Genomic DNA, 114,645 nt, shown 5'->3' with positions numbered 1-114,645 from the left:
GGCATTCCAGTTCTGATATTGCCGGTTGAACAGTATTTCGGGATAAGGGTTGCCATTGGAAGGGAACCCCGCGGCAGCGATGTATTGTGCGCCGTTGACAACTTTAATGTTGATATTGCCGCCACTTGTGACACGTTGGAAAGTCAGCTGCAAGTTTTCCGCGTTGTAACGCGCAATGGCCGCGTTGATGGCATTGGACACGTTAGTGTTGACGTTTCCGCTGGTGCTAATCTTGATGAGGCGCGGAAGCCCGCCGACGACGTTGAAAGTATGGTATTGTTCGGAGTTGCCGATAATCAGCCATTGAGCGTAGAATTCCCTGTTCAAGTGGTCGTCCGTCAAAAAGATGTCGCCCTCCACAAGGTAGCCACCGTCTAGTGCCCGTACGTTTTCGGTGCTGAAACCGAGTGCCTTGATGCGATTGATGACAGATGAGTCAATGCCCTGAATCTCAGTAATTTCATTCTTGGTGCAGGAGTGAATGCCGACGATAAACAGCGCCAGCGCGGCGAAGGTGAGTACATGTTTGAACATGACAGAAAAAGTTTGGTTTGGTAAAAATTAAATTTTGCGGGAGCTAATGTAGCAAAACATGAAACCCGTCAAATCTTTCCTAATCTTTTTAAAATTTTGCGCGAAATATGCCGGGCCAAACAAGAACAAAAAACAGTCAAAAGTTGCTCTAAACCATTATTTTTCAATACCTTGCAGCCGCTATGAACATCGAACAATTCCGCGCATACTGCCTTGAAAAAAGAGCGGTGACGGAGGATTTCCCCTTCGACGAAGTGACGCTCTGCCTGCGGGTGATGAGCAAAATCTTCGCTATCACTGGCCTCGACAGCGAGCGTTTCACGGTCAATCTCAAATGCGACCCCGATTTCGCGCTCGAGCTCCGCGAACACCACCCCGAAGTGCAGCCCGGGTGGCACATGAGCAAAAAGCATTGGAACACGGTGGATTTCGAGGGGGCATTGGGCGACGGGATGCTGCGCCGCCTGATTGACCACTCCTACGAACAGGTGGTGAAAACACTGAAAAAAACCGAGCGCGAGGCACTGCTGAATGAGGAGGTCTAAAACGCGATAAGTACCCGGACAGATTTATTTCACACAACGACACTGCGACACTACGATTTTATTTTTCTGATAATCAATTCTTTGTGCCGTTGTGTCGTCGTGTGAAATGCTTGAATAATTTTGTCTTATTACTTCCCTCACTCAAAAACCAGCAACAATACCCCCGATGCCATGAGCGTGAAGCCCGTAATCAGCCCTGCGTTGTGCTCCCACCGATGCCAGTTTAGCCGATGTAGCCCGTGCAGCGCCAGCCATACCCAAACCAACATGCCGAGAATGGTAAGCGCCCCATAGAGAATCGCCACCAAACCCACGAACGGCCACCCGTATTGACCCGCCGCCACGAAGTAGCCTACGATTTCGAGACAAGGCGAAAAAAACATGGCCAACGTCAAGGAAGCCAATAAACCCCAGCGCATATTTTGATGGTGCAAGTGAAAATGGTGGTGATAGTAGTGCCGCCACACATAAAAGACGCCCAAGGCAAACAACAAAGTTGGGGCAAGCCATCGCGTGAAGGCTTCCATTTGGCTCGCCAAAATACCGCCAAGCACCGCCAAGCCGCCGCCCAACAATACGGTACTTGTCACATGTGCCGAACCCGCCAAAAAAGTGACCCACAAGACCTGCCGATTCGACCAGCCTTCCTGTCGGCCAATGGCCAACACAGGAAGCCAGTGGCTCGGAATGAGGGCATGAAAAATACTCAAAAGGGCACTGCCAGCCAAAAGGGTTTCCATGATAAGTTCGATAATTAGGGATTGTGCCAATGTGGGGAATGTGGGGTGCATTTCAAATTGTCGCAAGTAAATCGGAACGCTGTTCCGATATATGGGGATGTCTCATAAGTGATGTTTGTTTGACAGGATTGACGAGATTCGCGCCTTTTTTCGAGTAAAAAACCTGTAAATCTTGTTAATCCTGTCGAAATTTAAACTTGTGAGATGGCCTCGTACAAAAGCGACAATTTTAAATGCGCCCCACATTCCCCACATTAGCACATCATCCCTTTTCCACCACTACTTTCCGAACAGCCCGGCTACCGTCGTTGGCCCGGATTTCCAGAAAGTACAAACCAGCGGAACAACCGTGCAGCGACAATGTTTGCTGCGCGGTGCCGTGCACTTGACCAGTGCCTGCCACTCGCCCCATCGCGTCGAGCAACCGATACGACCAATAATCGGGTGCATCTGTCAGGCGGATAGTCAGGGCATCGGATGCAGGGTTGGGCAAAACGCCGACCTTCAGCTCGGATGTGGGAGTCTGAGCGCTTATCGTGAAATCGAGTTTCAGGAGTTGCAGTCCGTTTTGCATATCCCCCGCGATGATGGTGCCGGAAGGCAGCCACGGATAGTTGCCCCAATTGCCTCGATAGCCATTGTACTGAGTGTTTTGCGGATGGGTATCGTAGTGAGCCACGAGTTTGGGGTTGAGGGGTTCGCTGATGTCATAGACCAATAGCCCGTCTTCGTATTGAGAGTTGAAGAGCAGATTGTCCCTGATATAAACGTTGTGCGGAATGGCATCGTGGAATGGGTCGCTGGTAGGTGTGGAAAAACGGTCCAGAAAAGCGCCTGCCACTTCCAATTCCTTGTTGGCGAGATTCTGCAAATCAATGATTTGGACAGGCCGCCCATCGGGGATTTCTTCCGTGTAGTAGGAATAAGTGCCTTCCATGTTGAGCCAGCTGTTGTGGTTGTAGCCGCCAGTAGAGATGCTGGCCAAGGTGTCTGGCTTGAGCGGGTTGGTGAAATCAAAAATATAGTACCCCTCAAAACCCGAAGAAGTGTAAACGGTGTCGTTGCGCACATAAGAATCATGGACATAGCCCCCGGCGAGCGCCACACTGTTCAAAAAAACGGGCTGATCGGGATTTTGGCTCACGTCGAGCACCAAAAGGCCATTGTTCGCCACATTGCTGCCATTCAGATAGATGCGGCCCGATGTGGTGTCGAGCGTGATGGTGTGCGAGCGCGCGAAAAACTCGTTGTTGTAGTAGGTGCGTATCACCGTGTCTGGCGCTTGGCTCATGTCGAAAATCATCAGCCCCTCAGAGGTGGCATCCGACACGCCGTAGATGCGATTTTTGTAGGATTTGAACTCGCGCCACGCCGTGGGGGAAGCGCCCTCGAATTTTCCAATCAACTTGGGCTGTGTGGGTTCGGTGATGTCGAAAAACAAAACGTGCAAAGCGCCACCGAGCACTGCATACTCGCGGCCATTGAGCGCCAGGCCCCAGCAGCCGCTATATTGGATGTTGTAAAATGGAGCGATGGGCAGCGATTCGTCGTCCCAGCGAGCCAAACGCTTCATGTTGAGCGAATCCTGCGCGAGCAGCGTGTGAGCAAGACAAAAGCCAAAGGCGAGCAATAGATTTTTTTTCATAAAAAAAACGGAGGGTGACAGAGATTGGAACATGGTTCATGTTTTTGACTGATTTGAGCGCTCGGCTCGTATTTTTGCCGCCTTAGGCAACCCTGCCAAGCAGCCAAACGTCAGGGTGGCGAATGTAGAGCGCATTATGAACAAACAATTCCTCCTTCATGCCCTTTTGCTTCTTTTGAGCATACCGAAGGTTTTTTCTCAAAAATACTCCAACGAATTTCTCGCCATAGGTGTCGGCGCACGTGCGCATGGTATGTCGGGAGCGCAAACGGCACTCGCGGACGACATCACGGCTGCCTATTGGAATCCGGCCGGCCTCGCCCGCATCGAAGCACCATTTCAAGTAGCGGCCATGCACGCCGAATGGTTTGCGGGCGTGGGGCAATACGACTATTTGGCTTTTGGCAAATCGCTCAATCGCGACCACAACTCTTTCCTCGCCTTTTCGCTCATTCGCCTCGGCATTGACAACATTCCCTACACCATCAACCTCGTAAACCCTGACGGCACCATCAATTACGACAACGTGACGGAATTTTCGGCAGCCGACTACGCACTGCTGGGCAGCTATGCCCGCCAACTACGCAACCCCGCTTTTTCCGTGGGGGGGTCAGTGAAAGTGGTGCGACGGGTCATTGGGCGTTTTGGCAGCTCATGGGGCTTTGGGGCAGATTTGGGTGCTCAGTATCGCAAGGGCGGTCTGCTCATCGGTATCCAAGGACGCGACCTCACCACCACGTTCAATGCTTGGTCGTTCAATCTCAACGAGCGCGAAAAGGAGGTGTTCACATCCACCAACAACGAGATACCCGTTAGCAATACCGAAATCACCAAACCTCGCTTTTTGCTCGGAGCCGCTTACCTGCTGCGATTGGGCGAAAAGGCTTCTCTCCTGCCCGCGCTCGATTTTGAATGGACCACCGACGGCCAACGCAATGTGCTCATCAGCTCAAAAACGTTCAACATTGACCCGCGCTTTGGCGTGGAAGCCGACTATGATAATTTTTTGAAACTGAGGCTGGGAGTAGGCAATTTTCAGCGCGTGAAAGACGACTTCGACCCCAACAAGGAGGTACTGACCTTGCAACCCAATTTTGGCATCGGGCTACGTTTTGGCCGTGTGCAGCTCGACTATGCCCTGACCGACATCGGCGATGTGTCGCAGGTCAATTATTCGCACATTTTTTCACTCCGCATTGATTTCAAGGAACGACGCCCCGCAGCCTCCACACAATGATTCCCATTGCCGGTTTAGAGCATTGATATTCACTGTTTCAAAACTGGTTCTCCCCCCTTGCCGGGGTCGAGTCCGAAGACTTGGCTCCGGCAATTTTTTTTCGCCCCTCTTGTCCTGAACCAAACCGGGCGTATATTTGCCCGCGATTCTTTCCTTTTACTCCCGGGCCGAGAGGCTCATTTTTTCTTCCCAACCGATTTTACTCTCGATTGCAAGCGCAAGCTTCAGTCCCAACCACAAGTTTCCGTGCTTTTACTTATTGTGGTTCGGGTGTAGCGTGCCTCATAGGTGCGCGACCCCACCGTTCCATAGTTTGTATTATTATAATCTCATGGTTGCCCCTCCGGTCTGGCTCGCGGTGAGGGGCTTTTTTTTTGCGCTATACCCTCATTATGCCTTGATTCGCTAGGATTTGTTAGATGAACATGATTGATGTTCTTGATTTTTAGCAGATTGCGATTGCAGCCATGCCCAAAACCCGACGGCGCGAGGTATAAAAAATTTGTCACAATGGCGCAAAGGCACAAAGGCACAAAGATTTTTTATCAATTTCCTTCGAGCCTTTGCGACTTTGTGGCAAACTCAAAAATTTTCAATCACGACGTGCTCAATTGAAAATCAACTCGAACGGCAAACGGGCCTGAATGCCCACGCTTCGGCGGATGTCGCGCAGGGTTCTGTATATCGGGTACATCTCCCCCAGCTCGGAGCGCACCACCCATGATTTGATGCCATCGTCCGAGTCTTTCTGGCGTGTCAGTTGGTCGAGCAATTGCTCGATGCCCGTTTTGGTGCGGGGAAACTCGGTGGTGCGGTATTTTTCCAGCCCGGCGAGTTTGGCGGCGGCGGAGAGTGCGCGGTCGAGGCCGCCGAGGTCGTCCACAAGCCCAATCTCTTTGGCTTTTTTGCCTGGCCACACACGCCCTTGCGCGATTTCATGCACTTTTTCGCGGCTCATGTCGCGCCCTGTGGACACTTTTTTCAGGAAATCCTCATACACGGCTTCTATGCGCTCCTGAATCATGGCATCTTCTTCCGACGAGAACTCAATGAACGGGCTGCCGAAGGCCGAGTGCCGCCCGGTCTGCACGGTGTCGAAGGTGACGCCGAGCTTGTTTTTCATGGTTTTGTGCAACATTGGCACCACGCCAAACACACCGATGGAGCCTGTGATGGTGTTCTCTTCCGCGAATATGCTGTCGGCATGGCTGGCGATGTAGTAGCCGCCCGACGCAGCCACGTCGCCCATGCTGACCACGATGGGTTTGCCAGATTGTTTGCAGAGCTCGATTTCGCGGAAGATGTTCTCGCTGGCAAGCACACTGCCTCCCGGCGAGTTGACGCGCAACACGACGGCCTTCACGGTGTTGTCTTGGCGGATTTTGCGCAGTATTTTCACATATTTCTCGTCATACACGTCGCCCGGCTCGTTGGAGCTCCCATCAAGGATGGTGCCTTCCGCATACACCACCGCTATTTTGTCTTTCACGCTCATATCGAGTTTTTTGCCCCTTGACTCGAAGTAGTCTTCGATGCTGATGCGATTGAGCTTGTCTTTTTTGTCCAGCCCGATTTTGGATTTTATCAAATCGAACGCCTCATCCTCGTAGGCAAGGCGGTCCACCAGACGCATCTTGAGCGATGCTTCGGCACTGCGACCATCGAAACGGTCGGCGATTTGGCGGAGTTCTGCTTCCGGGATGCGGCGGCTTGCCGCGATGTCGCGCATGAAAATATCGTTGAGCGCAGTGAGGTATTCGCGGATTTGGAGCCTGTTCTCCTCGCTCATTTTGTCCAAGCGGTAAGGCTCGGTGGCGCTTTTGAATTTTCCGGCGTAGAAAATTTTCATTTGAACGTCGAGCTTGTCGAGCAGCCCTTTGTAAAAGGCAATCATGCTCGAAAGGCCCCGAAAATCAACCGCGCCGACGGGATTGAGCAGGATGCTGTCGGCCACCGAAGCCATGTAGTAGGCCCCTTGGGTGTAGTAGTTGGCGTAGGAAACGATGAATTTGCCGTCCGACTTAAAATCTTCCAGTGCCTCGCGCAACACAGAAGACGTGGCTTTGCCAGCCATGACGTAGGTGGCGTTGAGGTAAATGCCTTTGATGTCGGGGTCTTCTTTGGCGCGGCGAATGGCTGCGACCATGTCCGTCAGGCCCAACACGTTCTTTTGGTCAAAATCGAATGGGTCCAGCGGGAGGTTGTTCGTCTTTTCAGGGATGAGATTCTTGAAATCGAGCATGAGCACGGTGTTGGGTTTTACCGCTTTTTTTTGATTGGCCGAAGCGGTGGAGGCAAGGCTCGAAACCCAGCCGATGCTGAGGAAGAATAGCAACAAAAGGGCGAGCGCCGTGCCGAGGCAAGAGGCAAAAACGAACTTGAAAAACTGACTCATAATTTTCCTTTTTGAAAGGGTTATGCTTGAAAATGGCAGATACGACACAGTAAAATCATGCAAAAAAAGAATGAAGCCCGCCCCATTGTTTTGAAAATTAGATAAAAAGCCGTTTTGGGGGGATGTGTGGCGGATAAGGCGGGGATGCAGTCATGCGCTATCGGTTTTTGCTTTAAACCCGAAATGCCAATTTTAGGCAGTTGGATTCGGCGGTTGCGATGTATTTTTATGTGCAAATAAATGAAATACCCAACATGAAAAAAACACAATCTGTCCTCCTGCTCTGCGCTCTTTTGTGCCTATCCTCCCCCTCTCACTCACAAACGTCCGGCGATTATCAGTTTCATTTTCAATTCGAGAACACTCTCCAGCGGTGGGTGCCCGCCCCCGATGGCCACTGGTTTGGGGTGGGGTGGTCGGTCTCATATCCCGGTTTTCCAGTGGGGGTACCATTCATTATCAAATGGAATCCTCAAACTGACAACATAGTGTGGACAAAAGAAGTCCCCATGCCTTGGGCCGAATTCATATTTGATGTAGCCTTGTTGCTCCTGCCGGATGGCGGTGCTTATTTTGGCGCGGTTTACGATGGTTGTGACTACGGCACATCAGATGGGCTTGCGCGCCTCGATGCCGATGGCAACATTTTATGGACCGTCACGACTCCCTGGGATGGGAGTTATGGAGAGAGGTTATGGTTAATCCCTTACCCTAACGGAAATGTGCTATTCCAAACCAACACATACCAAATCGAGTATGACGGCGAGGGCAACATGAAATGGCATGACTCAGGGTGGTTCGATTGGAATGGGGTTGCCCCACGTCAAAATGGCGGCTATCTTGTCTATGGAAACAAAAAATATGGCCTCACCAACTTGTTTCTCAACACCATATATCAGTCGTTCCCCGAAGAAATCGTGTATGCGTGCCAATTGCCCTCAGGCAACTGGCTTTTCTTGGGCTACGAAAATCTTTACCGTGTGTCGCCTAATTTTGCAATACTTTCCCAACAGCCTATTGCCGGAATAAAGCCGTGGTCGAAGATTGTGCTGACCGATGCTATCGGCTGGTTGACAGGTGAAAGCATACAGGGGAACTCTATTTTGCAACGCATAGACACTGCCACGTTGGAGGTGGTGGCTACGCACGATTTTGGTGACAGGTATCAAATCAACACAGTGATTCACCTGCAGGGCGATTCGCTCGTATGGCTGAGCGGCAACACAAACTTCGACAAAAACCAGACAGCTTTCCTAAAATCCGCTCCCTTGGATGCGTTGGCCATTCTTCCCGACCATTCTGTCGCCCTGACCAATATTCGTCTGGAAAACGAACCAAAGGGGTTCGCAAACTCTTGCTTTGACCCAGCAGACCCCGATAAGGACTTCTCAATAAGCTTTGGAAAAGTATTTGTGACCGTCAAGAACACAGGCAAAGAACCTGTCGAAACGTTTCGGGTGAATGCCCAATTCGATAATTGCATCACTATCTGCAAAGGCTTTTATCAAATATCGAATGAGTACTCCGCTCCCATGCAGCCCGGCGATTCGCTCGAATTGGTTTTTGAAGACCATCTGTATCTGGAAGCCCAAAAAAATGTCTCCCTTTTTGAATTGTGCCTTTGGGTCTCGCTGCCTGACGGCCACCTCGATTCTCACCCAGAGGACGACAAATGGTGCCAATCGTTTTCCGTTGTTTCTTCCGAGGCAGAGCCAACACGGAAGGCGCACAACGTGAGGGTGGTTCCGAACCCGGCCTCGACGGAAATAAGATTTTACATCGAAAATGAGCGCGACATCAAATCACCCTTTTCGCTGTCGTTGGTCACCCCAACAGGGCAGGTGGTTTGGGCGGAGCATTTTTCAACAATCCCAACCCATGCGTTGGATTGCAGCAGGCTGCCCGCTGGCCTATACTTCTACGAATTGTCAGATTGTTGTTCCCGCATCGCGGCAGGAAAGTTGGTGATAACGGACTGAGGACGCGGCGCAGCCTCATGGCAGCTCGAGCATATCCACCCGCACAGAGTAACCGGAAAAGTTGCCGTAGCCGCCCGACACGTTGTTGTAAACGGCATCTGGGTCGCTGAGGGGCAGGTTGCTGCCTTGGCGGTCGAGCGAGAGGTGGTATTTGTAGAAGTCCTCGGAGAGGGTGCGCCATTCCACATAGAGGCGGCGCGGTTTTTCATGTTCGGCGGGGTTGTAAGCAATGCGGGCATTGATGACCAACGAATCGCGGTTGTCGCTCCAGAATTTTTCATTTATAAGCACCAGTGGTTCTGCTTCGAGGTCGTGCAACAGCGAGAGCGTGCGGCCGTCGGCAGAATAGTTGGTGCTGATGCCCTCGTAGGTGGTGATGCCAGTGCCATCATTCACCTCGATGTCGTGCCGGAGATAAAAAGCGAAATAACGTTTGCCGGCGGGCAGATTTTCCACCTGCAATCGGAGCGGGAAGGTCATCAGCAGTCGCCCGTCGTTCAGCGGGGTTTCGGTGATGCTCGCAGGGTCAATCTGTATGGGCTTGAGCGCGGAAAAAACGGGGATAAATCCTGCTGCGTCGGCGTTCGGGTAGCCGCTCACACGCACCGCGACGGAATATGGTACTCCCGTCTCGGCCAAGTCGCGGCTTTCCCAAAACACGTTGCCAAAATCGTCTCTCACTCGGAACAACTTGTCGAGGAAGACCCCCTCTTGGGCCACCGTCACATCGGCCTTGTCGGGCACGATTGGGTCGCGCAAATCATAGAGTGGCTGGCTGAGCGACACACGCACCTTGAAGGGCTGGCCGGGCGAAAAATGCGAAATCACCACGATGCGGGTCGGCTCTTCCGGCAAATCAATGAATACTTCCCGGGCACATTGCACGAAAAGCAAGGCAAGCAACAACAAAATGGGTGGTGTCCGACGATTCAAGGTTGACAGTTTTGCGGCTCAAAGGTGCGGCTTTTTTAGGTATTAAATTAGGTATTAAAATTTGATTTCGTATCGAAACGACGGCAACAGCGGCAGCAACGTGTACTGAATCGCTCGCCCTTGCACACCGCTGCGCGAGTCCACATAAAGGTAGAAAGGGTTGTAGCGATTGTAGGCGTTGTAAACGCCGAGATTGATGCCATGCGAGAACCGACCAGAGGCAAATCGGGCATTGAGGCCCAAGTCGAGCCGATGATAGCTGGGCAATCGGTAGCCATTGACTTCTGTGAAGACCACTACCTCGCGCTTGATGTCGCTTTCGGGTGACTGGTGCGTGTATTTCACGCCAGCCAATGTGATAGGGTTGCCCGTGGCAAAAGCCCACACCACGCTGGCATCAAGCCAACGCGCGAGGCGTTGATTCAGGGTTATTTTCAAGTCGTGGAGCCTATCGTAGCGAAAGGGGAACACGTTGCCGGAATTGATTTCTGGAAACTGGCGGGTGGTGTTGGAGAGAGTGTAGGCGATGGAGCCTGTCGTGAGGCCCGTTGTTTTTTCAAGCGTGATTTCCACGCCTTTGCTCTCGCCCCTGCCCACCGCGATGCGGTCTTCCCAACCGCTCGCGTCCTCGGCGCCACCTGTCACTAATGCGTCGTTGGTGGTCAAGAAGGTCAGCGCCCTGTCGAGATTTTTGTAGTAGCCTTCTACCTGCCAGCCCCAGCCGCGGTGTTGCCAACCGATACCGGCCGTGATTTGTCGCACTTCCTCTGGTGGCACTTTTCTCGTGGATGGCACCCACAGCTCAAAAGGCAAACTAATGTTGAAAGAGCCGATTTGATGTAGGTATTGAGCCATGCGGTGAAATCCTACCCACTGGCTCCAGCCGCGAGCGCCGCTGTGGTGGAGCCGAAAACGCGGCAGCAGCGCCCTGTAATTTGTGTTGCGCACCGAAAACGCCGAGGCGTTCATGCCAGCTTCTATGCGCCAGTTATTTGTGGGATGAAGCTCCACGTCAATGTAAGCTTCCGCCTCGTCGGCACCGAGTTTTTCATTGTTGTCAAACAAATTGGCAAGCGAGTCAATGGAAATGGGCGACTGCCCGGGGTGCAGAAAGTTGGCTGAGATGGCGCCTGGGCGGAAATCGTGGAGCGTGAATGAACCGCCCCAGCGCAGCGTCAGCAAATCATCGGGGTAGTAAGTGAAATCTGTTTTGCCCGACCAGTCTCGGATGAACGTCTGGTAAAGAAGGCCGTAATCCGCCAAGGCGGTTTCTCGTCCGTTGGCGTAATAGAATCTGGAGTCAAGCCCCAGCCTGCTTTGGTAAGTAAAGCGGCTGTATCGGAGCGTGGTATTGACAAACAGGTTCTTGCTCGTCACGTTGTTCCAGCGCAGCGCCGCTATGTGGTTGCCCCAGTCAGTGTTCAAGCGGTAGCGGTCGGCCTGTAGCCCTTCGGGGTCAATGATGAGTTGTTCAAAGTCGTTCTGAAAAACGTCGCCGCCGAAATAGCCGCTAAAATAGAGGCGATTGCGCTCCGAGAAAACGTAGTTCAATTTTGCGTTCAAATCATAGAAACGATACCCCGCGTTGTCGCCGGAGAAATTGACCAAGTCGCCCCGTTTGCTGAAAAAACGAATCCACGGCTCCAAATAGGTGATGCGCCCCGACACCAAAAAGGCGCTGCGGTCGCGCACGATAGGCCCCTCCGCCGTCAGCGAGGAAGCAAACAAGCCGACCGATGCCGCCGCGCGATATTGCTGAAGGTCGCCGTCGCGCGTGCGCACATCCACCACTGACGACGCTCGCCCTCCGTATCGTGCCGGAAAATCGCCTTTCCACATGCGTGCGTTGCTTACCGTCGCGGGGTTGAAAATCGAAAATAGTCCCAGCGCATGGCCGGGATTGTAAACGGGCACGTCGTCGAGCAGGATGAGGTTTTGGTCGGCATTGCCCCCGCGCACATGAAGCCCTCCCACCCCATCCACGCCGGTCAGGATACCGGGTTGGAGCGCAGCCAAGCGAAGCAGGTCGGCCTCGCCGCCGGGCATGGGCAATTGGCGCATTTCGCCGAGGGGAAGGTTTTGCTGGCTTTCCACGCTTTGCAATCGGCTGTCGGTGCCGGATAGATTTGAGATGACCACCTCCGGCAAGGCAATGTTCGGGCGCATCTTCACTGTGGCGAAACGGTCGCCCGCGAGCAACAGGTGAAGGGGCTGACTGCGATAACCGATGAGGGCGACCGTGATTTTTTGCTCGCCTTCGTCCAATCTCAAGCTAAAAAAACCAAACTCGTTGCTCACGGACCCGACTCCTTTGTCCGAGCTGGCTCGGATGCTAGCGCCCATGAGGCGTTCGCCGGTTTCGGCATCCTGCACATATCCGCTCAGGGTGTATTTGGAAATTCTTCGAAAAAAAACAACTTGGTTGTCAGAGGCCTTGTAGGAGACTTTTGCGCAAGCCGTGATTTTTTCCAACACTGTAAAAAACGGGGTGCCGCGTTCCCGAATATCCATTCGCTCGCATTGGTTGAAAAAACGGTCGCCAAATACGATATTGACCCCTGTTTGGCGGCTTAGTTTGACGAGCGCCTCGGTTGGCAAGCAGTTTTCGCATTCGAAGTCAACCGTCTGCGGGAGTGTTTGTTGCGCGGCGGCGAAGTGCGCCGCGCACAAAAGAGGAAAAATGAAAAGCGCCTTAACTTGTGCAACCATCTTGCTTGGAAAAACAAACGGTGCAAGTTAAGGCGCTTGAGCCGAAAAATGGATTTCGACTTTACTTGCAGGAACCGCCCATCAGTTCATACTGTCCGGGGGCCGGGCGCGAGACCCGAAAATGGTGGGCTAGGGCGAGGCTTTCCAGCACGGTGTCAATCGGCTGTGTGGTGTGCAGCGCGGTGTGCGGGCAAGTTCGCATATAAGTGTTTCGGAGGCTTATTTTTACTTTGTAGTGGGCTTCTATATCTGCGATGACTTTTTCCATCGGGGTGCCAACAAATTCCAAGCCCCCCCTTTGCCATGCCAGTTCGTTGAGCGTAGCGTGTTTATCCACAATAATATGCGCGGCGTTTTGGACATAGGTCGCTTTTTGGTGAGCCGTCAGCACTACCCCTTGAGGTCTTGCTTTGGGGGCAAACAAGACCTTGCCGGAGCGCACGAAAACACCCGTGCTTCCTTGGTCGGGCAATACTCGAACGCCAAACTCGGTGCCAAGCACTTCCACCCTATCACCATTGGGCAAATCCACCACGAAAGGATGAGTGGGATTGTGTTCTATCTCGAAATACGCTTCGCCTAAGAGTTTTACATGACGCTCTGAGCCACTGAACTCGGCGGGATACTCCAACAGGCCGTTGGCACGCAGCCACACCCGTGAGCCATCGGGCAGAAGCACCAATTGTTTGTCGCCTCGGTTGGCAATAATTTTCAGGGATTCTGAGGGGGCTGAAAGCTGGCGATAAGCCCAAAAAGCGGAGAGCAGGAGTGTCAGCGCCGCAGCCACGCGGAGCCAGCGTTGGCCAAACGAAACCACCCTTGCTCGGGGGCGTTCGGCAGCCTTGATTTTGGCCTGCACTTGTTGGAATGATGCATCGAGATTGGGGGAGAATGTTTTGCCGAAGGCATCGGTTTTTTCCCAAACTTGGCGCAATTCGGCTGCGAGTTGCGCGTGTTCGGGCGATTGGGCGAGCCAAGATTGCAGCGCGTCCGATTCTGCCGGAGAAATGTCGCCGGAGAATTGCTTACTCAGCAGGAGAATATAGTCGTCGTTCGCTTGCATTGATTCGATGTTTTTCGAGGGATTTTGGTTGTAGTCACCATTAAGACAACGGGGAGGCGCTTACCCCCTACGCCTCCCACCAGCATTTTAGTGCCCAAATGACAACGGGCGACAATTCGGCGTGGCGTAGGAGCGCCTCGCGCAAAATTTTCATGGCTTTGGTAATTTGATTTTCGATGGTTTTGACCGAGATGCCGAGTTGTTCGGCGATTTCGCGGTGGCTCATTTGCTCGAAACGGCTGAGTGAAAACACCACGCGACATTTTTCCGGCAAAGTTTCGATGGCAGCGTGCAGCGCATCTTCGAGGTTTTCCTGTTCCATTTTGCGCCGGATGTCACTGCCGGATTCGTCGGCAGCCTGCTCGAACTGCTCGGACTGGTCAAATAGGAGGCGGCGGTTGCTTTTCAGGTAGTTGAGCGCCCTATTGACGGCGGAGCGCCGGAGGTAAGCTCTTAAAGAGGTGTGAATGTCCAGTTCGGTTCGCTTGCGCCAAAGTTCCACGAATACTTCCTGCGCGAGGTCTTCGCAGGTGTTCTCGTCCGGCACCACTCGGTAAATATCGCCGAGCAAAGAGGGGTAGTAACGGTCGAAAATCCGGCGCAAGGCGCTTTCGTCACCTGCCCGGAGCGCGGCCAGCCATTGTTGCTCCAAAATGTCGGGTTGAGAACTCACAAAAAATTTTTATTCGGCAAAGGTGAAACAAAATCGTATCAAACGGAATTTTTTGTCAAAATTTTACGCTAAAAACGAACATGGTTTGTCAAAAAGAAGATTTATGCTTGATTTGACCTTTTGGAAAATAGCAGACAAAAAATAATTTTTTCCGAAAAGGTAGGGGATTTTGAAAGAGGCGTTGTCCTAATGTGCAGAAACGTGACCGAACTAAACACAACTGCTGAACATGGATAAGAAAGTTACTTTGCCCGTTTTGGAGAACAGCCCGCTTTTCGCGGTGCTTTCCTCTGATGAACGAATGATTTTGCAACGTGCTGCCACGATTAATTCTTTTGGAAAACATCAAGTGCTCTATAAGCCCGGCCAAGCGGCCAACAAAGTCTATTTTTTGCTGAAAGGGTTGGTAAAAGTGGCTGTGCATGCCGAGAAAAAAGACATCATAAAATATGTGGTGCGGGGTGGCAATCTTTTTGGAGAGTCGTGCCTGACAGGCGAAACCCAGCGCCGCGACTTTGCCTACGCGATGGACGACCAAGTGGAAGTCGTCGAATTTGATGCAAACACATTGCTGGCAATCATGAAAAACAACTTCGCCTTTGCTCAGTCGCTATTGCATTTCCTTGGAGAACGCCTCCGCTACACCGAAACACAACTGGAAAAGGTGGTGTTGAAAGACTCAAAAAGCCGCATCCTTGAATACCTGCATCAAATGGGTGTGGAACAAGGGCGACAAGTTGGTTTCGAGACGCTCGTAAAACACAACATGACCCACCAAGACATAGCAGACCTCACCGGCACGAGCCGCCAGATGGTCACCGCTGTCCTCAATCAACTCAAACGCTCCAACGTGCTGTATTTCAATCGGAAAAAGATTTTGTTCCGCGATTTGAACGCCCTTCCATTGGTCGTTTAATTATGCGGGGTTTTGGATGCTCGGCAATTGGACAAACAATAGCACCTCATCTTCACCAATGAACCGTCTGCCAACTCAGGTTAACAGTTTTGCTTCATACGATAGAATGGGTTTTGTTCAAGCGGTGCGCAATGGCGTGCCGCTTTTTTTGTGTCCAACCGCCCGTCGTCGGGGACGAAAAGCAAATTTTTGACAGGCTCGAACGTTGCTTGACAATTGTGCCGCAAAAAGCAGAATTTTGTGGTCAAATCTTTTCAGCATGAAACTACTCTACGCTTTCCTTGCCCTCCTCTTTGCGGCTCAACTTTCCGCCCAAACGACCCCTCATCTGCCGCGCTACCTCACCGAAGAGGAAAAACTCATGTTGCCCCACTTAAAAGCGCCGAGCCAATTGCCGCAAAGCGGATTCACCGACCCGCCCTCCGCACCCGTGCGCACCATGGCAGAGTGGGAAGAATTGCAAGCCTTGCTTATCACTTGGAACGGCAACAGTCAATGGCTAAGCATACTGACCGAAATCGTCAGAGCAGCCAGAGAGGAATGTCGCGTGGTCATCAATTGCGGGAGCCAAAGCACCGTCACAAATGCCCAAAGTATGCTGACGGCAGCCAACGTGGATATTTCCTCCAACGTAGAGTTCGTTGTCGTGCCCAATAATTCAATTTGGATACGTGACTATGGTCCCAATTGCGTGTATGCCAACGACGTGGACTCACTTCTGTTTGTTGACTGGATTTACAACCGCCCTACCCGCCCTCGAGACGACACCATGTCCACCACCCTTGCGCCTTATTTCAACGTGCCGCTTTACAGAACCTTACTTGCACCAAACGATTTGGTGAACACGGGCGGCAATTTTATGTCCGATGGCATGGGGACAGCTTTCTCTTCCGAACTCATACTCGACGAGAACAAGTTTGGCAACAAATACGGCGTAAGCCCCAAAACCGAGCCGCAGATTGACGACATTATCCAAGACTTCATGGGAATCAGACGCTACATCAAAATGGACACGCTCCCATACGATGCCATTCATCACATAGATATGCACATGAAACTGCTCGACGAAGAGACAATCATGGTAGGTCAATATCCCACAGGCGTGGCCGATGGCCCTCAAATAGAGGCCAATATCCAATATGTGCTCAATAATTTTACCTCTTCTTTTGGCACTCCCTACAAAGTCGTCCGCATCCCCATGCCCCCGCACAACAATCTGTACCCGAACAATGGAGGCAACTACCGCACCTACGCGAACGCCGTTTTTGTCAACAAAACCGTCATTGTTCCTTTTTACGAGGAAAAATTCGACACAACCGCCAGACGCATCTGGGAAGGGGCGCTTCCCGGCTACAACATTGTCGGTATCAACTCCAACGCCATCATTCCTTCCCTCGGCGCCATACACTGCATCACCAAAGAAGTCGGCGTGGCCGACCCTTTGCGCATCGTCCACCAAGAACTTCCTTCCTGCATGGACAACGCCGATTGGCCGCTCGGATACCCCGTATGGGCCACCTTGCAGCACAAAAGCGGTATCGCCTCGGCGAAAATCTACTACGCCAACACCCCCGACGGTCCCTGGCAATCCGCCGACCTGCCCTACTACCCGCTTGATGACACTACTTGGACGCACAAGGGCTACATCCCGCTCCAACCCGACGGCAGCACTGTGTACTACTACATAGAAGGAACCGCCAACAATGGCAAAACACTCGCACGCCCCCTGCCAGCACCCAAAGGACATTGGCATTTTTGCACCACTGAAACCGTCAGCACCACAGAAAGCCCAAAGGCACAACTTCTCGACATTTATCCCAACCCAGCATCGGCCATCACGGTCATACCCGTATCCACCACCGCCAAGACATCGGGCAACATTTGGGTATTCAACGCACTAGGCCAGATGGTCGAACACGTTTTTGGCGGAGAGTTCCCGGCAGGCCCATCCAACTACTTCATAGATGCGGCACGCTTTATGCCCGGCACCTATTTCGTGCAGCTTCAAACGGGCAACCAGAACATCTTGAAAAAATTGGTGGTTAAATAGAACATTTGAACAGGCTATGAGATGTTTGTGGGCGAAGACTTTTTCACTGTCTCAAACGAGCATCCCCACAAACACCTCTGGCCAAACCCACTGGTGTTAACAACCTTCAAAAAATATTATTTCAAAGAACGCCCGGCACGCTTGCTCGAAACAAAATTTAATTAAAGCCGTTTCAAATTCCTTTTACCGAAAATTTTTGCAACGAAAAACATCAACCCACGTCTAAGTTGAAAAAAACTTGACATCGGCAGGTTGAAAATCATAACTTTGCAGCCGAAAAAATTCAACACAGCATCTGCACATGAGGCAACTTAAGATTACGAAGTCCATTACCAACCGTGAAAGCCAGTCGCTTGAAAAATATCTGCAAGAAATTGGCAAAGTGGACCTCCTCACCCCCGAAGACGAAGTAGATCTCGCCAAACGCATCAAACAAGGCGACCAGATAGCTCTCGAAAAATTGACAAAAGCCAACCTTCGTTTTGTCGTTTCTGTCGCCAAACAATATCAGAACCAAGGACTTAGCCTTTCTGACCTCATCAACGAAGGCAACCTCGGTCTCATCAAGGCAGCCCAGCGTTTCGACGAAACCCGCGGCTTCAAGTTCATCTCCTACGCCGTGTGGTGGATTCGTCAAAGTATCCTTCAAGCGTTGGCAGAGCAAAGCCGCATCGTGCGTTTGCCGCTCAACAAAGTAGGCTCCCTCAACAAAATCAACAAAGCATTTTCCGAACTGGAACAAACCTTCGAGCGCGAACCCAGCCCCGAAGAGCTTGCCGAACTGCTCGAAATCACCACCGACGAGGTGGAAACCACCCTTGGCGTGGCCGCTCGCCACGTCTCCATGGATGCCCCCTTCGTGGAAGGCGAGGACAACTCGCTGCTCGACGTGCTCGAAAACAACACCATGCCCGGCACCGACGCGCATCTGGAATATGCCGACTCGCTCCGCCGCGAGATAGAACGCTCGTTGGGCACCCTCACCGACCGCCAATGCGATGTTATCAAACTATATTTTGGTATCGGCGTGGAGCACCCCATGTCGCTGGAAGACATCGGCGACAAATTTGGCCTCACCCGCGAGCGGGTTCGCCAAATCAAAGACAAGGCCATCAACAAGTTGCGTGCGACAAGCCGAAGCAAGCTGCTGAAAACATACTTGGGCGCTTAATCACGCCTCCTTATATTCCATTCGTGCGAGAGTCACTCCCAGTAGAGTGGCTCTCGCATTTTTTTTACAAAAATCTACTCGCTCACGTCAACCCTTTCCCCGAAACCTTGTTCCGTTGACATCTCCATCTGTGAGTCCTTTTCCATTTAATCTATGATTATTTCCGAACTCAGGGCAATTTTATTGCTTCTACTTATCCTTTTTGTCACCACTACCAATGCCTCATGCCAAGCGCCTGACAGCACAACTAATTTTCTAATAACAAGCACAACAACAAAAATGAAAGTAGAAATCTGGTCGGACGTGATGTGTCCATTTTGCTACATTGGCAAAAGAAAATTCGAGGAAGCCCTATCACAATTCCCGCATCGAGAAAAGGTCGAGGTAGTGTGGAAAAGTTTCCAACTCGACCCCGATTTGGTGACTGACACTACCAAAAGCGTGAGGCAGTCGCTGGCCGAAAGCAAAGGATGGTCTCTTGAAAAGACCGACGAAGCCATGTCGTACGTCGTGGATATGGCAAAAACGGTGGGCTTGACCTATCAATTTGACAAGGCTGTGGTGGCCAATTCTTTCGATGCACACCGCTTCTCGCACTTGGCCAAAAAGCACGGCCTGCAAGACAAAGCGGAAGAAAGATTGTTTGCCGCATATTTCCTTGAAGGGAAAAACACCGCAGACCATCAAACATTGATTCAAATCGGAACAGAGATAGGCCTCGACTCAAGTGAAGTAAAATTGGCACTCGCCAACAACGAGTACGCCGACGAAGTAAACAAGGATATTGACGACGCTCATCAAATAGGCGTCACGGGCGTGCCATTTTTTCTTTTCAACAGAAAATATGCCGTGACTGGTGCCCGCGATAGCAAGGTCTATCTCAATGCTTTAGAGAAAATTTTTGCAGAGCAGTAAAAAAATTCACGTCGGGTGTTTGTTTTTCTGAAAAACCCGCCCGTAGATTTGCCGCATGAATTTTGACGCTTTTAAAAACGCCACTTGTTGTTGCTGTTGTCCCCGGCCTGCCGGAGCAGCGACGATGGCTTGTTAGTTGAAATTCATCAGGACATAAATTTTCTCCCAACAAGTTTTATCAGACAGCCCTCCGGCGCGCTAAATGCCGGAGGGCTATTTTTTTCACCACTACCATAACTAAATCTACCATCAACCATGAGTTTACGACTTGGCGACATCGCCCCCAACTTCAAAGCCCAAACCACCGCCGGAGAAGTTGACTTTTACGAATACCTCGGCGACGGTTGGGGCATCCTGTTCTCCCATCCTGCCGACTACACCCCCGTCTGCACCACAGAACTCGGCAAAACGGCACATCTCCAAGAGGAGTTCCGCCGCCGCAACACCAAAGTGCTCGCCGTGAGCGTGGACCCGCTCGACAAACACGAAGGCTGGGTGAAAGACATCAACGAGACCCAAAACACAACCGTCAACTTTCCTATTATCGCCGACCCCGACCGCAAAGTAGCTGACCTCTACGGCATGATTCACCCAAATTCTTCCGAAAACTTTACAGTCCGCTCGCTGTTTATCATCGGCCCGGACAAAAAAGTGAAATTGACCATCACTTACCCAGCCTCGACGGGACGCAATTTCCACGAGGTGCTTCGCGTACTGGACTCACTTCAACTCACGGCCAATTACAGCGTCGCAACACCCGCTGACTGGCAACGCGGCGAAGATGTGATTGTGGTGCCAGCCGTCTCGACGGAAGATGCCATCAAAAAATTCCCGAAAGGGGTCAACATCGTGAAACCTTACTTGCGCTACACCCCGCAGCCTGATTTGCAGGATTAAAAAAGGTCATTAAGGGTCATTAAGAAAGGTCATTAAGGGTCATTAAAAAAGGTCATTAAAAAACTCAACATAGTCATGCACTCGTTTTTATCGGCCACTTGTTGTTGCTGTTGTTGCTGTCCTGCTCGGAATACCGAAGCGGCTGCGATGACTTTTGGGCTGACGGGAGTACAGACATGACCCTGTGTTCAAAAAGAGAATTGCGCAAAGCCCTTCGGTATCGAGCCGTAGGGCTTTTGTTTTTTTGTTTATACGGGCCTTTAAAGTTGATTATCAACCCTCATCAACCCTCATCAACCCTCATCAACCCTCATCAACCCTCATCAACCCTCATCAACCCTCATCAACCCTCATCAACCCTCATCAACCCTCATCAACCCTCATCAACCCTCATCAACCCTCATCGACCCTCATCGACCCTCATCAACCCTCATCAACCCTCATCAACCCTCATCAACCCTCATCGACCCTCATCAACCCTCATCAACCCTCATCAACCCTCATCAACCCTCATCAACCCTCATCGACCCTCATCAACCCCCATCAACCCCCATCAACCCTCATCAACCCTCATCAACCCTCATCAACTTTTATCAATGTACATCGAACACTTAATTCAGGCCGACATTGATTTGCTTTCCCGCTTGCGGCAAGTGGGACAGAAGATTGGCAACACGCCCGTTCACCATATAAGCGGCTTGTTTTCCCAAAAAGGCGCTCGGATTTACGCCAAAAAAGAGTGGGAACAACTATCCGGCAGCGTGAAAGCACGGGCGGCGTTCAATATCATCCGAGCGGCGGTGCAAAACGGCGACTTGCATCGCGGCAAAATCCTGCTGGATGCGACGAGTGGCAACACGGGCATCGCTTACGCGGCCATCGCCAAAGAACTGGGTTTGCGGGTAGCACTTTGCCTACCGGAAAATGCCTCGCCGGAGCGCAAAACCATCCTGCAATCGTTGGGCGCAGAAATCATTTTTACCTCAAAATTTGAAGGAACCGACGGCGCACAGGAAGTCGCCCGCGAACTGGCGACCGAGCGCCCCGACCTTTATTTCTACGCCGACCAATACAAAAACGACAACAACTGGAAGGCACACTACCAGCAAACGGCACTGGAAATTTTTGAGTCTTTCCCGCAAGTCACACATTTCGTGGCAGGCTTGGGTACAACCGGGACTTTCACTGGCACTGGCCGACGGCTGAAAGAGTTGAATCCTGATATTCAGTTGGTCGCATTGCAGCCGGACTCGGCTTTGCATGGTTTGGAAGGCTGGAAACATTTGGAGACGGCGGTGGTGCCGGGCATTTACGATAAAAACTTGGCCGACGAGTTTCTCGAAATTGACACCACCGAAGCCTACGAAATCATCAAAGCCGCCAAACAACACGAAGGCTTGTTGCTCAGCCCCTCGTCGGCGGCCAATTTGGCTGGCGCTATCAAAGTTGCCGAAAAATTGGAGACCGGGACGGTCTTCACCATTTTGCCCGACAACGCCGACAAATACGGCGAAGTCATCAAAAAACTCTTTTAAAAACACTTGTCCACGTTTACTAAACCTTTGGAGGTTTAGTAAACGTATGACCTAAAAAATCACTCCCAATGACCTAAATTTCTCTCAATGACTATGTTACAAATCGAACCGAACATCGAACAAATGATGCTGGACGATGCCATACAGGCCTTCCCTGACGAGTGCTGCGGCTTTTTGTTTGGCAAAGAAGAAGGCGGCGACCGCGTTTTGACGGATATTTTGGTGGTCAACAACGCCAAAGAAGGCGACAAGCGCCGCCGCTTTGAAATCGCCCCCAAAGACTACCTCAAAGCCGAACGTTATGCCGAAAAAACAGGCCAAACGCTCTTGGCCGTCTATCATTCGCACCCAAACCATCCGGCCATCCCATCCGAACACGACCGCGTCGCCGCGCAGCCGTTTTTCTCCTATCTTATTGTTTCTGTGCAGAATGGAGCAATTGACCACACCCGCTCGTGGCGGCTGAACGACGACCAGCAATTTGAAGAAGAAACCATCAACGAATTAGTGGTTGATGAGGGTTGATAAAGGTTGATGAGGGTTGATGAGGGTTGATGAAGGTTGATGAGGGTTGATGAAGGTTGATGAGGGTTGATGAGGGTTGATGAAGGTTGATAAAGGTTTATTATGGAGAGTGTTCAGAAAAGTGTGTCAAAACATACCGGATGTTTTCTTTTTACGCAATACACGCCGCGCTTAAGGGAATGTAAATTATTGAAAACCAAAACTCTGTGCCCTTCGTGCCTCTGTGTTTTCTTATCGTCTCCCTTGGGATGACACAGTTTTCTGAACACTCTCTTATTATGTTGACCATCAACCTTTATCAACCCTCATCAACCTTCATCAACCCTCATCAACCCTCATCAACCTTTATCAACCCTCATCAACCCTCATCAACCTTCATCAACCCTCATCAACCTTTATCAACCCTCATCAACCCTCATCAACCCTCATCAACCCTCATCAACCTTCATCAACCCTCATCAACCCTCATCAACCTTCATCAACCCTCATCAACCCTCATCAACTTTTATCAACCAAGCAAATAAAATTATGGCAACCGTCATCATTCCCACGCCTTTGCGCAAATTCACCAACAACACAGCCAAGTTGGACATCTCGGCTGGCACCGTCGAAGAAGCCTTGCTCGACCTTTCGGCAAATTATCCCGACCTCAAAAAACACCTGTTCGACGAGGGAGGCCAGATTCGCACTTTTCTCAACATCTTCATCGGTGAGGACGATATCCGCGACTTGCAGGAGGGCAAAACGCCTTTGCAGGCAGGCACGGTCGTGAGTATCGTGCCTGCGATTGCCGGAGGCTAAAAATTTAAGGGGTTGAGTGCCGATTTTTCGACCATCTCAACCCCTCAACACTCTTCATTTTCAAAACTTTAAAAGCAAAAAACAATGCCGTCTCATACAGCAATTCAATTTTCAAAACCAGAGCTGGCGCGTTACAACCGCCACATCATCATCCCGGAATTTGGCCTCGAAGCCCAGCAAAAACTCAAAGCCGCCAAAGTTTTGGTCATCGGTTCGGGTGGCCTCGGTAGTCCTGTGTTGCTCTATCTCGCAGCAGCGGGCGTCGGCACCATCGGTATCGTGGACTTCGACCGCGTGGACGACAGCAACCTGCAACGCCAGGTCTTGTTCGGCGTGGAATCAGTCGGCCAACCCAAAGTCGAAGCCGCCAAACGTCGCCTTGAAGCCTTGAACCCACACATTCAAATCAACGTGTACGACACGCTCATCAACTCTCAAAACGCCCTCGACCTCGTCAAGGACTACGACGTGGTGGCCGACGGCACGGACAATTTTCCGACGCGCTACCTCGTGAACGATGCTTGCGTATTGCTCGGAAAAACAAACGTTTATGCGTCCATTTTCCAGTTTGAAGGGCAGGTGTCGGTGTTCAACTATCGCAACGCCGCAGGGGAGTGGGGGCCAAACTACCGCGACCTCTATCCCACACCGCCGCCGCCGGGTTTGGTGCCGAGCTGCGCAGAGGGCGGGGTTTTGGGCGTTTTGCCCGGCATCATCGGCAGTATGCAGGCCAGCGAAGTCATCAAAGTTATCACGGGGGTAGGAGAGCCGTTGAGTGGTCGTTTCTTCATTTTTGACGCTTTAAATTTTGAAACCCGCACCTTCAAAATCAAACGCCGCGACGACAATCCCATCAACGGGAAAAATCCGACCATCACGCAACTCATTGACTACGAAATGTTTTGCGGGATGAAAGTCGTGGAGCGCCCGGTGAAAGAAATCACCGTACAGGAATTTTTGCAATGGCAAACGCTCGGCGAGAAATACCAGTTGATTGACGTGCGTGAACCACACGAATACGAAGCCGCGAACATCGGCGCCGAATTGATTCCGCTCGCCACGGTTGCCGCAAACGCCGCTCGTTTTGAAAAAGACACAAAAGTTGTCGTGCATTGCCGTTCAGGCGTGCGCAGCGCCAAAGCCATTCGGGAGTTGGAAGACAAATTTGGTTTCGACAATCTGTACAATTTGAAAGGCGGTATTTTGGCCTATTTGGAAGAAGTGCAGCCGGAATTGGCAAAATCTTGAACACCGTATGAGCACGTTTACCAAACCTGCAAGGTTTAGCAAACGTGTCGTGCTCGTTGACGGTTGTTTGTTGTTCGTTTTCAACAAATTCTCAATTTTACATCGCATGAATTTCAACGCCTTGCAATTCGCCATTTGTTGTTGCTGTTGCTGTCCCACTCCGGTCACCCGAAGCGGCTGCGATGCATTTTTGGCGAACAAAATCCAAGTTTGACAAAAACACATTTCAGCATAAAAGCCCTTCGGTGTACGCACACCGAGGGGCTTTTTGTTTTGACAGGATTTACATGACAAACAGGTTTTAAAAACTTGCATTTCAAAAAGATAATATCCTGTCAATCATGTGAATCCTGTCAAAAAAAAACACCCGTCCCATGCTAAATTCAACACACAAACTCCCAGACATCGAATCCAATTTGCGAAAGCGAAGTCCGCTCGAATCGCTGGCTTTTCTGGCCGAACAGTTCGCCGGCCGGGCCGTGTTCAGCACCAGTTTTGGTATCGAAGACCAAGTCGTCGCGCACCTGATTTTTACGAACAAACTCCCGATTCGCGTTTTCACCCTCGACACGGGACGCAATTTTCAGGAAACTTACTCCACATGGGCGCGTACCCTCGAACGCTACCAACAACCCATCGAGGTTTTTTACCCTCAAGCCGCCGCCGTCGAAACGCTATTGGCCGAAAAAGGCCCCAACAGTTTCTACCACTCCGTCGAAAACCGCAAGGAATGTTGCCACATCCGCAAAGTGGAGCCGCTCAGCCGGGCTTTGAAAGGGCAACACCTCTGGGTCACTGGCATCCGCGCCGAACAATCGCCCAACCGCCACAACATGACTTCCCTCGAATGGGATGAACCACACCAACTTTTCAAATTCCACCCACTCTTCGACTGGACTTTCCAACAAGTGCGCGACTTCGTGCGCGAGCACAACATTCCCTACAACCCCCTGCACGACAAGGGTTTTGTCAGCATCGGCTGCGCTCCCTGCACTCGCGCCATCCGCGAGGGGGAGGATTTTCGTGCCGGTCGCTGGTGGTGGGAGGATGCTTCCAAAAAAGAATGCGGCCTCCACGATGTAGGCCGGAAAGGTATTCCGGCATGATTGATTCTGAAACTCAAACTAAATACTTGCCGGAATATCATTTCGGCTTGCTGAAAAATATGTCAAAACGCTTTGATTATCTTGATAATTTAGAAGCCCAAGCCATCCACATCTTGCGCGAAGTCGCTGGTCAATTCGAGCGGCCCGCCTTACTTTTTTCAGGAGGAAAGGACTCCATCACGCTCGTGCGTCTGGCCGAAAAAGCCTTTCGCCCTGGCAAGTTTCCGTTCCCATTGGTGCATATTGACACAGGTCACAATTTCCGGGAAGTCATCGAATACCGCGACCGTTTGGCAGCACAGTTGGGAGAAAAACTCATCGTCCGAAAAGTAGAGGATACGATTCGGCGGCAAGGCTTGACCGACGGAACAGGCAAATATCCCAGCCGCAACGCGCTGCAAGCCAATACTTTATTGGAAACGATTGAGGAGTTTGAATTTGATGCCTGCATCGGTGGCGCACGACGCGATGAGGAAAAAGCCCGCGCCAAAGAACGCATTTTCAGCATACGCGACGAGTTCGGCGCTTGGGACCCAAAACGTCAGCGCCCCGAACTCTGGGACATTTACAACGGCGCCATTCGCAAAGGCGAGAACGTGCGCGTGTTTCCGATTTCCAACTGGACGGAACTCGACGTGTGGAACTACATCCGCCGCGAGGGTATCGAACTGCCAGAGATTTATTTTTCCCATTCCCGCGACCTCGTAGTCACTCCTGGCGGCCAATTGCTCGCCGTTACCGAACACATCCGCCTCGACCCGGAAGATGAAATCACCGTCCGCGACGTACGCTTCCGCACCGTCGGCGATGCCACTTGTACCGCCGCTGTTGAGAGCCTAGCCACAACGGTAGATGACATTATTCAAGACATTTTGACAACAAAAATTTCCGAACGCGGCGCGACAAGGTTGGACGACAGACTCTCTGAGGCCGCCATGGAAGACCGGAAAAAGAACGGGTATTTCTAACTGCACACCGGAACGCTGTTCCGGCGAATCCAATGAATAAATCAAAGCCGGAACAGCATTCCGGCGTACAACAATTTGACAATGAACATTCTACGATTCATAACCGCAGGCTCCGTGGACGACGGCAAAAGCACCTTAATCGGTCGCTTACTCTACGACTCGAAGGCCGTTTCGCACGACATCCTGCACACGCTCGAACGCCAAAGCCGCAACAAGCCCGACGGCGAACTCGACCTCTCGTTGCTCACCGACGGCCTCCGCGCCGAGCGCGAGCAGGGCATTACGATTGATGTGGCTTACAAGTATTTCAACACCCCGCGCCGAAAATTCATCATCGCCGACGCGCCGGGTCACGTTCAATACACCCGCAACATGGTGACCGGGGCGAGCAACGCTGACCTCGCCATCATCCTGATTGACGCACGACACGGCGTGGTGGAGCAAACCCACCGCCACAGCCTCGTCGCGTCGCTCATGGGCATCCCCCACATCGTGGTGGCCGTGAACAAAATGGACTTGGTTGGCTATGAAGAAGAGGCATTTTACCGCATCGCCGCCGACTATCAAAAACTGGCACAAAAACTTGATTTGCAAGAAGTTTTGTTCATCCCAATCAGTGCCTACGTCGGCGACAACGTCGTGAGCCGTTCGCAAAACACGACTTGGTACGAGGGGCCGACATTGCTCGAACATTTGGAAACCGTCGAACTGAGCCACGATTTGCCGGAAGACGAAGCGCGTTTTCAGGTACAATACGTCATCCGTCCGCGCATGGAAGAATTGCACGATTACCGGGCCTATGCGGGGGCGATTCGCAGCGGTTTTTTCAAAAAAGGAGACCGGGTGCGAGTGTTGCCGGCAGGCATCGAGACCACTATCAAGGCCATCGAAGTCCACCAGCAAGAAGTCGAAGAAGCCTTTGCGCCGCAGCCTGTCGTCCTGCATTTGGAAGATGATATTGACATCTCGCGCGGCGACTCGATTGTGCGCCTCGAAGACGCGCAACCCGCTGTAAGCCAAGACATTGAACTCGGCATCTGCTGGATGAGCGAGCGCCCGCTACAAGTCGGCGACCGCTACTTGCTGCGTCACAATGCCGCTACCGTCAAGGCCATCGTCAGGGAAATTCGCCACCGCACCGACGTACACACGTTTGAGCAGCAACCTGCCGAACAACTGAAACTCAACGACATCGCCCAAGTCCGGCTCCGTACTGCTCAGCCGCTCGTGTTCGACGCTTACAAGAAAAACCGCGCCACCGGCGGCCTGATTTTGATTAATGCAAACACCTTCGACACCGTCGCGGCAGGGATGCTCCACGCGCCAGATTCTTTGTCATTCCGTAGGAATCTGTCCACGTCGCGAGAGCAAACTACGAGCGGACAGATCCTTACAGGATGACAAAAAATCGCGACAAAAAACAATCTTGTAAATCATGATAATCCTGTCAAAAAAATAAAAACATCATGTCCCATCTCATTGGTTTTCAACTCATCAACGAACGCGGCACCATCATCAGCCAGCCTGTTCAGAAAAATATCCAGCCCCGCCTCAGCGTCGTCGGCGCAGGCATCGGCGACCCCGAACACATCACCTTGAAAGCCGTCAAGGCTTTGCAAAGCGCCGACGCTGTGCTGTATGATGCTTTGGTCAATGAAGAATTGTTGAGCTACGCCTCGCCCAGCGCGGCGAAAGTGTATGTCGGCAAGCGGCGTGGCGAAAAAGCCTTCACGCAGGAAGAAATCAACGAGCGCATCGTGGCTTATGCCCATTGCTGTGGCCATGTCGTGCGGCTCAAAGGCGGCGACCCATTCGTGTTCGGGCGTGGGTTGGAAGAAATGCAATACGCTCAAAGCCAGGGCATTCCGGTGGAATATATCCCCGGTGTATCGAGCGCCATAGCCGGAGCGGGCGCGGCGGGCATCGCTGTCACGACGCGCGGCGCGAGCCGGGGTTTTTGGGCGTTGACCGCCACCACCGATACGGGCGATTTGAATCCCGAAATTTTTACCGCTGCCGACTCCGATGCGACCATCGTTGTCCTCATGGGCATCGCAAAAATCGCCGACATCACGCTGGCCTTTATGACTGCTGGGAAAACCGATATGCCCGTAGCCGTGATTCAAAACGCCACTTTGCCAACCCAGCGAGAAGTCTTCGGAACGGTCGCCGACATCGTCGAAAAAGTGCAGGAATCGGGCATTAGAAGCCCGGCCGTGATTGTGATTGGGGAGGTGGTGCGACACAGGTTTCAAAACAACTACACGCTGGACGAGACCACGTTTACGAAACTTCAAAAAGTTTCGTAAACGTGGCATTCAACCTCAACCTTTTTCAACCCCTCTTCTAACTCTCTCATCTTCAATTCAAAATCCATGACCGCGACACTCCCGCAACCGCCTGTCGGCTTTCAGGACGACCTGCTCCGCAAACTCAGCGCCGACCACTCGCCCGAACAACAACTCTGGCTGAGCGGCTTTCTCTATGGCCTCGCCATTGCTCGCCATCAACCCGCCGAAGTCAGGGCTTTGGCTGGCAATCCTGCTGCTGTCAGCGATTTGGCGCCAATCCAACAGTCGGGGAACACGACCGAAAAAGTCACCGTCCTCTTCGGGTCGCAAACTGGCAACAGCAAAAAAGTGGCAAACAAAGTCGCCGCTCGTGTTCGTGAGCAGGGCTGGGAAGTCGCCGTCGCCGATTTGAACGACTACCCGACCAAAAATTTGAAAGACGAAAAAATTGTTCTGCTCGTGGTGAGCACGCAGGGTGAAGGCGACCCGCCCGTATCTGCTGAGGAATTTCACCGCTGGCTGCTCGGTCCGCGTGCGCCGAAATTGGACGGGTTGCGATTCGCCGTGTGCGGCTTGGGGGACAAAAGTTACCTCCAGTTTTGCCAGACGGGAAAAGAGTTTGACGCTCGTTTTCAGGCACTTGGCGCCACTCGCCTTGCCGAACGCGCCGACTGTGACGTGGATTTTGAAGAAACGGTGGAGGTGTGGACAGAGGCGGTTTTGAAAAAGTTGGAGACACAAAGCCAGAGTGACCGGGTGACTTCAAGTCACCCGGTCACTGCGAACGGCGTAAGTCAGGCGGTGACTTTGAGTCACCGCCTGACTACTCCAAAACACGACCGCAAACGCCCCTTCGCTGCGCCGATTCTGGAGAAAATCCAACTCAACGGACGCGGTTCGCAAAAAGAAACCTGGCATCTGGAACTTTCGCTCGAAGGCTCCGGCCTGACTTACGAACCCGGCGACTCGCTCGGCATTTTTCCCAAAAATTCCGACTCACTCGTAGAGGAAGTGCTTGCTGCTGCGAAGTTAAACGGCGACAAAATTTTGATTTTCAACGAAAAAGAAGCGCCGCTCCGGGAAATTCTTCGCGAGGTCGAACTCTCCGTTTTGACCCGCGACCTGCTCGACAAATTTGCTGACGCAACGAAAAATATTTCGCTCAAAACCTTGCCCAACGACCCTGCCGCGCTCAAACGATTCTTTTGGGGGCGCAATGTGGCCGATTTGCTGCGTGAATTTCCGGCAAACCTGACGGAAGAAATCCTGCTCGGTTTTCTCCGAAAAATGCCGCCGCGCCTTTATTCCATCGCTTCCAGCCTAGCTGCGCATCCCGACGAGGCGCACCTGACAGTGGCGGCGGTGCGCTACGATTTCGACGGTCGCCCGCATCAGGGTGTGGCCTCTACTTTCCTGACTGACAGGGTTTTAGCGGACGAACCAGCGCCGGTTTTTGTCGAACACAACGAATATTTCAAACTGCCCGCCGACGATTCGGCGGACATCATCATGGTCGGGCCGGGCACGGGCGTGGCGCCATTCCGGGCTTTTGTGGAAGAGCGCTCAGAACGCGGCAGCTCCGGTAAAAACTGGTTGTTCTTCGGAAACCCGCATTTCGAGACGGATTTTCTCTACCAAACCGAGTGGCTCAATCACCTCAAACGCGGCACACTCGACCGCCTCGACGTGGCTTTCAGCCGCGACCAAGAGCAGAAGATTTACGTCCAGCATCGCCTGCTCGAACGCTCCCGGCTAATTTTTGAACGCCTTGAAAACGGCGCGTTTTTTTACGTCTGCGGCGACAAGGATAGGATGGCGCACGATGTGCAAAATGCTGTTTTACAAATCATTGAGAAAGAAAGTGGTCGCGACGCGGACTTTGCTGCGGAGTATTTGAAGGGTTTGAAAAAGCAGCGGCGGTACCTGGAGGATGTTTACTAAATGGTTGGTAAAAGTTGATGAGGGTTTATGGGGTTGATAACATAAAGTACGCCGCGATTCATCAACTTTTATCAACCCTTCTCAACTTCCATCAACTTTAAAATCTGACAAACATGAACAACAATTACTACGCCGCGAAAATGTGTTGTCCCACCCGGGACTTGGCAATCTGTTTTTTGAGCCTAATTACTTGATTGACACACATTTTCAAAACTCAACACCCTCCTTTGTGATGAACAAAACAATTTTCCAAACACTGATTCCGGCTTTTACAGCCTTTCTTTTGCCCCTTTTCCTTGCCGCCCAAAGTGAGCCGAGCCACGTGCGCGGAACTGTATTCGAAATCGGCTCCCGCCAGCCGCTGCCCGGAGTGACCGTTACCATCAAAGGCACAAATGGTTATGCGGTCACAGACACGAACGGCCAGTTTAGCATCGAGTCTCGCGTGGCGCCGCCCTTTACGCTGCTGGTCAATTCGGTCGGTTTTCTCGCGCAGGAAATCCCGGTTTCTAATTTGTCCGGTTCGCCGCTGGAAATCGTTTTGATTGACGACAATCGTTTGTCCGAAATCGTCATCACCTCGCGGCGGCGAAAAGAAACGGCGCAAGAAGTGCCGATTCCAATTTCGGTGGTGGGTGGCCAACTGGTGGAAGACGCAGGCGCTTTCAACGTGAACCGCCTGAAAGAAATCGTGCCGACGGTGCAACTTTACTCCTCCAACCCCCGCAATACGACGCTCAATATTCGCGGTTTGGGTTCGACTTTCGGGCTGACCAACGACGGCATTGACCCCGGCGTGGGCTTTTATGTGGACGGCGTTTACTACGCCCGCCCCGCTGCGACGACGCTCGATTTTATTGATATCGAGCAAATTGAAGTGCTGCGCGGGCCGCAAGGGACGCTTTTCGGGAAAAACACGACGGCGGGCGCGTTCAATATTACGACCCGCGCACCGAGTTTCAAACCCGGCGCGAGTTTCGAGGTCAGTTACGGCAACTACGGCTTTATTCAGGCCAAAACTTCCATCACGGGGCCGTTGGGCAAATTGTTCGCCGGGCGGATTTCCTTCTCCGGCACCCAGCGCAACGGTCTGCTCTACAACGTGCGGACGGAAAAACCTGTAAACGACCTTAATAACCTGGGTTTCCGGGCACAACTCCTTTTTTCGCCATCCGACCGCTTCAATATCACGCTGGCGGGCGATGTGTCAGACCAAAAGCCTGACGGCTTCGCGCAAGTATTCGCGGGAGTAGCGCCTACCCAGCGCGCGCCTTACCGCCAGTTTGAGCAAATTATTGCTGACCTCAACTACCAGTTGCCAAGCCGCAATCCGTTCGACCGGATAATTGACCACGACACACCTTGGCGTTCGGGCAATCAGTTGGGCGGCGTTTCGCTCAATGTGGACGCGAAAGTTGGCCCCGGCACACTCACCGCGACGACGGCCTGGCGTTACTGGAACTGGGATCCCTCGAACGACCGGGATTTCACAGGCTTGCCTGTGCTGTCGAGGTCTGCCGCCACGTCGCGGCACGAGCAGTGGTCGCAGGAAGTGCGCTATGCCGGCAATTTTTCTTCGCGTTTGAGCGGGGTGGTAGGTGTTTTCTTTTTGAGCCAGGACCTTGTGACTGACCCTGTTCACACGGAAGAATCGGGCGCGGCGCAATGGCGTTTCTCGCAAAGTTCGACGAGCGAATTATGGAAAACGCCCGGTCTTTTCGACGGCTTTGGCATCAGAACGACTTCGCAACTCAAGTCTTTCAGCGGTGCGGTGTTCGGCCAGCTGGATTGGGCGATTACGAGTCGGTTGCACCTGCTGCCGGGCATTCGCTACAATGCTGACCAGAAAGAAGTGGACTACAAACGCGAAACTTATGGCGGTTTGCAGACGACCGACCCCGATTTGCTCGCGCTGAAAAGATTGGTTTACACCAATCAGGAATTTACCGCCGATGTGAACGAAAGTAATTTTTCCGGCCAACTGACGCTGGCATACAAAGCCTCCAAACGCTTCAACGCTTTTGCCACTTACTCGACGAGTTTTAAACCTGTGGGTGTCAATTTGGGAGGTTTGCCCACCGCGAACGGCGACGTTTTGACCGATTTGGCGGAAATCAAACCGGAATACGTGACGCATTTTGAAATCGGGATGAAAACTTCCCCGACGGAAAATTCGATTCTGAATTTGGTTTTCCACCACACGGACATCAAGGATTATCAAACGCAGGTGCAAACTGCCGAGGTGGGTGTGAATCGCGGCTACCTCGCCAACGCCGACAAAGTGCGCGTGTTCGGGGTTGAGTTGGACGGCAATGTGCGGTTCAGCAAACACCTCTCCATCTACGGCGCTGTCGCCTACACCAACGGCGAATACGTTTCTTTCCCGAATGCGCCCGTTCCGCTCGAAGAAACAGGCGGCTCGACGGCGTTTAAGGATATTTCGGGCGGAAAACTGCCAGGTATCTCTGAATGGGCCGGCTCACTGGGTGGCGAATTGACCAGCAACACAGCCTCACTCATCGGTCAGGAAGGAAAGTTTTTCATGGCGTTCGACACTTATTATCGCTCCGATTTTTCCTCCAGCGCATCGCCTTCGCAGTATTTGAACATCGAAGGTTATGCCTTGCTCAATGGGCGGATTGGCTTCCGGGCGACGGAAGGTTTGTCGCTTTTCGTGTGGTCGCGCAACCTGCTGGATCAGGATTATTTTGAACAACTGCTCCCGGCGGCGGGCAACGCCGGTCACTACGCTGCCGTGCTTGGCGACCCCAGAACTTATGGGGTGACGCTGCGGTATTCGTTTTGACAGGATATTCTTTCGACAAGATTGACGGAATTTTGAGCATAATCTTATCCTGCCAATCATGTCAATCCTGTCAAAAACTTGACTCGCGTGATTTTTTCAACAACATGAAAATCAAACTTTTACTTCCAGTTTTTGTGCTCGCGGCCTCCGCTTTGTCGGCTCAGAAAAACGTGTCAACCGAGGAGCAAACCTGGTTCGGATTTTTCAACCAGACCCGCCTGACGAATAGGTGGGGCTTGTGGTTCGACACTCATTTTCGCCTGAAAGACGATTTTGTCAATGAGCCTTCTCAGCTCATCGTCCGTGTGGGGCCAACCTTCTACCTCGCCGACGACATCCGGCTGACGGTGGCTTACGCATACGTCCATCATTTCCCCACCGAAGGTCACGAGGACATCGCGCAGCCCGAACACCGCCCCTGGCAGCAGGTGCAGTGGTTTATGCGCGGGCGAAAAGCGCGGCTCATGCAGTGGGTTCGGCTGGAGGAGCGTTTTCGTCGGAGAATATTGAGCGACAGCGAATTGGCCGACGGCTACAATTTCAACTGGCGCATCCGCTACAACTTTGCCCTGTTCCTGCCCATCACAAAAAAACGTTTTGAACCGGGCGGTTTGCAGTTCTTAGTCAATGACGAGGTGATGCTGAATTTTGGAAAAAACATCACCTACAACGTGTTCGACCAAAACCGCTTTTTTGCCGGGCTGGTCCTTCAGGTGAACAGTCACGCCCAACTCCACGCGGGTTACATGAATTTGTACCAACAACTCGCGGCGGGCAATTCATTCAAAAATCAACACACGATACGAGTGTTTTACTTTCATAATTTTGATTTGCGTCCCGGCGCAAAACACTGAAAATCATGCAAAAAACTGCTCCAGCGCATCCCACTTTCCGCGAAGCCTTAGCCTTCTGGCTCAGGCTCGGCTTTATCAGTTTTGGCGGTCCGGCGGGGCAGATTGCCATCATGCACGATTTTTTGGTGGACAAAAAACGCTGGATAAGCGACTCGAAATTTCTCCATGCCCTGAACTACTGTATGCTCTTGCCCGGCCCGGAAGCACAACAACTCGCCACTTACACCGGCTGGATGTTGCACGGCACACGCGGCGGACTGGCGGCAGGCATCCTGTTCGTGTTGCCTTCGGCGGTCATTTTGTGGGGATTAAGCGCGTTGTATGTCACCTACGGACAAGTGCCGGCGGTGCAGGCGGTGTTCGGATTTTTGAAACCTGCGGTCGTGGCGATTGTGGCGGGCGCGATTGTAAAAATCGGGAAAAAGTCGCTGCAAACGCCCTTGCATTATGTAGTGGCCACAGCCGCGTTTGTTGCCATTTATTTTTTGAATGTGCCGTTTCCAGCTATCATCCTTGGGGCAATTTTGCTGGGCATTGCGCTGACGTTTACTAAACTTCAAAAGTTTAGTAAACGCAGGGAGGAAACAACCTACGACGATGCAGAATCCGGCTACGTCATCAACCACAACACGGTCGTACCCGGCACAGGTTTTTCCGCAGGTCGTTTGGCGCGACAACTCGGCGCGGCAGCGCTGTTGTGGGTACTGCCGCTTGCATTGTTTTTTGCCTTTGCGCCGCAGTTCGATTTTTGGAAAAAACTCAGCCTATTCTTCACCCAAGCGGCGTTCGTCACCTTCGGCGGGGCGTATGCCGTGCTACCTTATGTGGCGCAGGTGAGCGTGGAAAAATTCGGTTGGCTTACCAATCTCCAAATGCTCGACGGACTCGCGCTCGGCGAAACGACCCCCGGCCCACTGATTATCGTGCTGGCGTTTGTGGGTTTTATGGCCGGGTATAACACCTTCGGAGGCTCGCTCGCAGCGGCAACAACGGGATTGGCCGCGACGGTTTTTTATACGTTTTTGCCCTCATTCCTGTTCATTTTCGTCGGTGCGCCGATTATCGAACGCACCCAAGCCAATCCTGCTGTGAAGGCTATTTTGAATTTTGCGACCGCGGCTGTGACGGGTGTGATTTTGAGTCTTTGTCTCTATCTCGGCAAGGCAGTCATTATACCCGAACCGCCGCAAGTGCTGTGGTTGCCGCTCGTCTGGGCGCTTGTTTCATTGGCGGCTTTGCAGTATTTCAAAGTCAATATGATGGCGTGGATTGGGGTAAGCGTGGCGGTGGGATTGGGAAAATACCTTATTGGTTAATAAAGGTTGATGAGGGTTTATCAACTTGATTATCAACTTGATAAACCCTCATCAACCTCATAAGCTTTGAAAAATATGTTTCCAGAAACAAAGCCCTCGCACTCCGAGGTCGAACACATCAAAACCAAAAGCGACTACCTGCGCGGGACGCTCAAACAGAGTCTCGACAATCCCATCACGGGCGCGCTTTTTCCCGATGACACGAACCTCATCAAGTTTCACGGCTCCTACCAGCAGACCGACCGCGACCTCGACAGCGAGCGCAAAGCGCAGAAATTGGAGCCGCTGTACTCTTTCATGATTCGGGTGCGGGTGCCGGGCGGGGTCGCCACGCCCGCTCAGTGGCTGCGCATGGACGAACTCGCCGACCGCTTCGCCAACGGTACTTTGAAACTCACGACCCGCCAGGCTTTCCAACTGCACGGCGTGCGAAAACGCCATTTGAAAGCCACAATTCATGGTTTCAATGAAGTTTTGCTCGACAGCATCGCGGGTTGCGGCGACGTGAACCGCAACGTCATGTGCAGCCCCAACCCCGACGAAAGCCGCGTCCACGCTGCCGTCCAAAAGATTGCCGAGGAAATCAGCGCGGCCTTCACGCCTCGCACGACAGCCTACTACGAGGTTTTTCTCGACGGCCAGCCGGTGGATGAGTCGCAGCCATTTCAGAGCCAAAAAAGGGGCGGGCAAGATGAAGAACCGGTTTACGGGAAAACTTATTTACCTCGCAAATTCAAAATCGCGCTGGCCGTGCCGCCGCAAAATGACACCGACATTTTTGCCAACGACATCGGCCTCATCGCCATCGAAAAAGACGGCGAACTGGCGGGTTTCAACGTGGCGGCTGGCGGCGGACTGGGCATGACTTTCGGGATGCCGGAGACGTTCCCCCGTTTGGCCGATATGCTCGGATACATTGACAAACAAGACGTTGTAAAAATTTGCGAAGCCATCATCACGACGCAGCGCGATTTTGGCAACCGCGAAAATCGCAAGTTCAGCCGCCTGAAATACACGGTGGAACGCATGGGACTGGCAAAATTCAAACACGAGGTGGAGCAGCGTTCGGGCGTTCAGTTCGCGCCCACGCTGCCCTACCAATTTGCCCATTCCGGCGACCGCTACGGCTGGACGAAAGGCCACGACGGGCGTTTTCACCTGACCCTTTTTGTCGAAGGCGGGCGTGTGGCCGATGCAGGCGATTTTCTTTTAAAAACGGCCCTCCGCGAAGTCGCCAACATCCACGACGGCGATTTCCGGCTGACGGGCAATCAAAACCTGATTGTCGGCAATATTTCTCCCGAAAAACGCCCCGCCATCGAAGCCATTTTTGAAAAATACGGCGTGTTGGAAGCCACCTTCCGACAAACGGCCCTGCGCCAAAACTCCATCGCCTGCGTCGCGCTCAACACTTGTTCCCAAGCCTTCGCCGAAGCCGAGCGGTATTTGCCCTCGTTGATTGACAAAATTGACTTGCTCATTCGCGCACATGGTCTTGAAAAAGAAGCGATTAACATCCGAATGACCGGCTGTCCCAACGGCTGCGGTCGGCCTTATTTGGCTGAAATCGGCTTTGTCGGAAAGTCGCCGGGCTACTACAATCTCTACCTCGGCGGGGCGCACAACGGCGAGCGATTGAACAAACTTTACAAGGAAATGCTGAATGAAGCCGCAATTTTGCGTGAGTTGGAGCCAGTCATCGCCGCCTACGCCAGCGACCGAAGGGTAGGGGAGCGCTTCGGCGATTTTGTGATTCGGGCGGGTTTCGTGAAGGCGACGACGCACGGGACGAATTTTCATGACATTTCTGATATTTCCCACCGATAAATCGGTGGGTTGAAAAGGCCAAGTCCGCAGGACTTTTTGCAAACTCAACCCGCTGATTTATCGGCGGGAAAAACTCGAACATGGACGAACCATTGCAAACTTTCCACTTCCGCAAACTTTCCGAAAGTTCTCAACTTTCGGAAAGTTCATCGCATGGCAACACCCTCTTCCCCGTTTTCCTGAAATTGGAAAATTTCGACCTGCTCATCGTGGGTGGGGGGAATGTCGGTTTGGAAAAAATAACGACTGTTTTGCGGAACAGCCCGGCCACGCGGGTGACGCTGGTGGGAGAGAAGATTTTGGATAAAATTCGAGAGTTCGTCACTGATTTTCAGCAAGTTGTTTTGTTGGAAAAACCGTTCGAGGAGTCGGATTTGGAGGGAAAACAATTCGTCATCGCGGCGACGGACGACAAGGCGCTGAATCGTTTTATCCGCCAAATTGCTCACGAACGCGGTCTCCTCGTGAACGTGGCCGACACGCCCGACGAGTGCGATTTTTACCTGAGTTCGATTGTGAGAAAGGGCGACTTGAAAATCGCCATCTCGACCAACGGCAAATCACCCACCATCGCCAAACGCCTCAAAGAACTCCTGAACGACGCGCTGCCCAACGAACTGAACGACCTCCTGCAAAATATGCCCGCCATCCGCAGCCGGCTCAAGGGCGATTTTTCAGAAAAAGTGCGGACGCTCAATGCGCTCACAGCTTCGCTTGTAGCAGGTGAAGAAGCACTTGCGGCGGTTTTCCCACACCAAAATCTGGAGCGCATCGGCGATCGAAAATGGCGACGCATCGCTACGGTGGCAATGGCAGCCTTTGGTTTGCTGCTGATTTGCAACGTCATCTCTTTCTACATCCCTTTCCAGACTTGGCCTGAAATCATCGGGAGCATCTCCCCGCAGTTTTGGCTGTTTGTAGGCGTGGGCTTCGCGGCGCAGTTGGTGGATGGGCTGTTGGGCATGGGCTATGGGGTGGTGACGCAAATTTGCTTGCTGACAACAGGTGTGCCAGTGGCGGCGGTGAGTTCGAGCATCCATACGGCGGAAGTGTTCACCGCTGCGGCTTCGGGCTACTCACACTACCGATTCGGCAACGTGAACCGGCGGCTTTTTCGGGGGTTGCTGGGGCCGGGGGTATTGGGAGCCATCGCGGGGGCGCTGTTGCTGGTGTGGTTGGGCGGGCACTATGCCGAATTGGTGCGGCCAGTAATCGCAGCGTACATTTTGCTACTGGGCATCAGGATATTGAGCCGTGCATTTGTGAAAAGAAAGAGCCGCACGAAAGTCAGGAATCTTGGCTGGCTGGCCGGGGCGGGCGGTTTTCTCGATTCTTTTGGCGGAGGTGGCTGGGGGCCGTTGGTGACGAGCACGCTGATTTCAAAAGGAAAGACACCGCAGTACGTCATCGGCACGGTAAGTTTGACGGAGTTTTTTGTGGCGCTGGCGAGCGCGGTCACGTTTTTCTCGGTCATCGGGCTGTCGCACTGGCTCGTGATTGCCGGTTTGCTGATTGGCGGGGTGCTGGCTGCGCCATTGGGCGCTCGGCTGGCAGGGAAATTGCCCGTGCGGACGATGTTCGTGCTGGTGGGCGTGGTGGTGATTTTTTGGAGTTTGCGGGTTTTGTGGGGGGCGTGGTGAATATCTTCCCTACGACGATATCCCAAACGAACAATGCTTTCGCCCAACCTTTCCCAAAATATTCCCCACTCCAAATCGCTCAACATTCGTTACCTTTGAGGCAGGCGCTTCCGCTTTCAGGCGGGAGTCAATTTTTTTCACTAAAAATAAAATATGGCCAAATCACAAGACTCTTTCAACAAGAAGGAGAAAGAAAAAAAACGTCAAAAGAAAAATCAGGAAAAGCAAGAGCGCCGCGAACAGCGCAAAGCCGACAAACTCGAAGGCGGTACCAAGAGTTTCGAGGACATGATTTCGTATGTGGACGAAAATGGCAACCTCACTTCTACCCCGCCCGACCCTTCCAAACGCAAAGAGATTAAGGTCGAAGACATTGTGCTCGGCGCATCGTCCCGCTACGTCGAAGAAGAAGAGACGACTCGCCGTGGCAGGGTCAAGTTTTTCAACGACGAAAAGGGCTATGGTTTCATCGTGGATGCGGAGACGAAAGAAAGCGTTTTTGTCCATATCAACAACATCAACGGCACCATCCGGGAGAATGACCGCGTAACTTTTGAAGTGGAAATGGGCCCAAAGGGGGCAAATGCAGTGAACGTAAATCTGGATAAATGACCCCTTCTGCTCTCGCCTTGAGCAACGTTTCAACAGGACAGCCCAACAACTCATTTTTTTTCACAGTCCACAACCAACTGGCGCCATAAGATGGCTGCATTATCCAACAAAACGGCCGTCGTACTGGGCGGCACCGGAGGGGTAGGCGAAGGCATCGTCAAGTCCCTGTTGGGCGCGGGAGCATCCGTCGTGGTGCCCACGCGCTCAGACCACAAAATAGAGCGGCTGCAAGCATACGTCGGCCCCGAATTGGCTGCGAACCTGCTCATCCGCAAAGGCTCCGTGAACAACGAGGAGAGCGCCCGCGAACTCGCGGAATTTCTCAGCCAACAGTATAAATTCATAGACATCGCGGTGGCATCGCTCGGCGGCTGGCATCAGGGCTTTCCACTCTACGGCTATCCGATGAGCGATTGGGAGCGCATCTTGCGCGACAACCTGACGAGCCACTTCTTGGCTATCAAGACGCTAGTGCCCATGCTGAACCCCGACAGCGGCTATTATTTTCACATCAACGGATTCAGCGCCGAGGAGGCTTTCCCGATGGCAGGCCCGGTAGCCATGACCGCTGCCGCGCAGAAGTCGCTGATGCAAACTTTGGCCAGAGAAGTGGACCGCACCGGCATCAAGGTGTACGAACTGATTTTAGGCCCCATGAAAACCCGCGACCGTCTGAAACGCGGACACGGCGAAGAGGATTGGTATTTTCCAGAGGAAATCGGCGACTACATTCGCGGCCAAATCCTGATGAACCACCAAGACGAAGTGGTGCATTATCTCCTGCACAAGCCACGATTGTAAAAGTTTGACACTACCCGCAATTTTTCAGTTCAAAACAGCCTGTTTGCTTCCCTACGCAAACTTTTCTCTACTTTTGCCCGCCAACAACAGCAACTTTTCACCAAATATTCAAAGCCTTAACGAATGAGTAAAATTACTGTCGTCGGCGCCGGCAATGTAGGCGCTACCTGCGCAAACGTGCTCGCCCACGAAGACATTGTAAACGAAGTCGTACTGATTGACATTCAAGGGAACATGGCCAAAGGCAAAGCCCTCGACACTTGGCAGCAAGCACCTGTGGACGGTTATTCGACGCGGGTGAGCGGAGGTGACGACTACGCGCTCACCGCCAACTCGGACATTGTCATCATCACGGCGGGCGTGCCGCGCAAGCCCGGCATGAGCCGCGACGACCTTATCTCCACCAATGCCAAAATCGTGGTGTCCGTCACGCAAAACATCCTCAAACACACCAAAAACCCCATCATCATCGTCGTGTCCAACCCACTCGACGTGATGACCTATGCTTGCTGGAAAGCCTCTGGCCTGAGCGACAAACGGGTGCTCGGCATGGCTGGCGTGCTCGATACGGCACGTTACCGCGCCTTCCTCGCCGAAGCCCTCGACGTATCGCCCAAAGACATCCAAGCCATGCTCATGGGTGGGCACGGCGACACCATGGTGCCGCTGCCCCGCTACACCACCGTGAGCGGCATACCGGTGACGGAAATGATTCGCAAGGACAAACTCGAAGCCATCATAGAGCGCACCAAATTTGGCGGCGGCGAATTGGTCAACTTGATGGGAACCTCCGCATGGTATGCGCCCGGCGCAGCAGCGGCCCAAATGGCCATTTCCATACTGAAAGATGAAAAGCGCATCTACCCATGTTGCGTTCGGCTCAATGGCCAGTACAAATTGAAGGATATCTTCGTCGGCGCGCCCGTCAAACTGGGTCGCAAGGGCGTGTTGGAAATCGTGAAATTGCGCCTGAAAAAAGACGAGCTGGAATCGCTCCACAAATCTGCCGCTGCCGTGAAAGAGGTGGCCGATGCCTTGGACGCGATGAAATTGCTCTAAACGAACGTTTTAGAAAGGCTGCCCGTGAGGTTGATAAATGTTGTGACAAGGTTGATTTTCGGTGATAAAATATGCGACAGGTGACATTGTTTGAGCCTTGACATCAGCTTTTGTCAACCTCACGGGCAAACATCCGTGAAGTCCTGTCAATTATGGTGGACTAAGAAATCCCGGCAAATCAAAGTATAATTTCATAACATCATGACCGAGACACCCTTACTTCCGCCACCCACTTTTTGGAGTGAAATGGTGACGTTGAACGGCGGCGAGTCGTTAGCAAAAATATCTGACGAGCGCCCGGTGTTGCTTGTGTTTCTGCGCTTTTTCGGCTGCTCTTTTTGTCGGGAAGCCATTAGCGACATCGCCAAGCGACGCAACAAGTTGGAAAAGCGCGGCTTGCGCATCGTATTCGTGCACATGGCCCCAGAGCAGGAAACGGCGGAGAAGTTTTTTAAGAAATATAAGTTGTTTCCCATTGACCATATCGCCGACCCCGACAAGCGGTTTTACCGAGCGTTTGGGTTGGGACGCGGCACTCCGCAACAGTTGTTTGGCCTGATGAATTGGATTCGCGGCTTTCAAGCCGCCGTCATCGAAGGGCACGGAGCCACCTATCACAACGAAGAGCTCGGCGATGGCTTTCAGATGCCTGGCGTGTTTGTGCTCTATCGAGGCGAAATCCGCAACTCGTTCATCCATCGCTACGCGCACGACAGACCGGACTACGAGGAAATTTGCCAAATCTGATTCTTCACACTTTCCTAAACCCACTACTACCATGAAAAAACTAACGAGAACTATCACCCACATCCTCACCAACCTGCTCAACTTCTTCTCCTTGCGCCCTGCGCTGACTGACCGCATCGAAACCGCCCTTTATGATTTGGAAAAAGAGTTTGAACGGCTCAAAAGACATTCAAAAAACCAAGAGGAGCCGTGGATATTGGCCGTGCAATCCATTCTCGCCGATGCCAAGTCGGCGCAGCAAAATGAGCAAGAGAAGTATTTTCCCATAGGTCAGCGCGAGTTGTTTTGGAACTACATCCACCTCATAGAGCAGCATTTGATATGGGGGCAAGATGACGATAGCCGATTGGCAAGAGCCAAATCCCTTCTCACAGAAGCAAAAAAAATCGGAGGCAGCCGAGGGCAAGCCATACTTGATATACTGGGCAATGAAGCAACTCAGCCGCCCACCCCGGAGCGGCTATACAGGGCCGTCAGGCTCCGCGACGACCACTACAACACCAAGTATCACAAAATCAACCTGCGCAAATCAAGCCTCCGCACCCTCGCCTTTTTATTGGCAGCCATCGTCATCGCAGGCATTGCTTGGATGGAATCGCTCAGCACGGGCCAGCAACGCGAATTGCTCTTTTGGGAAGAGGCCGTGTCCGGGCTTTTCTTGGGCGCGTTGGGTGCCAGTTTCAGCATGGCTTACACCCTCACGGCCTCATCGCTCGACATGAAAATACCCGACCAAATCATGGGGGCCATGATTACGTTCATTCGCCTTGCCATTGGTGGCACTGCCGCTTTCATCACGCTACTGCTTTTCAAATCCGGGTTGTTGGATGCGTTTTTGAGCCAGAACTTGTTAGGCTCGCAATATGGCTTCTTTATCGCGGCCTTTATTGCGGGATTCAGCGAACGTTGGATTGTGAATGTGATGAATGTGCTTTCAAAAGACAGCGGGGCGGCTAAAAACGGATAATTTCGTTCAACTTTTTTTCACAAAGGGAGAGTATTTCAACCAAAACCGCCAAGGCCACTCGGCACATTCCCCGGCATAGTCCACGCCGATGCGCCGACCCGACGCAATTGTTGCGGGCGGAATCAAACATCCGTCATCCTCTATCCATATTGGCGAATCCGCAGCAAAAAGGCTTTGCCCTGTCCATTTGGTTTTCAGCCCCAGTGCTTGCGACAAAGCGCCCGGCCCCACTGAAAGGCGTTGCAAGACCCTTGTATTGGGCGCGGAATGCTGCCCCCAATCAAGATATGAAAGGTTGCGACGACGCGCCATGACATCTACCCCTTCGAGCGGTTCCACGGCGCGTATCAATACCGCATGTGCGACACCCTCCTCAGCAGTGACCACGTTGAACAGATGGTGAATCCCATAGCACAGATAGATATACGCACGGCCGCCTTGCCAAAACATCACTTCGGTGCGGGCCGTGCGCCGATTGTTGTAGGCATGACAGGCACGGTCGTCGGGCGCACGGTAGGCCTCCGTCTCGGTGATGCGTCCGGCCGTGCGCACACCGTCAAACTCGGTCAGCAACACTTTGCCGAGCAAGTCGCGGGCAATCTGCACCACATCTGGACGGGTATAAAAATCAACGGGGAGTCGCATGAAGAGATTTATGGGGGATGTTGCCGCCGCACCTGTGTTGATTGAAGACGAGGGCTAATTCCTCGTTGCCACAGTCACGCCGCGCCTAGGGGACGTGTCAAGGCATTGCTTCGATACTTGTACCACGCGGCATAAGCGCCCATTTGCATGGCGAGGGGGGTGGATTTGTTTTTTTCACCAGTGACAAACTTGGCCAGAATGGCGAGCGTGGCATCGGATGGGTTCACCCGCTCGGGAGCGCCTTCCACGATAGCAGTGAAATAATTGCCCAACGTCTTGTAGCTGAGCAATTCGCCCGTGTCTTCATAAATGAGCCAGCAGAGGGTTTGGGCTTTGCCGTGGGGCAGTTTGGAGAGCGGTTCGCCAAAGGCTTTGGAGTGGACATCGGTAAGGAGAGAGCGAAATACGGAGAATTCTTTAGCTTCCATTTTTCTGAATCGCTTGTTGAAAAGATTAGCGGATGAGCGATTTTTTGGCATGGCAAATTTGACTGAATTTCAATTGGTTTCCAAATGATTTCCAACCTAATTCCAATTGGTTTAGTGGGCGTGAGGAAAAATTTGTGAACTCTTTTTTTCACTATTTTTTTCAGTTAATTTCTAAAACACTCGAAAACAATGAGAAAACTCGTTCTCCTCACGTTGGTTTTTTTCGTCGCTGCCGCATCGTCCTTCCAAACTTTTGCGCAATCGGCAGGCACCAATCCCCAAATCTTCTTGTATCGCTACAACAGTAGCCCTACCATCTCTCCCCTGCCTGTGGTGCAAGGCAACCTGCTCGGCACTTTCCGCTGGAATGGCTTGGTCAACTACGGCGACATCCGCACCGGTGCATCCATCCATTCCGTGGTGACGGCCCCGGTAGGCCCCGGTTTTCAAGCCAACATGATTTTCAGCACCAGCGGCGCGGGCGGGTTGACCAATCGCGTCATTATCACGGATGATGGTCGCGTCGGCATCGGCACCATGACCCCCCTGTTCGACTTGCATACCGTAGGCAACACCCACACCACCGGGCGCTTCCACGGACGCATTCATTTCGACTTTGACGCGCCAGGCAACAACGGCCCTAACACTTACACCAACGAGGCGTATTTTGAAAGAAAACTCCGCGCCACTCTCGGTGTGCCAGCCGTGGCAGGTGTCAACAATTTCGGCGGCATACTCAGCCTTGCCCCCGGCGGCGGCGCGCACGACCATCAAATGTTCTTTGGACAAGACGGAATCTGGAATCGCCGCGAAGCAGAAAACAACGCCACTTGGACAGGTGCTTGGGAAAAACTGCTCTCCAGCGCCGACATATCTGGCCGCCCCAACCTCGTGGCCCGCTTCCGCCCGCCCGGCCCGGTTTCGAGCGCCCTCACCGACGGCCAGATTTTCGACGACGGCGCCAACGTAGTCATCGGCAACATACCCGCCGCACCCGCCGCAGCCTCTCCCGCGTTCGATGCCGCCGACGTGCTCACGGTCAATGGCCGGACATTCTTTAATGGCACCGCCCGCGTGGGCGTCAACGCGCTCGTGGATGGCAATTTGGGGGTCGGCACCATTGCCCCCGCATACAAAATGCACCTTGTGGGCGATAGCTATTTCGCTGGCCGCATGGCCATCGGACCGACTGACCATTTTGCCTCCGGGTATGCGCTTAGCGTGAATGGCAAAATCATCACCGACGAAGTGCGCGTGATGTTGGAGCCATCGTGGCCCGACTATGTTTTTGAACACAGCTACGACCTGAAGCCACTTCCAGAAGTGGAAACATACATCCAACAGCACAAACACCTGCCGGGCGTGGCATCCGCAAAAGAAGTGGCGGAACAAGGACTCGACGTTGGCCTCATGCAAAAAGCGCAGATGGAAAAAATCGAGGAGTTGTTCTTGCACCTGATTGAACTGGAAAAACAAGTAACCGCTTTGAAGTTGGAAAACGAGCAACTCAAAGCCAAGGTAGAACAATTGGGGCAACGCTAAACGCACACACACACCCAATTCATTCTCCACACTTTCCACTCGATCAAAACAGCATCAAACGTGTCATTTGGTGCCTAAAACCAAAATTGAAAAATGAACCACAAGTCATTAGCAATCATAGTCTTGTGCTGCGGGCTGGTCGTAGGCTCGCAGGCACAGGTGCCAAACGAACTTAGGCAGCCGTCAAGCGATGGGCTGTGGAAAGACGTGCGGGAGATTGCGCTCCCAAAATACGGCAAAGAGACACCGCTGCTACCTGAAAAATTTAGGCTTTTGGCGTTGGATTTTGAGCAAATGAAAAGAATACTCGCAGGCACCTCTAAACAAAAAGGTATCCGAATCACCCTTGAAATACCTTTTCCAGACGGAACACTTCAACGGTTCGCGGTGGAAAACGACCCGGCGATGCACCCCGAGCTGGCCGCCAAATTCCCGGATATCAATTCTTACAGCGGCGTTGGCCTAAGCGACCCGTTAGCAAAAATCTATTTCGCTTTCAGCCCGGTGGGACTTCATGCCATTGTACTTTCTACTGGGAAAAATCCGGTCATTGTGGAACCAATCCAAAAAGGCGACGCGGTGCATCACATCAACTATTTTGACAGGGATTTTCAGTCCCAACATGAGATGATGAGCTGCTTTACACCTGATGCGCCCGAGCTTCGCACTGCGGTGGACAATCGGAACACCGCTGCGGGAGACTGCCAGCTGCGCAACTACCGCCTTGCCATTGCGACTTCTGGGGAATTCACTGCCGCCAACATCACACCAGCCGACCCCACAGGCGTGAACAACACGATGGCCAACATCAATGCTTTGGTCACTGTCATCAACGGCGTTTTTATCAACGAGCTGAGCATTCGGCTTCAATTGGTGGCCAACAACAACCTGCTGATTTTGACCGACCCGGCTACCGATGGCTTCACCAACGGCAACCAAAACACCATGGCTGCCGAAAACCAAGCCGTCGTGGACGGCATCATCGGAAACGCCAATTACGACATCGCTCGCGCTTTTGGCACTACGGCAACTGCCAACTCGGCATCAGGCGTGGCGCTGCAGCTCGGCAATGTGTGCGTGAACGCCATCAAAGCAAACGGAGCGACCGTGATGAACCCCGCCAACCCGACCATCGGAGGTTTTGCCACTTTGGAAATGCACGAAATCGGCCACCAATTCGGCGCGAGGCATACGTTCAACGAAGCAACGGCAAGCACCTGTGGCAACGCAGGCCAATTGGACATCATCTCGTCGTTCGAGCCGGGAAGCGGCTCCACCATCATGTCGTACGCGGGCACCTGCGCCCCGAACAACGTGCAAGGCAATCGAGACCGTTATTTCCACGCCATCAACCTACAAGAAATAGGCAACTATGTGACGGTGGGCAACGGCAGCACCTGCCCCACCATCACACCTATTGCCAACAACCAGCCCGCCGTGAACGCGGGAGCGAATTTTACCGTCCCCGTGAGCACGCCATTCAGACTGACTGCTACCAGCAACGACCCCGACGGCGACCCGCTCACGTTCTGCTGGGAGCAGATGGACAACCAGTTGATTCTCCATCCGCCAGCTTCCAACGTCACGATGGGGCCTGTTTTTCGCACGTTCCCACCCGCGCCCACCCCCACCCGCTATTTTCCTCAGTTGCCTGTTATTTTGGGCAACACCACGACTTCTACATGGGAAGTGTTGCCGAGCGTGTCGCGTACCATGAATTTCAGGGTGACGGTGCGGGACAACGCCCCCGCAGCTGGTTGCACCGACGAGGATGATATGGTGGTCACATTCGACGCGAACGCCGGGCCGTTCAGGGTGACAGGCATTGGCCCCGACGACGATTGCCTATTTGCCGACGACAACACGCTCATCACTTGGGACGTGGCCAACACCACAGCCGCGCCCATCAATTGCGCCAACGTTGACATTTGGCTATCACTCGACGGTGGGTTCACCTACCCCACTTTGCTGGCGGGCAGCTTACCCAACAATGGCTCGGCCTCGGTATATGTGCCTGCCACCGCCATCACCCAATTGGGCAGAATCATGGTGATTTGCTCTGACAACATCTTCCTGAATGTCAATCAAAAGGACATTCTGATTGATTGCCCCGGCAATATCACCGTGACCGACAACCCCGCCAGCGGCACCTACCAGTCGAGGGTGTACCTCGAAACATCCGGCCCAGTCGTCGTGGTGCCGTCCACGTCCGCAAGATTTTTTGCGGGACAAGAAATCGTTTTGAAAGATGGTTTTTGGGCGCAACAAGGCTGCGACTTTATCGCAAGAATTCAAACCTGCAACCCCTGCGCCAGTCCGAAACCAGAAAGTCTCGCGGACGAAAAGGCGAATCCCAACGTGTATTTCTACGAGGATGAAACCAACCTGCGCAATCAAAGCGAGGTAAATTTCTCCACGCCGGAAGTAGCGGTGTCGCCCAATCCCTTCAACCATCATCTGAGCATCAACTTTGAGTTGAAAGAACCGGGCAGGGTGCAAATCCAACTGATTGATTTCACAGGCAGGCTCGTTCAGACGGTTTATCAAAACAACAACCAAGCAGCAGGCCAGCACAGCATCACGGTGCCAACCCATCATTTGCCAAACGGCATATACAGTTGCAGGCTCGTCGCGCCTTTCGGGCAAAAACAAGTGAGCGTGGTCAAGGTGGATTGAAAAAAATAGGGTAGAGGGTTGACTTCATCTTTATTGACACCCTGTTCAATGCAAATTAAAAACCTTCTACCCTCTACCTTCTACCCAAGTTTTAAAAAAAATGCTCTTCCAACATGAAAAAAAGAACACACGATATCTTCGGCTTATTGCTGCTGGGCCTGTTGGCCTTCGCCGCTATATGGGTAGCCCAATATAAAAAAAACAACGAAGACGCGGGCCGTAGCACTCGATTGCAACAGCGCGTGGCCGGGCGTTTTGAGCAAGAATTTCTCATGACCCGCGACCCGGCCATCAATGCCGTGCCACGCGAGCGCCTGCTGAAGGCTTATGCCAAGGCACAGGAAAAACGCGCCGAAATGGCCTTCAAGGACAGCGCCATCCCGATTTACTGGGAAGAGCGCGGCCCCAACAACGTGGGCGGTCGCACGCGCGGCCTCATATTCGATGCCAGCGACCCCACTTGGCGCACTGTGTGGGCAGCCGGCGTTTCGGGCGGGTTGTGGCGCACCACCAACATTGATGCCCCCGCACCCACTTGGACTTTGATAAACGACTTCTTCGAAAACCTCAACATCACCACCATCGCTCAAGACCCTTCCAACCTCAGCCGGCTCTATTTCGGAACGGGCGAACAGGGCTTTGCCTTTGGCATCGAGCGCGGCATGGGCATCTGGCGCTCGGAGGACGGAGGCGCCAACTGGACGCTGCTGCCCTCCACGCTACCTTCGGCCATGAACCCCAACTTCAACAACGTGAACAAAATAGTGGTGGACAACGCCGGCACGGTGTACGCCGCCACGACCCGCGGGCTGTTCCGCTCCACCGACAATGGCAACAGCTGGACGGAAATACTCGGCGCAGGCAACGGTGCCATACAAGACAATGTGCAGGATTTTGAAATCGCCGCCAATGGCGACTTTTATGCCGGCGTGCGCAGCGATGGTATCTATCGTTTTAGGGCAGGTGCTTGGGGCAAACTGACCACCGATTTGCCCACTTTGGGCAACTATGGCCGCGTCGAATTGGCTTGCGCCCCCAACGATGCCAACGTGCTCTACGCCGCCTTCGAGGATTTGACCCAGACGGATGGCACCAACCCCTGCCTGACCATCGTCCATTCGACCAACGGCGGCGACAACTGGACCCCGCGCACCGTGCCGGCACTTGGCCCCTTTTGCTGGTATGCGCTGGTGCTGGCCGTGGACCCCAACAACTCCAACCGGGTGTGGGCGGGCGATGTGAGCCTGTTCGTTTCTGGCGATGCGGGTGTGATGTGGACAGGTATCGGTGGTGTGCACGTTGACCACCATGTCATTGTGTATCGCCCCGGCAATTCTGACGAAGTCATTTTTGGCAACGATGGGGGTGTGTACAGAAGCACCAACGGCTCCGCTGCCGTCCCGACGCTGATACCTAGAAACGACGGGTACAACGTGACGCAATTCTACGCCAACACCTTGCACCCAAATAGCGGCTCCAACTATATGCTCGGCGGCACACAGGACAACGGCACACAGCGATTCACGCTCCCCGGGCTGAGCAGCACCGATGAGCCTACGGGCAACGACGGGGCTTTTTGCTTCATTGACCGCGACGACCCGAACATCCAAATCACTGGCTCGCAGAATCGCCGATTTTTTATTTCCACCAATGGAGGCGCCTCGTTTGGCAACCTGCTGGGCGGAAAAAACGGCACCCTCTTCATCACGCCAGCCGAATATGACGACACCAACGACATTCTTTACATCTCGGAAAGCAGGGACACCTTAGGGCGCATTTCGGATATAGGCGGGGCCAACACCCTCACTTTTGAGCGCATCACGCAGTTGAACAACGCACGCATCAGCGCCCTCACCATCTCGCCCAATACCGCCAACCGACTGTTCGTCGCCAGCGAGGCCGGGCGTTTCCTGCGCGTGGACAATGCCGACCAAGCAGGTGCCATCACCGTCACCACGCTGACCACGCCCGTCAACGGTTTCATATCCTGCATCGTGGTGGAGAATGGTGACGACAATCACATCATCGTCACCTGCTCCAATTTCGGCACCAACAGCGTGCTGGAATCCACCGACGGCGGCGTCACTTGGGTGGACTTGGACGACGACTTGCCCGATATGCCAGTGCGTTGGGCGATGTTTCACCCTTTCGACAACACCAAATTCATACTCGCCACCGAAATCGGGGTGTGGAGCACCGACCAACTCGACGGCACTAACACTCAATGGTGGCCGACCAACAATTTTGGCCTCGCCAATGTGCGCGTGGATATGCTCCGCTACCGCAGCTCCGACCACCTCGTGGCCGCCGCCACGCACGGGCGCGGCATGTACACTACCGACTACTTCACGTTGCTCAATACTTGTGTGGCCAACCTCAACGTGCCAGGGGCCATCGCGCCGGGCATCTACATGGCTAGGGACGTGGTCAGTTCCGACGGAACCATCAGCCCGGGCACCAAGGTCATTTTCCATGCGGGCGAATATGTGAGCCTAACCCCCAACTTTTGGGCACAAGCGGGGAGCGATTTTTGGGCGCTGATTTTGGCGTGTGGCATCGGCCCAAAACAGCCCGATGAACAGGAAAAACTGACCGCATCAAGCGCCGCCATGAGGGAAAACAACCCGTTTGCCGCTTCGGGCAAGCTGCATTTGCGATGCTACCCCAACCCAACCACCTATAGGCTGTTGGTGGAATACGACCTGCCTTCCGACGGGACTTACAGCCTCTATGTGCGCAGCCTGCAAGGACACCTCATAGAGACTTTTGCCGCCGACGATTTCAGGATGGCGGGCCAATACACCCTATCATTAGATGCCTTGAATTACAGCGCAGGGATGTACGTCCTGACCTTGCAGACGGCGAATTCAGCCGTGTCGGAGCGGTTCGTCGTGGCAAAGTGAATGTGCGTAAAGTGCTGTTGAACTATTGCTTGCCTCATTTGGCATTCCGCCCAAATGGGGCAGTTTTTTGCAAATCCGTTGTTTGGTTTCAAACTTGGGTTGCCGATAAATGTGAGTTCAGAAGGGCCATCTGGATTGGGTCGGCGTGTCGCTCGTTCGTTTTGCAGTCATTGTCCATAAATTATCGGGTTGTAGTTCGGCGAAACATTCTAGGTTTTCAAAGTTTGTAATGTTTAGGGCGCTCGCTCTCTACGGAATTGATTTTCAAAAAATCAATCTCCGAACTCGCGTTTTTCAAGCGTTACTGAGTTTTGTTCAAAAGCTACTTTTTAAAATTGTATACCTTGATTCGCTAGGATTTGTTAGATGAACATGATTGATGTTCTTGATTTTTAGCAGATTGCGATTGCAGCCATGCCCAAAACCTAACGGCGCGAAGTATAAAAACTTGGGCAGCCCCAAGCGCATAAGACTCGGTTGGCAGGCCTACAGGTTTTTGACAAGATTTGCAAGATTTACAGGGTTTTTGGTGGCGAAGCCACTTCATTGAACCTGTAAATCTTGTCAATCCTGTCAAAAATTCAATGTCCGCTGTCCTGCCTAAGTTTTTACTAAAAATTGAAAAATGTTTTGCCCAATACCTCCCCTCCCCGTTTTCCACAACAAAATAGCAAATCCAGCACAGACAAATTGGGCAAAAAACCGCTGCGCTCCTCGAAGACTTGCAGGTAGCGGGCGGGCGACAACCATGAGGCATCTTCGGTCGGCCCAGCATTCACGAGCCTGCGCGAATCAGCGCCGTGCGGCCATTGATGCGGCGGGAAAAAAGTCTCGCTGAATTGAAAATTGCCTGCCCAGCCAAGTTTTTTCTGAAGGACAAAGGTCAACAGTTCGAGGTTGTAGTCGAACAAAAACGCATAGCGCCGCTCGTAAAATGGCGCGATATGGTCGGCATAATGCTCAAAAAAAGGGGCGTTGCCATAAGCCGTCTGGATGCTTCGCCAATGTTGGCGCTGCCACGGCTCGTCGTAGGCGATGCGAACGTCTCGAATGGGGGTCTGTTGGTGTTTGCCTTTCGCCAAGGGGATGCTCAGGCGCTGCACCCCGTTGGGGCCTGCGATGTGGCATCGGTTGCGCAGCGACCCTTTTTGATAGTTTTCATGTGCGTCTATGGCCACAGCATCGTTTTGCCAAGCAACAGCGCACCACGCGATGGGGGGCAAATAGGCTATGGAAAGCAAGGGAATCATCATCGGGCTTGGTCAAGTTGGACGGGTTTTACTTTGAACCCCGCTTTTTTCAACAGTCTCAACATTCCCTTGCCGCCTGCCAGATGACCTGCGCCAACAGCGCAGAAGAGCGTGTGCTCGCGGGCGATTTCCGCAAAGCGCCCGGCCATCAGTTTGTTTCGCTCGTAGAGCAACACGCGGCGCATTCCCTTTGCGTCTTTTTTGGCAGCTTGGTAGAGTTGCCGAATGTCGCCGGAGGCATACCAACCCATCATTTTTTTGAGGCGGCGTTTTTGGCGCCCGTAGTTTTTCAAGAGCCAAGTCAGGCTTTTCAGGTGCTGCTCAAGCGGGATTTTGCGGAGCGTTTCGAGTTGGTCGGCGAAGGTTTCCACACCCGTTGTTTTTTTGCCGACAGCGCGCGCGTGATGCCATAGCGCCTCATCCAGAGAATGTGCCGATTCATCGGTCAGGAAAGCGGTCGAAAGAGCCGTCATCACGGCCATTGGGTGCTGGGAGCGCATTATTTCGGCCGTGCAGCCTAGTTTTTTGCGGCAGTAAAAATCCAGGTTTTTCCAAACGCTGGGTTTGAGCAGGGTGTCTAATGTGGCGCCGTTGGGCAGTCGAAGCGCCTCGGCAAGGGCCGTTTCGTCGGCATCCGAAAAATCGAATTCGGTGGCAAATGTTTCGCAAGCATCTATGTGGCGTTTGGCCGTTTCGAGCCAGCCAAATGCCCGCAGGTCGCGCACGTGCATTGTGCCAAACAAGTATGAGGCGGGGCCTCCGTCGGGAGGTGTTATTTTCCAGAGTAGGGAGTTTTTGGTCATCGTGTCGTTGTTGTCATTCAAATGTCACTGGGCGGCATTTGTGTTTTGCTCCGCTGGTTTTTGGGCATGGCAATAAGCGCAATCTGTTCAAAATCAAGGGTGCAAATCATGGCAATCTAAAAAATTCTCGAACTGCTTAGGCGGAGGCGCTGCCCCTGCCCAAGGAGCTACAAGTCCTCGTTAATTAGGGTTTAATTGTCGGCAGGGGATTTCTTCCATCTTTTCGGCGGACGGGTGCCAAGGCCGCACATGGAGTATGAAAAGACTGGCTTGCTCAGGCTCGGAGGCGCAGCGGCAAAGGTATCTACCCAATTGTCGAAATGTATGTCTCGTGGCGAACATAGGCACTTTGAGTTCGTCGTTGGCCCAATCGTCGAAGAATAGTTTGGTGCCGTCGTCGTAGGCATATTTTTCCCAAACCCAAAAAGACTCCGCAGTGGCGTTCACTTTGCCCGACTCGGCGAAAAAAGTCGCTTCCGGTTGGGTGTTGGTATAGAGTTGCCATGAGAGCGTGTGAGGCCAGCACCGGAAAAGACCAAGTGCCGGAGCAAGCCATACGAGGAGGAGGATAAGCCATGCTGCTTTTGGGGCTTCGCGAAGCGAATGGGGGATGGGCAGAAAGCGTCGGGACACATTGGCAGTTGTTCCCGACACAGGGGCGGTAGAGGAAAGCACCCACACCATGCTTGCCATAGCCAAGTTCCAAGGGATTACCACCCAATTCCAATTTTGTTTGAGCAAAAAAACGACCACTAAGCAATGGAACCCAAGCACCAGCCATCGAAAGTAGGGGCGTGTCTTGTGCCAAAGCAAACCTGCCGCGAACGATGCCTCGAGCAAACCAAGCGCGTAGCCAAATATCGGATATTGACCCAAAGAGCGGGTCAGCCCAAACGTTTCGCAAAACCAAGCGAAGGTGTCGTTGGCGAAGTAGGGTGTCAGTTTGTTGATGCCGCTCCAAAAGTAAATGCCTGCGAGGAGCCAACGCATCAGGTTCGTGTTGCTTGCCTCGTCGTCTTTTTTCTCCCATATCGCCGCCGCAAAAATCAGCAGGTACATCCAAACCCAGGGTTGAAGGCGGTTGAGGTCGAGCAGACAGAGCCATGCCAGCCAGACAGCAAGCAAACCGGGCAGTATTTTTTTGCCGGAAAAAACGAATGGGCCAATCAGTAGCAATGCCAACCCTGCTACCCAAGCCGATTCGCTCCAATGGCTCAAATGCGGGGCCTGCGGCGAGCCTCCCCACAGCGGAAGGGTGGGGAAGCAGCATCGCGCTGCCACGTTCCAAAGCGGCCACGACAGCACGATACCCGCCAGCAAACCCAGCGCGGCAATGAAAACGATGTTTTCCGAAATGCTTCTTTGTTTGAAAATCATGCGAATCAAGGGGTGAAATAGCCCCCCCCTTTGCCAGGGCTTGCTACGGCTGCCGTTGCTGGTGTTCCTGCCAGCGGCTATATTTTGCGCAGCAGCAATTTCCCTTTGCGCAGCCCTTTTTCTTGCAATGTTTTTTCCAATTCGGCGGCGGCTTTTCGGGCGGCTTCTTCTGAAGCGTGCACACTGCCAAGCCAGACGATGTATCCGGTGCTATTCGGCTCGATGCAACTGCGCGGACTGGATTGGGCGGCCACCCCTTTGGCCCGCAGTGCCGCCGCTCTTGCCGCTGCATAATCTTGCAGGCTGAAAGCATTGTCCTGCACGAGCCATCCTTTTTTCCCGGCGATATTGGCGCAGGGGTTTATGGGTTGGGCGGCGGTTGGCTTGGTGGTCGGCTGTGGGGCGGGCTTGGGTTTGGGGGCGGGTTTGGGCTTTGGTTTTTCCGCTGCGATTTCTTCATCATCGTCATCGTCGCCGCTGAGGTTGATGGTTGGGATTTCAGGCTCAGGAGTCTCTTTGCGAATAGGATACTGTTTGGGTACCCCCGTCGGCTTTCCGTCGTAGGGTATCGGCGCGCCATCAATCAAATAACCCGGTTGGTCTTCGGGGTTGGCGCCGCCTCGCCAATTTTGCAATGCTTTGAGGTCTGCCAGATTTTCCTTCTTAAAGGTCAGCACATCCCAGCACATAGGCACGATGACGAGAGTGGAGAGCACGAACACCCATTTTTGCACTCCCTGCCCGCTCATGAATCGGCTGTATGCCGATTTCGTCTGGCCAAACGGCTTGCTCAGGATGCCCCACACATATTTTTTGAAAGGTTCTATCAAAAGATATTGCACCCATCTGTTGAGTTGGTTCCAATAAGCTCTCACGGTATCGGGCGGCTTCAAGTTGCTCATGTCGGTCATGGCCGACATTTTCTGATACCACTGCGAGCGTGTCAGCCATTGCACCATCTGTCGGTCTTTGCCGAAGACACCAAGCCGCGAGGGTGCATTGAGCACGCGCACGGCTCCTTCCTCCGGCACCAGCGCCAACCCGAAGCCATTGTAGATACACTGACTTTTCAACTCCAACAAAAAGGGGTCGTTGGGTGATGGGAACACATCGTCGGCCAAAGCTACCCATTGCTCGTCCGCGCCGTAGCGTTTGAACTGCTCTATGGCATAGATGTAGCGGTATTTTCGCCAGCCTTGCATCGTGAAATACCACCCGAAAAAGGCGATGGTGAAGGTGCCGACGATGAGACCCAAATTGCCCGCGATGTGGAGGTCGAGCAGCCACGGGAAGCGTGTTTCATAGAAAAAGGCATAAGTGACAGCCGAAAAGAAAGCCCCGAATGCCACAGCGTCCCAGAGAAAATAGAGCAGGTTGAGGGAGAATTTCACTTCGCCCGCCTTGTCGCGCGAAGTCGCCTCGCAGGCGCACACGAAGGGCGAGTCGTCGTTTTTGCGAAAGGTCATCACGATGTCGGCCACCAATCCGCCCTCGCCCACGTTGTCGAAATCAACTTGGATGGAATCGGCCTGCGGTTCGTAGCGATGCTTGTAAAAATCTCTCAAAAAAGGCACAAAACGTCGCTTCACGGCATCCTCCGCGAATCCGCCCGGTATCTGTTGATATGTATGACCATCTTTGTTCTCCATACGCTTTGCGTACCCAGATTAAAGAGGATTTGAAGATATCCTTGATTGATTTGTATGATTTTCAAAGGATTGCGAGCGCCGTTCGTTCAAAACCACCTTGCGTTGACTATATCATACTCGTTTGCCCGGCATTTGGTGCTCTACCTTGCGGGCATCGTATTGGCGCTGTTTGATGATTTGGATGTAGTTGCGAGCCTTTTTGTTCCCATAATCGTTCCAAGACTTTTGCGCCCATTGAAGTGCGATGTCGAGGTTGCCGTTCTTCTCGGCGGCCACAGCCATATTGTAGGCGGCGCGGCCAGCGGCCTTGGGGTTGTCTTTGCTGGCGCGAGCCTCCACGTTTTTCCATAAGCCTATGGAGCGTTCCCAGTCGCCTCCTTGTGCGTAACGGACTGCTTGTTGCATTTGGTCTTTGTATCCCTTTGCCTTGTGGTAATACTGCCGCGTCACCCGCACATAGGTCGGGGCGATGCGGGCACCGTATTTCAACCCCACATTGAAAGCGACGTCGCGGGTCACGTTCACTTGGTGGGGCAGCCGCGAGACGGCATCGCGCTCGGAGCGGCCGGAGGCAAAACGTTCGAGAAAATCGTCGGACACGATTTCGTCGAGAATCACCCGCGTCTTTGGGTCATAGAGGCGCCAACCCATGCGCACGGCTGTTCGCATCCGCGAGTCGTATCGGGTTTCGATGTACTCCTTGCCTTCTTTGTTCTTCTTTTTTTCATCCACCCGGCGTGTGTTGATGGCGTTGTCGGAGTCAAAGGATTCTATCGTAGCCACCGCATCCGCGCCATATTGCGCACAGATGCGCTCGATTTCTCTCCATTCCAACGGTGGTGGCAGATTGACTCCGGCCTTGCTGCCCGTGAGCTCGATGCCTGTGTTGACGACAGTGAACCGCGGCGTGCGCGTAAGTGCGTTGGTAAGTCCCATCACCGCTTCCTCGCGGCTGCGGCGGTCTTGCCCGATGGCTTCTCCGGTGAAAAGCCCTTCCAGCACGTTGAGCCAGCCGTTGGAGGGTTTGCTGCGGTCCACCACGGCGACCTTGGAGATGTGCTCGGGGACTTTGAATTGGGCGGGCTGCAACACTGTGAGCGAGGTGGAACGCATACAGCTTGACATCAAAAGCGTTGCCGCCAATATGAAGACAGGGTTTTGATTCTTTTTCAGAAGGTGGTTTTGAAACATAAATTTTTGATTTTGAGTTTTTTACAAAAAAGTAAAAAGCCCGCAAAAATCCGAAATTTCTATCAACACCTTGAACCATTTTTTTAAAAAGTCATTTTGCCAACAACAAAATGACAGAACGCAACTGGGACATCGTTTTTGCTGGTTCGGGTCTTTCCGGCCTTACGCTGGCACTCGAATGTGCGCGCCGTCCCTTTTTTCAAGACAAAAAAATACTGCTGCTCGACCGCGACGAAAAGACCAAGAACGACCGCACTTGGTGCTTTTGGGCGACCGACGAGGAGATGGCTTCGCTGCCGCCGGTGGTGTTCAGCACCTGGGACAAATGTCTTTTTTACGGGAATGGCTTCGAGGCCGCGCTCGATATTGCGCCCTATCGCTATCGCATGGTGCGCGGGCTGGATTTTTACGACTGGGCCAAAGGCATTCTTTCAAAAAGCCCGCAAATAGAGCGCATCACGGCCAATATCAAGGGCATAGAGGCACTCAATGGAATAGTCCATACGGATAAAGGGGATTTTGGGGGCGATTGGGTGTTCAACTCAGCGCTCACAAAAATCCCCGTGTTGCCAGCGTCCAGCGCCATGTATCCCCAGCCTCCGCTGACCTCGCTTGGTCACGATTCGGGTCAGGATGGGGCAGCCCCCTATACCTTCCTTTTGCAGCATTTCAAGGGCTACCTCATCAAGTCGCCATTGCCGGTCTTTGATGTTGGGGCGATGACTTTCATGGATTACCGCATTGAGCAACAAGGGGAGACTCGTTTTGTGTATGTGTTGCCTTTTTCCGCCACGGAAGCACTTGTTGAGTTTACGGTGTTTTCCCCGGCGCTTTGCCCTGCCGACGAATACGACGGTATGTTGCGTGGCTACATCCGCGATTTTTTGAAGATAACAACCTACGAGGTGTTGGAAACCGAATTCGGGGTGATTCCGATGAGCGATTATCCTTTCACGCCACACACGGAGGGGAGGGTGGTGCATATCGGGACGGCTGGCGGATTTGTGAAGGCTTCGAGCGGATATGCGTTCAAGCGCACGCAGCGCAGAATAAAGGCTTTGGCCGATGCTTGGGAACAAACTGGCCGGCCTGCGCCCGAACTGCTTCGCTCCAAGTGGCGCTATCGTTTCTACGATGCCGTCCTGTTGCGGGTGTTGAAAGACAACGCAGTGGCCGGAAAGGACTTTTTTACCAGTTTGTTTCAGCAGCTGCCCGCCCCGCTCGTGTTTCGTTTTTTGGATGAGGATGCTACCTTCGCCGATGATATTCGTTTGCTCAATGCACCTCCTCCTTGGCCTTTTTTCAAAAAGGCATTGCGGCAGATGCGGTATTTTTCCAAAATTTAGAATTTCAGGCAATGCTCGTTCCTCACCCTCACTGTCTTCGCGTCGGCATCACTGGCGGCATTGGCAGCGGGAAAAGCCTTGTGTGCCGGATGTTTGGCACCTTGGGGGTGCCTGTTTACTATGCCGATTTGTGGGCAAAGTACCTGATAGATACCGACGCTGAAATAATAGAGGGCATCAAGGCTATTTTTGGTCAGGAAGCATATAGCGCATCGGGCGAGTACAACCGCGCTTATGTTGCAAAAATCGCCTTTGAAGTACCCGAAAAGTTGGCGGCCCTGAATGCCTTGGTGCATCCGGCTGTGGAGCGGCACAGTCGCGCATGGCACGACGATTGGGCAGCTGCTGGTCAGCCCTACACGCTCAAGGAGGCTGCTTTGATGGTAGAAAGTGGCAGCCATCGGCACCTTGACGTGCTGATAGTGGTCACCGCGCCGGAGCGGTTGCGCATAGAGCGCGTGATGCGACGCGATGGTTTGAGTGCCGAGCAGGTGCGAGCACGCATGAATCACCAGCTTCCCGAAGCGGAAAAGGTGCGGCTTGCTGATTTCGTCATCGAAAACGACGGGCAGCACGCGCTGATTCCGCAAGTGTGGGCGATTCATCGGGCTATTTTGGGAAAACGTTGACAGGTTTTTTCCAAAAAATGTTTTGAAAACCCCGTGTCGGCTTCTTACTTTTGCGGCTCGAATTTTGAAAACGAAGGTTTACAACAAATTTTTGCAAAAAATACAGTCATGAAAAAAGATATCCATCCCGGCAGCTATCGCATGGTGGTGTTCAAAGACATCTCGACGGACGAGGCTTTTCTGAGCAAGTCCTGTGTGAACACCAAAGACACCATCGTGTGGGAAGACGGCAAAGAGTATCCGCTCGTGAAAATGGAAATTTCGGCATACAGCCATCCGTTTTTCACTGGCAAAATGAAATTTGTGGACACGGCTGGCCGTATTGACAAATTCAACAAGAAATTCGCAAAGTTTGCGAAATGATTTCCACGCCATGCGTGGCGCGATTTTTGAAAAGTCCCGATTCGCTCTCCGCTTGTTGGGGCTTTTTTGTTTTCATGCCTCGATTCGCCAAACGCCCATACTTCCAACTGGCTGACGGGTTTCCCTTTTTTGACTCTTGATGGGATATACATGATTGACATGATTTTTTAGCCCTATAATTCCTGTTTATCCTGTCAAAAGAACTATTCCTCAAAAAACTGTCAGCCAGTTGGGAACATAAGCGCCATGATTTTTCTGATGCCCATAATTGCTCCGCTTGATTAATGAATATCATCTTGTTCGACTCCGACGCTCGCAATCACCTGCTGCCACTCACGGCCACCCGACCGATGGGAGAGCTGAGAGTAGGCGTACTCACGTTGCGCGAAAAATGGGAGCGTATGCTGCGTGGCTCTGCCTCCTACATCACGCAGGAGTATCTTCAGGAAAAATTTCCCATCCACATCGAAGATGAAAATCTAATTGTCAACGCGGGTGTGCTGCCGAATGAAAAACTCTGCCGGCGCATCAAGGAGTTGAAACCCAGCGAGGCCTTGTTGCTCGATGGGGAATTGGTGGCGGCTCGTCTCAACGAACATCAATTTGAGCAATTGATTGAGGATGAGGAGGTGCATTCGCTACAGGGGACGGAATTGGATGCCGAAATTCCAGTGGTCGAGATAAAGCAACTGTGGGAGCTGACCTTGCTCAACAAACAAGCCATACCCGACGATTTCGCCCTGCTGACGAAAGGCCGCAAATCGCAACCTATCTCAGACACCAATCGTGTCGTAGGCCCTATTCAAAATTTGTTTGTGGAAGAAGGGGTGACGATGGAGTGCTGCACGCTCAATGTCACCACCGGGCCGATATACATTGGCAAAAACACCGAGTTGATGGAAGGGGTTGCCTTGCGCGGCCCGGTAGCCATCGGCGCGGACACGATTATCAAGATGGGCGCAAAAATATACGGCCCCACCACCATCGGCCCTGGCTGCCGGGTGGGCGGGGAGGTGACTCGTTCGATTATGCTTGCCAATTCGAACAAGGCTCATGATGGCTTTTTGGGCGATGCGGTGTTGGGCGAGTGGTGCAACATCGGTGCGGACACCAACAATTCCAATTTGAAAAACAACTATGGCGAGGTAAAACTGTGGAATTACGAGACCGAGCGTTTTGAAAAAACTGGCCAGCAGTTCGTCGGCCTCATCATGGGCGACCACTCGAAGTGCGGAATCAACACGATGTTCAATACTGGCACAGTGATAGGGGTGTTTGCCAATGTGTTTGGTGCAGGTTTTTTGCGCAACTTTATCCCCGATTTTGCATGGGGCGGCGACGGCGGTGGCTATCGAACCTATAAATTCGCCGATGCCTGCACCACTGCTGCCGTTGTGATGGCGCGCCGCAACCAACAATTCACAGACCTAGACAAGGCTATTTTCTACCACGTTTATGACCGGACGATGAAATTCCGCTCGTGGGAAAAATAAGAGCTCTACATCCCTCCACCCAAGACCTGCAATTTCGCTTGAAAGAGAACCTAAAATATGATTTGAGAGGGGTGTCTGCTTCCAAAACGGAGGTGCACGCCGCCATCAAGCACTTGGACAAAGGCTTGTATCCCAACGCTTTTTGCAAAATACTGCCCGATTGGGCGGCAGGCAGCGAGCGCCATTGCAACTTGCTTCACGCCGATACGGCGGGCACCAAAACAAGCCTTGCCTATCTCTACTGGCGCGAGACGGGCGACCTATCCGTGTGGCCGGGCGTGGCCCAAGATGCCATCGTGATGAATCTCGACGACATGGCGTGTGTGGGCTGCACCGACAATATCCTACTGAGCAGCACCATCGGGCGCAACAAGACTTTGATACCCGGCGAGGTGATTGCTGCCGTGATTCGGGGCACTTCCGATTTTGTGGAGAAAATGCAGCACCATGGAGTGAATATACATCTGGCAGGGGGCGAGACGGCGGATGTGGGCGACATCGTGCGGACGATTGACGTGGGTTTTACGGCCTTTGCGCGCATGAGACGCAGCGAGGTGCTGCTGAACGACATTCGCCCCGGCGATGTGATTGTTGGGCTTGCCTCTTTCGGCCAGTCGGTCTATGAGGACGAGTACAATGGCGGCATGGGCAGCAATGGCCTAACCGCTGCGCGTCACGATGTGTTGTCAAAAATGTATGCGGAAAAATACCCGGAGAGCTTTGACCCAAAATTGCCGAACGAGGTCGTTTATACTGGCAATCAGAAACTTACCAACCCAATCGCCATCAACCACCACCAACTGACTATCGGGAAGCTAATACTCTCCCCGACGCGCACTTACCTCCCCGTGCTACAAGCGGTGTTGAGCAAATACAGGAAAAAAATCCATGGGCTTATTCACGTCACGGGCGGTGGGCAGACGAAGGTGCTGAAATTTGTGAAAGACGTGCACATCCTAAAAAACAACCTTTTTGATTTGCCGCCGTTATTTCGCCTGATTCAAGAAAGCAGCGGCACCGATTGGCGCGAGATGTATCAGGTGTTCAACATGGGCCACCGCATGGAGATTTATTTGCCTGCCCGATATGCCGACGATGTGATGGCAATTGCCGAAAAGTATGGCATCGAAGCCCGCATCATCGGGCGAGTCGAACGAGCACAAGGCGAGCAAGTAACGGTGGAAAGCCCTCATGGGAAATTTGAATTCAATAGCTGATAACGGTTGATGAGTGTGAGGAGGTTGAGAGCCAACCCATCGCCTATGCTCGTCAATCCCGATAAACTTGTCTATGCAATGAGAGAACTGCTCTTTTTCACCCTGTTTGCAACTTCATTTTTGGCCTGCACCGACAAAGAGGCAACGCTTCGGGGCCGCTTGGCTGCGCTCGACAAGGAATTTGGCGGAGCAGCGGTGACTGATACGTCTAAAGCCCAAGAGTTCATCGTCACCGCCGAGCAACTGGCCAGCATCGTCGAAAAATCCGATACCAACCAAAGTGTCGAATTGTTGCTAAAGGCTGCTGGTTTGGCCAAAACAGTCGGTAGTTTTGACAAATCACTCGCGCTATACAAGACTGTGACAGAGCGTTTTCCGCAGCACCCCCAAGCGTCCACGGCGTTTTTTATGGTTGGCTTCGTCTATGCCAACGATTTGCGCGAACTGGAAAAAGGGAAGGCTGCCTACGAGTTGTTTTTGGAAAAATACCCCAACGACCCCATGGCCGAATCGGCTCGCGGTGAGATTCGCAACCTTGGCAGGCCCGCAGACGAAATCATCAAGGATTTCATGCAAAACAATCCAGACAGCACGCTGGTGAATTGAACCCTCTTGCTATGCGCTTTTTCATGTTATTGTTTGTTGGCCTCATCCTTCTTGGCGCGGCTTGCCGTCAGCCCGACATCGCGGTGCAAATAGCCAATTTGGAAATGGCTCAACAACAAACCCACAGCCCCGAAAGAGCCGATTCATTGTTGTTGCTTTACCATGCGGCGGTGGAGAAGCACCCCGACCTGTCCGAACAAAATCTGCGTTTTCTGACCAAGGCTGCCGATATCAAGTTTTTCAGGCAAAAAGACAACGTGACAGCTGTGCGCTGGCTCAACGACGCGATTGCACGGCACGGCCAAGGACAAGACGTGACGGAGCCAATCGGTCTGCTGGCTCGTATATGGCTGGCCTACAAGTACAGGGCGACCTTCGATTTGACTGGGAAACCCGATGATATTGACCTCATGCGTGCCAATTTGATGCGCAACATGAGGTGGCTCGATTCCTGTTTGGTGCGATTGGAAAGAGAAATGGGCACTCCGCCCGCGCTCGATGCGACAAAAGCAAAGGCATATATCGAGGTGGCGGAAGGTTATGCCATTTTGCTTGAATCGGGCAGCCCCGCCAAACACGGTGATTTGATGTTCGGCGCCGCCCAAGTCGCCCATGCCATTGGGGAGGCAAATAAGGCGGTACAGCTGTACTATAAGGTAGGGGAGGGGCTTCCGTGGCACCCGAAAGCGCCCCATTCGCTGCTTGAAATGGGACGTTTGTACGAGAACGCCAATGACACGGAAAGAGCAAAATCTGCTTACGGCACCATACTCCGATATTATCCGCAGCACCCCGATGTCGCTGACGATGCCCAAGCAGCCCTAAAACGGCTTGGCACGACAAAATGACCACCTTCTTCGCGCAACAGTTTCTGCGTTTTGCACACGATGCCGGTCCAAACTGCCGATTGCGCCTCGCGCCCACGCCTTCTGGTTTCCTGCATATTGGCAACGCCCTGAATTTTGCCCTCAATTGGCTTGTGGCACGACTCCACGGCGGGCATATCCTGCTCCGCATTGACGACCTTGACGCGGAGCGCAAACGCCCGGAATATGTCGTCGATGTTTTCGAGAGCCTCGAATGGCTGGGGCTGGATTGGGATGAAGGGCCGGGGGATTTGCGAGTTGCGATTGAGGGCTTGTTGCAGGATTTTGAAAAAAACTGGTCTCAACATAGGCGTTTGCCGCTCTATTTCAGCTTGTTGGAACGACTGCGCGATACGGGGCTGCTCTTTGCCTGCCGAAAGTCGCGCCGCGACCTCGCGCCGTTCGGGGGTGATTACCCGCCTGAATTCAGAGAGCAGGGTTTGAGCCTCGACGCTCCCGACGTGGCTTGGCGCATCAAAACGCCGCCGGGTTTTCCGCTACCCGATTTCGTGGTGCGCCGTCGCGACGGTCTTCCGGCCTACCAATTGGCCAGTCTGGTGGACGATATCCATTTCGGTATCACGCACGTCATTCGCGGGGCCGACTTGGAGACTTCCACGCAGGCACAATTGTTCCTCGCTTCGTGTTTGGAAGAGACCAATTTTCTGAAAATCGAATTTTTGCATCACCCGCTCATCGCGGATGATGCGGGGGAAAAGCTCTCCAAGTCGGCAGGGGCCAGCGCCTTGAAATCCATGCGCGAACGCGGGGAGGATGCTGGGGGGATATTTCGGCGGGTCGCTGAAATGTTGGGCTGGCACGAGCAGCAGGGGCTTGGTTCGGCAGCGGCGTTGCTTCGCCTCATCCGTGCGGCTTAGTTTTCTTCCGCATATTTCATTTGCCAATCCTCCACTTTTTTGGTGCGTTTCCAGCCCTCGGCAGCGCAGAGGTCGGCGATTTCCTTCGCTCTTTTTGCCAATTCGGTGCCGGGATATTTTTGCTGGATGTAGGCCCACACTTGTTTGTAGCGTTCATCAATGGCTTGTGTCTCGTAGTCATAAGTGGGCGTGTTGTCGGCACCGTTCACGAGCACAAGGCGCGTCCATTGCTCGCTTTGCTTGGTTTGTTCGTTCAGTAAAAAATAGGGGTTTTCCCGATTGAATTTTTCCCAAAACGCGCTGCGGTTGGCGAGTTCTTCCAAGGAAATGATGATGCCGCCATCGTCCCATGCCCGGTGATTGATTTCGTGGGTTTGCTGGTCGAGAAACGCCTTCATGGTAGGGGTTGTTTTTGGGCCAAAAAAGGCTCGCAGTTTGTTCCAGTCAGCCGTTGGGAATATCATGCCCTCGCCTTGCTCCAAGCCAAAGCCATTTTCTGCCAACGATTTTGAGAGGGGGTATTTGTTCATGTCGAACTTGTTTTCGGCGATGGCTTGGTAGTCGTTTTCCGCCCAGTTCATTTGTTCGGTCAGTTGATAAAACTCGCCTTCGGCCTCCATGCGACGGAGAAAACGTTCCAACAGGATAAACGCCGCGTCGGCGAGGGGGCCGTTTGTTGTGCCGAATTGGGCGGTCACATAATCCCACGCTTTTTTGCCGCTGTCCAATTTCTTGGCATCCAGCGTGCGGAGAAAAGTGGCGAGTTGCGCGATGCTGGCAAAATCGGGGCTTCCGTCTTTGGGGCCGGCATAGATGCGCATCAAGGCTCCGCCATAAGCCCATCCCGTATGCTGCGCAGGGCTGCTCACGATTATTTTGTGATAAGGCTCATTGTAAGTGAGGTTGCGCAAGGTGGCCTCTTCGCGGTTGTCCGAGACGTCGCCAGTGCCTTCCACGATGGTGTTTTCAGCGATTTGTGCGAGCACTTTGCCGCTTTTGTTTGGCTCCTCGCGCAGGTTGAGTTTGTCCACCGTGACGATGTAGAGGACGAGTGCCGGCTTCGCAGTGGAGGGGGTAGGGGAGGAGGTGTCGGTTTTTTTGTTGTCTTGCTTGCAGGCCGCAAAGGTGACAGCCGACAGGATGATGGTGCTGAGGAGAGCGTAGGTTGATTTCATCGTGTGTAGTGATTTGTCAAGCCCCCGTTCACGCAAGGGAGGACGGGGGCTTGAGGCATTTTTAGAATGGAGGTTATTCGCAGGTCACGCGCTCGAAGGTTTCCGACCAAGAGGCGGTGGCCTTGTCTTTGAGCCGGAGCACGCCGTCTTGACCTGATTCCAGTTCGCCGTTGGCTTTCATGGCTTTGTCGCCTTCGATTTTGACCATGATTTCCTGCGACTGGGTTTGGCCTTCCACGGTATGTGTCCAAATGGCGGTGATGATGTCGCCTTCTTTTTTTCCCTTAAAAGTGCCGCGTGCGTCGTCTTTTTCCGCAAAATCGTATTCAAGCACGCCGCCTACTTCGGTATTGAGCTCGGAGTATTGAAATTTGAGTACCGAACCATCGGGTAGGCGAGATTCGAAGCACTGGATGGTGGCTTGAGGGGCGGTTCCCTTGGTGGTGGCAGGTTTTTCGGGCTGCTTGCAGAAGGCAAGGACGAGGCTGGCAATGAGGACGCTTAGAGAGAGTTTGTTCATTTTGTAAAATTTTAAAAAACAATTGAATTGTCAAATGAGCGCATAGACGCTCCCCGGTATCACGGTGAGCAAAGCAATCAGCCCTAGACCCACCAAGACGGCCCAACGAATGCTCGCGGGGAAAACCACGTCGTGCCCAACTTTGACCTCATCGCGCGAGAAATACATGGCGATGATGATTTTGAAATAGTAGTAGATAGAAATGGCGGAATTGACCACCGCCAACACGACGAGCCAGGGGTACTTTGCAAAAGCTGCCGTGAACAAAAAGTATTTTCCGAAAAAACCAGCCGTGGGCGGAATGCCCGCGAGGGAGAGCATGGATATCGCCAACACCGCCGCCAGAAGCGGTTGCTTTTTGCTCAAGCCATTGAATGTCGCAAATGAGCCGCTCTCATTTTGCTCTGCCACTACCATGTACGCGCCAAACGCGCAAATAGTGGCCAATGAATAAGTCAGTGCGTAGAAAAGCAGTGCGCGGTCGCCGCCAGCCACCCCAATAGCCAATATGGCCATCATCAAATAGCCTGCATGGGAGATGGAGGAATAGGCCATCATGCGCTTGAAATCCGTCTGGAAGATGGCGGTCAGGTTGGCGACCGTCATCGTCAGGGCAGCCACCACCGCCACAGGAAGGTGCCAGAAGCTCTCCGCGCCGGGGAAAGCCATCGAAAAGAGCCGATAAAAAGCCGCGAAACCAGCTGTCTTCACCACTGTCGCCATGAACGCCGTCACCAGATTGGGGCTGCCTTGATACACATCGGGTGCCCAAAAGTGGAAAGGCACGGCAGAGACCTTGAATCCCAGCCCGATGATGAGAATCACCATGCCCGCGTTGAGCATCCCAGCCGAGTGGCGCCCGTCGCTGACAGCCGCCGCGATTGCCCGGAGGTCGAAACTACCCGACGCGCCATAGATGAGTGCCATGCCAAAGAGCAAGATACCAGTGGTGAAAGCGCCCATGAGGAAATACTTGAGCGCCGCCTCGTTGCCCGAAAGACTTTCCCGGCGACTTCCAGCCAGCACATAGAGCGGGATGGAGAGAATCTCTATGCCGAGAAACAACATGACCATGTTCGTGAACGACGACATCACCAAGGCACCGCACAGGCTGAAAAGGATGAGGCCGTAATTGTCGCCCAGCGTGTCGCTAAGGTCGCGGAACCCCCAGCCAGAAAGCCCTATGATGAGCGCCGTGGCCAACACTACCACGCCGGAAAATGCAAGCGCAAAGCTGTCAAAATGGAACATGGAGGCATATGCGTCTTTCCAGCCGTAGGAGGGGGCGAATACTATTCCCGCCAGCGCGAGCAGGCTACCGACGAGGGCGATGGGTTGCAAAAAATGCCGGCGCTTCGTCAGTCCCGTGAAAAGGACGATGATGGCCGTGAAGAAGAGTATGAGTAAGGCTGTCATGTTCTTATGTTGATTGGTTTGTTTGGGGATTCGTTGATTTGAGTTATCCGCATATAGTAATGCTGGCCTTCTGAAACTCCACCTTGTCTCCCGCCCTCAGTTTCTTTCTTTTCTGCGTTTCCACCGCGCCATTCACCCGCACCTCGCCGTTCGTGATTCGGATGTTCGCCTCGCCGCCAGTGCCCACCAAGCGCAGCACTTTCAGGAGGTTGTTGAGGGTGATATGGTCTTGGTCAGAAAGGTTGAATTCCATTTTTTGACGTTTTTAGGTTGAATCCGCGTTTGCTGTGTTCGTGCTGTTTCGCATTTTTTAAGCGTTTTGCCTTCAAGATGGGGGTGGGGTGTTTATGGTTCTCTGCGTTTGTTTGTCATTTGCCTACTGGCGACTGGCGGATGACAAAACAATCAAAACTGCACCGCCCCCAATATCTTGTTCACACTCCCGTCCGTCAGGTTCAACACGAGTTGCGGGAAAAAGCCCAGCACCACGACCAGCCCGGCAATCACGCCCAGCACCACCCACTCATTGGCATTAACATCCTGAAATTGAGCCGTTTCTCGGTTTGCCTCGCCGAACATCGCCAGCCCGTAAGCCCGCAACATATATACCGCGCCGAAAATAATCGTCAATCCCGCCACGCCGCCGAGCCAGACATTGTAGTTCCAAACGCCATTCAAGAGCAGGAACTCGCCGGGGAATCCGTTGGTGAGCGGCACGGCCACCGCGCCGAGCATCACGAGCATAAATAAGGTGGCAAATTTCGGCGCGGACTTGGCGATGCCGCCCATGTCGGCCAGCGTGCGCGTGCCGATGCGCCGCTCGATGAGGTCAACGACGAAGAACAACCCCACCACGTTGATGCCGTGATTGAGCATTTGGAGCAGGCTGCCTTGCACGCCCGCCTTGTTCCAAGCCAGCACCCCGGCAGCGATGAGGCCGACGTGCGCGATGGACGAATAGGCAATCAGCCGTTTCAAATCGGACTGTTTCACCGCGATGATGCTCGCATACACGATGCCAACCACGGCCAGCGCCATGAAAATCGGTGTCCAAGTGTGCATGGCTTCCGGTGCGAGCGGCACCATCCAGCGAATGACTCCATAGATACCCATTTTCAGCATAATACCCGACAAGAGCATCGTGCCGCCAGTAGGCGAGGTCACATAGGTATCGGGCTGCCAAGTGTGGAACGGGAAGACGGGCATTTTCACCGCGAAGGCGAGGAAGAAGCCGATTAGGACCCAATTGGCGGCCTCCGGTGAGAGTTGCGTGTGCACCAGCGCGTCCCAAGCGAAAGAATGATGGCCCTCCACATTGGTTTGCAAATACACATACAGCAGCGCCACCAACATGAACAACGACCCGACGAAGGTGTAAATAAAAAACTTTAGGGTGACGCGGATGCGGTCTTGCCCGCCCCAGATGGCGCAGATGAAGTAAATCGGGATAAGCGCCAGTTCGTAGAAAATGTAGAACAGCAGCCCGTCCTGCGCGAGAAACACGCCGTTTAGTGCGCCGAGCATGAGCAGCACGAGACCGTAGTAGCGCGGTTCGTTGTCGAAGGCGCGGCTAAAACTGCTCAACACGATGAGCGGCGCGAGCAGGTTGGTCAGCAGCACCATGAGCAGGCTCACCCCGTCCATGCCGAGGCTGAACGAAATGCCCGCTTGCGGCAGCCACGCGACGTTGAATTCGTAGTTCATGGAGCCGTCGCCGTTGAAACCTGCACAGGCAAAAATGCTGACAGCGAGGTTTGCCAGCGCCGTTCCGAGCGCAATCGCACGCACCCCCGCAGGACGAGCGAGCAGCACGAAAAGGCTGACAATCAGGGGAATTAAAACGAGTATTAGTGACATGATTTTTCGTTAAGTCAGTTCTTGCAAAATGGCTTCCATTTGTTTTTCGAGGACAGGCAAGTCTTGTTCAATCGTCTGCTAAAGGACAATCTCATCTATTCCGAAATATCTATGAATCACGATGTTGCGCATTCCGGTCATCATACTCCAAGCAACTTCCGGGTATTTGGCTCTCAATTCTTCCGTCACTCTGGACGCGGCTTCGCCGATAATTCCAAAATGTCTGACGCAGGCCGAGAACATCATGGCATTTTGCCGAAAATCCTCGAAAGTCGCATCCTCGACGAATTTCAGTATCGAGCGAACCGAGTCGCGGATATGACTAAGTCTCGCCTTGTCTCCGATGGCCTCTTTCATAAATCAAAATTTTATCGGCTTCGATGTAGGGTTTCACATAGGGCGAGAGGCTTTCAGAGGTCAATAAATCAACCTTTCGGCCAAGCAATTTTTCCAATTCCGCCTCCATTCCAAAAAAAGCCAGCCCGATTTTTTGCGTGTAGTCCAACTCCACCAAAATATCAATGTCGCTTTTCCGGTTGGCTTCGCCTCTCGCGTAGGAGCCGAACAGGTATGCTTTCAAGACTGGTTTGTCCTGAAAGTAAGCGGCAATAGCTTTGAGTTTTTGCTTGGAAAGGCGCATGGTTCAGTCTTTCTTTATTTTGTAAATCTGGAATTCGTTGCTTTCGTTGATTTGGGATTGATGCAAATTGGAAGAGCAGGGTTTTTATTTTTCGGTGTTCATGGTTTGGCTTCAGCGGCCTTCATTTTTTGTCATCTGAGGGTACCTCTGTGCCTCTGTGTCTCCGTGTTCTAAACCTTCACGCTTACGTGCGAACACAGAGGCACGGAGTTTTTTTGTCATGCGCATGGTAGATGTTTTGTCTCACACAAACAACGTCAACAACAGCAGCACCGCCCCTGCCACCATGCCAAGCAGGTAGTATTCGATGTTGCCGTTTTGCAGTTTCCGAAACTCCGCGCCCAGCCGCTGCACCCCCGCGCCGATACCGTTCACGAGGCCGTCTATTCCCTGAATATCAACGTAATGATGTAAGAAACGAGAGAGGCGCTGTATGGGCTTCACGAACAGGAAGTCGTAAATTTCATCCACATAAAACTTGTTCGCAATCACCCGCGTGAGGCCGCGTTGCTCGGCATCCGGCACGGGCAAGTTCGATTTTTTACCATACACAAAATACAACCCGACGATAATCGCCACCGCGAGCGAGGTCGTGAAAATCATCAGCGACCACTCGGTGCTGGGGTCGAGGTGCATTTCGGCCATTGGAATCACGGAAGAAAACCAGTGCGCCAGCCATTGCTCGCTGCCCAAGTGCATGAAATGCGGCGTGTTCAGGAAGCCGCCGACGACGGAGAGCACGGCCAGAATAATGAGCGGCACGGTCATCACCTTGGGGCTTTCGTGGAGATGGTGTTTTTGCTCGGAAGTGCCGCGAAACTCGCCGAAGAAGGTGACGTAGAGCAAGCGGCACATATAAATCGCGGTGAACATCGCGCCCAATCCCGCAAGGCCCCACCAGAGTGGGCCGCCGTTTTGCCAGCTGAAGGCGAAAATTTCGTCTTTCGAGAAAAAGCCCGACATGAGCGGGAACCCCGAAATGGCAAAAGTGCCGATGAGGAACACCCAAAACGTGACAGGCATCGCTTTGCGCAGGCCGCCCATGTTGCGGATGTCCTGCTCGCCGCCCATGCCATGAATCACGCTGCCCGCCGCGAGGAAGAGCAGGGCTTTGAAAAAAGCGTGGGTGGTGACGTGAAACATCGCGCTGGCGTAAGCGCCCATGCCGAGCGCCACGAACATCAAACCCAATTGAGACACTGTAGAGTAGGCCAACACTTTTTTGATGTCGTTCTGCCGCAAGCCTATAACCGCTGCGAACAAACAAGTGACGAGGCCGATAACCGCCACGAATTGCATCGCGTCGGGCGAGAGCGAGTAGAGGGGGTTGCAACGCGCCAAGAGATACACCCCCGCCGTCACCATCGTGGCCGCGTGGATGAGTGCAGAGACAGGTGTTGGGCCAGCCATCGCGTCGGGCAGCCAGGTGTAGAGCGGGATTTGGGCGCTTTTGCCGATGGCGCCGATGAAAAGCAGGATGCAAATCGCCGTCACGATACCTGCTTCGAGGCGAACGGTTGGCAATGCGGCGAAAATTTCTGAAAAATTGATGCTGCCGAAGGTTCTGAAAATCAGGAAAATGCCGAGCAGCAGTCCCAAGTCGCCGATGCGGTTCATGATGAAGGCTTTGTTCGCGGCCTTGACGTACTCGCGGTTTTTGTTCCAAAACCCGATGAGCAGGTAGGAACACAAGCCCACGCCTTCCCAGCCGAAAAACAGCATCAAGAGATTGTCGCCCATCACCAGCAGCAGCATCGCGAAAATGAAGAGGTTGAGGTAGGCGAAAAACTTCCAAAACGCCTCGTCGTCGTGCATATAGCCGATGCTATAGACGTGAATGAGGAAACCTATGCCCGTGACAATCAGCATCATCCACACGGAAAGATGGTCCACGAGGAAGCCGAAATTGACCGCGAGGCTGTCCACCGTGAAGAAGTTGTACAGCACGGTATGAATTGGCCCGGTAGCGGCGATTTGGTTGAAACACATCACGCTCAGCAGGAACGAAGCCAGCAAAGTGCCGCTGCCGATGACGCCGACAACGCTTTTCGACAGGCGGCTGCCGAACAAGCCGTTGATGAGGAACCCGATGAAGGGTAGGAAGGGGATGAGTGGTATGAGTTGGTTCATCTTTTATGTTTTCGACTGATTTTCCAAAACTTGGACAATCAGTGTAATTTTCATTTTCAAATCTGGTAAAAACACTTCGAGAATATTCCAAAGCATGGCATAGTCAACGCCGAAATAATCATGAATCAGAATGTTCCGAAACCCGACAACGCCTGCCCAGTCAATTTCAGGATGTTTTCGCGTGAGGTCTTTTGGCAAATTATTGGCCGCTTCTCCAATGATTTCAAAATTGCGCACCACGGCATCCCGCGTCTTTGAGTCTTTAAAAAACGCTTCGAGGTTCAGGCCGTCGGTGTATTCCTAGATAAGTCTTGCTGATTCGAGAATATCTTTCAAAAGCAAAATGGCGTTGCGTTTAGACATAAATCAGGTCGGGCTGAATCTCTTTAAAATATGCCTCTTTGATGCCATTTTTTGATACCAAATCCACTTTCTTCTGCAAAATCCGCTCTAACTCGTAAGCCAAATGGATGAACTGCGTCCCGGCTGGTTGAGAGAATTCCACCAAGATATCCACGTCACTGTCCGACACGTCTTCCCCTCGACTCACGGAACCAAAAAGCGCCATGCTACTGATGGGATAGTTCTTGGACAGCGCAGGTTTTGCTTGCGCGAGTTTGGATAAAATGTGTTCTCGCGTTGTCATAATTTTAATTTCGCAGTTTGTCGAGGAGTGAAACATCCGTGCTTTTCGTGTTCCGGTAAATCATCACCAGAATGCCCAGCCCGACCGCCGCCTCTGCCGCCGCGACGACCATGATGAAAAACACCATGATTTGCCCTTGCGCGTCGTTGAGGTAGGTGGAAAAAGCGGCGAGCATGAGGTTCACGGCGTTTAGCATGAGTTCGACGCACATGAGCACGACGATGGCGTTGCGGCGCACGAGCACGCCGAACACGCCGATGACGAACAGCACGGTGCTGAGCCAGACGTAGTAGTCAATGGGGACGTGTTTTATCGTTTCGAGCATAATCGCAGTTTATTTTTTAATAACCGCAGAGACACCGAGGCGCAGAGCAGTTCCGCCCTTTGGCGGATGACAAAAAAACTCTGCGCCTCCGCGTCTCTGCGGTGAAATTATTTAAACTTTCAAATCCCTTTTCCCCACCAGCACCGCCCCCACCATCGCCGCCAAAAACAAAATCCCTGCAATCTCGAACGGCACCACAAAGTCGGTGAACAGCACCTTGCCCAGATTCTCCACCAGCCCGACATGGCCATCGGCATCGGGTGGTGTGTCCACCTGAATGCTGCCTTTCAACGCGCCTACCAACGTGACGAACAACATCCCCGCGGCGATGCCGGCCCCCAATTTCCACAGCCTCGACTGGGTGGGTTCTGCGGCGGCGTTGAGATTGAGCAGCATCAGCACGAACAGGAACAATACCATGATGGCACCCGCATACACGATGATGTGTACCACTGCGAGGAACTGCGCGTTGAGCATCACATATTGTCCAGCTATGGAGAAGAAAGTGATAATCAGGTAGATGACGCTGTGAACGGGGTTCTTGGTGAACACCATGAGCAGCGAGAATACAACAGAGACGACTGCAAGGGTCAGAAAAACGTATAGTGCCATGTGTCGGTTGGTCGTTCGTTATTGAGGTCGCGTTGGGCGCATTGGGGGTGAAAAACTGGGCGCAAAAGTATAAAACTGCCAACAGCCCCATCTTAAAAGATGCCTGCTCGGGCGAATGGCGCTAAACGCCGACAGCAGTCTTCTTTTCAGTGAGGTGTTTTTGCCGCACGGTCACGTCCACCCGTTTTTCAGGCTCCACGCCCTCCACGAGCATATCTTTTCCAAAAATGAAGTTTTGCCGCACATAGTCTGCCGGGATGAGGCGGTCGGTCAGGAAAATCGCCTCCTTCGGGCAAGCCTCCTCGCAGAGGCCGCAGAAGATGCAGCGCAGCATATTGATTTCGTACACAGCGGCGTACTTCTCCTCGCGGTAGAGGTGTTCCTCGCCCCGTTCGCGCTCTGCTGCCTCCATCGTGATGGCCTCCGCTGGGCAGGCGACGGCGCAAAGGCCACAGGCCGTGCAGTTTTCGCGGCCTTGTTCGTCGCGTTTCAGGACGTGCCAGCCGCGATACACGGGCGCGAACTCCCGCTTTTCCTCCGGGTAGTTCACCGTGTTTTTTTTGCGGAAAAAGTGTTTCAACGTCGTCCGCATGCCCTTGAAAATAGCGGGCAGGTAGATGCGCTCCCAGAAGGTCATTTCCTTGTTGACGACGTTTTTCGAGCGGTTGGTGAGTGGTTGCATATTGTCGAATGATTCGATTTTTCGATTAAATCCAATTGGGTTACTTAGTTTCGAGGGGCTTCATTTTGGATTTCACCCATTTGGTGAAGGTGTCTTTGTTCATTTCTCCGGAGGCGACTTGAAGGATGACGGCTTCTTGTTCGTCGTCGTCGGCATCAATGATATAGCCGTTCATGTGCAGAAAGTTCGCCATTGCTCCCCATGCCCTGCTCTTTTGTTCCCGTCAATGAAAGGGTGTTGGGTCACGGGTTCAAAACACAAAATAGCGGCCTTTTCGGCAATTGTTGGGTACTGCTCTTGCCCAAAATACATGGCTTGCGGCGCGGCAATGGCGGATTCGATACCTGCTTCATCTCGCATCCCGTGACCTCCTCCCGAATCTACAATCGCGTCTTCGTGGATTTGGAGAATGTCTTTGCGCGTCAAATAAAAGATTCTCATGCCAGCCGTTTGTAAAGTTCGCGATAGCGTTCTCTCACATAAGCGCGAGCGGCTTGGAATCTCTCCTCTTTTTCCTTCATGTACTTGTCAATTGCCTCGTTCATCAACTCGTCCACCGATACATTGAGGCTTTTGGCGGTTTCTTCCAAAAGCATTTTTTTCTTGTCATCAATTTTGAAAGTTATCGAACTCATTGCTTTTCAATTTAAAAGGTGAAACAATGATTGCAAAACTTCAATTTCGTCTCTTCTGTTCCAAAAATCAAATCAATCGAACCAATCGGAATAATCGAAATCATTTCCCAAACAACAACACCCCCGCACCCGTCAGCACCATATTCAAAATCGCCAGCGGAATGAGCGATTTCCAGCCGAGGCGCATCAGCTGGTCGTAGCGGAAACGCGGAATCGTCCAGCGAATCCACATGAACACGAAGATGAAAAAGAAGGTCTTGGCAAGCATCACGATGGGCCCCATCAAGCCGCCGAGCCAGCCGGGGTCCACGCCGGGAAAGTTGTAGCCCCCAAAGTACATGGTGGCGATGACCGCGCAGGCGATGAACATATTGATGTATTCGGCAAAGAGGAAAAAGCCCAATTTCATGGAGCTGTACTCGGTGTGATACCCTCCCACAAGTTCTGTCTCGCATTCGGCCATGTCGAACGGAGCACGATTGCATTCGGCGAGGCTGCACACGAAAAAAAGCAAGAACCCAAGCGGCTGGTACCAGATGTTCCAGTTGAAGCCTGTCTGTTGCGCGGCCATTTCCCGGAGGCTCAAAGTACCCGTCAACATCACGACGGCAATGATGGCAAGCCCCATCGCCAATTCGTAAGAAACCATCTGCGCGGAGGCGCGAATGGCACCATAGAGCGAGAATTTGTTGTTCGAAGCCCATCCGCCTATCATGATACCATAGACGCCCAGCGAGGTAAAACCCATGATGTAGAGGATGCCGATATTGAGGTCGGCCACTTGCAAATCAACGGCTGCGCCAAAAAGGGTCAGTTGGGTGCCCCATGGAATGACGGCGCTTGTCATAAGCGCCACGAACATGAAGGCCCCCGGTGCGAGTATGAAGAGCCATTTTTCTGCCGCGTTGGGCATGAAGTCTTCTTTCGTGAAAAACTTCGCGCCGTCCACGAGCGGCTGCAAGAGGCCCCAAGGCCCCGCTCGGTTCGGGCCGAGGCGGTCTTGGATGAAAGCGGCGACTTTGCGCTCGCCGTAAGTGGAGTAGGCCGCCACCCCCAGCGTCAGGCCAAAGAGGACGGCGATGAGAATGATTTTTTCGAGAAAAAGTGCGAAGGTGAAAAGTATGATAGCAATCATTTTGTCTGTTTACTGGTTCTTAGATTATGAAACAAAAACCTCGGCCTCGTTTGTGCTGACAATCAGAACTTCCAGCAAATCGTCGCCAATGGAAAAGCCTTCGTACCACACGTTTTGAAGCGATTCGAGGGCTACGATGTTGCCTTCGCTGAGTGAGTTTTCAACTTCTTCTGCAAAATCAGCGATTTCTTGCTTGGGCAAAAAGCCTTCGTCTTTGAACGAGGTTGCCCAAAGTTGAAAAGCCTCGACAGGGGAATTGGCCCTTATTTGTTTTGTATAAGTGCCCCTTCTGAATTCGCAAATTATGGTGAACAAGCCTTCCATTTTAATTGCCTTTGTGTTTTTGTGAATGGTTTTCGCCGCCCCAATCTTTTTTCTTTTTCCAATGCTTCACTTGTTTTTCGAGTTGTTGTTGCAATTGTTTTTCGGCGGGCGTTTTGTTGGGTTTTGATTTCAACTTTTGCCACGCGGCTCTTGCTTCTTCGTATTTCTATTCCGCGCTGGCTTGGGCATCAGGGTTCGCGTGTTTGTCGTTTCTGCCGCCGCCCTTTTCTTCGATTTTCAAACGGTCATTATTCCAAAGCGGGTTTTGAGCAAAATATATCGTTCCTGCCAACAAAAACAGCACCAGCAATACTGGCAAAAAAGGGAACGAATCAGCTTTTGCCTGGGCTTCGTTTTTGACGTTGGACGAAAGTATGCTCATAAAACATTCGTTTTTTGACGAGTTTTTCAAACTACCGCACCGTCAGTTCCCCGTGTTCGTAGTGATTTTGACCAATCACCGAATGGCGGTCAATGTCGCGCGGGCCTTCGATTGTCCAGTCCGCCACGTTCTTTTTCTCGAAACGGCAAGTGTTGCATATAAAATCGTGTACCTCGCCGTACTTGTCCTTGCGGGCGGTGACGCGGTAGATTTCGTTGCCGTACATCCAAACGACCGCTTTGCCGGAGCAAGTCGGGCAGTCGCGGTGCGCGTCGAACGGGTTGAGAAACCACACGCGGCTTTTGAAGCGAAACGTGCGGTCGGTCAAAGCGCCAACAGGACAGACATCAATCACGTTGCCGGAAAAGTCGTTGTCAATCGCTTTTTCGATGAACGTGCTGATTTCCGCATGGTCGCCGCGATTGATGACGCCGTGCACGCGGTTGTCGGTCAACTGGTTAGCCACCATCACACAGCGGTAGCACAGGATGCAGCGCGTCATGTGCAGTTTGATGTAAGGGCCGATGTCAATCTTCTCGAAAGTGCGGCGCTCGAACTCGTAGCGCGTCTTCTCTGCGCCATGCTCGAAGGCCAAATCCTGCAACGAACACTCGCCTGCCTGGTCGCAAATCGGGCAGTCGAGCGGGTGGTTGATGAGCAGAAACTCGACCACGCCCGCCCGCGCTCTCAGCACTTCTTCGCTCGTGATGTTGGCGACTTCCATGCCGTCCATCACCGTCTGCTGGCACGAGGCCACGAGTTTGGGCATGGGGCGCGGGTCTTTTTCCGAGCCTTTGGTCACTTTCACGAGGCAGGTGCGGCACTTGCCGCCCGAGCCTTTGAGCGTGGAATAGTAGCACATGGCGGGCGGCACGATGTCGCCGCCGATTTGCCGCGCCGCGTTCAGGATGGTGGTGCCTTCGGGCACTTCGACTTCAAAGTTGTCTATTTTTACTTTGGGCATATTATTCTTCCAAATTGTAGTCTTCCAAAATTTGTTTTACGACTCGTTCCAAATCGGGCAAGTAGTTTTCAACAATGTCAATCAAGCGGGTCATCTCTGTATTCCAGTAGTGATGAATCAGCTTGTCACGCAGGCGAGCAATCTAGCTCTAGGGAATTTCAGGATAGTTATTTCTCGTGGTTTCGGGTATTTGTTTTACCGCTTCTCCGATGACTTCCAATGCCTTTGACAAAGCCAAACTTTCCGGCGAAAAACTATTCAGCACGGCAAGGCTCGTTGTCTCTTTAACTTGACGAGCCATTTCCGAATACTTCAGAATATCCTCCAAAAAGTCGGTTATGTCAGGCTTCATAGGTATTCTACTTCGGCTAAAATGTATTTCCCAATGTGCTTGCGAAGACTGTCTTTAGGAGCAATATCCACATTACAGCCAAACACTTCTTCCAAGTAATCCTGCAATTCCATGAGTTCAAACAAGCCTACAAACCGGTCGAAATCCACCAGCACATCAATATCGCTCGTTTCCTTCTGCTCGCCCCGCACCCACGAACCGAACACGCCGATTTCCGACACGCCGAACCGCTCGTGCAGTTCGGGTTTCAGGGCGGTGAGTTTGTTTTTGATGTCGGTGAGGGTCATTTTTGTTTAGTGTAATGCTTCCAAAATTTGCTTAATGACAGTTTTCAATTCTGGCAATCGGTTGGCGACAGTGAGTTGGATAATCTCCAAGTCAATTCCCCAGTAATGTATGAATCAGCACATCGCGCATTCCCGCTATCTTTTTCCATTGGATGTTGGGGTAAATTTTTCTGATTTCCTCTGGAATATTTTTCACGGCCTCGCCGATAATTTGCAGACAATAAACCATCAACATCACTTCCTCCGAAGGATACTTGAGTGGTTTTTCCGCTCGCTCGAATGCTTTTTCAGCCGTTTCGATGTGAAGCAGAATGTCGTCGGCAAAATCCCGAATGTCGCGTTTCATAGGTATTGAACCTCTGCCAGAATGTACTGGCCGATGTATTTTTTGAGGCTGCGTTTCAAGGCAATGTCAACTTTTCTGTCAAAACCTTCTTCCAAAAATTCTTGCAACTCCATCAGGTCGAACAAATCAACCGGCTTGTCAAAATCCACCAGCACGTCAATGTCGCTCGTCTCCTTTTGTTCGCCCCGCACCCACGAGCCGAACAGGCCGATTTCCGACACGCCGAACCGCTCGTGCAGTTCGGGTTTCAGGGCGGTGAGTTTGTTTTTGATGTCTGACAGAGTCATTTGCTATCGTTTGATTTTCACGCCTGCTATGGCTTCCAATGTTTCCAAGTCTTTTGTGTAAACCAGTTCCATCGGGGCGTGCCAGTCAGTTTCCACCGAGATTTCTCCTTTGCTTTGTTCAAACATTGCCAGCGACTTTCGAAAAATCTGGTTCAATGCTTCTGTGTCAGGCTGTTTGAGAAAATTGTATTCTTTCAGGTATTCGGTGTAATACTCGATTTTTTTCTTCCAAAAAGTCATTCAGCGGCCCGATTCGGGGTTCTTCGCCCAATTTATCGCCACCCATTTTTCGCGCCAGCAATTTTTCAATCTCCGATTTCAAACTCCCCTCCGGTACTTCCGCCTCGAACAGTTTTTGAAACTCCGTCGGCGCTATCGTGTTCGTCCGTTCAATCCACATACAGGCCAGCACTGGGCGCAGGACGTAGAGATACTTTTTCATCCACACCAAATCCCGCCTCAAATACTTCCTAAAATTGCTCGATGCCATGCTCAAATAGAGGATTTTGATGTCGTGCTGGCGTTCGAGGTCGGCGAGATGGGTTTTGATGAGCGTTTCCATAAGTTTTACGCAGCCTCTGCCACTTCCAATTTAAGGTTCAATGACTTGAACAGTTCTTTCAATTCCGCGACGAATTCATCCCGCTTGAAGGAATACTGTTTTATCATCGAACTGTTGCGAGTTGTGGCCGAATGCAGCGCAATCAACTCGTTGAGTTTGTCAATGTTCTCTGTGAGTTCTGCGATTCTCACATACTTGCTTTCCATTGCTTCGGCTTCCATAATCAATTGATGTTTAGTTGAATGAATCCTTTTGGAAAACGTTTCCCGGCTCGATTGAACCGGGAATTGGCGAACCAATCATGCCAGTACAACTTATCGGCCAAAAAGGTCGAATGATATTTGTGTCCTTCGGGATATTCCCACAGCGTATAGGCATCAATTTTTTGGTAAAACCTACCGACAGCCCACTTGCTGAATTGCTCGTCAATTGCCTGTTCGTGAACGGCATACACCTCGTGGTCAATAACCGTCACCAAGTCAATATCGTTCGGGTTTTCTCGGTTGGTCACAAAACTGCCGCCTATCCACTGCACGAACGGCACTTTTACAATCGCCCGCAAATCTTCCGTGTACTGTCGGTATTCCTCAAAAATTTCTTGCCGCGCTGCATTTTCAAATTGAGTCACAAAAAACGCTTCGAACTCCTCTTGCGTCATTTCCACCGCACCGTAGGGCTGGAGGTGTCCGCGAATGTCGAAACTTGCTTTCATGTCTCAGGTTGGCTTGGTTGTTTTCAGTTCGGGTTTCAGGGCAGTGAGTTTGTTTTTGATGTCGGTGAGGGTTATTTTTTGCTTTTTTTAATAGCCAAAAAGAAATACTGCATCTACATTTACATGATTTTTGGGTTGAAAAAAGACCGAGAGCCTATGATGAACAGAAGCAAAAGCAGGAGTTGTTTTACCATTTTTACTTGGGCGATTGATTGGCACGATGAGGAATAGGCAATTAGCGGTTTTGCAAATATGGCACTTCCAAAAATCCAGTAAATCCATATTGTTACTCCCTATTCTTCCTCTTTCAATCTCTACAATTATTCCCTTTTCGCTTCCGAGAGATAAATAATAATCGGGTCTCAAAGACGAAACCGGGTAGGCGTTGAAAAGCCCTTGCTTTTCCGATTCAAACCCCAATTCACTCAATTTCGGGAGGAGTATCCGTTGAATTGCCACACTTGATGAATCGGGTTTGTGCTCTTCGTATATTTCTTTTTCTTTCAACTGGATAAAATGGAACAAAGCATCTGCGATTTGATTGGCTTTCAAAAACCATTCAGAATTTTCAATTTCAACTTTGTTTAAAACATTCAATATCGCATCCATTTCCGGTTTTTTTGTTGTTCACCCGTGAAAAAAATGGTTGTTATACCTCGTGCCGCCAAGTTTTCAGCATGGTTGGAAGGATGAGATCACGTTTACTAAACTTCAAAAGTTTAGTAAACGTTACCCTAGACGATGCTGAAAACTTGGCGGCGCGAGGTATATGCATATGGATTTAAGATTTCAGATTACATGATTGCAGATTTTAGAAGTCCGTAGAGTGTTCAACAACATCAAAATTCAACAATCATGTAATCGGCAATCGTCATCCAGAAAAATTCACCCCTGCACCCCCTCCAAAAACACGCCCACCTCGCTCACCAACCCGTAATTCCGCTCCATGCACAACTTCGGCTCTCTGACGTGCCACTCGAATTCCTCGCGGAAGTGGCGAATCGCCGCGCTCACCGGCCAGGCCGCCGCGTCGCCGAGCGGGCAGATGGTGTTGCCCTCGATTTTTTTCGCTACGTCGGCCAGCAGGTCAATGTCGCTCATTTTGCCTTGGCCGTTTTCCATGCGCCACAGCACTTTTTCCATCCATCCCGTGCCTTCGCGGCAGGGCGAGCATTGGCCGCAAGACTCATGGTGGTAGAAGCGCGTGAAATTCCAGGTGTTGCGCACGATGCACTGCTCTTCGTCATAGACGATGAAGCCGCCGGAGCCGAGCATGGAGCCGCTGGCAAAACCGCCGTCGGCGAGGCTTTCGTAGGTCATCATGCGGGTTTCGCCTGCCGCCGTTTTGGTCACGAGCGTGTGCGGCAGGATGGGCACCGACGAGCCGCCCGGCACACAGGCTTTGAGGCGTTTGCCGCCTTTGATGCCGCCGCACCACTCGTCGGAGTAGATAAATTCCTCCACCGAAATGCTCATCTCGATTTCATAAACGCCTGGTTTATTGATGTTTCCGCTGGCAGAAATGAGTTTTGTGCCGGTGCTTTTGCCGATGCCGATTTTGGCGTACTCGTCGCCGCCGTCGTTGACGATGGGCACGACAGCAGCGATGGTTTCCACGTTGTTCACCACCGTCGGGCTTTGCCAGAGGCCTTTCACGGCGGGGAACGGCGGCTTGATGCGCGGGTTGCCGCGTTTGCCTTCGAGGCTCTCGATGAGGGCGGTTTCTTCGCCGCAGATGTACGCGCCCGCGCCGGGGTTGACGTACAAATCGAGGTCATAGCCTGAGCCGAGGATGTTTTTGCCGAGCCAGCCGTTTTGATATGCTTCGGCGATGGCTTTTTCCAAAATAAAAACAATCCACGAGTACTCGCCCCGGATATAAATATAAGAGGTGTTGGCCCCCAGCGCGTAACTCGACGTTATCATCCCCTCGATGAGCAGGTGGGGGATTTTTTCCATCAGGAAGCGGTCTTTGAAAGTGCCGGGTTCCGACTCGTCGGCGTTGCAAAGCAGGTAGCGCGGCACGCCTTCGGGTTTGGCGAGGAACGACCATTTCAGGCCGGTCGGGAAGCCCGCGCCGCCGCGACCGCGCAAGCCGGATTTTTTCACTTCTTCCACCACCGCGTCGGGCGACATGGTTTTCAATGCCTTTTCCACCGAGCGGTAACCGCCGTGTTTGCGATAGACCTCGTAGGTGTGGATGCCCGGTACGTGGGCGTGTTCGAGCAGGAGTTTGCGTCCCATTTATTTTGTTAAATCTTCTATAATCTTTTGAATCTCAGGTTTCAAAGCGGGCGCGTCTTGCGTGGCGACGTTCCAAACACGAGTTAAAGAAACCCCTGAATAATCGTGCGTAACCACGTCTCGCATTCCAGCCATTTGTTTCCAAGGTATGTGAGGGTATTTGTTTCGCAAGGTTGTCGGCAGGTTTTTCGTCGCCTCGCCGATGATTTCAATTCTGCAAATTACTGCGTCTTGTTTTTCGATATTCACTTCAAATTCAGCGTATGAAATCCCATTCGTGTATCGTTCGAGATACTCGATGCACTCAAAAATGTCTTGGACAAAAAGTTTGACAGATCTTTTAGCCATAAAATCGGATTTCGTCTTCCAAAATACTTTGGCGCATTCTCGGTTTTATGGCCTCGTATTCAATTAAGTCAACTTTCCTTTTCAAAACATCTTCCAACTCAAATTTCAAATTCATGTACTGCAACATCCCAAGTACTTTGCTAAACTCAACGAGCAAATCCACGTCACTTTCCTCCGTCGCCTCGTTGCGGGCAAAAGAGCCAAACAGCCCCGCCTTCACCACTTGGTGTTTTTGCAGGATAGGCACAATCTGCGATTTTAAAGTTTCGACGGTCATAACTTATTCTTGTTCTTTATCGAACTGTTCCTGAAAATCTGCTTTCAAACGTTGGGGCGTCATCACCGCACTCTGAAAATCAGGCGTGGGAAATACCGCTACCTTCATTTTTTCCTTTTCAAAATCGTCGAGCCATTCCGTGAACTCGTACAAGTCCAGCGCCTCCACCTGAAATTCCTCGAAGCCGCCTTTTTCCCGAAAAATTTCTGCGAATTCGGGATTGGGAAAAACGGCCAGCACCTCCGTGGCGTCGTCATCGTCTTCCAACAAAAGCCAGCCTTCCTCGTCGGCCAAGCCCCACACTTCTTCCTCTGCTGCTACGGTTTTGATGAAGTATTTGTAGCGGTTTTCCGGCTTTTTCGCCAATATTTCTTCGATTTGTTTTTGAGTCAACATGAGGGTTGATAAAAGTTGATAAGGGTTTATGAGGTTGATTTTCAAAAAGGGAGGCCGACGAATTGAGATTTGAGCCAACCTTTTTTCCCATCGGCACACTGGATTTTGTACCACTGCGGAATATCATAGGCTCTCCCGGATTCGTCTGTCATTTTGGTTTCCAGAATGTAAATCGTTTCGTATTGCTTCAAGGTGGCAATTTTGGCGGCACTCTGGGAAGGTTCTGCCTGCAAAGTCGCATCTTTTTGGGTGATGTATCCCGGCGGGCCTGGCCGTTCGACTCGCTTGCCTTCCACTTTGGTGGGTGGGGCTGGGATGGTCGTATTTAGTTCGGCATCTTTGCCCGTTGGCACGGAACCTATTCTGTTTGTTTTGTTCTCGCGGAGTTGCTCTAAGGATTTCCTTATGTGGCTTTCTTTATTTTCCTGTGTTTCTGCAATAGCTGGCTCGGCAGAAGCGGTCGGCTCTTGTGGAGGCAGCGCATCTGTCGTCAAAGGCGATGATTGTTGTGCTGTTTTTTTGTTGTCGTTCGCGCAACTTTGGAGCAACGATGTGACAATCAGCAGGATAAAGTAGAGACGCTTCGCAGTCATTTTTTCAGATAATAAAAGTTGATAAGTACCCGGACAGATTTATTTCACACAACGACACGGCGACACTGCGATTTTATTTTTCTGATAATCAATTTTTTGTGCCGTTGTGTCGTCATGTGAAATGCTTGAATAATTTTGTCTCAGTAGTTACAACGAATTATCGAGATTATGCCGATTGATTCGATTGTGCTGATTAAATCGAATCAATTGGCATAGTTGAACAATCAAATCAATTTACTCAGTGCATTTTCCAAGAGCCTTTGTCAATTTTCCCCGCCCGGCAATCCTCGATGAATTGGTCAATTTTCGTTTCGTCGAGATGTTCGTGGAAAAATTCGCCGACCTGCATCATGGGCGCGTAGCCGCAAGCGCCGAGGCATTCGACTTCTTTAATGGTGAAAAGGCCATCGGGTGTCGTCTGGTTTTTCCCGATGCCGAGTTTGAGTTTCGTGTACTCGATGATGCGCTCGGCGCCCTCGATGGCGCAAGGCCCTGTGTGGCAAAATTCGAGGACGTATTTGCCGACGGGTTCGAGGTTGTACATCGAGTAAAAACTCGCCACTTCATACACCTCGATAGGCGTGATGCCCAGCACTTCGGCGACGTGGTCCATCGCGCTGACGCTAAGCCAGCCGTGATTTTCCTCCTGCGCGATGTGCAGGGCGCGGAGCAAGGCGCTTTTGCCCCGACCTTCGGGGTATTTTTTGGTCAAATTTTGCACCTCTGCGAGTGCAGCGGGCGAGTATTTGAATGGTGTTCCGTTTTGAGTTGTGGCGTGCATATCAGAATTTTCAGAATGATTGGTTTTCAAGAGGCAGGTCGAACACTGAGGCACAGAGACACAGAGAAGTTTCCAGTATGACAAAAAAACTCTGTGTCTCTGTGCCTCTGTGTTTGTAAACTATCAAGCGTCGAGTTCCCCCGCAATCACATTCATCGAACTCATGGTCAAAATCGCGTCGGAGAGCATAGAGCCGCGAATCATTTCCGGGTATGCCTGATAATAAATGAAACACGGGCGGCGGAAATGCAGCCGATACGGTTGGCGGCCTCCGTCGCTGATGAGGTAGTAGCCGAGTTCGCCGTTGCCGCCTTCCACCGCGTGGTAAACTTCACCGACCGGAATCGGCGTTTCGCCCATCACGACTTTGAAATGATAAATCAGGGCTTCCATTTTGGTGTAAACGTCGGGTTTCTCCGGCAAATAAAAATCGGGCACATCGGCATGATAGGGGCCTTCAGGCAAATTGTTGTATGCCTGCTCGATGATGCGAATGCTTTGGCGAATCTCTTCCTGACGCACCATGAAGCGGTCGTAGGTGTCGCCGTCGCCACTGCCGACAGGCACGATGAAATCAAAGTCCTCGTAACTGCTGTAAGGATTCATCACCCGCACGTCGTAGTCCACGCCGGCGGCGCGAAGGTTGGGGCCGGTGAAGCCGTAGGCCATCGCGCGTTCTGCCGAGATGGGGCCAGCGCCGACGCAGCGGTCTATGAAAATGCGATTGCGTTCGAGCATATCGTTGAACTCCTCGAACCGCGCCGGGAAAGTTTTGAGAAAGTCTTTCAGCTTGGCATGGAAAGTCGGGGTGAAATCGCGCTCCATTCCGCCGATGCGGCCGATGTTGGTCGTCAGCCGCGAACCGCACACCTCCTCATACAGCTCGTAAATTCGCTCGCGCTCTTGAAACATATAGGTAAAGCCCGTGAGCGCCCCCGTGTCCACGCCGATGACGGCGTTGCACACCAAGTGGTCGGCGATGCGGGCCAACTCCATGATGATGACGCGCATGTACTGGGCGCGTTTGGGCAGTTCGCAGCCGATGAGTTTTTCCACCGTCATGTGCCAGCCCATGTTGTTGATGGGCGAAGAGCAATAGTTGAGGCGGTCGGTGATGGGTGTCACCTGATTGTAGGGGCGGCGCTCTGCCAGTTTCTCGAAAGCGCGGTGGATGTAGCCGATGGTCGGCTCGGCGGAGTGGATGCGCTCGCCGTCCATTTTCAGCACGTTTTGGAAAATGCCGTGCGTGGCCGGGTGCGTCGGGCCGAGATTGAGGGTGGCGAGTTCACCGTCAATGCTGTCGAGCGAGGAGAAGTATGATTGGACTTGCATGGAAGTCAGAGTTCGTTTTTCAAAATTTCTTCGATTTCTTGTTTCAATTCCGGCAATTGTTCTTGGATAATTTCCCAAATAATTTGATTGCGGATATTCCCGTCGTGTACTCTTGGATTTCCCGAATCGAGTTCAAAATGTCAAACAAATGCTTCTTCTCGTTTTCGCTCATAAACCAAGTGCCGGGTTGATTCAATTTCTTTTTTAAAAAATGGATTTTGAAGGGGTTGCTCCGTGAGCATATCTACTTTTCTTGCAAACAAATTTTCCAGTTCGTCCCAAAAATTCCATTTCAATTTGCCCTTCTTGACAGGGTCTCCATTTGCTTCAAAAAACACCTGCACATCCACGTCGCTTTTCTTTGGGTCAAATTGGTCGGTCAAAATCGAGACGAACAAATACAGCCGCTCCACTGGGTAGCGGCGACACAACTCGATGAGTTGCGCTTTGTGTTGCTCGAAGAATTTTTGGCCGGTGGTCATCCTTTTTTGTTTTCTCAAAATTCCTCACCGATGCTGTCGCGTGAGGAGAAATGTTCTTGATTCATTTAAATTTATCAATCAGTATTGGGCTTTGAATAAAAGTGTCTTCTTCTCCGATTCCATCATATGGAACTCTAAATTCTGTCCCATCATCGTTAATCTCTGTTATTTGAAGTATCTTATGGTAGTTGTTGGTAAATTGTAGAGAAACTACTGCTTTTTTTTTGTCAAATGCCCATTTGCCGCTTGACAACCCATAAATATCTGAAGGGAAACCATAAGTTGTTTACAAAGCATATGGTTTGGTTGGAACAGCAGTTTTACTCATCGTTTTCAAACAATTCAATCAAACTCCCTCCCTTCATGCCCCTTCCTCCCAAAAAACCGGTCGTCCTTGTCCGTCCGCGTCCCATCTTCAAGCCGGTACTCCTTGCGCATCGGGAACACGTCGAGGTCGTCCACATTGAGGATGCGACGCAGGTCGGGGTGGCCGGTGAAGATGATGCCGAAAAAATCGTATTCCTGCCGCTCCATCCAGTTGGCTGTTGGCCAGAGCGTGGTGACGGTCGGTATATGCGGGTCGTCGAGCGGGACAAACGTTTTCACGCGGAGGCGGCGGTTTTGCGGCCAGTTGTGGAGGTGATAAATCACGCCCAATTCGCGTCCCGCGTTTTCGGGATAGTGGATGCCGCAGAGCGTGGTTAGGAAGTGATAGTGCAACTCCTCGTCGTCGCGCAGAAATTTCAACAACTCAAAGACTTGTTCTCGCGGCGTTTCCACGTTCAGGATACCATCGTGCGCTACATCGTGCGACACGATGAAGCCGGGATGCTGTTGTTCGACGCGGGCGAGGATGAGTTCGTTTTTCATAATGTGCTAATTCACTAATGTACCCATTTGAGAATGTGCCCAAAAAATCCCATTAGCACATTCTCAAATGGGTACATCAGCGCATTTACCCGATTTGATATTTCTCCAAAAGATGTTGATACTCCGGCGAATAGCGGCGGCGAAGCGGCTCGTTTCTCACCAGCTCCTGTATTTTCATCACGCCGTCAATGATTTGCTCCGGGCGGGGCGGGCAGCCGGGCACATACACATCCACCGGAATCACCTTGTCAATGCCCTGCAACACCGAATAGGTGTCGAAAATGCCGCCCGAACTGGCGCAGGCCCCTACCGCGATAACCCATTTAGGCTCTGCCATTTGGGTATAGACTTGCTTCAACACGGGGCCCATCTTCTTGGCTATCGTGCCCATCACCATGAGCAAATCGGACTGGCGTGGAGAAAAAGAAAGTCGTTCCATGCCGAATCGGGCAAGGTCGTAGTTCGTGCCCATCGTGGCCATGAACTCAATGCCGCAGCACGAGGTGGCGAAAGGCAACGGCCATATAGAATTGGCGCGGGCCAGACCCAACGCTTTCTCGACGGTGGTCAGCTGATATCCTTCGCCGATATACCCTTCGAGCACTTCTGCTTTTGAAATGACACCCATGATTGAGTTGTGAGTTAGGAACTATGAGTTATGAGATTGTCATGTGAAGAGCCCATAACTCATAGCTCACAATTAGAAACTTATTTGTCCCACTCGAACGCGCCTTTGCGCATCACATAATAAAATCCGATGAGAAACACGGCCACAAAAATGAGCACGGCATAAAATCCTTCGAAGCCCATCTCCCTAAAATTGACTGCGTAAGGGTAGAAAAATATCACCTCCACATCGAACAAAACAAACAAGATGGCGGTCATGAGGTATTTGATGGAAACTGGGAAACGGGCGTTGCCGACGCTGGCGATGCCGCTCTCAAAATTCTCGCCCTTTTTGGCGCTTTGCCGACGCGGCCCAAGCATCGGCACCACGATGAGTACCAAGGCGACAAAACCAAGCGCGACAAGCGACTGAAGTACAATGGGGAAATAGCCGGACGGGTCCATAATATGCATTCAAATTTGCGTAGAAAACATCAAAACGGGAAATCTGTTTGCCAAAAGCGTAGAAAAAGCCCGTTTCAAGCACCTTGCGCGGTGCGCCGCAAAGGTATCACTATTCAGCTCAACTTTTTGAGATGAACCTTGTCGCATCCGCAGCGCCGCATTTTAAAACGGGTATAAATTTCGAGACGGGCAACCAACATTTCAATCAAATTCGTCAAAGGCTGACAAGGCTGGCGCTTTTACGTCACGAACAAACGCCTACCTTTGTCGCCGATTTTTCTTGTCCAAACATTTTACGATGAAAAAACTGCTCCTGCTTGCCCCTTTTTCGGTGTTTCTGGCCGCCTGCTCCAACGAATTCGATGTCACCACCAACTGGAAAGAAATCCCGGTGGCCTATGCTTTTCTTTCGCCCCAAGACACTGCCCACTACATCCGAGTCGAGAAAGCATTCCTCGACCCCGAAAAAAGCGCCCTCGAAATCGCGCAGATACCCGACTCGCTTTACTACCCCGAAAGCGACATCGCGGTGTACTTGCAGCGCGTCAGCACCAACCAACTCTTCCAACTTTATCGGGTGGATGGCACGCAAGAAGGCTTCCCGCGCAAGGGGGGCATTTTTGCTACTCAACCCAACTACCTATATAAGATAAGAAACACGGAAATGGATAGCCTGAGAAGAGGCGAGCCATACCGCCTGGTCATAAAACGCGCCGATGGACAACCAGATGTCACGGCTCAGACCACCATCCCGCGCGATTTTGCTTTTCAGCGTCCCAATCCTTCGATGATACCGCCAACCGTTTTCTTCGACCCGGGTGAAAATGTCAGGGTAGAGTGGCGGGGCGACACCAATTCCACTTACTTCAACCTGATGTTCAATATCCGTTATCGAGAAGAATCGGGCGATGGCAGTGTGCTCGGGCGCGACACCTTGACATGGGTGGTGGCTACCAATCTCAAGCGAGGCAGTTCCATTGTCAATACTTCCTTTGGGCCATTCTACCGGACGGAGCACTTGGTGCCTTCCGACAACTTCTTCCGTTTTTTGGCCGATAACATCCAGCCCACCACCGACAAATTCCGCTACTTTGAATTTATGAGCATCACACTGCTGGGAGGGGGCAAGGAAATAGAGGACTTGTTGCTGGTGGCTTCTGCCAATGCTGGCCTCACGGGCGCGGAGATATTGCCTGCCTACACGAACCTTTCGGAAGGATTCGGCCTGTTTACCGCTCGCAACAGCACCACACTCCAAAATGTGCTGATTGACATCAGGACAGTAGATAAAATGAACCAAAGCCCGCTCACGCAGGGGCTTAACTTCCGATATTAGTCTTTTGTGCATGCGGACGCGCGAAAAGGCCGGGTTCCACGAGAAGAGGGAGCCCGGCCTTTTTTCATATTGAAGTCAATCAAACAACTTTTTTTCAGAATTTTTTGAAAAAAATGCAGCGATTCGAGTTTGTTTTTGTTTTTTATTTTTCACAATAAACATCGTTTTTGCAAACAAAAAATCCTTTTAAAGGCTTGATAGTCAAACTAATTTAAAAAAAATAAAAACGAAAAACAGATGAGTTATTCATCACAACGCCCAAAAAATGTCATTGGCAGAAAAAAAACCTCGCCGCACTTTTGTACCATGAAAGGTGGTGATAAAAGAATTGCCGCCATGAGATATGTTCATGGGATTATACAAATTCAGGTGAAAAGGCAAGTCCTTCCGTTCATTCTGGGAGGACTTGCTAAACCTGAAAAGCGACCTGAACAATTTGTTAAGGCTTGATTTTTCGCAACATAGAGATGCTGCAATCGTTTATGTGTCGTGCAAGCCGCACGATACCCCCGCCCAAAAGACCCACTCCACTCGAAATGTTCATGGGATTATAATTTGTTGTTTACAGGCCGCGCCAAAAGAGGCGCGGTTTTTTTATTTATAGCCCTACCTTTCGGCGGAGAAACGTCACTGCTGTCATTAAAAGTCATTTCTTCGTTGCGCGAGCTCGCAACTCACAACTCACAATCTACTCCTTTTCACTTCCCATGTCTGCAACAACCGGCGAAATCAAGCGCGTCACTACCCACGTCATTCAGGCCATGAAAACACGCGGCGAAAAAATCGCCATGCTCACGGCCTACGATTTTTCAATGGCCCGCATCCTCGACGAGGCAGGCATTGACGTGCTGCTCGTGGGCGACTCGGCATCGAACGTGATGGCGGGCCACGAGACCACGCTTCCCATCACGCTTGACCAGATGATTTACCATGCCCAATCGGTGGTGCGAGCGGTGAAACGCGCCATGGTGGTGGTGGATTTGCCATTCGGCAGTTACCAGTCAAACCCAGAAATCGCTCTGTCGAGCGCCATACGGGTCATGAAAGAGTCGGGGGCGCACGCGATAAAACTGGAAGGGGGCGCAGAGGTGGAGAAGTCCATCAAGCGAATCCTGATGGCGGGCATACCGGTCATGGGGCATTTGGGGCTGACCCCGCAGAGCATTTACAAGTTTGGCACATACACGGTGCGAGCCAAAGAAGAGGCAGAAGCCGCCAAACTGCGCGAGGATGCCAAACTGCTCGAAAACCTTGGCTGCTTTGCCATTGTGCTCGAAAAAATACCTGCCCAACTCGCCAAAGAAGTGTCAGAAAGCCTCGAAATACCGACTATCGGCATCGGCGCTGGCAAGCACGCTGACGGCCAAGTGCTGGTGACACACGATATGCTGGGCATCACCAAAGATTTCAAGCCGCGCTTTTTGCGGCGCTATCTGGAACTGTTTGACGAGGTGGGCAATGCTACCAAACAATACATCGCCGATGTGAAAGCAATGGATTTCCCAAGTGACTCGGAGCAGTATTGAGCTGTCGAGCTAGGGGGTGTGAGGTGGCGCGGGTGTTGCAATTTGCAACAATCACTATTTTTGCCCAGCTTTGATACTTTAATCGTTCCCCCCATGATGACAGTTTTTCCAACCACCGTATCTGTTCGACCCTTTGATTCACGATTAACATTCAGCATGAGTCCACAAAAATCGTCGCGCTGGAAACACCTGTTGCCCATCCTTTTTTTGCTCCTCCTCGTGGGCGGATACTTTGCTTGGCAACCATTAAAGGCCATCTATTTTTCGGGAGTTCCCGAACATTTGGAAGAACGCTACGTCTGCATACCAACGGGTTCTTCTTTTGAGGAAGTGGTCTTTCTTTTGAAAAAAGGCGGATTCGTCACCGATGAATCGGATTTCAGGTGGCTGGCGGAACAGATGAATTACAAAAAAGACAAAATGCGCGCGGGCAGGTTTGAGGTGAAACCGGGATGGAGCAACCGCGACCTGATTCAACATCTGCGCAACGGCGCCCAATCCCCCGTGCGCCTCATACTGAACAACGAGCGCCTGCCGGAAGAGGTGGCTGGCGTGGCGGCACGGTTCATTGAGGCGGATTCTCTTTCCCTCATCAACACTTTCCGCGACAGGGTTTTCCTGAATGAAATTGGGTATTCCGCCGAAAATCTCTTGACTGCTTTTATCCCCAACACTTACGAGATTTATTGGAACACGGACGCGAAAGGGTTCGTCAAGCGAATGCTGAAAGAACACGAGACGTTTTGGAGCAAGAACAATCGTCGAGCAAAAGCCCAAGCACTCGGATTGTCAGAATCGGAAGTTTATATTTTGGCTTCCATCGTCGAGCGAGAGACGAATGCCAACTCGGAAAAACCAACCATCGCGGGGGTCTATCTCAATCGCCTGCGCATCGGCATGAAATTGCAAGCCGACCCAACCTCGGTGTTTGCCACACGCGATTTCGCAACCCGTCGCGTGACGGAATATCACACAACTTACGACTCGCCCTACAACACATATATGTACAAGGGGTTGCCGCCAGGGCCTATTAGCATGGCTTCTATTCCAAGCATCGATGCGGTGCTCAATCCCACTCAGCACAAGTACCTTTATTTCTGCGCCAAGCCCGATGAGTCGGGCACACACGCTTTTGCGGAGACCTTCGCCGCGCACAAGGTCAATGCCGAGCGATTCCAAGCATATGTGCGAAAAAGAGGGCGTTGATTTGGTGCGAGGGGGCATTCGCAGAACCATCGCACACGATGCTTGTTGTAGTTTTTTTCTTTGTCAAAAAAAAATGAAACTGCTACTTATTGGAATGGGGCCGGGCATAGGCCTGGCATTGGCAAGGCGTTTTGGGCGCGAGGGCTTTGAAATCCTGATGGTGGCCCGCAATGAGCAAAAACTCAAGGATTTCGAGGCGCAATTGGCTGCCGAAAACATCCGTGCGAAGGGGTATCCCGTTGACATCGCGGCAGAAGATTCATACATTCGTATGCTCGAGAAACTGGCTGCCGAACATTCGGATATCGAAGTGTTGCACTACAACCCCAGTGCTTTCAACCCTGCTCTTCCCTCTCAGATTTCGCTCCCTGTTTTTCTCAACGATTTTAAAATCAACGTGATGGGCGCTTTATCGGCAGCACAAGCGGTATTTCCCCATATGAAATCTCGCGGGCGCGGCACCCTGTTTTTCACGGGTGGCGGCACTGCATTGAAGGCTCCGCCTGCCATGGCTTCGTTGGGCATTGGAAAAGCCGGGCTGCGCAGTTTGGTATTCTCGCTCGCGCAAGAGTGCAAGCCGCTTGGCATCCATGTCGCCACACTCACCATCTGTGGCGCGGTAGAGCCTGGCACGAGGTTCGACCCCGATTTGATTGCAGGAGAGTTTTGGCGCATTTACGCCCAACCCAAAGAACAGTGGGAGACCGAAGTCGTATTGCAATGAGGCGATAGTCACGGTTTGGCCGCCGCGAACCCATTGTAGCCCTTTATTAACGACTGATACAGGAGCTTGCCTTGCACCGCATAACCCAGTTTGGAAAAATGCACAGAGTCTGACGACATCAGGCCGTTCGATTTCCATTGCTGGGCGGAGTTCTCGCCGCCTGCAAAATGGTGCAAGTCCCAGAGCGCGTAGCCCTTTTCGCGGGCCAGTTTGCGAATAGCTTCGCTCACGGAAGGCATATTGGGGTTGAAACTCTTGCCACCACGCAAGTAGGAGTCGGCGGGTGTGGTGAGCATGACGAGGGCATTGGGAGAGTGTTCGTGTATTTTCTCGATGAGGTTCTGAATGTTTCGGGTAAAATACTTGGGGTCTATTTTGCCCTGTGCCTCGTTGGTGCCGAGGGAGATTATGACGAGGTCAGGGGCGAGTTCGGACAGTTGGCGGGTGAAATGCTTGGCACGCACAAAGTCGTTGAACTTGGCCCCATTGACACCGACAGAGTGATAAACCACGCCTGAGAGTTCGTTTTCCAGCGCAATCCCATCAAGTGTGAAATAGCTTTGCTGGCTGGTAAGTTTGCGCGTCCGCACGGTGGCTTGGCTCACCGGGCGCTCAAAGTAGTACGACTGCGAATACTGGTCTTCTATGAAGAGTTTTGCCTTTTGTCCCGAAGTCTCGTCAAGCACTTCCACGTTGTATTCGTAGCCTGTTTTATGTTGAAAAACAATGACTTTGGTGAACAACCGCGTCTCTGATGTGGCGGTGTCGCGGAGTTTGAAAGTCAGTTCGGCATTCAGATTGGAAGTCTGAAGCGAAAAGCCTGAAATGCCAAATGGCGATGGCGAGCTCAGGATTCGCTGGCAATTGGAGCCAATCCAGCGTGTGTTGGTCTCCACGAGATAGTCGCGCGGCCCCCAGGCGTTCGCCAGCCGATAAGGAAAAATCAGCCCCCGTCCCGCGTCGCCGAAGGCATTTTGCAGGCGTGCGCGCACCTCGCGAGTCAGGTAGTTGCCGAGGATGTGCGAGTCGCCGATATGCACGATGCTGATTTTTTTCCCGCCACGCACCCGTTGCTCGTAGAGTTTTTGAAACAGCGGGTCGAGGTAGCCCACGTTTTCAATTTGATTTTCATCCTGCCGCAAAAAAGCATAATCCACAGTATCAACCATCTCGATTTCGACCTGCGGTGGGCGAAATTGGGACTGGCATTGACTGACAAAAAAAGTCAGAAAAGCAAGGCTGGCCACAAGGCGCATGACGGTGGTGTGGGGTAGGAGGGGGAGTAAAGAGAAACGCATGGTATATGTCTTGCCGAATTATTCTTGATACGGTTTTTGCGCTGCCAAAATCCCCCGAAAAATTGGAAATGACAAATGCCAGTTCCTGACAGGCTGATGCAAGGCGCTCATATTTTGGGCTTGCCCGCTCTCCATGCTGCCTGCTCTTCCACGAACAACTTGGCAAACAGATGCCCCATCACCCTCCCGCCCTCATGTGTCAGGTGCGTGTAGTCGGTATTGGCATAGCGCGGTTTGTGATGCGCCATCTCGATGATGGAGCCGGGGCCGCCCATGCCCCAGTACAAGTCATAGAATAGAAAGCCGTGTTTTCGAGCCAGGTCGCGCTGCATGGCCACAATGGCCGGCACCCCACGCATGGTGACGAGCTCGGTGCCGCTTTTACCCGCTCGGTCGCCCACGCTGACAATTAGAATCGCTTTTCCGGGAAAACACGCTTTCAGGTGCTGAAACGTCCGGTCGAGCTCAGCCTCATACCAGTTGATATTGTTGAGCGAATTGGTCACCGCGTTCAGGCCAACTTGCAGCACAACGAGGTCGTAGTTCTGGCAAGCATCGAATTGGCGAATAAAATCGGGTTTTAGCAGGCGCAACGGCCCACCGCTGTTGCCACGCACCGAAAAATTGTCGAAGTAGATGCCCGGCCCGCTTTCGAGCGATGCGCCGTAAAGAAACAGCCCCGCGGCAGAGTCGGGAAACCGACAAGCAAACCCCGTGGCGCCGGGGTAGTTCGACTCCCAAATCCATTGACCTACCCGGCCCGATGTGGCTTTCAGGAGCTCTGTTTTGGGTGCCTCGCCTTGCTCCTGCCACACAAAAAAACGGTCCTGTTGGGCCGTGTAAAAAAGGCTGAACTCGGTCCATGATTTCGTGTGGCGGAAATAGTCGGAGCCTTCGTAATGAATTTTGGCATCTGCTTCCACGGGGCAATAGGCGTAGCCATTGATGCCGAGCGGCGGGCGGCTTTCTGTCTTTTTCACAATGGAAAAAGTGCTCCATCCCCTGAAACTATGCTTAAAGGTGCGTTTGAATTGAGCCACTTCCGAAGTAATCGGCACGAAACCAACCCCAGCGCCCCCCCAAATGCTTTGCAACGTGTCGCGCAAGTCGCCCACCAAAATATCGCCCTCCACAAACGAATCGCCATACCAGGCAACGCGGACTTTGCGGCCCCATCTGATTGAATCAAGGGCTTCAAAAAAACGCCCCAAGCCTGCTTGTTCAAAGGTATAGTCCTCTATGATTTTCCCAAAGAAAGCCGAGTCCTTCGGCGGCAATGGCCCGACGGAATCGGTTGCCAAAGTATCCAAATCCACCAAAGCGGATGTGTCTTGGGGGGCAAAGGCGGTCGTGTCTGGCGGTGGCGTTTCCTGCTCCGGCAGCATGGCCTCGGCATCGCTGCGGATGTCTGCAAAAATATCCATCTTGCGGAGCGGGAGGCCTCCAATGCTCATGTTATCTGGCAAGAGCGAGAGGCCAGTCAGCAGGAGCAGCACGAGAAGAGCAAGGCTCAGTGTCTGGGAGAGGTAGTTTTTCATGCGGGGCAAAAGTAGGACGGATTTCCAAATCCGCCGCATTGCCATGTAAACGACGGATTTGGGAATCTGGCGTACATTTTTCTTTCAAAAACCAAAATTCGCCCTACACTTGGCCTCGAAAACGAAAGGGCTTTTTTCATGTCAACTTCTACCTCCGAAACTCCCGAACGCGGCCTCATGCAGGTCATTCTCGCCTCCTCGGTAGGTACGCTCATCGAGTGGTACGACTTTTACATTTACGGCGCCATGAGCACCATCATCGCCGGGCAGTTTTTTCCCAAAGAAAACCCGACGGCGGGTTTTTTGGCGACGCTGGCGACGTTCGCCGCAGGCTTCATCGTGCGGCCTTTCGGGGCGCTCGTGTTCGGGCGCTTGGGCGACCTGATTGGGCGAAAATACACGTTCCTGGTCACGCTCTTGCTCATGGGCGGCTCCACGTTTGCCATCGGCCTGATTCCGGGCTACGAGCAAATCGGGATGTGGGCGCCGTTTATCATCCTCGTGCTCAGGCTGTTGCAAGGGCTGGCGCTCGGCGGCGAGTACGGCGGCGCGGCGACTTATGTGGCCGAACACGCTCCTTCCGGCAGGCGCGGCTACTATACTTCTTACATCCAAACGACGGCGACGCTGGGCTTTTTCCTCTCGCTCGGCGTGATTTTGCTCGTGCGCAACGCTGTGGGCGTGGAGGCGTTCGACCGTTGGGGCTGGCGCGTACCCTTTCTCGTGTCCATTTTCCTGATTGGCATTTCGGTCTATATCCGGCTGCGCATGGCTGAATCTCCTTTGTTTGCAAAAATCAAAAAGGAAGGGAAAATCTCGAAAAACCCCTTGAAGGAGTCGTTTGCCAAAAAAGAAAATTTGAAAATGGTGCTGCTCGCCCTATTCGGCGCGGTGATGGGGCAAGGCGTGGTGTGGTACACGGGGCAGTTTTACGCGCAAACTTTTATCGAACGCACGCTCGGCGTGGAGTTCGAGCAGACGCGCTACTTGCTCTGCATCGCTATTTTGGCGGCCACGCCGTTTTTCCTCGTGTTCGGCGCGTGGTCGGACCGAATCGGGCGCAAGCCCATCATGCTCGCCGGGATGTTGCTGGCGGTGCTGACCTACCGACCGATTTACAAGGCGATGCACGGCCTGACGGAGACCGATGTTGCAAAAACGAGCCGGGTTGAATCCTTCAACGCATCGTTGCTCCCAAGCGGCGATTCTTTGACTGTCAAAACCTTGTGGGAAGAAAACCCGAATGGCACGGTCATAAAAATGGCGGCGAAGCAGACGGTTTTTGCCGATAAAACTTTGCAAGCCAAAACTGAAACGTCCCGCACGGTGTGGCTTTCCTCGTCGGCTTTTTGGTGGATGACCTTCTTGGTTTTTCTACAAATCCTCTACGTCACGATGGTTTATGGCCCCATCGCGGCCTTCTTGGTGGAGTTGTTCCCGACGCGCATTCGCTACACGTCCATGTCGCTGCCGTACCATATCGGCAATGGCATCTTCGGCGGCCTCACGCCCTACATTGCCACGCGATTGGTGACGGAGAGCAAGAACTTTACCCCCGACGGCAACACCGACCCCTATTTCGGGCTGTGGTACCCGATTGCGATTGCGGCGGTTTGTTTTGTGATAGGTTTGCTTTATTTGCCAACTCGAAATCAAGTTGATGAGGGTTGATGAGGGTTGATGAGGGTTGATGAGGGTTGATGAAGGTTTATGAGGGTTGATGAGGGTTGATAACGTAGAGTGCTTCTCGATTTATCAACCTTCATCAACCTTCATCAACCTTCATCAACCCTCATCAACCCTCATCAACCCTCATCAACCCTCATCAACCCTCATAAACCTTCATCAACCCTCATCAACCCTCATCAACCTTCATCAACCCTCATCAACCTTCATAAACCCTCATCAACCCTCATCAACCTTCATAAACCCTCATCAACCCTTATCAACCCTTTTGATTATGAACACCTTGAAAAAAACAGCCGGTTTTCTCTGGATTACGCTCGCTGCCGCGACGGTCGTCTTCATGCTCTATCGCGCCAACCTTGAAATCGGCCACGCCGTCGCCTCCGGCAAGCCCGACGAAATCTTGAATCAGCGAATGTTCTGGTTCATCGTCATCCCGATTTTCACGCCGATTATGGCGGGGCTGGCGCTGTTCGGGTGGTATGCCTGGAGGGGGGAGTATGGCGGCATGGAACGATAAAACCCGTATTTTTGTACTCTTAAAAAAATTTGAGCCATGCCAGTTTTAAACTACGAAGTCTCCGCCGATGAGTTGAACGATGACTTTGTTCAAGCGATAAAAACCCTCTTCAAAGGCAAGAAAGTGCGCATTTCCGTTCGAGAAGGCGTGGGTTCCTCTGGTTCGTCTTCGATATGGGATGTCATCGAGCGGAATGAAAAATCCCCTTATACCTATCAATTCAGCGCCGAAGAATTTTCATCAATGGTGAAAGAAGTGTCGTCCAACGAAAACTACGATTTAGAGGCCGCTTTTGAGCGGCACAAAATCTTAAAAGCCGATGCGAAAACTACAAATTGAACCCGAAGCATGGGAGCATTTGCGCCATTGCTTCGCAATGACAGGCGAATGCTCGACCGCGTTATGCGTCTGATTGACGAATGTCAACGCGACCCCTTCGGCGGAATTGGCAAGCCAGAACTACTAAAAGGTGACAAAAGCGGCTTCTGGTCGCGGCGAATTGACCATGAACATCGTTTGGTTTACAAAGTCACCGATGAATTTGTGATTGTTCACGCAGCGTTGGGGCATTACGACGATTAAGACAATTCTCTCCTTTCCCACTCCACTTTTTTGGCTTTAATTCGCCCCGACTTCCGCAGTCGGAAAGATTTTTGTTTGTCTTTCCAAAAATCAATTTTTTTGTTCTCAAAACTTCTTGCCGTGACTTTACAAATAAAGACCCTTGACCAATACCGTGAAGTTTACGCCCGCTCCGTCGCCGACCCAGAAGGTTTTTGGGCTGAACAAGCCGCCACTTTTCAGTGGAAAAAACCGTGGAAAAAAGTCTTGAAATGGAATTTTCAAAAAGCCGAAACCAAGTGGTTTTTGGGCGGAAAACTCAATATCACCGAAAACTGCCTCGACCGGCACTTGGCCACTCGCGCCAAACAAACCGCCCTCATCTGGGAGCCGAACGACCCGAAAGCAAAGCCGCGCAAACTGACTTACAAACAGTTGTACCAGCAAGTCTGCCAGTTTGCCAATGCCTTGAAAGCGCAGGGCGTGAAAAAAGGCGACCGTATTTGCATCTATATGCCGATGACGCCTGAACTGATGTTCGCCGTGCTCGCCTGCGCTCGCATCGGGGCGATTCATTCGGTCGTGTTTGCGGGCTTCAGCGCCGTCTCGCTCGCCGACCGCATCAAAGATTCCGAATGTTCCGTCGTCATCACTTCCGACTACAATGCACGCGGCGCGAAGAACATACCCGTCAAAGCCATTGTGGACGAGGCGCTTGCGCTCGGTTGCGACTCCGTGCGCAGGGTCATTGTGCATAAAAACACAGGCGAAAAAGTGGATTGGACGGAAGGCCGCGACACTTGGTGGCACGATGCCATCGCCGGAAAACGCAAATCCTGCAAAGCCCAAACGATGGACGCGGAAGACCCGCTTTTTATCCTCTACACTTCCGGCTCCACAGGCAAGCCCAAAGGCGTGGTGCACACTTGTGGCGGCTACATGGTTTACACCGAATACACTTTCCGCAACGTGTTCCAATACCAAGACGGTGACGTTTATTGGTGCACCGCCGACGTGGGCTGGATAACCGGCCATTCCTATATTATCTATGGCCCGCTGCTCGCTGGGGCTACCACATTGATGTTCGAGGGCATCCCGACCTACCCCGACGCGGGGCGCTTCTGGGATGTCGTGCAGCGCCACAAAGTCAACATCTTTTACACCGCGCCGACGGCGATTCGGGCGCTCATGGCGGCAGGCGATGATTTTGTCAAAAACCGCCGGATGCCCTCGCTCCGCGTGCTCGGCACGGTGGGCGAGCCAATCAACGACGAGGCTTGGCATTGGTACCACGAGAAAATCGGCAAAAAACGCTGCCCCATCGTGGACACTTGGTGGCAAACGGAGACGGGCGGCATGATGATTTCGCCACTCGCGGGCATCACGCCGACGAAGCCATGCTACGCCACCTTGCCCCTGCCCGGCATCCAACCTTGCCTTGTGGATGCGAACGGGAAAGAATTGGAGGGCAATGATGTGGAAGGGCTGCTTTGCATCAAATTCCCGTGGCCGGGCATCATCCGCACCACTTGGGGCGACCACGAACGCTGCCGACAAAACTATTTTGCCACGTTCAAAAACAAATACTTCACCGGCGACGGCGCGCGCCGCGACCACGACGGCTACTACCGCATCATCGGGCGCGTGGACGATGTCATCAATGTGAGCGGCCACCGCATCGGCACGGCGGAAGTGGAAGACGCGATTAACAACCACGACAACATCGTGGAATCGGCGGTAGTGGGCTACCCGCACGACATCAAGGGGCAGGGCATCTACGCCTACGTCATCACTAATCACCCCGTGGAACCAGAAGACCTGAACCAATTCAGGAAAGAGGTGCTGGAAGTGGTGACAAAGGAAATCGGCCCCATCGCCAAGCCCGACAAGATTCAAATCGTGCCGGGGCTGCCAAAGACCCGTTCGGGGAAAATCATGCGGCGCATCTTGCGGAAAATCGCAGAGGGAGAGACCTCCAATCTGGGCGATATTTCCACTTTGCTGAACCCGGAGGTGGTGGAGGAGATTAAAGTTGGGGCAACTAAAATTTGAACAAAAACGGCTACTTTTGTAAAAAAAAATAAGGCAATGACACTCACCATTCCTGATGAATTGCTTGGTGCAAAAATGACAGAAGAGGAACTACGCCTTGAAATAGCAATTGCCATGTATGCTGCCAACAAAATGTCTTTTGGCAAGGCACGCAAACTGGCGGGATTGGATTGGTTTCGTTTTCGGCAAATACTCGCCGAACGAAATGTCCCCGTGCACTATGGCATCGAGCAGTTTGAAGAAGATTTACGCACCATTGAAAATATGCCCGCCTGATGATTGTGGTTAGCGATACCTCGCCCCTTTCTGCCTTGTTTTTGGTGGGGCAATTGGATTTGTTGCCTGCTCTTTTCAAAAAAGTCATTGTGCCTACAAAAGTGATGTCGGAATTGCAGTTGCTGGAAACCGATTTCAGGCATAATCTTTTCGTTCTGAAAAACGCTTCTTGGTTAGAGGTCGCCGTAGTGCAAAACGTTGCTCATGTCAATCTGCTGCGTGCCTTTTTGGATGATGGGGAATCCGAAGCCATAGCACTGGCTAAGGAAATCGGAGCAGATTATTTGTTGATTGACGAGATAGAAGGCAGGGAGGCCGCGCTTGCTGAAGGACTCAAAATCATTGGGCTGTTGGGTGTGTTCATGCGAGCGAAGAATGCCGGGTTGATAACTCTTTTACGCCCAATTCTGGATGACCTGCGAATTAAAGCGAACTTCTACATCCACGATAGTCCTTATCGTCAAGTATTGCAGCAATCGGGAGAATGAAGTACTCGAAATCATGCGGCGCATCTTGCGGAAAATCGCAGAGGGAGAGACCTCCAATCTGGGCGATATTTCCACTTTGCTGAACCCGGAGGTGGTGGAGGAGATTAAAGTTGGGGCGACTAAAATTTGAACAAAAACGGCTACTTTTGTAAAAAAAACAACCATGTCTGCACTCAATCCTGCTCAACGAGAAATTCTGCAATTGCTCGCACGCCCAATGTCGGAGCGCGATTTGGCAGAACTGAAAGCCATCATCATCGAGTTTCTTGCCAAAAAAACAGTAGCAGAAGCAGACAAAGCCTTTGACGAAAGGGGCTATTCGCAAGCGGATATCGAATCTTGGAAACAGGGACATAAGCGGGTGAAAACATCCTCAACTCGCTGAAATGCCTAAATTCGTTATTGACACCAACGTTTGGGTGATGTCGCTGACTTCTCGCTCGAAGTACCACCCGATTTATCTCGCGCTCGTGGCGCAAAAATTTGAACTGGCAGTGAATCACGACATTCTGCTTGAATATGAGGAAATTATCACAGAAAAATATGGCGAGCGCACTGCACAGAATTTCATTGATTTGTTGCATATTCTGCCGAATGTCCACTTTGTTCAATCCTACTTTCAGTGGCGCTTGATAGCAGCCGATGAGGACGACGACAAGTATGTGGACACTTGCATTGCCTATGGCGCAGATATGCTGGTTTCGGAAGACGGGCATTTCGACATATTGGAACAAATTCCTTTTCCAAAAGTGACGCGGATTCGGATTGACGAGTTTTTGGCACTTGTCAAGTCGCTCTAACCCGTTCGGGGAAAATCATGCGCCGCATCTTGCGGAAAATCGCCGAAGGAGAGACCTCCAATCTGAGCGATATTTCCACTTTGCTGAACCCGGAGGTGGTGGAGGAAATCAAGAACGGAGTGGCGCGTCTGAGCAAAATCCTTGTTGAAGGATGCCCAGAAAAGGGAATTGCGCTAAAAAAAGTGGCGCACCGAATTGCTTCTGGGTACGCCACAAATCTCAAAAAAAAGAGGAAATTCAATTGGCCAAAGCATCTGCCTTTTTGCCCTTAGGTGGATGCCCGTTTTTCCATGTCTTGCCAGCGCCCTCTTCTGCTGGTTCATAGGTCACAAAGTCTGACTCGCCAATGTTGTAGCGTTCGTGGAAGCCTTTAAGCGTCACATCAATATCCATGTTGGGGGCTTTCACGTTGCAGAAATCCTTGATGATTTCCAACACGTCGAAATCAATGTAAGCCGTGTCAGTGGCATCTATCAGCACCCGCGATTTTTCTGGCAAGTGTTCGAGTGTTTGTTTGATGCTGGCTTTGTTGAGGAAGGAAACTTCTTGCGACAGTTTGATGTGAATCAAATCGCCATCCTGATATTTTTCCTTTCGGAAATAGTAGGAGTTTTTCATATTGCCGCGCAAAATGGCAAACGCGCTGGCTGCCAAGCCGATACCCACGCCGGTGAGCAAATCGGTGAACACCACCGCCACCACCGTGATGATGAATGGCCACCACTGGTATTTCCCGTTGTTCCACATTTCTTTGAAAATAGAAATTTTGGCGAGTTTGTATCCTGTTAAGATGAGTACCGCTGCCAAAGCAGACAAGGGGATAAGATTGAGAAGGCTGGGTATTAAAGCAAGGCAGATGAGCAAAAACATCCCGTGCAGGATGGCAGCCATTTTGGTGCGAGCACCTGCGTTGACGTTGGCTGAGCTACGCACTATGACAGAGGTGATGGGCAAGCCACCAATAAGGCCCGACAGCAAATTGCCTACGCCTTGTGCTTTCAGTTCTTTGTTGGGATTTGTGCTGCGTTTGTAGGGGTCTATGTTGTCCACAGCCTCTATGCACAGCAAGGTTTCGATGGATGCAATCACGCAGATGGTGAAGGCGGCTGTGTAAACTTTTGGGTTGGACAACTGGCTAAAGTCAGGTAAGGTGAATTGCCCCAAAAAGGCCCCCATGTTTTCCGGCACTGGAATGCTGACGAGATGCTCTGACATGATGACCCAAGAGCCGCCCCAAGTTTTGAACAACTCGTTGAGGAGCACGCTGGCTATCACGGCTATCAAGGCACCGGGCACAAAACCCGTCCGCTTTTTGATGACAGGTTTTTCCCAAAGCAACAAAATGCCAATGGCCACAAGCGATACCAATGTGGCGCCCGGATGAATGTAATGCGTCACGGTCTGCCATATGGAGGTGAAGGTGTTGCTGCCGTTGTTTTCAAAAAAGGATAGATGCCCCTCGGCGGTTTTGTCGTAGCCCAGCGCGTGTGGTATCTGTTTCAAAATAATGATGACACCAATGGCTGTGAGCATACCCTTAATGACACTAGAGGGGAAAAAATCGGCGATGGAACCTGCGCGGGCAAATCCCAGCACCAGTTGCAACGCCCCTGCCAGCATCACGGCCAGCAAAAATGTCTCGAAAGCGCCGAGCTGCTGAATGGCAACCAGAACAACCGCTGTGAGTCCCGCTGCCGGCCCGCTCACGCTCGTGTGCGAATTGCTCAGCATCCCGATGACGATGCCACCCACAAAGCCGGCGATCATGCCTGAAAAAAGTGGGGCGCCCGATGCCAGAGCGATGCCGAGGCACAATGGAAGCGCTATGAGGAACACAACCAAGCCTGCTGGCAAATCTTGTTTCAGGTGTGCGAAAAGGTTAGTCTTTTGCATGGAATTAAATGTTTTGTTCAGCCCGTCCATAGAGAGGGATGAGGAGAGTTGTTGTGAAAAATAGATGGGTCAGCCGGGAGCGCGACAATTCGCCGTCAGGCGTTTGCGCGAGTTTTAGGTGCTGGAAACAATAACACGTCGGAGATACAGCCGGGTAGCGGAAAAGTCAGGATTGATGCACGACAAGGGCGACCATAGGGAACGGAGGTCGTCGTCCCTTACAAAGGGGAAAGGTTGGGAGGGGGTGAAAAAATCGGGATGAAAGCCAGATGCCTGACCTTGTCATCCTTGATGAGATGTGCGACGGAGGCCTCCACTTCGCAAGAGACAGAGAACCACTGTTGTAGGCGCTCTTTGTGGGAGGTGCTTTTTACCTCCTCCTCGAAAAAAGAATATGCGTTTTGGCTGCTGTTGTCGTCTTGCTCCTCGTCTCCGCTGTCTTGCATGACAAGCGTCTGTTGCGCAAAAGGGAAGACCAGTCGCGCAACATCATTGACCACCAAACAAGCGGCGGCAACGAACATGAAAACTCGGAACGATTTGAATATGACAGACATAAACTAAAGCCAAACGCAAAGGTCTGCTTATGATTGGGGGACTTTTACACCTGCAAAGTTAAGGAATTGCAAAGAAATGTGTTTGCCAGGGCGATGCCCTGTGTCTTCGAGTGGCTATATTTTTGGAGAACAATGACAGAGGGGAGGGCTTGTCATTTTCAATCCTTCCGCTCCCACACATTGTCTTCCCGTTTCACATCCGCCAAGCGTCCAGAGGGGTCTATCTCTATTTTGGAAATGTTTTTCAGTCGTTCCGGGATTTCAAACTCGTAAGTGGGGTCCACCCATCTGTGGGCGGGCAGCACGGTGCGCTTGGTGCCGTCCTCGGCGGGTTTTTCGCCGCGCATGCTTTCGAGCGGGACGTAAAACAGTTCCTGCTCTCCTTTTTCGTAAGTGACCACGATGTCCAAAGGCATGGCCATGCGGCCATTTCGCCCGATGACCACCTTGGTGGCGCGTCTGCCGTCGGCCACCACCTCATTGATGGAATAGTCGATGGTGTTCGTCGTGTGCACCCAATCTTCTTTGTACCAATCCAGTTCAAGGCCACTTTGTTTTTCAAACACTCGAATCACGTCGTTGGCGTTCGGGTGTTTGAATTTCCATGTGTCGAAGTAGCGGAGCAACCCCTCCGCCAAGGCTTTTTTCCCAATGACATATTCTAATTGGTGAAGAAAAACCGAGCCTTTCACATAGGCGGCCAATCCGTAAGCATAGTTGGTGTTGAATCGGTCGGCGTGGGTGGTGAGCGGCTCTTCCAATCCGCTGAGTGCCAGCTGCCTGTAAGCCGAATAAGTGCCTGCAAAAGGATTGGTGCTCGCTTTTCTTCCGGGCAATAGCCCCTCGCGGGCAAGTTCGTTTTCCACAATATCGGAGGCATAGGAGGTGAATCCCTCGTCCATCCATGCGTAAAGGCTCTCGTTGCTGCCTAGCACCATCTGGTACCACGAGTGCACTTGTTCGTGGATGGACACGCCCACCAGACTATTGAGCGGGCGGTTGCCGGTGATGAGCGTGGCCAGCGGGTATTCCATTCCGCCGTCGCCACCTTGTATGAAATAGTACTCGCGGTGCGGGTATTTTCCAAAGCGTTCGTTCATAATTGTGCGGGCGCGGTTCATGATGCTGGGCAGTTTTTCCCATTGGGCATCGTAGCCCATGCCTTTTTGCCACACAAAATGCATCACCGTGCCGTCGTCGGCGTTGATTTTCGTGTGCGTGAAATCAGGGTCGGCAGCCCATGCAAAGTCGTGTACGTCTGGGGCTTTGAAATGCCAGAGCAATTTGTCGCCTGCGGGGCGGGTCACGAGCTGACCGGAGGTTTCGTATCCGTAGCCGACTTCTTGCGGGTTTTGCAGATAGCCACCCGCGGCGACGAGGTAGTTTTTGTCAATCAAAATTTTCACGTCGAAATCGCCCCAGATGCCGTAGAACTCTCGACCGATATAGGGGTTGGCATGCCAGCCTTGATAATCGTACTCGCATAGTTTGGGGTACCATTGGGTCATGGAAAATCGCACGCCCTCGTTGTTGTCGCGGCCAGAACGTCGAATTTGGAGCGGCACTTGGGCATCCCACTCCATCTCCAACAGAGAGGTGCTATGCGGTAGGATGGGCTGGGGGAGGGATACTTCCAGAATGGTCTCGCTTATTTTGAATCTGGCTGGTTTGCCGTCGTGTTGGAGCGATTTTACTTTTATCCATCCCTGCTCGTTGGCTTTGAGCTTCGAGATGCGGTCGGCTACACGTCCGTCGGCATCGGCGATGGTGCGCGAGCGCACGTCCATCATGCTGCCCGGCTGGAAGGCATTGAAATATAGATGGTAAAACACTCGGTGGAGCGTGTCGGGGCTGTTGTTGGTGTAAGTGATGCGTTGCGAGCCGCGATATTGGTTTTTGGCGGCATCCATGTCAATGGTCATCTCGTAGTCGGCGCGTTGCTGCCAGCGTTCGGGCTGGGCGAAAGCGTGCGAGGCGAGCAGTAGGATGAAGAGCGAGAGCGTTTGTTTGAGCATATTCTTCGAGTGATTGAGCGGGTTTTGCGAAAAAGATATTTCCAGATAGAACGCAAAAATCGTGATTCAGCGTGGGCGCAATGATACAGCAATTGCTTTTTGGCAAAACTGTTTTTCCGAAAAACGGCATAAGTCAAGCCGTGTTCGCCGTATCTTCGCCCCGCAAACAAAATTTTGACAAGATGAAGATTCGTCTCGCAATAGCCCTGATGTTCCTTGCCGCTTTCACCCGTTTGGGATTGAACCTGTTGCCCCATCCGCCCTACAATTTTTCGCCCATAGGCGCTATGGCACTTTTTGGCGCTGCTTATTTCAGCCGTCAGGCACTGACCTTGGCCATCCCCTTTTTGGCGCTGTTTTTCAGCGATTTGATTCTGAACAATGTCATCTACCAGCAGTATTACCCGAGCTTCACGTTGATTACATCGTGGTGGATTTATGCGGCGTTTGGCATTGTCATGGTCGTGGGCTGGTGGATGCTCAGCAGAAAAGTGGCGCCGCTGCGCGTGGTGGCCGCAAGCCTTACCGCTTCCCTCATTTTTTTCCTTGTCACCAATTTTAGTGTTTGGTTCGAAGGTGCGATGTACCCCAAGACGGCTGCTGGCCTTATGGCTTGCTACACGGCTGGTTTGCCTTTCTTGAAGAATACGGTGATGGGTGATTTGTTCTTTTCGGGCGTGCTGTTTGGCACTTATGAGTGGGCGTTGAGGGGAAAATGGCTGATGAGCATGGGGAAAAGTTGATGAAGGTCCACCCAACGGGCGCTCCTTTTTTATACCTTGATTCGTTAGGATTTATTAGACGGCCCTGCTCGCTCTCCCTGATTTTGAGCAGATTGCACTTTTTCCCATGCCCAAAACCCGGCGGCGTGAAGTATAACCAACACTAACACAACAATTGTTGTCAACCCTTTTATGGCAAAACAAAACCTGACACCCAAAAAAGTATCTGAAAGCAAGACCGTGATGACGGAGCTCATCATGCCCAACGACACGAACCCAATGGGCAACCTGATGGGCGGGTATCTGATGCGATGGATGGATATTGTGAGCGCCATTTGTGCGGGCAAGCACTGCGAGGCACATGTGGTGACGGTGGCAGTGGACTATATTTCGTTTCAAAACCCGATTCATCTGGGCGATGTCATCACATTGGAGGCCTGTGTGACGCGAGCCTTCAACACTTCTGTGGAAATTTACGTCGAGGTTTTTGCCAACGACATCAAAGGGCAAAAGCCCCGGCGCTGCAATCACGCATACTTCACCTTTGTTGCCGTTGACGATAAAAGGAAAAATCCAGTGCAGGTGCCACCCGTCCTGCCCCTTTCCAGCGAAGAACAACAACTCTACGAGAGCGCCGCTCGCCGCCGCGAATTGCGCCTTATTCTCGGTGGCCGCATCAAGCCAAAAGATGCGACGGAGCTAAGGAAATTCTTTGCGGATTTGGAATCATAGATATGCTCCATGGAGGCTTGTGCTTCCTGCCTTTCGGGTAATTTTTTTATTGATTTTTTATTTCAAAACGGCATGGTTTTTCCCGTTGAAATAACTGTCCTTTGCACCCCGTATTGATTTGCCATCACGACTGCTTCCATAGAAAAACAACCAAGGATTATTGCCAAAATGATGCGTTCGTTCCCTGTGCCAAAGTGATTCGTCGGTTTAACAATTAAAGCATCAAAATCTAGCAGTAAATGTCTGATAGTCAGCAGAAGTTGACCCGAATAGGGGTCTTTTACGACGGTAATTATTTCCTTCACGTTTCCAACTATTACGCCTACCACCACGAACGACGCAGCCGCCTCAGCATCGCTGGCCTGCACGAGTTCGTTCGGCACCGCATCGCGGAAGAAGAGGGCAAGGATTTCCATCTTTGCCAAATCGTGGACGCGCACTATTTTCGGGGGCGCCTCTCTGCCCAAGAAGCCAGCGCCGAGGGCAATCGCCTTTTCTACGACCGTCTTTTCGACGATATACTTATGATGGAGGGGGTGACGACCCACTACCTGCCCGTGCGCACCACTTTTCAGGGCTTTCGCCAAGAGCGAGGCATTGATGTGTGGATGGCCTTGGAAGCTTTTGAGTTGGCATTGCACAAGCAGTTCGACGCGGTGGTGCTTATCGCTTCCGATAGTGATTTCGTGCCGCTCGTGCGCAAGTTGCACACGCTCGGCGTTCGCGTGATGTTGTTGGGGTGGGACTATGAATACTTCGACGAGGAGGGCCGCCGCCGCACCACCGTCACCTCGCAGTATCTGTGGGAAGAAGTGACGTACCCGATTGCGATGGAGAAGTTCATCGAAAAAGACGACGACGAGGGCTTCGCGGTGAGCCGATTGTTTGTCGAGCGCAAAAAGATACCCGTGTTGAATGGCAGCGAGGAGACGGTGGAAGTGGAGGAGGGCGAAGTGAAGACCAGCACTATTTTTAGCATGAAGGATGGCTACGGGTTCATCTCTTACCCTCAAACCAACAACTTGTTCTTTCACTATTCTTTCCTCGTTGACACGGATTTCAACGACTTGCGCGAGGGTGATATGGTGGAGTTCACGATGGGAAAAAACGAGCGTGGGGAGCCTATCGCACGCAACGTGAAATTAATCAGGTAGAAAAAACAAGCCCGGCAGACTCCTCCGCCGGGCTTTTATACTACTGCTAAAATGTTGTCGGTTTTTGAAACGCATCAGCTTGGAATAAAGTCACTTGTTCGGCTTTCCGGGCCAGCGTTGGGGGAGCGGGGCCAGCGGAGTTTCCCATGCCTCTTGTGCTTTTTTTGCCAGTTCGGCTTTGAGGCGTTTGGTCGTGTTGGGTGACACGGGCATTTTTTCAGCAACAGATTTTTCAACTGTTTCTGACTGTGCAGACTCGGCTTGGGGTGCATTCGCTGCCTCTGACTCTGCTTTAATTTGTGAGGCGGTTGGTTGCCGCACGAATGCCTTTTTCCCTTGCTTCGGTCTCAATGGTGTCGCAAGTTGTTCTTTGTGAGCGACATTGACTTCTTCCTTTGTGCGTGCTGTCGCTTCGTCGAACGTCGGGTCGTTGGCTTCGACATTGGCTGATGGCAATTCCGGCGCGACAACTGGTGTCTCTGTTTGTGCCTCCGGTCGGTTCAGGAGCAAATACAGGCCCAACACAAGTGTGACAGCAAAAGCCGCCAAGAGTGCAACGGTTTGTGTGCTCCAACCCGAACGAGGTGGTTTTATTTGTTTTTGAACGTGTTGCCAAACCCGCTCGGAGGGTGTGTCCCAGCCCGAAGTGGAGGGCGTGTCAGGCAGGTCCTGAAATGTTTTTCGGAAGAGTTCGTCGAGCGACTCAAATTCTTTGTGCTCAGCCATTGGTTTGAGAATGAATCAATTGAAAGGCGTGCTTATGAAATAAATGATTTGTCCAGTATTTTTTTGAGGTATTCTCTCGCCTTGAACAACTGGCTTTTGCTGGTTCCGATGGAAATACCCAATTGTTCGGCAATTTCCTCATGGGTGAAACCCTCTATGGCGTATAAGTTGAACACGGCGCGATAGCCGGGTGGTAATTTTTGGAGGTATTTCATCAATGTTTCGGCATCCAAATTGGCTGCAAAATCTTCCTCGGTGCGGAATCGGCTCTCGAAGGGGCTGAAGTCTCCCGTGTCGCGTATGAAATCGCGCTGCTTTCGGAGGTGGCTCAGGGCAGTGTTGACCATGATGCGTCGAATCCAACCTCCGAGCGCCCCATCGCCGCGAAACTGCGTCATGTCGCGGAACACCCGGATAAACCCATCTTGCAACATATCTTCAGCCTCGGCCTTGTCCCGAGCAAACCGCAGCACCACTCGGAACATGGGCACGCTATATTGGCGATATAGCGCCGTTTGGTGCGCCGGACTGCCGCGTAGCACGCCACTTACCAATTCCTGGTCGTTCAACTGTTGCATGAGGCTGTAAACGCTTAATTGGTGGAAATGATGGGGAAAGGGTTGCCCAGATGTAAAATATTTTTTGGCTATTGTTCTCTATTAGCAGTGTTGTAGCCATAGGTAGGGGCAAAATAAAGAGTGGCACACGTCTCGCCGTGAATTTTCCTCAAAAAATTCACGGCGAGACGTGTGCCACTTCCAGCGTGTCATTCAACAATTATCGAATCACTGTCACATCTCCTGACAGTATTTGCGAAGTGCCGTCAAAGTATTCTACTTCCACCACATAGACAAAAACGCCCGGATTGACCAGATTGCCCTTGGCGCGTCCTCGCCAGCCCGATTGCTCATCATTAGGGGCAAAGTCTTTGTTTTCAAACAACAACTCGCCCCAGCGGTCATAAATGCGCATGAGTCGCACTCGCGCCACCTCGGCACCTGCGTACACCGTGAAGGCATCGTTCAGTTCATTGGACTCCGGCTTGATGATATTGGGCAGATAAACGCGATTTTGTTTTTGGACGATGATGCGCAGTTGGTCGGTAGCCGGGCAGCCAGTCGTGTCAATCACGGTGATGGCGTATATCTGACTCACGGGAGGCTTGGCCATAGTGGAGAGCGAGTCGGGTGTGAGCAAATAGTCGGTTGGCGACCATGCGAACGACTCAAAAGCGGTCATGTTGAGCCTTGCATTCAGTTGAATACTGTCACCAAAACTGATGGTCACATCCGGCCCCAAGTCAACCGTCAACTGGGGAGGTGCGACAATATCCACGCTTTGCTCCGTGACGCAGTCATTCGCATCGGCCACTGCCAACAGATAAGTGCCTGCTTCCAGATTGCTCAGCGTGATGGGGAATGAATTGACCACCGTATTGGTCAAGTTGTTCAGCGTCAGGATAAACGGAGTGGCTCCGCCAGAGATGGATTGCACGGTGAGCGAGCCATCGCTATCGCCAAAGCAAGTAGGCGAAGTGGTGGACACTTGTATGCTCAAACCCGGTGGCGCGGAAAGTTGGAACGATTGCGTCCAAGTGCAGCCAACGGCATTGGTCAGGGTGACGGCATAATCGCCGGGGGGCAAATTGTTCAATTGCAGACCAGTGGCACCGTTGCTCCAAACTGCGGTCACCTGCGAAATATCTCCGCTCGGTGTGATGGCGATGCTGCCGTCGTCGCCGTTGGGGCAACTCACGCCAAACCCATTGTAGTTCGATACGGTCGCATTTCCCGTCAAATCAGAGACCGTCACAGTAGATGACAAGCCAATCACGGGCGGGCACGCATTGCCCTGCGCGACAAGGTTGGTGATGGTGTAGGTAGTGGTGACGGCAGGCATCACGTCAACGGTTGCACCATTCTGAACACCCGTCAGCACGATGGGAGTGCTGCCCCCGCCAATCGTCACGTCGTAGGAAGTGCCGCCTGTGAGCGACAAGCCCAAGGTGGTCGAACCTCCTGCGCATATCGTCGCGTCGCCGAGAAGTGAGCCTGTGGGCGGTGGGATAATGCTGACGTCGGCTTGGCCACTGACTGTGCCCGTGCAAAACGCATCTTCCACAGAAATCAACGTGAAAACCTGATTCTGCTGAACGTTATTGGTGCTGATATTGAATGTGTTGCCGGGTGCTGTGATGGGCGACTGAGGGTTGCCGTTGACCGCATAGACAAATTTGAACGGTGCAGTGCCGGTAAATTGAATTTGAAAAGCAGCATTGCCGCCCGCGCAGAAAGATGAGCTGCCAGCGAGCGTCGCCGTGGGCGGCTGGCGGAACACTACAGGCACCCCCGGCGAAATGGAAAGGCACAAATCATTGAGGTTTACGTTGCCTGTGCCATCATTGTTGCCCACTATTGCCGACACGAAATAGGTCGTGCCAGCCGTCATGCCCGTTTGAAAGCCGAGTTGTGGTGTGTTGCTCACCGCCAAGATGCCGTTGGGAAGCTGGGTCGCATCTTGGTACAGAATGTACTGCAACACGTCGTTGGCATCGAGTACTTGGCCGCTCACTTGCACAGACACCTGACCGTCGGGCAGGCAGGCGTTGGCGGCCACTACGGTGAGCGTGCCTGCCTCCGTCGTGCATAGGCAGTTCGCCTCACCAGCGATAGCCGTGGAACAACCATCTGGGCTGGTGATGGTCACGTTGTAGGGTTGTGTGCCGGGTATGGGGTTGGACACAAATGAAGTATCCGTCAAAGTACCTGTGACGCCCGTAATCGTGTAGGTCGTGTTGGGAGCGGCCCCATTGCTGATGTCGAATTGAAGGGTATAAGTCTGGGTGGCAAAATCGCATATCGTTTGCACGTTGAGCGCCTGAATGACGGGCGACACCACTACGTTGCCGCTTACTGTGCCAGCGCAATTGCCTGCTCCCGTCACGCTGTTGAGTGTGATGCCCGTCACGTTTGTTGAAGGTGTGACGGCCAATGAGTAGGGGTTGTCCGAAGTTGTGATGGTCTGCGGGGTTCCGTTGTTGTAGGTAAAAGTGAAAGGCCCGGCACCGGTAAATGCCACATTCAGAGTGGTGGGGACTCCGGCGCACACACTCGTGGGGCCAGAAATAACCGCAGTGACGGGTGC

Annotated in this window: 119 protein-coding genes (2 of these 119 running past the window's edge); 57 read left to right on the top strand and 62 right to left on the bottom strand. The window is 52.3% G+C overall.

All coding sequences use genetic code 11. The features are described from left to right. Positions 1-534 carry the 5' portion of a hypothetical protein gene (locus KIS77_07480; protein ID MCW5922165.1) on the bottom strand. 255 nt of this gene lie to the left of the window's left edge, so 534 of the gene's 789 nt are visible here — the first part of the coding sequence; its start codon is at positions 532-534; its stop codon lies off the left edge, out of view. Between the two features lie 182 nt (positions 535-716). Between KIS77_07480 and KIS77_07475 the strand changes: the two genes are divergently transcribed. Beyond that, the gene (locus tag KIS77_07475) at positions 717-1,079 is read left to right on the top strand and encodes an MmcQ/YjbR family DNA-binding protein (GenBank protein MCW5922164.1); all 363 of its coding nucleotides are present in this window, start codon (positions 717-719) and stop codon (positions 1,077-1,079) included. 137 nt (positions 1,080-1,216) lie between these two features. Here KIS77_07475 and KIS77_07470 read toward each other — a convergent pair whose 3' ends face one another. Together KIS77_07470 and KIS77_07465 are read right to left on the bottom strand one after the other, a co-directional pair. Further along, complete coding sequence (locus KIS77_07470) at positions 1,217-1,849, bottom strand: hypothetical protein (GenBank protein MCW5922163.1); 633 nt, start codon at positions 1,847-1,849, stop codon at positions 1,217-1,219. Between the two features lie 232 nt (positions 1,850-2,081). Continuing rightward, positions 2,082-3,464, bottom strand: a complete 1,383-nt coding sequence (locus tag KIS77_07465) for a choice-of-anchor B family protein (protein MCW5922162.1) — start codon at positions 3,462-3,464, stop codon at positions 2,082-2,084. Between the two features lie 136 nt (positions 3,465-3,600). Between KIS77_07465 and KIS77_07460 the strand changes: the two genes are divergently transcribed. After that, positions 3,601-4,701: a PorV/PorQ family protein gene (locus KIS77_07460; GenBank protein ID MCW5922161.1), complete on the top strand. Its 1,101-nt coding sequence runs from the start codon at positions 3,601-3,603 to the stop codon at positions 4,699-4,701. A 607-nt stretch (positions 4,702-5,308) separates the two neighbouring features. Here the strand turns inward: KIS77_07460 and sppA are convergent. After that, positions 5,309-7,096, bottom strand: coding sequence for a signal peptide peptidase SppA (gene sppA, locus KIS77_07455; protein ID MCW5922160.1), 1,788 nt, complete (start codon positions 7,094-7,096; stop codon positions 5,309-5,311). 254 nt (positions 7,097-7,350) lie between these two features. Between sppA and KIS77_07450 the strand changes: the two genes are divergently transcribed. Beyond that, positions 7,351-9,075, top strand: coding sequence for a T9SS type A sorting domain-containing protein (locus tag KIS77_07450; protein ID MCW5922159.1), 1,725 nt, complete (start codon positions 7,351-7,353; stop codon positions 9,073-9,075). 15 nt (positions 9,076-9,090) lie between these two features. On the opposite strand, the gene KIS77_07445 is transcribed toward KIS77_07450, so the two are convergent. The 4 genes from KIS77_07445 to KIS77_07430 form a co-directional block, all read right to left on the bottom strand. Next, positions 9,091-10,008, bottom strand: coding sequence for a DUF4249 family protein (locus KIS77_07445; GenBank protein MCW5922158.1), 918 nt, complete (start codon positions 10,006-10,008; stop codon positions 9,091-9,093). A gap of 54 nt (positions 10,009-10,062) precedes the next feature. After that, positions 10,063-12,717, bottom strand: a complete 2,655-nt coding sequence (locus tag KIS77_07440; GenBank protein MCW5922157.1) for a carboxypeptidase-like regulatory domain-containing protein — start codon at positions 12,715-12,717, stop codon at positions 10,063-10,065. Positions 12,718-12,778: 61 nt separating this feature from the next. Next, positions 12,779-13,780 (bottom strand): FecR domain-containing protein, encoded by a 1,002-nt coding sequence (locus KIS77_07435; protein MCW5922156.1) that lies wholly within the window; start codon positions 13,778-13,780, stop codon positions 12,779-12,781. Positions 13,781-13,847: 67 nt separating this feature from the next. After that, on the bottom strand, positions 13,848-14,453 hold the full coding sequence (locus tag KIS77_07430; GenBank protein ID MCW5922155.1) for an RNA polymerase sigma-70 factor: 606 nt from the start codon (positions 14,451-14,453) through the stop codon (positions 13,848-13,850). A gap of 229 nt (positions 14,454-14,682) precedes the next feature. On the opposite strand from KIS77_07430, the gene KIS77_07425 reads away from it, so the two are divergent. The 25 genes from KIS77_07425 (at position 14,683) to KIS77_07305 (ending at position 43,446) form a co-directional block, all read left to right on the top strand. Beyond that, complete coding sequence (locus tag KIS77_07425) at positions 14,683-15,369, top strand: Crp/Fnr family transcriptional regulator (GenBank protein MCW5922154.1); 687 nt, start codon at positions 14,683-14,685, stop codon at positions 15,367-15,369. A gap of 259 nt (positions 15,370-15,628) precedes the next feature. After that, a complete protein-coding gene (locus tag KIS77_07420) occupies positions 15,629-17,419 on the top strand; it encodes an agmatine deiminase family protein (protein ID MCW5922153.1) in 1,791 nt (596 codons plus the stop codon). A gap of 301 nt (positions 17,420-17,720) precedes the next feature. After that, complete coding sequence (locus KIS77_07415) at positions 17,721-18,590, top strand: RNA polymerase sigma factor RpoD/SigA (protein ID MCW5922152.1); 870 nt, start codon at positions 17,721-17,723, stop codon at positions 18,588-18,590. A 279-nt stretch (positions 18,591-18,869) separates the two neighbouring features. Next, complete coding sequence (locus KIS77_07410) at positions 18,870-19,505, top strand: DsbA family oxidoreductase (GenBank protein ID MCW5922151.1); 636 nt, start codon at positions 18,870-18,872, stop codon at positions 19,503-19,505. 255 nt (positions 19,506-19,760) lie between these two features. Next, entirely contained in the window at positions 19,761-20,402 is a 642-nt protein-coding gene (locus KIS77_07405) for a peroxiredoxin (GenBank protein ID MCW5922150.1), read from the top strand. 266 nt (positions 20,403-20,668) lie between these two features. Beyond that, entirely contained in the window at positions 20,669-21,937 is a 1,269-nt protein-coding gene (locus tag KIS77_07400) for a pyridoxal-phosphate dependent enzyme (protein ID MCW5922149.1), read from the top strand. A 93-nt stretch (positions 21,938-22,030) separates the two neighbouring features. Further along, positions 22,031-22,462, top strand: a complete 432-nt coding sequence (locus tag KIS77_07395; protein ID MCW5922148.1) for a M67 family metallopeptidase — start codon at positions 22,031-22,033, stop codon at positions 22,460-22,462. A gap of 278 nt (positions 22,463-22,740) precedes the next feature. After that, the gene (locus KIS77_07390) at positions 22,741-22,986 is read left to right on the top strand and encodes a hypothetical protein (GenBank protein MCW5922147.1); all 246 of its coding nucleotides are present in this window, start codon (positions 22,741-22,743) and stop codon (positions 22,984-22,986) included. Positions 22,987-22,990: 4 nt separating this feature from the next. Further along, the gene (locus tag KIS77_07385; GenBank protein MCW5922146.1) at positions 22,991-23,263 is read left to right on the top strand and encodes a MoaD/ThiS family protein; all 273 of its coding nucleotides are present in this window, start codon (positions 22,991-22,993) and stop codon (positions 23,261-23,263) included. Between the two features lie 84 nt (positions 23,264-23,347). Beyond that, a complete protein-coding gene (moeB, locus tag KIS77_07380; protein MCW5922145.1) occupies positions 23,348-24,511 on the top strand; it encodes a molybdopterin-synthase adenylyltransferase MoeB in 1,164 nt (387 codons plus the stop codon). A gap of 374 nt (positions 24,512-24,885) precedes the next feature. Continuing rightward, a complete protein-coding gene (locus tag KIS77_07375; protein MCW5922144.1) occupies positions 24,886-25,617 on the top strand; it encodes a phosphoadenylyl-sulfate reductase in 732 nt (243 codons plus the stop codon). 59 nt (positions 25,618-25,676) lie between these two features. Further along, entirely contained in the window at positions 25,677-26,585 is a 909-nt protein-coding gene (gene cysD / locus KIS77_07370; protein MCW5922143.1) for a sulfate adenylyltransferase subunit CysD, read from the top strand. Positions 26,586-26,666: 81 nt separating this feature from the next. Further along, positions 26,667-27,986, top strand: coding sequence for a GTP-binding protein (locus KIS77_07365; GenBank protein ID MCW5922142.1), 1,320 nt, complete (start codon positions 26,667-26,669; stop codon positions 27,984-27,986). Positions 27,987-28,051: 65 nt separating this feature from the next. Continuing rightward, positions 28,052-28,894: a uroporphyrinogen-III C-methyltransferase gene (cobA, locus tag KIS77_07360; protein ID MCW5922141.1), complete on the top strand. Its 843-nt coding sequence runs from the start codon at positions 28,052-28,054 to the stop codon at positions 28,892-28,894. 66 nt (positions 28,895-28,960) lie between these two features. Next, on the top strand, positions 28,961-30,817 hold the full coding sequence (locus tag KIS77_07355) for an assimilatory sulfite reductase (NADPH) flavoprotein subunit (GenBank protein ID MCW5922140.1): 1,857 nt from the start codon (positions 28,961-28,963) through the stop codon (positions 30,815-30,817). A 232-nt stretch (positions 30,818-31,049) separates the two neighbouring features. Beyond that, the gene (locus KIS77_07350; protein ID MCW5922139.1) at positions 31,050-33,623 is read left to right on the top strand and encodes a TonB-dependent receptor; all 2,574 of its coding nucleotides are present in this window, start codon (positions 31,050-31,052) and stop codon (positions 33,621-33,623) included. A 104-nt stretch (positions 33,624-33,727) separates the two neighbouring features. Next, entirely contained in the window at positions 33,728-34,477 is a 750-nt protein-coding gene (locus tag KIS77_07345; protein ID MCW5922138.1) for a DUF2490 domain-containing protein, read from the top strand. Between the two features lie 5 nt (positions 34,478-34,482). After that, on the top strand, positions 34,483-35,793 hold the full coding sequence (chrA, locus tag KIS77_07340; protein ID MCW5922137.1) for a chromate efflux transporter: 1,311 nt from the start codon (positions 34,483-34,485) through the stop codon (positions 35,791-35,793). A gap of 75 nt (positions 35,794-35,868) precedes the next feature. Then, complete coding sequence (locus KIS77_07335; GenBank protein MCW5922136.1) at positions 35,869-37,620, top strand: NADPH-dependent assimilatory sulfite reductase hemoprotein subunit; 1,752 nt, start codon at positions 35,869-35,871, stop codon at positions 37,618-37,620. 80 nt (positions 37,621-37,700) lie between these two features. Next, positions 37,701-39,260 carry a TSUP family transporter gene (locus KIS77_07330; GenBank protein ID MCW5922135.1) on the top strand — a complete coding sequence of 520 codons (1,560 nt, stop codon included), beginning with the start codon at positions 37,701-37,703 and terminating at the stop codon, positions 39,258-39,260. A 153-nt stretch (positions 39,261-39,413) separates the two neighbouring features. Next, positions 39,414-39,872 carry a cold shock domain-containing protein gene (locus KIS77_07325; protein MCW5922134.1) on the top strand — a complete coding sequence of 153 codons (459 nt, stop codon included), beginning with the start codon at positions 39,414-39,416 and terminating at the stop codon, positions 39,870-39,872. A 90-nt stretch (positions 39,873-39,962) separates the two neighbouring features. Then, positions 39,963-40,673, top strand: a complete 711-nt coding sequence (locus tag KIS77_07320; GenBank protein ID MCW5922133.1) for an SDR family oxidoreductase — start codon at positions 39,963-39,965, stop codon at positions 40,671-40,673. Positions 40,674-40,796: 123 nt separating this feature from the next. Next, the gene (mdh, locus tag KIS77_07315) at positions 40,797-41,732 is read left to right on the top strand and encodes a malate dehydrogenase (protein MCW5922132.1); all 936 of its coding nucleotides are present in this window, start codon (positions 40,797-40,799) and stop codon (positions 41,730-41,732) included. 201 nt (positions 41,733-41,933) lie between these two features. After that, positions 41,934-42,479: an AhpC/TSA family protein gene (locus tag KIS77_07310; protein ID MCW5922131.1), complete on the top strand. Its 546-nt coding sequence runs from the start codon at positions 41,934-41,936 to the stop codon at positions 42,477-42,479. A 31-nt stretch (positions 42,480-42,510) separates the two neighbouring features. Then, the gene (locus KIS77_07305; GenBank protein MCW5922130.1) at positions 42,511-43,446 is read left to right on the top strand and encodes a hypothetical protein; all 936 of its coding nucleotides are present in this window, start codon (positions 42,511-42,513) and stop codon (positions 43,444-43,446) included. 6 nt (positions 43,447-43,452) lie between these two features. Here the strand turns inward: KIS77_07305 and KIS77_07300 are convergent, their stop codons facing one another. Next, the gene (locus KIS77_07300; GenBank protein MCW5922129.1) at positions 43,453-44,091 is read right to left on the bottom strand and encodes a DNA-3-methyladenine glycosylase; all 639 of its coding nucleotides are present in this window, start codon (positions 44,089-44,091) and stop codon (positions 43,453-43,455) included. A 74-nt stretch (positions 44,092-44,165) separates the two neighbouring features. Beyond that, a complete protein-coding gene (locus KIS77_07295) occupies positions 44,166-44,519 on the bottom strand; it encodes a hypothetical protein (GenBank protein MCW5922128.1) in 354 nt (117 codons plus the stop codon). Positions 44,520-44,708: 189 nt separating this feature from the next. Here KIS77_07295 and KIS77_07290 point away from each other — a divergent pair, with 189 nt between their 5' ends. From KIS77_07290 to KIS77_07280, 3 genes are all read left to right on the top strand, one after another. Continuing rightward, positions 44,709-46,061 carry a hypothetical protein gene (locus KIS77_07290; GenBank protein MCW5922127.1) on the top strand — a complete coding sequence of 451 codons (1,353 nt, stop codon included), beginning with the start codon at positions 44,709-44,711 and terminating at the stop codon, positions 46,059-46,061. Between the two features lie 93 nt (positions 46,062-46,154). Then, a complete protein-coding gene (locus KIS77_07285) occupies positions 46,155-48,737 on the top strand; it encodes a zinc-dependent metalloprotease (protein ID MCW5922126.1) in 2,583 nt (860 codons plus the stop codon). Between the two features lie 113 nt (positions 48,738-48,850). Beyond that, positions 48,851-51,640 carry a T9SS type A sorting domain-containing protein gene (locus KIS77_07280; protein MCW5922125.1) on the top strand — a complete coding sequence of 930 codons (2,790 nt, stop codon included), beginning with the start codon at positions 48,851-48,853 and terminating at the stop codon, positions 51,638-51,640. Between the two features lie 611 nt (positions 51,641-52,251). Here KIS77_07280 and KIS77_07275 read toward each other — a convergent pair. The 5 genes from KIS77_07275 to KIS77_07255 all read right to left on the bottom strand — a co-directional run bounded on the left by KIS77_07275 (position 52,252) and on the right by KIS77_07255 (position 57,910). Next, on the bottom strand, positions 52,252-52,893 hold the full coding sequence (locus KIS77_07275) for a WbqC family protein (GenBank protein MCW5922124.1): 642 nt from the start codon (positions 52,891-52,893) through the stop codon (positions 52,252-52,254). Further along, entirely contained in the window at positions 52,890-53,693 is an 804-nt protein-coding gene (locus KIS77_07270; GenBank protein MCW5922123.1) for a TraB/GumN family protein, read from the bottom strand. The genes KIS77_07275 and KIS77_07270 overlap by 4 nt, the downstream gene beginning before the upstream one ends. Before the next feature lie 180 nt (positions 53,694-53,873). Next, the gene (locus KIS77_07265) at positions 53,874-55,070 is read right to left on the bottom strand and encodes a hypothetical protein (GenBank protein ID MCW5922122.1); all 1,197 of its coding nucleotides are present in this window, start codon (positions 55,068-55,070) and stop codon (positions 53,874-53,876) included. A 77-nt stretch (positions 55,071-55,147) separates the two neighbouring features. Beyond that, a complete protein-coding gene (locus tag KIS77_07260; protein ID MCW5922121.1) occupies positions 55,148-56,719 on the bottom strand; it encodes a hypothetical protein in 1,572 nt (523 codons plus the stop codon). Between the two features lie 111 nt (positions 56,720-56,830). Next, complete coding sequence (locus KIS77_07255) at positions 56,831-57,910, bottom strand: hypothetical protein (GenBank protein ID MCW5922120.1); 1,080 nt, start codon at positions 57,908-57,910, stop codon at positions 56,831-56,833. A gap of 110 nt (positions 57,911-58,020) precedes the next feature. Between KIS77_07255 and KIS77_07250 the strand changes: the two genes are divergently transcribed. From KIS77_07250 to KIS77_07215, 8 genes are all read left to right on the top strand, one after another. Continuing rightward, positions 58,021-59,256: a hypothetical protein gene (locus tag KIS77_07250; GenBank protein ID MCW5922119.1), complete on the top strand. Its 1,236-nt coding sequence runs from the start codon at positions 58,021-58,023 to the stop codon at positions 59,254-59,256. Between the two features lie 11 nt (positions 59,257-59,267). Then, the gene (gene coaE / locus KIS77_07245; GenBank protein ID MCW5922118.1) at positions 59,268-59,885 is read left to right on the top strand and encodes a dephospho-CoA kinase; all 618 of its coding nucleotides are present in this window, start codon (positions 59,268-59,270) and stop codon (positions 59,883-59,885) included. A 108-nt stretch (positions 59,886-59,993) separates the two neighbouring features. Beyond that, positions 59,994-60,248 (top strand): type B 50S ribosomal protein L31, encoded by a 255-nt coding sequence (locus tag KIS77_07240; GenBank protein MCW5922117.1) that lies wholly within the window; start codon positions 59,994-59,996, stop codon positions 60,246-60,248. A gap of 284 nt (positions 60,249-60,532) precedes the next feature. After that, positions 60,533-61,741: a GlmU family protein gene (locus KIS77_07235; GenBank protein MCW5922116.1), complete on the top strand. Its 1,209-nt coding sequence runs from the start codon at positions 60,533-60,535 to the stop codon at positions 61,739-61,741. A gap of 38 nt (positions 61,742-61,779) precedes the next feature. Then, positions 61,780-62,958, top strand: coding sequence for a phosphoribosylformylglycinamidine cyclo-ligase (locus tag KIS77_07230; protein MCW5922115.1), 1,179 nt, complete (start codon positions 61,780-61,782; stop codon positions 62,956-62,958). 78 nt (positions 62,959-63,036) lie between these two features. Continuing rightward, positions 63,037-63,564, top strand: a complete 528-nt coding sequence (locus tag KIS77_07225; protein MCW5922114.1) for a tetratricopeptide repeat protein — start codon at positions 63,037-63,039, stop codon at positions 63,562-63,564. Positions 63,565-63,575: 11 nt separating this feature from the next. Continuing rightward, positions 63,576-64,412, top strand: coding sequence for a hypothetical protein (locus KIS77_07220; protein MCW5922113.1), 837 nt, complete (start codon positions 63,576-63,578; stop codon positions 64,410-64,412). Continuing rightward, positions 64,409-65,308 (top strand): hypothetical protein, encoded by a 900-nt coding sequence (locus KIS77_07215; GenBank protein MCW5922112.1) that lies wholly within the window; start codon positions 64,409-64,411, stop codon positions 65,306-65,308. Before KIS77_07220 ends, KIS77_07215 begins: the two co-directional genes overlap by 4 nt. Here the strand turns inward: KIS77_07215 and KIS77_07210 are convergent. The 39 genes from KIS77_07210 to KIS77_07020 all read right to left on the bottom strand — a co-directional run bounded on the left by KIS77_07210 (position 65,305) and on the right by KIS77_07020 (position 89,691). Beyond that, positions 65,305-66,483 carry a hypothetical protein gene (locus tag KIS77_07210; protein ID MCW5922111.1) on the bottom strand — a complete coding sequence of 393 codons (1,179 nt, stop codon included), beginning with the start codon at positions 66,481-66,483 and terminating at the stop codon, positions 65,305-65,307. The two genes, KIS77_07215 and KIS77_07210, sit on opposite strands and share 4 nt — an antisense overlap. Positions 66,484-66,556: 73 nt before the next feature. Then, the gene (locus KIS77_07205; GenBank protein ID MCW5922110.1) at positions 66,557-67,003 is read right to left on the bottom strand and encodes a hypothetical protein; all 447 of its coding nucleotides are present in this window, start codon (positions 67,001-67,003) and stop codon (positions 66,557-66,559) included. 30 nt (positions 67,004-67,033) lie between these two features. Continuing rightward, complete coding sequence (locus tag KIS77_07200) at positions 67,034-68,419, bottom strand: NADH-quinone oxidoreductase subunit N (GenBank protein ID MCW5922109.1); 1,386 nt, start codon at positions 68,417-68,419, stop codon at positions 67,034-67,036. 43 nt (positions 68,420-68,462) lie between these two features. Next, the gene (locus KIS77_07195; GenBank protein MCW5922108.1) at positions 68,463-68,672 is read right to left on the bottom strand and encodes an RNA-binding S4 domain-containing protein; all 210 of its coding nucleotides are present in this window, start codon (positions 68,670-68,672) and stop codon (positions 68,463-68,465) included. A gap of 152 nt (positions 68,673-68,824) precedes the next feature. Then, the gene (locus KIS77_07190) at positions 68,825-70,276 is read right to left on the bottom strand and encodes an NADH-quinone oxidoreductase subunit M (protein MCW5922107.1); all 1,452 of its coding nucleotides are present in this window, start codon (positions 70,274-70,276) and stop codon (positions 68,825-68,827) included. Positions 70,277-70,354: 78 nt separating this feature from the next. Continuing rightward, a complete protein-coding gene (locus KIS77_07185; GenBank protein ID MCW5922106.1) occupies positions 70,355-70,633 on the bottom strand; it encodes a DUF86 domain-containing protein in 279 nt (92 codons plus the stop codon). Continuing rightward, the gene (locus tag KIS77_07180) at positions 70,599-70,916 is read right to left on the bottom strand and encodes a nucleotidyltransferase family protein (GenBank protein MCW5922105.1); all 318 of its coding nucleotides are present in this window, start codon (positions 70,914-70,916) and stop codon (positions 70,599-70,601) included. The genes KIS77_07185 and KIS77_07180 overlap by 35 nt, the downstream gene beginning before the upstream one ends. Positions 70,917-71,159: 243 nt before the next feature. Continuing rightward, the gene (gene nuoL / locus KIS77_07175) at positions 71,160-73,046 is read right to left on the bottom strand and encodes an NADH-quinone oxidoreductase subunit L (GenBank protein ID MCW5922104.1); all 1,887 of its coding nucleotides are present in this window, start codon (positions 73,044-73,046) and stop codon (positions 71,160-71,162) included. 3 nt (positions 73,047-73,049) lie between these two features. Next, positions 73,050-73,331 (bottom strand): DUF86 domain-containing protein, encoded by a 282-nt coding sequence (locus KIS77_07170; GenBank protein ID MCW5922103.1) that lies wholly within the window; start codon positions 73,329-73,331, stop codon positions 73,050-73,052. Positions 73,332-73,401: 70 nt separating this feature from the next. After that, positions 73,402-73,692: a nucleotidyltransferase family protein gene (locus tag KIS77_07165; protein MCW5922102.1), complete on the bottom strand. Its 291-nt coding sequence runs from the start codon at positions 73,690-73,692 to the stop codon at positions 73,402-73,404. A gap of 4 nt (positions 73,693-73,696) precedes the next feature. Beyond that, positions 73,697-74,017 (bottom strand): NADH-quinone oxidoreductase subunit NuoK, encoded by a 321-nt coding sequence (gene nuoK / locus KIS77_07160; GenBank protein ID MCW5922101.1) that lies wholly within the window; start codon positions 74,015-74,017, stop codon positions 73,697-73,699. Between the two features lie 111 nt (positions 74,018-74,128). Next, entirely contained in the window at positions 74,129-74,629 is a 501-nt protein-coding gene (locus KIS77_07155) for an NADH-quinone oxidoreductase subunit J (GenBank protein ID MCW5922100.1), read from the bottom strand. 121 nt (positions 74,630-74,750) lie between these two features. Next, positions 74,751-75,311 (bottom strand): NADH-quinone oxidoreductase subunit I, encoded by a 561-nt coding sequence (locus KIS77_07150; protein ID MCW5922099.1) that lies wholly within the window; start codon positions 75,309-75,311, stop codon positions 74,751-74,753. Between the two features lie 171 nt (positions 75,312-75,482). Further along, positions 75,483-75,752, bottom strand: a complete 270-nt coding sequence (locus KIS77_07145) for a Fic family protein (GenBank protein MCW5922098.1) — start codon at positions 75,750-75,752, stop codon at positions 75,483-75,485. Next, the gene (locus KIS77_07140) at positions 75,749-75,907 is read right to left on the bottom strand and encodes a hypothetical protein (protein MCW5922097.1); all 159 of its coding nucleotides are present in this window, start codon (positions 75,905-75,907) and stop codon (positions 75,749-75,751) included. Before KIS77_07140 ends, KIS77_07145 begins: the two co-directional genes overlap by 4 nt. A 139-nt stretch (positions 75,908-76,046) precedes the next feature. Further along, on the bottom strand, positions 76,047-77,081 hold the full coding sequence (gene nuoH / locus KIS77_07135) for an NADH-quinone oxidoreductase subunit NuoH (protein ID MCW5922096.1): 1,035 nt from the start codon (positions 77,079-77,081) through the stop codon (positions 76,047-76,049). Between the two features lie 24 nt (positions 77,082-77,105). Further along, entirely contained in the window at positions 77,106-77,405 is a 300-nt protein-coding gene (locus KIS77_07130; protein ID MCW5922095.1) for a hypothetical protein, read from the bottom strand. 166 nt (positions 77,406-77,571) lie between these two features. Beyond that, positions 77,572-77,787 (bottom strand): hypothetical protein, encoded by a 216-nt coding sequence (locus tag KIS77_07125; protein ID MCW5922094.1) that lies wholly within the window; start codon positions 77,785-77,787, stop codon positions 77,572-77,574. A 31-nt stretch (positions 77,788-77,818) separates the two neighbouring features. After that, entirely contained in the window at positions 77,819-78,751 is a 933-nt protein-coding gene (locus KIS77_07120) for a (2Fe-2S)-binding protein (protein MCW5922093.1), read from the bottom strand. A gap of 1 nt (position 78,752) precedes the next feature. After that, positions 78,753-78,893, bottom strand: coding sequence for a DUF86 domain-containing protein (locus KIS77_07115; GenBank protein MCW5922092.1), 141 nt, complete (start codon positions 78,891-78,893; stop codon positions 78,753-78,755). Positions 78,894-78,899: 6 nt separating this feature from the next. Next, positions 78,900-79,103 (bottom strand): hypothetical protein, encoded by a 204-nt coding sequence (locus KIS77_07110; GenBank protein MCW5922091.1) that lies wholly within the window; start codon positions 79,101-79,103, stop codon positions 78,900-78,902. Next, a complete protein-coding gene (locus KIS77_07105) occupies positions 79,100-79,390 on the bottom strand; it encodes a nucleotidyltransferase family protein (GenBank protein MCW5922090.1) in 291 nt (96 codons plus the stop codon). Before KIS77_07105 ends, KIS77_07110 begins: the two co-directional genes overlap by 4 nt. Positions 79,391-79,481: 91 nt before the next feature. Next, positions 79,482-79,736: a DUF86 domain-containing protein gene (locus tag KIS77_07100; GenBank protein MCW5922089.1), complete on the bottom strand. Its 255-nt coding sequence runs from the start codon at positions 79,734-79,736 to the stop codon at positions 79,482-79,484. Next, positions 79,733-80,023 carry a nucleotidyltransferase family protein gene (locus tag KIS77_07095; protein MCW5922088.1) on the bottom strand — a complete coding sequence of 97 codons (291 nt, stop codon included), beginning with the start codon at positions 80,021-80,023 and terminating at the stop codon, positions 79,733-79,735. Before KIS77_07095 ends, KIS77_07100 begins: the two co-directional genes overlap by 4 nt. A gap of 166 nt (positions 80,024-80,189) precedes the next feature. Further along, complete coding sequence (locus KIS77_07090; protein MCW5922087.1) at positions 80,190-80,585, bottom strand: nucleotidyltransferase domain-containing protein; 396 nt, start codon at positions 80,583-80,585, stop codon at positions 80,190-80,192. 5 nt (positions 80,586-80,590) lie between these two features. Continuing rightward, positions 80,591-80,806: a hypothetical protein gene (locus KIS77_07085; protein MCW5922086.1), complete on the bottom strand. Its 216-nt coding sequence runs from the start codon at positions 80,804-80,806 to the stop codon at positions 80,591-80,593. 2 nt (positions 80,807-80,808) lie between these two features. Next, a complete protein-coding gene (locus KIS77_07080; protein ID MCW5922085.1) occupies positions 80,809-81,297 on the bottom strand; it encodes a hypothetical protein in 489 nt (162 codons plus the stop codon). 87 nt (positions 81,298-81,384) lie between these two features. Then, entirely contained in the window at positions 81,385-81,906 is a 522-nt protein-coding gene (locus KIS77_07075) for a hypothetical protein (GenBank protein MCW5922084.1), read from the bottom strand. A gap of 276 nt (positions 81,907-82,182) precedes the next feature. Continuing rightward, on the bottom strand, positions 82,183-83,541 hold the full coding sequence (gene nuoF, locus KIS77_07070) for an NADH-quinone oxidoreductase subunit NuoF (protein MCW5922083.1): 1,359 nt from the start codon (positions 83,539-83,541) through the stop codon (positions 82,183-82,185). Further along, on the bottom strand, positions 83,542-83,889 hold the full coding sequence (locus KIS77_07065; protein ID MCW5922082.1) for a DUF86 domain-containing protein: 348 nt from the start codon (positions 83,887-83,889) through the stop codon (positions 83,542-83,544). Then, the gene (locus KIS77_07060) at positions 83,882-84,166 is read right to left on the bottom strand and encodes a nucleotidyltransferase family protein (protein MCW5922081.1); all 285 of its coding nucleotides are present in this window, start codon (positions 84,164-84,166) and stop codon (positions 83,882-83,884) included. The genes KIS77_07065 and KIS77_07060 overlap by 8 nt, the downstream gene beginning before the upstream one ends. A 3-nt stretch (positions 84,167-84,169) precedes the next feature. Beyond that, positions 84,170-84,562 (bottom strand): DUF2750 domain-containing protein, encoded by a 393-nt coding sequence (locus KIS77_07055; GenBank protein MCW5922080.1) that lies wholly within the window; start codon positions 84,560-84,562, stop codon positions 84,170-84,172. Positions 84,563-84,603: 41 nt separating this feature from the next. Next, positions 84,604-85,155, bottom strand: a complete 552-nt coding sequence (locus tag KIS77_07050) for an SH3 domain-containing protein (GenBank protein ID MCW5922079.1) — start codon at positions 85,153-85,155, stop codon at positions 84,604-84,606. A 238-nt stretch (positions 85,156-85,393) separates the two neighbouring features. Continuing rightward, complete coding sequence (locus KIS77_07045) at positions 85,394-85,936, bottom strand: NAD(P)H-dependent oxidoreductase subunit E (protein MCW5922078.1); 543 nt, start codon at positions 85,934-85,936, stop codon at positions 85,394-85,396. A 123-nt stretch (positions 85,937-86,059) separates the two neighbouring features. Then, on the bottom strand, positions 86,060-87,268 hold the full coding sequence (locus KIS77_07040; GenBank protein ID MCW5922077.1) for an NADH-quinone oxidoreductase subunit D: 1,209 nt from the start codon (positions 87,266-87,268) through the stop codon (positions 86,060-86,062). Between the two features lie 140 nt (positions 87,269-87,408). Then, complete coding sequence (locus KIS77_07035) at positions 87,409-87,750, bottom strand: nucleotidyltransferase domain-containing protein (GenBank protein ID MCW5922076.1); 342 nt, start codon at positions 87,748-87,750, stop codon at positions 87,409-87,411. A 342-nt stretch (positions 87,751-88,092) separates the two neighbouring features. Continuing rightward, entirely contained in the window at positions 88,093-88,620 is a 528-nt protein-coding gene (locus KIS77_07030; protein ID MCW5922075.1) for an NADH-quinone oxidoreductase subunit C, read from the bottom strand. Between the two features lie 85 nt (positions 88,621-88,705). Beyond that, complete coding sequence (locus tag KIS77_07025) at positions 88,706-89,248, bottom strand: NADH-quinone oxidoreductase subunit B (GenBank protein MCW5922074.1); 543 nt, start codon at positions 89,246-89,248, stop codon at positions 88,706-88,708. A gap of 80 nt (positions 89,249-89,328) precedes the next feature. Then, positions 89,329-89,691 carry an NADH-quinone oxidoreductase subunit A gene (locus tag KIS77_07020; GenBank protein MCW5922073.1) on the bottom strand — a complete coding sequence of 121 codons (363 nt, stop codon included), beginning with the start codon at positions 89,689-89,691 and terminating at the stop codon, positions 89,329-89,331. Positions 89,692-89,989: 298 nt separating this feature from the next. On the opposite strand from KIS77_07020, the gene KIS77_07015 reads away from it, so the two are divergent. The 5 genes from KIS77_07015 to KIS77_06995 all read left to right on the top strand — a co-directional run bounded on the left by KIS77_07015 (position 89,990) and on the right by KIS77_06995 (position 94,483). After that, positions 89,990-91,027 carry a DUF4249 family protein gene (locus KIS77_07015; protein MCW5922072.1) on the top strand — a complete coding sequence of 346 codons (1,038 nt, stop codon included), beginning with the start codon at positions 89,990-89,992 and terminating at the stop codon, positions 91,025-91,027. Positions 91,028-91,264: 237 nt separating this feature from the next. After that, complete coding sequence (locus KIS77_07010; GenBank protein ID MCW5922071.1) at positions 91,265-91,477, top strand: hypothetical protein; 213 nt, start codon at positions 91,265-91,267, stop codon at positions 91,475-91,477. A 257-nt stretch (positions 91,478-91,734) separates the two neighbouring features. After that, positions 91,735-92,553: a 3-methyl-2-oxobutanoate hydroxymethyltransferase gene (panB, locus tag KIS77_07005; protein ID MCW5922070.1), complete on the top strand. Its 819-nt coding sequence runs from the start codon at positions 91,735-91,737 to the stop codon at positions 92,551-92,553. Between the two features lie 156 nt (positions 92,554-92,709). Beyond that, positions 92,710-93,759: an endolytic transglycosylase MltG gene (gene mltG / locus KIS77_07000; GenBank protein MCW5922069.1), complete on the top strand. Its 1,050-nt coding sequence runs from the start codon at positions 92,710-92,712 to the stop codon at positions 93,757-93,759. Between the two features lie 73 nt (positions 93,760-93,832). Next, entirely contained in the window at positions 93,833-94,483 is a 651-nt protein-coding gene (locus tag KIS77_06995) for an SDR family NAD(P)-dependent oxidoreductase (GenBank protein ID MCW5922068.1), read from the top strand. Between the two features lie 8 nt (positions 94,484-94,491). On the opposite strand, the gene KIS77_06990 is transcribed toward KIS77_06995, so the two are convergent. Further along, entirely contained in the window at positions 94,492-95,781 is a 1,290-nt protein-coding gene (locus tag KIS77_06990; protein ID MCW5922067.1) for a hypothetical protein, read from the bottom strand. Positions 95,782-95,888: 107 nt separating this feature from the next. Next, a complete protein-coding gene (locus KIS77_06985) occupies positions 95,889-97,319 on the bottom strand; it encodes a hypothetical protein (protein MCW5922066.1) in 1,431 nt (476 codons plus the stop codon). A gap of 138 nt (positions 97,320-97,457) precedes the next feature. On the opposite strand from KIS77_06985, the gene KIS77_06980 reads away from it, so the two are divergent. The 10 genes from KIS77_06980 (at position 97,458) to KIS77_06935 (ending at position 103,974) form a co-directional block, all read left to right on the top strand. Next, the gene (locus tag KIS77_06980; protein MCW5922065.1) at positions 97,458-98,990 is read left to right on the top strand and encodes an MHS family MFS transporter; all 1,533 of its coding nucleotides are present in this window, start codon (positions 97,458-97,460) and stop codon (positions 98,988-98,990) included. 289 nt (positions 98,991-99,279) lie between these two features. Then, the gene (locus KIS77_06975) at positions 99,280-99,525 is read left to right on the top strand and encodes a hypothetical protein (protein MCW5922064.1); all 246 of its coding nucleotides are present in this window, start codon (positions 99,280-99,282) and stop codon (positions 99,523-99,525) included. A gap of 36 nt (positions 99,526-99,561) precedes the next feature. Then, positions 99,562-99,864, top strand: coding sequence for a hypothetical protein (locus KIS77_06970; protein MCW5922063.1), 303 nt, complete (start codon positions 99,562-99,564; stop codon positions 99,862-99,864). A gap of 9 nt (positions 99,865-99,873) precedes the next feature. Then, a complete protein-coding gene (locus tag KIS77_06965) occupies positions 99,874-100,107 on the top strand; it encodes a Txe/YoeB family addiction module toxin (GenBank protein MCW5922062.1) in 234 nt (77 codons plus the stop codon). A 99-nt stretch (positions 100,108-100,206) separates the two neighbouring features. Continuing rightward, complete coding sequence (gene acs, locus KIS77_06960; GenBank protein MCW5922061.1) at positions 100,207-102,138, top strand: acetate--CoA ligase; 1,932 nt, start codon at positions 100,207-100,209, stop codon at positions 102,136-102,138. A 36-nt stretch (positions 102,139-102,174) separates the two neighbouring features. Next, positions 102,175-102,414: a UPF0175 family protein gene (locus KIS77_06955; GenBank protein ID MCW5922060.1), complete on the top strand. Its 240-nt coding sequence runs from the start codon at positions 102,175-102,177 to the stop codon at positions 102,412-102,414. A 62-nt stretch (positions 102,415-102,476) separates the two neighbouring features. Continuing rightward, the gene (locus KIS77_06950; protein ID MCW5922059.1) at positions 102,477-102,902 is read left to right on the top strand and encodes a DUF3368 domain-containing protein; all 426 of its coding nucleotides are present in this window, start codon (positions 102,477-102,479) and stop codon (positions 102,900-102,902) included. Between the two features lie 163 nt (positions 102,903-103,065). Beyond that, complete coding sequence (locus KIS77_06945; protein MCW5922058.1) at positions 103,066-103,287, top strand: hypothetical protein; 222 nt, start codon at positions 103,066-103,068, stop codon at positions 103,285-103,287. Between the two features lies 1 nt (position 103,288). Further along, complete coding sequence (locus KIS77_06940) at positions 103,289-103,702, top strand: putative toxin-antitoxin system toxin component, PIN family (protein ID MCW5922057.1); 414 nt, start codon at positions 103,289-103,291, stop codon at positions 103,700-103,702. Between the two features lie 17 nt (positions 103,703-103,719). Next, positions 103,720-103,974, top strand: a complete 255-nt coding sequence (locus tag KIS77_06935; GenBank protein ID MCW5922056.1) for a hypothetical protein — start codon at positions 103,720-103,722, stop codon at positions 103,972-103,974. Here KIS77_06935 and KIS77_06930 read toward each other — a convergent pair. The 3 genes from KIS77_06930 to KIS77_06920 all read right to left on the bottom strand — a co-directional run bounded on the left by KIS77_06930 (position 103,940) and on the right by KIS77_06920 (position 108,167). Further along, the gene (locus KIS77_06930; protein MCW5922055.1) at positions 103,940-105,595 is read right to left on the bottom strand and encodes a SulP family inorganic anion transporter; all 1,656 of its coding nucleotides are present in this window, start codon (positions 105,593-105,595) and stop codon (positions 103,940-103,942) included. The genes KIS77_06935 and KIS77_06930 overlap by 35 nt on opposite strands. A 218-nt stretch (positions 105,596-105,813) precedes the next feature. Beyond that, on the bottom strand, positions 105,814-106,041 hold the full coding sequence (locus KIS77_06925) for a hypothetical protein (protein ID MCW5922054.1): 228 nt from the start codon (positions 106,039-106,041) through the stop codon (positions 105,814-105,816). A gap of 269 nt (positions 106,042-106,310) precedes the next feature. Then, positions 106,311-108,167 (bottom strand): M1 family metallopeptidase, encoded by a 1,857-nt coding sequence (locus KIS77_06920; protein ID MCW5922053.1) that lies wholly within the window; start codon positions 108,165-108,167, stop codon positions 106,311-106,313. Between the two features lie 182 nt (positions 108,168-108,349). Between KIS77_06920 and KIS77_06915 the strand changes: the two genes are divergently transcribed. The 3 genes from KIS77_06915 to KIS77_06905 all read left to right on the top strand — a co-directional run bounded on the left by KIS77_06915 (position 108,350) and on the right by KIS77_06905 (position 110,775). Further along, positions 108,350-108,910, top strand: coding sequence for a hypothetical protein (locus KIS77_06915; GenBank protein MCW5922052.1), 561 nt, complete (start codon positions 108,350-108,352; stop codon positions 108,908-108,910). Between the two features lie 186 nt (positions 108,911-109,096). Continuing rightward, the gene (locus KIS77_06910) at positions 109,097-109,621 is read left to right on the top strand and encodes an acyl-CoA thioesterase (protein ID MCW5922051.1); all 525 of its coding nucleotides are present in this window, start codon (positions 109,097-109,099) and stop codon (positions 109,619-109,621) included. Positions 109,622-109,860: 239 nt separating this feature from the next. Beyond that, complete coding sequence (locus KIS77_06905) at positions 109,861-110,775, top strand: NYN domain-containing protein (protein ID MCW5922050.1); 915 nt, start codon at positions 109,861-109,863, stop codon at positions 110,773-110,775. A gap of 90 nt (positions 110,776-110,865) precedes the next feature. Here the strand turns inward: KIS77_06905 and KIS77_06900 are convergent, their stop codons facing one another. The 3 genes from KIS77_06900 to KIS77_06890 all read right to left on the bottom strand — a co-directional run. Next, the gene (locus KIS77_06900) at positions 110,866-111,501 is read right to left on the bottom strand and encodes a hypothetical protein (protein MCW5922049.1); all 636 of its coding nucleotides are present in this window, start codon (positions 111,499-111,501) and stop codon (positions 110,866-110,868) included. A 32-nt stretch (positions 111,502-111,533) separates the two neighbouring features. Further along, on the bottom strand, positions 111,534-112,079 hold the full coding sequence (locus tag KIS77_06895; GenBank protein ID MCW5922048.1) for an RNA polymerase sigma factor: 546 nt from the start codon (positions 112,077-112,079) through the stop codon (positions 111,534-111,536). A gap of 199 nt (positions 112,080-112,278) precedes the next feature. Then, positions 112,279-114,645 carry the final stretch of a gliding motility-associated C-terminal domain-containing protein gene (locus tag KIS77_06890; protein MCW5922047.1) on the bottom strand. The gene runs 5,172 nt beyond the window's last position, so the window shows 2,367 of its 7,539 coding nt (coding positions 5,173-7,539); the start codon falls outside the window, past its right edge; the stop codon is at positions 112,279-112,281.

This window comes from Saprospiraceae bacterium, from assembly GCA_026129545.1.
GTDB lineage: Bacteria > Bacteroidota > Bacteroidia > Chitinophagales > Saprospiraceae > M3007.
This window is presented reverse-complemented; position numbering and strand designations above follow the sequence as displayed.

Excerpts from the sequence above, each read along its gene's own strand:
- KIS77_07475 (MCW5922164.1), top strand. The coding sequence starts at position 717 with ATGAACATCGAACAATTCCGCGCATACTGCCTTGAAAAAAGAGCGGTG.
- KIS77_07465 (MCW5922162.1), bottom strand. The coding sequence starts at position 3,464 with ATGAAAAAAAATCTATTGCTCGCCTTTGGCTTTTGTCTTGCTCACACG.
- KIS77_07460 (MCW5922161.1), top strand. The coding sequence starts at position 3,601 with ATGAACAAACAATTCCTCCTTCATGCCCTTTTGCTTCTTTTGAGCATA.
- sppA (MCW5922160.1), bottom strand. The coding sequence starts at position 7,096 with ATGAGTCAGTTTTTCAAGTTCGTTTTTGCCTCTTGCCTCGGCACGGCG.
- KIS77_07450 (MCW5922159.1), top strand. The coding sequence starts at position 7,351 with ATGAAAAAAACACAATCTGTCCTCCTGCTCTGCGCTCTTTTGTGCCTA.
- KIS77_07440 (MCW5922157.1), bottom strand. The coding sequence starts at position 12,717 with ATGGTTGCACAAGTTAAGGCGCTTTTCATTTTTCCTCTTTTGTGCGCG.
- KIS77_07435 (MCW5922156.1), bottom strand. The coding sequence starts at position 13,780 with ATGCAAGCGAACGACGACTATATTCTCCTGCTGAGTAAGCAATTCTCC.
- KIS77_07425 (MCW5922154.1), top strand. The coding sequence starts at position 14,683 with ATGGATAAGAAAGTTACTTTGCCCGTTTTGGAGAACAGCCCGCTTTTC.
- KIS77_07420 (MCW5922153.1), top strand. The coding sequence starts at position 15,629 with ATGAAACTACTCTACGCTTTCCTTGCCCTCCTCTTTGCGGCTCAACTT.
- KIS77_07415 (MCW5922152.1), top strand. The coding sequence starts at position 17,721 with ATGAGGCAACTTAAGATTACGAAGTCCATTACCAACCGTGAAAGCCAG.
- KIS77_07410 (MCW5922151.1), top strand. The coding sequence starts at position 18,870 with ATGAAAGTAGAAATCTGGTCGGACGTGATGTGTCCATTTTGCTACATT.
- KIS77_07405 (MCW5922150.1), top strand. The coding sequence starts at position 19,761 with ATGAGTTTACGACTTGGCGACATCGCCCCCAACTTCAAAGCCCAAACC.
- KIS77_07395 (MCW5922148.1), top strand. The coding sequence starts at position 22,031 with ATGTTACAAATCGAACCGAACATCGAACAAATGATGCTGGACGATGCC.
- KIS77_07390 (MCW5922147.1), top strand. The coding sequence starts at position 22,741 with ATGTTGACCATCAACCTTTATCAACCCTCATCAACCTTCATCAACCCT.
- KIS77_07385 (MCW5922146.1), top strand. The coding sequence starts at position 22,991 with ATGGCAACCGTCATCATTCCCACGCCTTTGCGCAAATTCACCAACAAC.
- moeB (MCW5922145.1), top strand. The coding sequence starts at position 23,348 with ATGCCGTCTCATACAGCAATTCAATTTTCAAAACCAGAGCTGGCGCGT.
- KIS77_07375 (MCW5922144.1), top strand. The coding sequence starts at position 24,886 with ATGCTAAATTCAACACACAAACTCCCAGACATCGAATCCAATTTGCGA.
- cysD (MCW5922143.1), top strand. The coding sequence starts at position 25,677 with ATGTCAAAACGCTTTGATTATCTTGATAATTTAGAAGCCCAAGCCATC.
- KIS77_07365 (MCW5922142.1), top strand. The coding sequence starts at position 26,667 with ATGAACATTCTACGATTCATAACCGCAGGCTCCGTGGACGACGGCAAA.
- cobA (MCW5922141.1), top strand. The coding sequence starts at position 28,052 with ATGTCCCATCTCATTGGTTTTCAACTCATCAACGAACGCGGCACCATC.
- KIS77_07355 (MCW5922140.1), top strand. The coding sequence starts at position 28,961 with ATGACCGCGACACTCCCGCAACCGCCTGTCGGCTTTCAGGACGACCTG.
- KIS77_07350 (MCW5922139.1), top strand. The coding sequence starts at position 31,050 with ATGAACAAAACAATTTTCCAAACACTGATTCCGGCTTTTACAGCCTTT.
- KIS77_07345 (MCW5922138.1), top strand. The coding sequence starts at position 33,728 with ATGAAAATCAAACTTTTACTTCCAGTTTTTGTGCTCGCGGCCTCCGCT.
- chrA (MCW5922137.1), top strand. The coding sequence starts at position 34,483 with ATGCAAAAAACTGCTCCAGCGCATCCCACTTTCCGCGAAGCCTTAGCC.
- KIS77_07335 (MCW5922136.1), top strand. The coding sequence starts at position 35,869 with ATGTTTCCAGAAACAAAGCCCTCGCACTCCGAGGTCGAACACATCAAA.
- KIS77_07330 (MCW5922135.1), top strand. The coding sequence starts at position 37,701 with ATGGACGAACCATTGCAAACTTTCCACTTCCGCAAACTTTCCGAAAGT.
- KIS77_07325 (MCW5922134.1), top strand. The coding sequence starts at position 39,414 with ATGGCCAAATCACAAGACTCTTTCAACAAGAAGGAGAAAGAAAAAAAA.
- KIS77_07320 (MCW5922133.1), top strand. The coding sequence starts at position 39,963 with ATGGCTGCATTATCCAACAAAACGGCCGTCGTACTGGGCGGCACCGGA.
- mdh (MCW5922132.1), top strand. The coding sequence starts at position 40,797 with ATGAGTAAAATTACTGTCGTCGGCGCCGGCAATGTAGGCGCTACCTGC.
- KIS77_07310 (MCW5922131.1), top strand. The coding sequence starts at position 41,934 with ATGACCGAGACACCCTTACTTCCGCCACCCACTTTTTGGAGTGAAATG.
- KIS77_07305 (MCW5922130.1), top strand. The coding sequence starts at position 42,511 with ATGAAAAAACTAACGAGAACTATCACCCACATCCTCACCAACCTGCTC.
- KIS77_07300 (MCW5922129.1), bottom strand. The coding sequence starts at position 44,091 with ATGCGACTCCCCGTTGATTTTTATACCCGTCCAGATGTGGTGCAGATT.
- KIS77_07295 (MCW5922128.1), bottom strand. The coding sequence starts at position 44,519 with ATGGAAGCTAAAGAATTCTCCGTATTTCGCTCTCTCCTTACCGATGTC.
- KIS77_07290 (MCW5922127.1), top strand. The coding sequence starts at position 44,709 with ATGAGAAAACTCGTTCTCCTCACGTTGGTTTTTTTCGTCGCTGCCGCA.
- KIS77_07285 (MCW5922126.1), top strand. The coding sequence starts at position 46,155 with ATGAACCACAAGTCATTAGCAATCATAGTCTTGTGCTGCGGGCTGGTC.
- KIS77_07280 (MCW5922125.1), top strand. The coding sequence starts at position 48,851 with ATGAAAAAAAGAACACACGATATCTTCGGCTTATTGCTGCTGGGCCTG.
- KIS77_07275 (MCW5922124.1), bottom strand. The coding sequence starts at position 52,893 with ATGATGATTCCCTTGCTTTCCATAGCCTATTTGCCCCCCATCGCGTGG.
- KIS77_07270 (MCW5922123.1), bottom strand. The coding sequence starts at position 53,693 with ATGACCAAAAACTCCCTACTCTGGAAAATAACACCTCCCGACGGAGGC.
- KIS77_07265 (MCW5922122.1), bottom strand. The coding sequence starts at position 55,070 with ATGATTTTCAAACAAAGAAGCATTTCGGAAAACATCGTTTTCATTGCC.
- KIS77_07260 (MCW5922121.1), bottom strand. The coding sequence starts at position 56,719 with ATGGAGAACAAAGATGGTCATACATATCAACAGATACCGGGCGGATTC.
- KIS77_07255 (MCW5922120.1), bottom strand. The coding sequence starts at position 57,910 with ATGTTTCAAAACCACCTTCTGAAAAAGAATCAAAACCCTGTCTTCATA.
- KIS77_07250 (MCW5922119.1), top strand. The coding sequence starts at position 58,021 with ATGACAGAACGCAACTGGGACATCGTTTTTGCTGGTTCGGGTCTTTCC.
- coaE (MCW5922118.1), top strand. The coding sequence starts at position 59,268 with ATGCTCGTTCCTCACCCTCACTGTCTTCGCGTCGGCATCACTGGCGGC.
- KIS77_07240 (MCW5922117.1), top strand. The coding sequence starts at position 59,994 with ATGAAAAAAGATATCCATCCCGGCAGCTATCGCATGGTGGTGTTCAAA.
- KIS77_07235 (MCW5922116.1), top strand. The coding sequence starts at position 60,533 with ATGAATATCATCTTGTTCGACTCCGACGCTCGCAATCACCTGCTGCCA.
- KIS77_07225 (MCW5922114.1), top strand. The coding sequence starts at position 63,037 with ATGAGAGAACTGCTCTTTTTCACCCTGTTTGCAACTTCATTTTTGGCC.
- KIS77_07220 (MCW5922113.1), top strand. The coding sequence starts at position 63,576 with ATGCGCTTTTTCATGTTATTGTTTGTTGGCCTCATCCTTCTTGGCGCG.
- KIS77_07215 (MCW5922112.1), top strand. The coding sequence starts at position 64,409 with ATGACCACCTTCTTCGCGCAACAGTTTCTGCGTTTTGCACACGATGCC.
- KIS77_07210 (MCW5922111.1), bottom strand. The coding sequence starts at position 66,483 with ATGAAATCAACCTACGCTCTCCTCAGCACCATCATCCTGTCGGCTGTC.
- KIS77_07205 (MCW5922110.1), bottom strand. The coding sequence starts at position 67,003 with ATGAACAAACTCTCTCTAAGCGTCCTCATTGCCAGCCTCGTCCTTGCC.
- KIS77_07200 (MCW5922109.1), bottom strand. The coding sequence starts at position 68,419 with ATGACAGCCTTACTCATACTCTTCTTCACGGCCATCATCGTCCTTTTC.
- KIS77_07195 (MCW5922108.1), bottom strand. The coding sequence starts at position 68,672 with ATGGAATTCAACCTTTCTGACCAAGACCATATCACCCTCAACAACCTC.
- KIS77_07190 (MCW5922107.1), bottom strand. The coding sequence starts at position 70,276 with ATGTCACTAATACTCGTTTTAATTCCCCTGATTGTCAGCCTTTTCGTG.
- KIS77_07185 (MCW5922106.1), bottom strand. The coding sequence starts at position 70,633 with ATGAAAGAGGCCATCGGAGACAAGGCGAGACTTAGTCATATCCGCGAC.
- KIS77_07180 (MCW5922105.1), bottom strand. The coding sequence starts at position 70,916 with ATGCGCCTTTCCAAGCAAAAACTCAAAGCTATTGCCGCTTACTTTCAG.
- nuoL (MCW5922104.1), bottom strand. The coding sequence starts at position 73,046 with ATGAACCAACTCATACCACTCATCCCCTTCCTACCCTTCATCGGGTTC.
- KIS77_07165 (MCW5922102.1), bottom strand. The coding sequence starts at position 73,692 with ATGACAACGCGAGAACACATTTTATCCAAACTCGCGCAAGCAAAACCT.
- nuoK (MCW5922101.1), bottom strand. The coding sequence starts at position 74,017 with ATGCTCGAAACGATAAAACACGTCCCCATTGACTACTACGTCTGGCTC.
- KIS77_07155 (MCW5922100.1), bottom strand. The coding sequence starts at position 74,629 with ATGGCACTATACGTTTTTCTGACCCTTGCAGTCGTCTCTGTTGTATTC.
- KIS77_07150 (MCW5922099.1), bottom strand. The coding sequence starts at position 75,311 with ATGCAACCACTCACCAACCGCTCGAAAAACGTCGTCAACAAGGAAATG.
- KIS77_07145 (MCW5922098.1), bottom strand. The coding sequence starts at position 75,752 with ATGAGAATCTTTTATTTGACGCGCAAAGACATTCTCCAAATCCACGAA.
- KIS77_07140 (MCW5922097.1), bottom strand. The coding sequence starts at position 75,907 with ATGCTTTTGGAAGAAACCGCCAAAAGCCTCAATGTATCGGTGGACGAG.
- nuoH (MCW5922096.1), bottom strand. The coding sequence starts at position 77,081 with ATGATTGCTATCATACTTTTCACCTTCGCACTTTTTCTCGAAAAAATC.
- KIS77_07130 (MCW5922095.1), bottom strand. The coding sequence starts at position 77,405 with ATGGAAGGCTTGTTCACCATAATTTGCGAATTCAGAAGGGGCACTTAT.
- KIS77_07125 (MCW5922094.1), bottom strand. The coding sequence starts at position 77,787 with ATGAGCATACTTTCGTCCAACGTCAAAAACGAAGCCCAGGCAAAAGCT.
- KIS77_07120 (MCW5922093.1), bottom strand. The coding sequence starts at position 78,751 with ATGCCCAAAGTAAAAATAGACAACTTTGAAGTCGAAGTGCCCGAAGGC.
- KIS77_07110 (MCW5922091.1), bottom strand. The coding sequence starts at position 79,103 with ATGAAGCCTGACATAACCGACTTTTTGGAGGATATTCTGAAGTATTCG.
- KIS77_07105 (MCW5922090.1), bottom strand. The coding sequence starts at position 79,390 with ATGACCCTCACCGACATCAAAAACAAACTCACCGCCCTGAAACCCGAA.
- KIS77_07100 (MCW5922089.1), bottom strand. The coding sequence starts at position 79,736 with ATGAAACGCGACATTCGGGATTTTGCCGACGACATTCTGCTTCACATC.
- KIS77_07095 (MCW5922088.1), bottom strand. The coding sequence starts at position 80,023 with ATGACTCTGTCAGACATCAAAAACAAACTCACCGCCCTGAAACCCGAA.
- KIS77_07090 (MCW5922087.1), bottom strand. The coding sequence starts at position 80,585 with ATGGAAACGCTCATCAAAACCCATCTCGCCGACCTCGAACGCCAGCAC.
- KIS77_07085 (MCW5922086.1), bottom strand. The coding sequence starts at position 80,806 with ATGGAAGCCGAAGCAATGGAAAGCAAGTATGTGAGAATCGCAGAACTC.
- KIS77_07080 (MCW5922085.1), bottom strand. The coding sequence starts at position 81,297 with ATGAAAGCAAGTTTCGACATTCGCGGACACCTCCAGCCCTACGGTGCG.
- KIS77_07075 (MCW5922084.1), bottom strand. The coding sequence starts at position 81,906 with ATGGATGCGATATTGAATGTTTTAAACAAAGTTGAAATTGAAAATTCT.
- nuoF (MCW5922083.1), bottom strand. The coding sequence starts at position 83,541 with ATGGGACGCAAACTCCTGCTCGAACACGCCCACGTACCGGGCATCCAC.
- KIS77_07065 (MCW5922082.1), bottom strand. The coding sequence starts at position 83,889 with ATGGCTAAAAGATCTGTCAAACTTTTTGTCCAAGACATTTTTGAGTGC.
- KIS77_07060 (MCW5922081.1), bottom strand. The coding sequence starts at position 84,166 with ATGACCGTCGAAACTTTAAAATCGCAGATTGTGCCTATCCTGCAAAAA.
- KIS77_07055 (MCW5922080.1), bottom strand. The coding sequence starts at position 84,562 with ATGTTGACTCAAAAACAAATCGAAGAAATATTGGCGAAAAAGCCGGAA.
- KIS77_07050 (MCW5922079.1), bottom strand. The coding sequence starts at position 85,155 with ATGACTGCGAAGCGTCTCTACTTTATCCTGCTGATTGTCACATCGTTG.
- KIS77_07045 (MCW5922078.1), bottom strand. The coding sequence starts at position 85,936 with ATGCACGCCACAACTCAAAACGGAACACCATTCAAATACTCGCCCGCT.
- KIS77_07040 (MCW5922077.1), bottom strand. The coding sequence starts at position 87,268 with ATGCAAGTCCAATCATACTTCTCCTCGCTCGACAGCATTGACGGTGAA.
- KIS77_07035 (MCW5922076.1), bottom strand. The coding sequence starts at position 87,750 with ATGACCACCGGCCAAAAATTCTTCGAGCAACACAAAGCGCAACTCATC.
- KIS77_07030 (MCW5922075.1), bottom strand. The coding sequence starts at position 88,620 with ATGAAAAACGAACTCATCCTCGCCCGCGTCGAACAACAGCATCCCGGC.
- KIS77_07025 (MCW5922074.1), bottom strand. The coding sequence starts at position 89,248 with ATGGGTGTCATTTCAAAAGCAGAAGTGCTCGAAGGGTATATCGGCGAA.
- KIS77_07020 (MCW5922073.1), bottom strand. The coding sequence starts at position 89,691 with ATGGACCCGTCCGGCTATTTCCCCATTGTACTTCAGTCGCTTGTCGCG.
- KIS77_07015 (MCW5922072.1), top strand. The coding sequence starts at position 89,990 with ATGAAAAAACTGCTCCTGCTTGCCCCTTTTTCGGTGTTTCTGGCCGCC.
- KIS77_07010 (MCW5922071.1), top strand. The coding sequence starts at position 91,265 with ATGAGTTATTCATCACAACGCCCAAAAAATGTCATTGGCAGAAAAAAA.
- panB (MCW5922070.1), top strand. The coding sequence starts at position 91,735 with ATGTCTGCAACAACCGGCGAAATCAAGCGCGTCACTACCCACGTCATT.
- mltG (MCW5922069.1), top strand. The coding sequence starts at position 92,710 with ATGAGTCCACAAAAATCGTCGCGCTGGAAACACCTGTTGCCCATCCTT.
- KIS77_06995 (MCW5922068.1), top strand. The coding sequence starts at position 93,833 with ATGAAACTGCTACTTATTGGAATGGGGCCGGGCATAGGCCTGGCATTG.
- KIS77_06990 (MCW5922067.1), bottom strand. The coding sequence starts at position 95,781 with ATGCGTTTCTCTTTACTCCCCCTCCTACCCCACACCACCGTCATGCGC.
- KIS77_06985 (MCW5922066.1), bottom strand. The coding sequence starts at position 97,319 with ATGAAAAACTACCTCTCCCAGACACTGAGCCTTGCTCTTCTCGTGCTG.
- KIS77_06980 (MCW5922065.1), top strand. The coding sequence starts at position 97,458 with ATGTCAACTTCTACCTCCGAAACTCCCGAACGCGGCCTCATGCAGGTC.
- KIS77_06975 (MCW5922064.1), top strand. The coding sequence starts at position 99,280 with ATGAACACCTTGAAAAAAACAGCCGGTTTTCTCTGGATTACGCTCGCT.
- KIS77_06970 (MCW5922063.1), top strand. The coding sequence starts at position 99,562 with ATGCCAGTTTTAAACTACGAAGTCTCCGCCGATGAGTTGAACGATGAC.
- KIS77_06965 (MCW5922062.1), top strand. The coding sequence starts at position 99,874 with ATGGGAGCATTTGCGCCATTGCTTCGCAATGACAGGCGAATGCTCGAC.
- KIS77_06955 (MCW5922060.1), top strand. The coding sequence starts at position 102,175 with ATGACACTCACCATTCCTGATGAATTGCTTGGTGCAAAAATGACAGAA.
- KIS77_06945 (MCW5922058.1), top strand. The coding sequence starts at position 103,066 with ATGTCTGCACTCAATCCTGCTCAACGAGAAATTCTGCAATTGCTCGCA.
- KIS77_06940 (MCW5922057.1), top strand. The coding sequence starts at position 103,289 with ATGCCTAAATTCGTTATTGACACCAACGTTTGGGTGATGTCGCTGACT.
- KIS77_06935 (MCW5922056.1), top strand. The coding sequence starts at position 103,720 with ATGCGCCGCATCTTGCGGAAAATCGCCGAAGGAGAGACCTCCAATCTG.
- KIS77_06930 (MCW5922055.1), bottom strand. The coding sequence starts at position 105,595 with ATGCAAAAGACTAACCTTTTCGCACACCTGAAACAAGATTTGCCAGCA.
- KIS77_06925 (MCW5922054.1), bottom strand. The coding sequence starts at position 106,041 with ATGCAAGACAGCGGAGACGAGGAGCAAGACGACAACAGCAGCCAAAAC.
- KIS77_06920 (MCW5922053.1), bottom strand. The coding sequence starts at position 108,167 with ATGCTCAAACAAACGCTCTCGCTCTTCATCCTACTGCTCGCCTCGCAC.
- KIS77_06915 (MCW5922052.1), top strand. The coding sequence starts at position 108,350 with ATGAAGATTCGTCTCGCAATAGCCCTGATGTTCCTTGCCGCTTTCACC.
- KIS77_06905 (MCW5922050.1), top strand. The coding sequence starts at position 109,861 with ATGTCTGATAGTCAGCAGAAGTTGACCCGAATAGGGGTCTTTTACGAC.
- KIS77_06900 (MCW5922049.1), bottom strand. The coding sequence starts at position 111,501 with ATGGCTGAGCACAAAGAATTTGAGTCGCTCGACGAACTCTTCCGAAAA.
- KIS77_06895 (MCW5922048.1), bottom strand. The coding sequence starts at position 112,079 with ATGCAACAGTTGAACGACCAGGAATTGGTAAGTGGCGTGCTACGCGGC.